The organism is Streptomyces sp. NPDC038135 (assembly GCF_055601245.1).
The window spans coordinates 1-109,613 of the sequence record NZ_JBVJXS010000012.1 but is presented as its reverse complement, the minus strand read 5'-3'; the positions used below and the strand labels follow the sequence as shown (position 1 = coordinate 109,613).

Here is a 109,613-nt window from a genome sequence, read left to right as displayed (position 1 = left end):
GTGATCGCGATCTCGGGCAGATTCGTCGCGATCGCCAGAAGGATCAGACCGCCCAACGCGCTGCCCAGGCCGAGCCGTTCGGCGAGCACGTCGGTGGTGTCCGACAGCTTGACGCCCACAACCCAGATGACGGCCGCGCTGGCCACGAACAACACCAGCAGCACCGGCGAACCCAGAGATCCCATGCCGCGGCAAGTACCCGCCGTCCCGGAACGGAACCAGCGGGCACGGACACGGCGCCGACGGCGCAGCCCGCGGCGCCGCCCCGCGTCGGACGACGGCGGCGCCGGTCAGCCGCGGCGGTTCGCCGACTCCTCCAGACGCTCGACCAGTTCGGCGGCCATGGCCTTGATGGTTTCGAGGCCTTCACGGCCCCACGGCTGGGGGTCCTGGTCGACCACGCAGATCGTGCCCAGCACCACGCCGGTGCTGTCGATCAGCGGCGCGCCCAGGTAGGAGTGGACGCCGATCGCGTCGACCACCGGGTTGCCGGCGAACCGCGGGAAGTCCCGGATGTCCTCCAGCACCAGCGCCCGGCGGCGCTTGACCACGTGCGGGCAGATACCCATGTCGATGTCGCGGGGCATGACGCGGCCGGGCACCGGTTCCTCCAGCAACGGCGGTCCCACGTGGGCCGTGGTGTCCTGCGCCGCGCTGTACAACCCCGCGAAGTACTGGCGGTCGGCGTCGAGGAAGAAGTTGACCCCGGCGTAGCAGCCGCCGGTGCGGTGTGCCAGCTCCCGTGCGAAGGCGTCGAGTCCGGCGTCCGGGCGCGCGTCGATGCCCAGCTCGCGCAGCCGCTCGGACCGGGCGCGCACCTGCGGGTCCTCCGGGGGGAGGAGCAGATGGCGCAGGGCGATCCCGGACTCAGGCCCGGACGGTGGGTTGGTCGGTGTCGCTGCCATGGGAACTCCTTGTCGTGATCAGATGCTGAACCAGGTCGAGCAGCACGCGGATGCCCGAGTGCTGGACGCGGGCGTCGCACAGCACCACCGGCACCTCCGGCCTGAGGTCGAGCGCGGTCCGCACCTCCTCCCCGCGGTAGCGGTGAGCCCCGTCGAACTCGTTGACGGCGACGACGAAGGGGATGCCGCGCCGCTCGAAGAAGTCCACCGCCGCGAAGGAGTGCTCCAGCCTGCGGGTGTCGGCGAGGACCACCGCCCCGAGCGCTCCCTCGGAGAGTTCGTCCCACAGGAACCAGAAGCGCTCCTGTCCGGGCGTGCCGAACAGGTACAGGATGTGGGACCGGCTGAGCGTGATCCGGCCGAAGTCCAGGGCGACCGTGGTGGTGGCCTTGTTCTCCACTCCGTCCAGCCGGTCCGTGGCCGCGCTGACGGCGGTCAGCGTCTCCTCGGTGCTCAGCGGCTCGATCTCGCTGAGCGCGTTGACGAAGGTGGTCTTTCCGACGCCGAACCCGCCGGCGATCAGCACCTTGACGCCCACCGGCAGGACTTCGGCGGGCAGCGGGTCACAGTCGTTTGAGGAGGCCATCGCGTATCGCTTCCAGGAGGTCTCGATCAGGTCGTGCGGAGTGGTCCGCGGACGCCGGGCGTGTGTCACCTGCGACGACCGCGCCTCCCTCGGCCAGATCGGACAGCAGTACCTTGACCACGGCGGCGGGCACCTGCATCCGGGCCGCGATCTCGGCGACGCTCACCGGCTGTTCGCACAGCGCCAGCACCCGCGCGTGCTCCAGGCCGAAGGCGCCCTGCGTCTGGGCGCCGGTGGCCCGTACCGTGGTCACCAGCGTGAAGTGGGACGTGGCCCTGGTCCGGCCGTCGCTCACGGTGTAGGGACGGACCAGCCGCCCGGCCGCTTCGTCGAGCCGCGGTCCGTCCGGGAGGACCGGCGTCATCGGTCACGCCACCGGGCGCCGGGGCGGTGTGGCCAGGTGCGGACGGACACTTTTCACCATCATCCCCATCTCGTAGCCCAGTACCGCCGCGTCCGCATCGCGTCCGGCCAGCACCGCCAGCACCGCGCCGTGCCCGGCGGACGAGACGAACAGCAGCGAGCTGCTCAGCTCCGTCACGATCTGTCGCACGTCACCGCCGTCGTCGAAGTGCCGGCCCGCGCTGCGCGCCAGCGAGTACAGCCCACTGGCCAGCGCGGCCAACTGGTCCGCGGCGTCCGTGTCGAGGCCCTCCGCTGCCTTCACCAGCCCGTCCGAAGACAGCAACAACGCGCTTCGGGTGTGCGGCACCCGGTTCACCAGACCCGTCAACAGCCAGGAAAGGTCTTCGCTCGCCACGATCGTGTACTCCTCTTCGACGGAAGGAACGTTGTGCTGCGCGGAGGCCGGGCCTTCGGGGGCGGCCCGCGCCGTCAGGGCGTCTCGGCTTCCTCGGCCCTGCGCAGTCCGGTCTGGAACGCGGCCATCAGGCCGGGGTCGTGTGCGGTGTCCTCGGCGGCCACGGCGTCACGGGCCGGCTGCGGCACTTCGGCGGCGTGGTCCTGACGGCGGCGTTGCGGCAGCCGCGGGCGGTCGTCGTCGCCGTCCGCGAGGGCCGGGGCGGGCTCGGGTCCGGGACCGGACACGCCCGGATTCGCGACGCCGGCCGTGTCGGTCGCCCGGGGGCCGACCGTCTCGGGCTCCCCCAGGTCGTGCGGCTCGGCGTCGAGCGCGGGGGCGGTGTGCGGGGCCGGCGCGGGAGCCGCGGGCTGCGGGCCGAGCAGTGCCTGGGGCAGCACCATGACGGCCTGGGTGCCGCCGTAGACGTTGCTCTGCAACCGCACGGCGATGTCGTGCCGCTGCGCGAGGACGGAGACCACGTACAGGCCGATGCGGCCGTCCTGCAGCAGTTCGCCGAGCGCGACCTTGTCGGGTGCGCTCAGGACGGTGTTCATCCGGCCGCGCTCGGCCGGGGACATGCCCAGGCCCCGGTCCTCGACCTCGATCGCCACGCCCGCGGCGACGGGCTCCACCCGCACGTGCACGGTGGTCTGGGGCGGTGAGAAGACCGTCGCGTTCTCCAGCAGTTCGGCCAGCAGATGGACGACGTCGACCACGGCGTGGCCGCTGACCGACCCCTCGACGGGCGGGACCAGCTTGACGCGGGCGTACTGGTCGATCTCGGCGACGGCGGAACGCAGCACGTCGGTCAGGCCGACGGGGCGGGTCCATTGGCGGTGGGTGTTCGCGCCGCCGAGCACGGCCAGGTTCTCGGCGTAGCGGCGGATCCGGGTGGACAGGTGGTCCACCCGGAACAGCCCCTTGAGCAGGTCGGGGTCCTCGACCTCGTTCTCCAGGTCGTCCAGCAGGCCGATCTCGCGGTGCACCAGGGACTCAAGACGGCGCGCCAGGTTGGCGAAGACCTCGAACTGCTCCAGCCGGGAGTGGTGTTCCGCACCGATCGCGGAGGCGGCGGTCTCCAGCAGGGCCGTCTCCGCCTCGTGCCGGGCCACGGTGATCTCGAACCCGAGGCGGGAGAGTGCGTCCGGGCCGGTCTGCGGCGGGAGTTCCGGCCGCCGCTGCCGCACAGGCCGCTCTCCGGCCCGCAACCGACGGCACAGCGACTCCAGTTCGGCCCTGCCCTCGGCGGTGGCCCGGGTCAGCTCGGCCAGCTCGGCCCGGTTGCGGTCGGCCGCGCGGGACAGCTCCGCCCAGTGCTCGGTGACCGCCCGCGCCTCCGCCGAAGCCCGTGTGCCCGCGATCGCGGCCGCCAGGGCGCCGACGAGCGCCACGCCGCCGAACACCGCGCCCTGGTACGCCTGGTCCAGGTGGCCGTCGAGGACCAGCCCGGTGGCCACCGCGCCGGTCACGGCGACCACCCCCGACGGCAGCACGGAGGACAGCACCAGACGCCGTTTCAAGGAGCCGGCGGGCGACTCGGCCGTCGGACGGGGCGTCATGGGCGACGCCGGCCGGTCGTCCGGCGGTATGGAAGGATCAGGCATAACAGTCCCCGGACAGTACGATGATCGGGCCGAGCGCGCACGTTATCGCAGACCAGGACCCCGGTGTCAGCCCTGGAGCGGACAGAGATCGAACCGTTGTATCGGTCACCTGCTCCGGCGCGTTCGGCGTCACCCTCGGACGCCCGGTGGATCCGCTCGCCGCCGGGTATCCCGTTGCCGCGGCCGTGGTGAGGACGGCTCCTCGGCGGCGAGCCTTCGCTCCTGGGCGCCGATGGCGCCGTTCAGCGCGTCACCTGCCGGAGTTGAGCCAGTGGTGCAGTGCCTCGTGCACGCTGTCGGGCAGTGCGCTGAGCTCCTCGATCGCTTCCCGGTCTCCTGGCCAGGGAGCGATCCCGGCGGCGGTCAGCACCGCGTACAGGTTCAGGCGCCGCAGATCGCGGGGGTCGACGCGGCAGGTGATGCGGTCCGCGGACCTGGGCGGCGCCAGCAGGAAGTCCTCCGCCGGGGCGTCGTCCAGTGCTCGATCGGTCGATGCGGTGATGGTCTGCATGATCTCGCTCCGTTCTGCCTACGCTTCGTTGGCACGTCTCGCCCGTGGGGCCGAGTGCGCTGTGCGCTCGGTTCGCCCGGGTGGCCGCACACCCCACCCTCCCCACCGACACGCCACGTACGAGCGGTACACGAGCGGTGTTACACATCACCCACAATTCCGTGACTCTTACCTTCATGCACCATCCACTTGCGGAATGCGGCTTTTGACGCCCCGTCAAGCCGTACCACCGCCGCGAACGCCGCTGCGCGGTCCCGCTCCGCCGTCCGGCCGACACCCGAAAGTGAGTGACAGCCACCCACACCCGGCCCCGCCACTTCTCCCGGAGAGGCGAGGTCTCACCCGGCCGGCCGGCGGTCAGACCAGGCCGATCTGCTGGGCGACGTCCTCCCCGTGCCTCAGGTGTCGGTGCGCGGCCTCGCCCAGCGACACGATGACCGACGCGACGACGGTTTCGATCACGGCCATCGTCGGGACCAGGCTGTCGTACGGCGAGGGCGACGTGACCTGGCTGGGCAGGACGACCTCCGCGTGCGCGGTCACCGGCGAGAGCCACGTGTCGGTGAAGAGCACCACCTTGCCGCCGCGTTCCCGCAGCAGCTGAGCCATGCCGACCTTGTCGTCCTCGTAGCGCCGGTAGTCGAACACGACGAGTACGTCGCGGCGTGTCAGCGCGGCCAGGACGGCGGTGCGCTCGACGTCGCGATCGGGCAGGAAGGACACGTCGTCGCGCAGTTGCATGAGGTGGAGACCGAGGTACTGCGCCAGCAGGTGGGTGAACCGGCCGCCGGCGAGGACGATCCGTCGCTTGGGGTCGGCGAGGAGCTGGGTGGCCCGGTCCAGGTCGTGCGGCGGGAGTTCGGCCAGGGACTGGGTGAGCGCGGCCGCGAACAGCCTGCTGCCGGTCGTCAGCAGCGGTTCCCTGGCGTCCGCGTGGTCGGCGTCGTCGGCCCGGGTCAGGGGGGCCGACTCGTACAGCGCCAGGGGTGAGGCGCTTCGTTCCTCGAGTTCCTCGCGCAGGGCCGCCTGGAAGTCGGGGTAGCCGCGGAAGCCGAGGCGTCCGACGAACCTGAGGACGGTCGGCGCACTGACCGCGGCACGCTCGGCGATGGTGGCGATGGTCTCGAATCCGGGCGCCGGGTAGCCCGCCAACATGACCCGGCCGACCTTGCGTTCGGCGGGGCTGAGTTCACCCAGCTTGAGCCGGATCCTGTCGGCGAGCGTGCCAGAAGCCATCGGTGTGTTCCTTTTCCGTGCCGGGAGGGCCTTGTCCGTGGAGCTTAAGCGGCGGGTACGGCGCCGATGGCGCCCGCTGGAGGATCGAGGCCCTGCGCGGCCTGTGCGGGGAGTCTCAGCTGGGGGTGATGGACACGCTCATCCCGATGAGGGTGTCCGCCGTCGTGCCGTCCTCCGTCAGGGGGGTGAAGTGGCGGTCCTTCCGGAAGGTGACGGTGAAGCGCGGACCGGACTCGAACGTGGTGGCGGTCGCCTCGCGCTGCCCCGCGGACCGCGCGAGGGCGCGCGCGGTCCGCAGGAAGCTGTAGGGGACGCCGTCGTCATTGGCGAGGGAGTAGAAGACGTCGTTGTTCGCGGGCACCGGAGTGCGGTCCTGCGGGTGGAGCCGCGTCTTGCCGGATGCCGGCCGCACCCGCCAGCGGCTCGGCTCGTAGCGGTCGCCGTCGGTGAGGTAGTCGTAGGTCGCCCCGCTGAGCGACCAGCCTCCGTCGCGCCCGGTCACGTGCGCGTGCCGCAGGTCGAACACCGCCAGGCCCTGCGGGCCGACGACGCGCATGCTCTCGTCGGCCGAGCCCGGGTGCTCGACGACGAGTGCGGTGTTCTCCTCCAGCGCGTAGACCCGCCGGTGGCCCGTGTCGGCGGCCAGGCGCAGCGAGCGGCCCTCACGTCCCGAGGTGCCGGTGTGGGTGTCCAGCAGTCCCGAGCGCAGGAAGCCGAAGCCGCCCTCGGGCAGGTAGCCGAGCTTCGACGCGTCGTCGAAGTAGCCGGGAGCGCTGCCGTCCCGCAGGGCCTCGTAGGAGTCACCGCCGGTGACCATGTCGGCTCCGGCCGCGATCTGGGCACCGGCGCTCGACCCGGCCACCACGGCGCCCTGGGCGAGCTTGGCGCGGATGGCGGCCAGCACCTTGGAGTCGGTGTGGCCGGAGCCGTGCAGCAGGCTGGTCACGTAGCGGTACTGGTCGCCGCCGCCGAAGAAGAAGCCGGTCATGCTGTTGACCTGTGCGACGACACGGTCGGAGTCGGCTTCGGCGACATGGTCGATGTCGATTGGGATCCATTCGGCGTCGGCGGCGCCGTGGCGCGTGAACAGGCCGGCGTAGTAGGCGCCGTTGCAGGCGGAGTTGGAGCACGTGGCCGGGTCACCGGCGTTCGGGTCCTGGCTCTCCGGCACGGAGGCGGCGGTCAGCACGCCGATCCGTGCGCGCCCCGCGCCACCGGCCCGGTCGATGATCTCGCCGTACACCTGGTCGTTGTCGTCCTTCAGCCCGCCGCCGACCAGGACGAGCGAGCCGGCGGAGCGGTGTCCGGCGGCCTGGTGCGCGGTGGCGGCCGGAGCCGTTGCCAGAGCCAGCAGGAGAGTGGTGCTCGCGGCGAGGACGGTGCGACCGGTTCCGTACGGGATGCGCATGAGGTGCCTCCGGGTGTGTGCGGACGTGGGGGATGTGCTGTCGGGGAGTTGTGCGATCAGGCGGCGGGGAGGTGCTCGCGGCCGAGTTCGGCGATGAGCGAGGCGAGCAGGGCGACGCGGGGGGCGACGGTGGTGGTGTCCAGCCACTCCTGCGGGCTGTGGTCGCCGCCGCCCACCGGCCCGAGACCGTCGAGCACGGGTACGCCGACGCCGGCGATCAGGTTCGCGTCGCCCACTCCCCCGGTCGCGGCCGCCCCGATGGACAGTCCGATCTCCGCGCCGATGGACTGGGCGGCGTGCAGGATCCGCCGTGAGGCGTCGGTGTCCTCCATCGGCGGGCAGAGGTCGAGTTGCTCCACCGTCGCCGTGGTCCCGGGGACGGTGGGGCGCGCGGCGAGTTCCTCGATCGCCTGCCGGGCCCGCCGGATGCCCCGCGTCGTCGCCGAGCGGACCTCGACGTGGAGTTCCGCCTCGGGGCAGACGATGTTGATGCGCGTGCCGGCGTGCACCATTCCGACGTTGACCGTCACGTCGTCCCAGCGGCCGTTGAGTCCCTGGAGGGCGACGGTGAGGTGGGCCGCCGCCAGCGCGGCGTTCGCGCCCCGTTCCGGTTCGATGCCGGCGTGGGCGGCGCGGCCCGTGACGGTGAGCCGGAAGTCGGCGACGCCCTTGCGGGCGATCACGACGTCGCCGTTCTCGCGGGCGCACTCCAGCGCCAGGGCGTAGTGCATGCCGTGCGCCGCCTTCTCGGTGAGGGGGCGGCTCGCCGGGGAGCCGATCTCCTCGTCGGGGACGGCGAGGAACACCAGCTCGGCGTAGTCCTGGAAGCCCGCCTCCGCGAGGACGCGCAGCGCCGTGAGACCTGCCACGAGGCCGCCCTTGTCGTCGCTCACGCCCGGCCCGCGGGCGTGCGAGCCGACCAGGCCGAACGGCCGCGCCGCGGCCGTCCCGTCCTCGAAGACCGTGTCCATGTGCGCGGCCAGGAGGATGCGGCGGCCGCCTTCCTCGACGGGGAGCGCCCCTTTCTTCCGCGCCACGACCAGGTCGCCGGTGCCGCGGGAACCTGCGGGTCCCAGGCCGACGCGGCGGGTGTCGAATCCCAGGGCCCGCAGCCGGTCGCCGACGATCTCGCCGACGCGGTTGACGCCTTCGGGGCTGTAGGAGCCGGAGTCGATCGCGACGAGTTCTGCCAGTTCCCGCAGGTACCGGGGCTGGTGGGCACGGGCGAGCGTCAGCAGTGCGGCGGTGCGCGGACGCTGACGGACCGAGGCGCTCACAGGACCTTCGAGAGGAATCCGCGGGTGCGTTCCTGCTCGGGATCGACGAGGACCTGCTGGGGGCGTCCGGCTTCGACGACGACCCCCTCGTCCATGAAGACGGCGGTGTCGCCCACCTCGCGGGCGAAGCCGATCTCATGGGTGACGACGACCATGGTCATGCCGTCGGCGGCGAGCTGCCGCATGACGTCCAGGACGTCACCGACAAGCTCCGGGTCGAGTGCCGAGGTCGGCTCGTCGAAGAGCATCAGCTTGGGTTTCATGGCCAGGGCGCGGGCGATGGCGACCCGCTGCTGCTGTCCGCCGGAGAGCTGCGCGGGGTAGTGCCCGGCGCGGTCGGCGAGCCCGACCCGCTCCAGCAGGCGCATACCGTCCTCCCGTGCCTCGGCACGGCTGACGCCCGCGACGCGTACGGGCGCCTCGGTCACGTTCTCCAGCGCCGTCAGATGGGGGAACAGGTTGAAGCGCTGGAAGACCATGCCGATGTCGCGGCGGCGGGAGGCGACCTCCCGCTCACGCAGTTCGTGCAGCCGGCCGCCCTGCCGGCGGTAGCCCACGAGCTGGCCGTCGACGGACAGTCTGCCGCCGTCCACCGTCTCGAGATGGTTGATGCACCGCAGGAACGTGGACTTGCCCGAGCCGGACGGCCCCAGCAGACAGCACACTTCTCCCGCGCCCACGGTCAGGTCGACGCCCTTGAGGACCTCGAGCTTCCCGAAGTGTTTGCGCACGCCCTGGGCGTGGACCATGGGTGTGGTCATCGGTCCGACTCCTTGTTCACGCGGCCCAGCGACAACGCGCCCGTGAAGAGGCGCTGTACGGGGGACACCCGGCCGCCTCCCGAGGTGCCGCGGCCGTAGCGCCGCTCCATCCACGCCTGGGGGATGCTCAGCAGGCTGACCAGGGCCAGGTACCAGATGCTGGCGACCACGAGCATGGGGATGACCTGGTAGTTCTGCGCGTACACGTCCTGGATGTTCGACATCAGGTCGTGGGCGGCGATGACGGAGACGAGCGCCGTCATCTTCAGCATGTTGATGGTCTCGTTGCCCATCGGCGGGATGATCACCCGCATGGCCTGGGGCAGGACGATCCGGCGCATGGTCAGGGCGGGGCGCATACCGAGCGAGTGGGCCGCCTCCGTCTGTCCCGGGTCGACGGACTGGATGCCGGCGCGCACGATCTCGCTCGCGTACGCCGCCTCGTTCAGGCCGAGCGCCAGCAGAGCCGCGACCGCGGGGGTGAGCAGCGAGTTGGTGTCGGCCTGGACGAAGGTGACGTCGGTGAACGGGATTCCGATCAGCACCTTCTTGTACAGAGCCGCCGCATAGCCCCAGAAGATGATCTGGACCAGCAGCGGTGTCCCCCGGAAGACCCAGACGAACAGGGAGGAGAGCCCGTACAGGACGGGGTTGGCCGACAGGCGCATGACCGCGATCAGGGTGCCGAGGACCAGGCCGAGGGCCATGGCCGCGGCGGTCAGCCACAGCGTCGTCGCCAGGCCGTCGAAGACGAGGCCGGTGAAGAGGTAGTGGCCGATGACGTCCCAGTGCAGGTTGGCGTTCTTGGCCAGGGAGCCGATCAGTCCGCCGACGGCCGCCACGGCCGCCGCGGCGGCGACCCAGCGGCCGTAGTGCCGCACCGGGACGATGTCGATGTCCTCGGGGGCTGACTCGCGGTGCGGTGAGGCGCTCACGGGTGTGGAGGTGGCGGTCATTCTCAGTCCACCGCCGCGTTGCGGGTGGCTTCCTTGACGGCGATCGAGGCGACGCCGTACTTGTCGAAGATCTTGGTGGCGGTGCCGTCGTCGATGAGGGCCTGGAGGGCCTTCTGCACCGCTGCGGTGAGTTCGGGGAGCTTCTTGCTGACGGCGATGCCGTTGGGCGAGGCGTTGTAGCCGCCCGGCGCCTTGGGGTCCTCCACCAGCTCGAAGGCCTTGCCGCCGTCGGCCGTCTTCGCCGTCCAGCCCGCGGCGGGCTTGGTCAGCACGTCGGCGACGACCTTCCCCGAGCGGAGCGCGAGCTGCGCGTCGGAGTCCTTCGGGTAGGTCGAGACGGCGATCTTGGGCTTGCCGGCCGCGGTGCAGTCGGCCTGCGTCGCGGTGAGCAGCTTCAGCTGGTTGGTGGCCGCTTGCACGGCGACCGGCGACCCGCACAGGTCGGTCAGGGTGGTTATCTTCTTCGGGTTGCCCTTGGCGACCAGGACGCCGGACCCGGACTGGGAGTAGTCGATGAAGTCGACGACCTTCTGGCGGTCCTTGTTGTCCGTGATCGCCGACATCGCGGCGTCGAACTTGCCGGCCTGCAGGGCGGGCACGATGCCGTCGAACTTCTGCGGGGTGAAGGCGAACCGCACGCCGAGCTTCGCGCCGATGGCCTGACCGAGGTCGTAGTCGAGCCCGGTGAGCTCCTTGCCGCCCTCACTGACGAACATCTCGAACGGCGCGTAGGGGACGTCGGTGGCGACGCGGACCGTGCCGGACTTCTTGATCCCGGCGGGCAGCGCGTCGTGCAGCGCCTGGTCCTTCTTCACCGTCACGCCGGCGACCTTCGCGGCGCCGGGCGACGCGGCCCCGCCGGTGTCCGAGCCGTCGTCGCAGGCGCTCACCGCCATCAGGGCCGCGACGGCGGTCGCGGCACTGAGCATGGCGCGGCGGGAGGAATGTGGCATCACGATCGGTCCCTCTCGGACGTACTGCCGGGGGAGGTCTGCCCTCGCCCCCTGACAGCGCAGGAAACTACAGCCAGGCCGTCATCATGGGTAGATGTAACGCCGATTACATTCCTGCAACGCATGCGGGGTGCCGGGGAATAGGTCAGATTGCCCTGATTTGCCACGCCCGTCATCGCCCTTACGAGGACCATCGCGCGTTACATAGCACTGCCGGAAGTCACTGCTTGTATGTTCCGCTACCGGCGCGGAGCGGGCCGATGGCCTCAGCCGGCCGTCTCGCCGGCGGCCCCTCCGGCCGGCCGCAGGGGGCATCCGGTGCCCACGCGCGTGGCCAGGTCGGCCCTGAGGGCGGCCAGTTCGGCCATCCGGGCGTCGATGACCCGGATCTTCTCCTCGAAGAGCGCGGACAGCGCCGCGGCGGTGTCCGGCGCCTCGCGCAGTCGCTCGCCGGTCCGCGCGATCTCCGCCAGGGAGAACCCGAGCGCCTGCGCGGTGCGGACGTACTGGAGCCAGACAACCGCCTCGGGCGGGAAGTCCCGGTACCCGTTGGACAGCCGCCGGCCCGCGACAAGACCGACTTTCTCGTAGAACCGGATCGTGTCTCTGGTCATGCCTGCCCGCGCGGCAAGCTCGCCGATGCGCATGCCCCTCCGCGGTAGGCCGGACTTGACCTTGGAGCGTACTCCACTGTTTAGCGTGAGGCATCTGCCACGAAACCCCCGTAGGAGCCTCATCGTGAGCCCTCTTCGCACCCCCGCGCACCCCGCCTACCTCCGCGTCGTACGCGCGAGCGCCTGGTACGACCTGGTCGTCACGGCGGGCTTCGCGACTCCGTGGACCTACGCACCGGTACACGAGGCGCTGTCGTCGGGCAGCCGGGCGCTGGGGTTCGGCGCCCTGCCCGAACCCGACGCCTGGCAGGTCCTGTTCGCCAACCTGATGGGCTCGGTGGTGGTCGTCTGGGCCGTTCTGCGCATCGTCAGGACGCTGCCGGAGCACGGACTGTTCGACGGCGCCGCGCGCACGCTGTTCGCGACGTGGCAGGCGTACGCACTGGCCCATGGCGCGTCGCGGCTCCTGTGGCTGTTCCTCGGCGTCGAGGTGGCGTTCGGCGTGCTCCAGCTCCTGCCGTGGAGGTGGGGCCGGAACGCGGGATTCGTGCCCGACGGCGCGAGCCCGGCCGACGGACGCCCGCTCGACACGGCGAGTCGGTAACGGATCGCGAGTGACGCCCGGCGCAGCGGTCCCCCGGAACGCGGACTCCAGGGCTCCGCATGTGCCGCCGGCGGACGTGGGACTATCGTTGCGCCCTCTAACACGGCTTCGGAGAAAGGATGTCGGTGTGGCGATGAAGGCCTTGCGCGCGGCGTTGGAAGCGGTCTACGTACGGCGCCTCAACCGCAAGCTGGAGGGTCTCCCCCGGCCGCGGCACGTGGCGATCATGCTGGACGGCAACCGGCGCTGGGCCCGCGGCGCGGGACACAGCGACGTGCGCGAGGGCTACCGTGTCGGCGGCGCCAAGGTCACGGACTTCCTGCGCTGGTGCACCGACGCGGGGATCAAGCACGTCACCCTGTGGATGCTGTCCGACGACAACCTCCACCGGCCCGCCGACGAACTCGGCCCGCTGCTCGCCATAATCGAGGAGACCGTCCAGCGCATCTGCGCCCCCGGGGAGCCCTGGGAGATCGAGATCATCGGCGCGCTGGACCTGCTGCCCGGGAACACCGCCCGGGTCCTGAAGGAGGCCGCCTCGGGCACGGCCGGCCGGGGCGGGCTCAAGGTCGACGTCGCCGTGGGCTACGGCGGCCGCCGGGAGATCGTCGACGCCGTCAGGGCGGCCTTCGACAAGCACATCGGCGCCGGCGGCGATCCCCGGGACCTGGCCGCGGACTTCGACCTGGAGCACATCAGCGACAACCTGTACTCGCCGGCCGGGCACGACACCGACTTCATCATCCGCACCTCGGGCGAACAGCGGCTGTCCGGCTTCCTGCTGTGGCAGTCCGCCTACGCGGAAGTGCACTTCGTCGACGTCCTGTGGCCCGCCTTCCGCCAGATCGACCTGCTGCGCGCGCTGCGTTCGTACGCCGCCCGGGACCGCCGCTACGGCCGCTGACCGGACTCCGGGCGGCGGGGGCCGTGTTGGAGGGACCGGCGCGGGCCGTTTAGCGTGCGGCGCATGACGATACGACGTGCGATCCTCGGCGGTTCCGCCTTCGAGGAGCAGATCGGGTACGCCCGCGCCGTGGTGGACGGCGACCGGGTGCATGTGTCCGGGACGACCGGGTTCGACTACGCCACGATGACCATCTCCGACGACGTGGTGGAACAGGCCGAGCAGTGCCTGCGCAACATCGGGGCCGCGCTGGCCGAGGCCGGCTGCGGCTTCCCCGACGTGGTGCGGGTGCGCTACCTCCTGCCCGACCGCGCCGACTTCGAGCCCTGCTGGCCGGTGCTGCGCCGCCGCTTCGGCGAGGTCCGGCCGGCCGCGACGATGCTCGTGTGCGGTCTGGCCGACCCCCGTATGAAGATCGAGATCGAGGTGGACGCGCGCCGTCCGTCCACGGACTGACCCGGTCGCGGAATCACCCGGGTGCGCGGCGGACGGCCGTTCCCGTCCCGGGACTTCGCTCGTTGTCCCGGAAGCACCGCGGGATTGTCCTTGATCGGTAACAGCGGGATCCTCGGGCCGTTCCCGCCCGTCCTCACAGGTGCACGGAGACACCAACACGGCAGGATCGGGGCGGGACATGGCACGGCACGGCGGGCGGGGATGGTACGGCCGGGTGGTCGCGGCGGCGGTCGGGGTGACGGCGGTGGCCGCCGCGACCTCGGTGTGGACCGCGCAGGCCGGTCCCGCGGGCGGCGACCAGGCCGCGGCCAAGCCCGCCGCCGCGAAGGCGGCCGCCGTGTCCGCCGGCATCGTCCACGCCTCCGACGGCGGCGACCACGCGGTCAACATCACCATCGACGACGGCCCGGACCCGACCTGGACCCCTCAGGTGCTCCAGGTGCTGCGGGAGAACGGCGTGAAGGCGGTCTTCTGCATGGTCGGCCCCCAGGCCGAGGCCCACCCCGATCTCGTCAAGCAGGTGGTGGCGGCCGGACACCGGCTGTGCGACCACTCGGTCTCGCACGACACCGCCATGGACAAGAAGCCGCAGTCCTACCAGTCGGAGCAGATCCTCACCGCCGAACGCCAGATCACCAAGGCGTCCGGCGGTGTGCGCCCCCTGTACTACCGTGCCCCGGGCGGCGCCTTCACCCCCTACAGCCGGCACCTCGCGGCCTCCCACGGCATGCGGCCGCTCGGCTGGAACGTCGACTCCAAGGACTTCGAGCGGCCCGGCACCGAGGCCATCGTCGCCACCGTGCAGCAGGAAGTGCCCAATGGCCCCACCCTGCTCTTCCACGACGCCGGCGGTGACCGCTCGCAGACGGTTGCCGCCCTGCGGACCGTGCTGCCCTGGCTGAAGCAGCAGGGCTACTCCTTCGGTTTCCCGGTGCGCTGAACGGGACGGCGGGCGGCCACGGGATTCCCGGGCGGCGCGGCGCGGGGCCGGTCCGGGTGTCAGCGGAGGGTCAGGGCGCGGTCAGCGGGGCCTGGCAACGTAGTGGTCGTGAACGGCGCGGGAGACCGGGCCGGGAACAGGGAGAGGTGCCCGGAGTGGTTGATCGGGGACCAAGAGCACGTCTCGAGGTCGGGCCCCGCCAGGGGTCCACGCAGGTTCGAATCCTGCCCTCTCCGCCGCCGGCCGAACCGGAAAACCGCTGGCCGGCCGCGATGCGCCCGTGCTGGGATGACCTGATGCGAGATGTTGCGTCAGCGACCGTGGACCGAGGCGCGTACCCGGACGCGCCGACCCCCTGGGAGCAGGAGGACTGGCGGTCCGCGGCCCTCGGCTGGCTGGAGGACGGGCTCGCCGCCCACGGGCTGCGGATGTCCGGCGGTCTGCGGGTACGGCTGCGGCCGTGGTCCGTGCTGGTACGGGTCCCCGTGGCGGGCCGGGAGACGGTCTGGTTCAAGGCGAATCCGCCGGCCAGCGGTTTCGAGGGCGCCCTCACCGCGGCGCTCGCCCACTGGGTTCCGGGTGACGTCCTGGCGCCGCTGGCGATCGACGCCGGCCGGGGCTGGTCGCTGCTGCCCGACGGCGGCGCGCTGTTCCGGGACGTGCTCGAGCGGGAGCCCGTCGGGCCGGAGGCCTGGGAGGACCTGCTGCGCCAGTACGCGAGCATGCAGCACACGCTGGTCCCGCACGCGGGGGAACTCGGACGGCTGGGCGTGCCGAGTGCCCGCACCGGTGAAATGCCGTACCTCTTCGACGAGTTGCTGGCCGGCAGCCCGGCGCTGCGGCCGGACGAACGCACCCGGCTGGCGGAGCTGCGGCCCCGGCTGGCGGACTGGTGCGCCGAGCTTGCGGCCCTGGGGGTGCCCGACTCGCTCGACCATGTCGACCTGCACGACGGTCAGTTGTTCAACCCGGAGCCGGGCCGGTTCACCTTCTTCGACTGGGGCGACTCGGCCGTCTCCCACCCGTTCTGCAGCCTGCGGGTCCCGGCCCGCAAGGCCTGCGAACGGTACGGGCCCGGCGTCCTGCCGCGGCTGCGCGACGCCTACCTGGAGCCGTGGACGGGAGACGGCCGCACGACGGAGGAACTCCGGCGCGCGGTCCGTCTCTCCTGGCGGCTCAGCGCCCTGGGGCGGGCCCGGGCCTGGGGCGGTCTGTTCCCGTCCGCGGCCGAGGCCTCTCCCCTGACGGCCCAGAGCGCCCGCTCGCTGCTGGAACTCGCCGAGGAGCCCCCGCTCTAGGTCCTGTCGTCAGATTCCCGTCGTCCGCCCGGAGGGCGGGCCCTGCGGCGTCAGGTGCGTGCTCTCGGCGTGCCGGGCCCTGGCCCTCGTACTGGATGTACCCGGGTCTGGGCCCGGTGCGGCGAGAGTACGTGCATGGCGTCGCAGGGCAGACGGGAATTTGACGACAGGGCCTAGGTCGTGTCCGCGAAGTCGCGCCGTTCGCCCGCAGGGCGGGCGTCGCGGCGTCCGGTGCGTGCTCTGGGGGTCCCCCCGGCCGAAGGCTGGGGGAGTGCCGGCCGGATGCCCTCGTACTGGGTGTACTCGGGCTTTCGGCCGGTGCGGCGAGAGTGCGTGCCGGGCGTCGTGACGCAGACGCGACTTTGCGGACACGGCCTAGCCGGGGACGCCGGGCCCCGTGCCCGGGTCAGGGCAGCGGGGTGCCGCCGGTCGCGTTGAGGATCTCGGCCGTGACGAAGCTCGCCTGGTCGGAGGCGAGATAGACGTACGCCGGAGCGAGTTCCGCGGGCTGGGCCGGGCGGCCGAGCGGGCTCTGCTTGCCGAACTCGGCCGTGTCGGGCAGCGTCGCCGGGATCAGCGGCGTCCACACGGGGCCGGGCGCGACCGCGTTGACCCGGATGCCGCGCTCGGCGACCATCTGGGCCAGCCCCTGGGTGAAGGTGACGATCGCGCCCTTGGTCATGGCGTAGTCGAGCAGGTGCGGGCTGGGCTTGTACGCCTGCACGGAGGTGGTGTTGATGACGCTGCCCCCGGCCGGGATGTGCGGCAGTGCGAACTTGGTGAGCCAGAACATGCCGTACAGGTTCGTGCGCAGTACCCGGTCGAACTGCTCGGTGCTGATCGCCTCGATCCCGTCCGGCTGGGACATCTGGTAGGCGGCGTTGTTCACCAGGACGTCGATGCGCCCGAACTCGTCGACCGCCCGCCCGATCAGCGCGCGGCACTCGCTCTCGTCCCGGATGTCGCAGGGCACGGCGACCGCCTTGCGGCCCGCGTCCTCGACCAGCCGGGCGGTCTCGCGTGCGTCGTCCTCCTCGTCGGCGAGGTGGGTGAACAGCACGTCGGCGCCCTCACGGGCGTAGGCCAGTGCGACCGCCCGGCCGATTCCGGAGTCACCGCCCGTGATCACGGTCTTGAGGCCGCTCAGACGCCCGGCGCCCCGGTAGGACTCCTCACCGTGGTCGGGCGGCGGATCCATCGGCCCGGTCCAGCCGGGGTGCGGCTGGTCCTGGGAGGGGAAGTCCGGCCGGGGGTGCCGGGTGGTCGGGTCGGGCTGCGGACTCTGCTTGTCCGTCACGGCGGCCTCCGTCGTCTCGTGCGGGCGGATCAGCCGACCGGGTTCCCCGATCATGCCGGCCGAAAGCCCCGGGCCTGCACGGATCGCGGCCGGACCGGCGGCTCAGCCCTGGCCGGCCCGCCGGTCCGGGGTGCGCAGCAGTTCCCTGCGGGCGTTGTTGCAGATCCGCAGCAGGTGCTTGGACACCGCGCAGGGCACGGTGTCCGCGTGGCACTGGCGGCAGGTCCGCATGTGCTGCTCGTACGTGAGACGCGCGTTCTCGAAGGCTTCAGAGGACATGGACTTCTCCGGGCGGAGCACGTCCGCCGGACGTGCAAACTGACTGACTGGTACAACCGGGAGAAGATCATCACGTTACTGGCGGTAGTGGAAAATCGCGGCCGGCGGGCCGGAAGGGGCCGCCCTACTCGCCGGGGGCCAGGGCGTCGGCCAGGACGGCGGCCGCCTCGCGGATCAGCCCGCTGTCGACGGGCGCGTCCCTGGTGTCCTTCGTGGACAGCACGGTGAGCACCAGGGGCGTCCCCCGGGTGGTCCAGGCGACGCCGATGTCGTTGGCGGTCGCGTACTCGCCGGTGCCCGTCTTGTCCGCGAGGACCCAGCCCCGCGGCAGTCCGGCGCCGAACCGCTCGCCGCTGGTGGTGTTGCCCTTCAGCCAGGTGAGGAGCCGCTCGCGGTCGGCGCGGGCCAGCGCCCGCCCGAGGGTCAGCCGCTGGAAGCTGCCGCCGAGGGCTTCCGGCGTGGTGGTGTCACGCGGGTCGCCGGGGACGGCGGTGTTGAGGTCGGTCTCCCAGCGGTCGAGCCGGCTCACCCGGTCCCCGAGCGACCGGAAGAACCGGGTGAGCCCCTGCGGGCCGCCGATCTGACGCAGCAGCAGGTTCCCCGCCGTGTTGTCGCTGTACCGGATCGCGGCGGCGCACAGCTCGTCCACGGTCATCCCCGTGTCCAGACGCGCCTTCGCATGGTCGGAGTTGGCGAGGATGTCGTTCGGCGGATAGTGGACGACCTTGTCGAGCGGTGCGCAGTCGGCGTGGTCGCGCAGCACGGCGGCGGCGGCGAACGCCTTGAACGTCGAGCACATCGCGAACGGCTCCGCGGCCCGGTACCCCACGGTGCGGCCGGTGCGCGCGTTCCGGGCGTGCACACCGAGCCGCGCGCCGTACCGCCGCTCCAGCTCGGCGAACCGGTCGCGGAGGTGTGCTGATCGGGCGTTCGGGGCCGCCGAGGCGGGGGCGGACGTCAGAGCTGGGGCCACCGCTGCGGCGGCGGTGAGGGCGATGCCCGCCTTGAACAGGCGGCGGCGCGGCGTCGGAACGGCACTCGTCATTGTGCGGAGTTCTCCCGAGTTCGTCGGTGATGGGGCGTCGGCTCGGTGGATCTTCGTCGACCGGGACAGCGAAACAGCGGGACACCGCTCATGTCCAAGAGTGAACTTTGAAGGTCCCATACCGAATTGATATGACTGCTGGATGGATCTCCTCGCGCATCTCGAGGCGTTTGTCGCCACCGTGGACGAGACGAGCTTCTCGCGCGCGGCCGACCGGCTCGGCATCGCCCAGCCGCTCCTCAGCCGCCGCATCAAGACGCTGGAGGCCCACTTCGGCGGCCTGCTGTTCGACCGCTCCCGGCGGCAGGTCGCGACGACGGAGCTGGGCATGCTGCTGCTCCCCTACGCGCAGGACGTCCTGGACCGGACCCAGCGGCTCGAACAGGTCGCCCGGTCCGCCCGGCGGACCCAGGCACGGGCCGTGGGGGTGCCCGCCGACCGGGCGCCGGCGGCCCTGGCACGGATCATCCGCGCCGGGGCGGACCGCGGCTTCACGCTCGCGGTGCGCGAACTGCCGCCCCACGAGCGGGCGGCCCGGCTGGCGGACGGCTCGCTCGCGTACGCGCTGCTGCGCGTCCCGCCCGAGCACGCCGCCCACCGGGTGCCGCTCGGCCTGGCCGGCGCGCCGCCCCTCGGGGCGGAGCGGCCGGCGCACGCGGTGGGCCGGGGGCGCCCGGTGCACCTGGAGGATCTGCGACCGCGCCGCCGCGCCGTCACCCGGGAGCGGACCGACCCCCTGCCGATCCTGACCCTGACGGAGGACGAGGTGCCCGACGCGTGGGACCGGCTGGTCCGCGCGGCGGCCCGCTCAGGGCTGCCCGAGCGGCTGGTGCGGCCGGCCGGCCCTGCGGCCACCGCGCTCGCCGAGACGCTGGCCGGCCGGGCGACGCTGCTGTGCGACGAGCCCTTCGCGCGGCGGCACGGCGCCGACTGGGCGCCGCTGGCCGACACCTCGCTGCACCGGGGGTACGACGTGCGGGGCACCCCGCGTCAGCGGGGCGGCTCCGTGCCGGAGTGGCTGGCCGCGGTGCTGGCCGCCGCGGCCGGCGCCGGGACCGCCGTACGCGCCGCCGGGCGGCCGGAGGCCGCGGACGCTCCGGCGCGGCTGGCGGCACGCGGATGACCGGGGACACGGCGCACCGGCCGGCGCAGTTCCTCGGCGACGGCCCCCTCCTGGACGTCGCCGAGGAGATCGCCCGGGACTGGGCGGCACTCGGCGTGCGCGGCGCGTTCCTTGCCCGCGACATCGACTCCGGCGAGCAGCTCGGCTTCGACACCGAGGAGCCGTTCCCCCTGGCGTCCGTGGTGAAGGTGCCGTTCGCGCTGGTCGTGCTGGACCTGATCGCGGTCGGCGACCTGGACCCGGCCCTTGCGGTGACGGTCGACCCGGCCGCCGGCAGCGTCGGCCCCACCGGCATCGCGGCGTTCCGCCACCCGGTCACGGTGGCCGTAGGCGACCTGCTCCTGCTCATGCTCTCGGTGAGTGACAACGCGGCCGCGGACGCGCTGTTCGACCTGGTGCCGGTCGCCGACGCCGACGCCCGGCTGCGGGCCTGGGGCTGCGCCGGCATCCGGATACGGCACCGCATGAACCACATGTACGAGTGCGCCGCCGGCGCCGCGGGCAACGACTTCTCCCTCGCCCTGGAACTCGCCGTCCGCGACGAGCGGGCGGGACGGCACACCATCGAGACGCTCGACCCCGCGCACGCCAACCTCGGCACCGCCTCGGCGCTCGCCGGCCTGCTGGGGCGGGTGTGGCGCGACGAGGTGGCGCACCCCAGCGCCACGGCCGAGCTGCGGCGGCTGATGGGCCATCAGGTGTTCACGCAGCGGCTGGCGAGCGAACTGCGCGCCGACAGTCTGCGGCTGAGCGGGAAGACGGGCACGTTCCTGCATCTGCGGCACGAGATCGGCGTGATCGAGGCCGACTCGGGTGCCCGGGTGGCCGTCGCCGCGCTCACCCGGGCGGACCGGCGGGCGGCGCAGGCGCCGGACATCGACCTGGCGATCGGAATCGGCGCCCGTCAGGCGTTCGAGGCGCTGCGCGGGTGAGGCCGCCCGGGACGCGGCACCGAGGGATGGCGTCGGATGCGGTGATCGCCGGGGGGGGTGCGCAGGGCGCGACGGCTGCGGTGGGGGTCTCAGCCCCGGCCGCCGCTGAAGTTGCGCCACTCCGGGCCGACGCGCTTCCACTCCTCGTCCCATTCGGCCAGCCTGCGCCGCACCAGCGCGTTGCGGACCAGCCAGCCGCCGGCCCACACCGTCGTGCCGGTGACCTGGGCGACCAGGGCGCCGGTGAGGAGCGTCTGCAGCATGGCCTCGGCCGCCGAGGCGGGCGCGGGCACCGCCCGGCCCGTGCGGTCCGTCCACACCGTGACCTGGGTTCCGGCGGCAGCGCCCGGCAGGACCTTCGTCCGGTCCATGTGCACCTTGCCGTCCGGGCCGGTCCAGCGGGCCGTGGCCCAGACCCGGCCGTCGTCGTAGCCGCTGCCGGCGGCCGGGGTCTTCATCGCGCCGTCGGTGAGGACCGCGGAGACGGCGTGCACCTCGGCCCGCCGCGCGGTCAGCGTCGAGTCCACGGAGTGCGCGGCCGCCCAGCCCCCGAGGACGGCGCCGAGCACGGCGAGGATCCAGGTGGCGAGCACCACCCAGCCCTCGACGATGTCGCTGTGCCGGCGCAGTGGGTTGCGCCGCCAGCGCCACAGCCGGTCGCGGGTCACCGTCGTGGGAGGTGTCCGAGTCATCGGCCGCCGCCTCCTCTCGCCTGCCGGCGGCCGCGCGCCGGGACGCGCGGGCCCGCTCGGCGTCCGGAGGATCCGGATCGGGATCCGGATCGCCACCTCACCATCGTGCACCCCGACCGCCGCGACCGCAGTACCGGCGACGGTCTTCGTCGCCGGACCCTTCGCGCCCGTGCCGGCGCGGGCCCGCGCCGGCACGGGCGAGGGCGCCCGGTCCGGCCCGTGCGGGCCGGGCCGGACGCCCTCGGCGGGTCGGTCAGGCCAGGTCGAACCGGTCGAGGTTCATGACCTTGTCCCAGGCGGCGACGAAGTCCTTCACGAACTTCTCCTTCGCGTCGTCGCCCGCGTAGACCTCGGCGAGCGCGCGCAGCTCGGAGTTCGAGCCGAAGACCAGGTCGGCGCGGCTGCCGGCCCACTTCACCTCGCCCGTGGCGGCGTCCCGGCCCTCGAACGTGGTCTGGTCCTCGGTGGTCGCGGACCAGGTCGTGCCCAGGTCGAGCAGGTTGACGAAGAAGTCGTTCGTCAGCGAGCCGGGCGTCTTGGTGAAGATGCCGAGCTGGGAACCCTCGGCGCCCACGCCCAGCACGCGCAGGCCGCCGACCAGGACGGTCGTCTCGGGGGCGCTCAGCGTCAGCAGGTTGGCCCGGTCCAGCAGCAGGAACTCGGCGGGCAGGCGGTTGCCCTTGCCGAGGTAGTTGCGGAAGCCGTCCGCGGTCGGCTCCAGGGCCTCGAAGGACTCGGCGTCGGTGTGCTCCTCGCCGGCGTCGACCCGGCCGGGCGTGAAGGGCACCTCGACCTGGAAGCCTCCCTCCTTCGCGGCCTTCTCCACGGCCGCGACACCGCCGAGGACGATGAGGTCGGCGAGGGAGACCCGCTTGGCGCCGGAGGAGGCGTTGAACTCCTGCTGGACGCTCTCCAGCGTGCGCAGCACCAGGGCGAGCTGGTCGGGCTGGTTGACCTCCCAGCCGCGCTGCGGCTCGAGGCGGATGCGGGCGCCGTTGGCGCCGCCGCGCTTGTCGCTGCCGCGGAAGGTGGAGGCGGACGCCCAGGCGGTGGTGACGAGCTGGGAGACGGTCAGGCCCGAGTCGAGCAGCTTGGTCTTGAGGGCCGCGATGTCGGCGTCGTCGATCAGCTCGCCCTCGCGCTCAGGCAGCGGGTCCTGCCAGAGCAGGGTCTCCTCCGGAACCTCCGGGCCGAGGTACAGCGACTTCGGGCCCATGTCGCGGTGGGTCAGCTTGTACCAGGCGCGGGCGAAGGCGTCCGCGAACTCCTGCGGGTTCTCGTGGAAGCGGCGGGAGATCGGCTCGTAGATCGGGTCGAAGCGCAGCGCCAGGTCGGTGGTGAGCATCGACGGGGCGATCCTCTTCGAGGAGTCGTGGGCGTGCGGGACGGTGCCCTCGCCCGCGCCGTCCTTCGGCTTCCACTGCTTGGCGCCGGCCGGCGACTCGGTCAGCTCCCACTCGTAGCCGAAGAGGTTGTCGAAGAAGCCGTTGCTCCACCGGGTGGGCGTGGAGGTCCAGGTGACCTCGAGGCCGGAGGTGATGGCGTCGGCGCCCTTGCCGGTGCCGTAGCTGCTCCGCCAGCCCAGGCCCTGCTCCTCGAAGCCGGCCGCCTCCGGGTCGGGGCCGACGTGGTCGGCGGGGCCGGCGCCGTGGGTCTTGCCGAAGGTGTGGCCGCCGGCGATCAGGGCGACGGTCTCCTCGTCGTTCATGGCCATGCGGCGGAACGTCTCACGGATGTCGCGGGCCGCGGCGATCGGGTCCGGGTTGCCGTTGGGGCCCTCCGGGTTGACGTAGATCAGGCCCATCTGGACGGCGCCGAGCGGGTTCTCCAGCTCGCGGTCGCCGCTGTAGCGCTTGTCGTCCAGCCAAGTGGTCTCGGGACCCCAGTAGACGTCCTCCTCCGGCTCCCACACGTCCTCGCGGCCGCCGGCGAAGCCGAAGGTCTCGAAGCCCATGGACTCCAGGGCGACGTTGCCGGCGAGCACCAGCAGGTCGGCCCAGGACAGGCTCTGGCCGTACTTCTTCTTGACCGGCCACAGCAGCCGGCGGGCCTTGTCCAGGTTGGCGTTGTCGGGCCAGCTGTTCAGCGGGGCGAAGCGCTGCTGGCCGGCGCCGGCGCCGCCGCGGCCGTCGCTGATGCGGTAGGTGCCCGCGCTGTGCCAGGCCATCCGGATGATGAAGGGGCCGTAGTTCCCGAAGTCGGCCGGCCACCAGTCCTGGGAGGTGGTGAGCACCTCGGCGATGTCCTGCTTCACGGCCGGCAGGTCCAGGGACTTGAACGCCTCGGCGTAGTCGAACTCCGCGCCCAGCGGGTTGGCGACGGCCGGGTTCTTGGCAAGGATCTTCAGGTTGAGCCGCTCCGGCCACCACTGACGGTTGCCGCCACCCTGGGTCGGGTGCAGGGCCCGCCCGTGCGCGACGGGGCAGCCGCCGCTCGGCTCCTCCGACTTCGCGTCTGTGACGATCGCGTCGTGGTTCTCAGTCATGGCAATCCTTCCGAACGGAACGGAACTCTGTGCTCAGGAACTCAGGAACTCGAAAACTCAGGAGATACGGCCGGTGGAGCAGTCGGGGCAGGTGCCCCAGTAGACGACCTCGGCCTCGTCGATCGAGAAGCCGCGGTCGTCGGACGCGGTGAGGCAGGGCGCCTCGCCGGCCGCGCAGTCGACGTCGGCGAGGGCACCGCACGACCGGCACACGATGTGGTGGTGGTTGTCGCCGACGCGTCCTTCGAACCGGGCGGGGCTGCCGGCCGGCTCGATCCGCCGTACGAGGCCCGCCGCCGTCATCGCGTGCAGTGCCTCGTAGACGGCTTGCAGGGAGATGTGGCCCACACGGTCGCGGACCCCGGACGCGATCGCCTCGACGCCGAGGTGGTCACCGTCCCGGACTGTCTCCAGGAGCGCGACCCGGGCCGCCGTCACGCGCAGGCCGGCACCGCGCAGTTCCTCGGCGGTGGTCGGAGCACCGGATGCGGTCATGGGCCGAACCTACCCCTGTAAACACGAAGGGTTCAAGAAAACGAACGATGCAATTCTGGCTACTCGGCGACGCCCGGTGTTCGCCTGCGCGTGGTTTCGCCCGGCATCGCCCGGGACGTCGTGTGAACGCATCTTGTGGCCGCTCGGCCCGCCGGGCGGCGCGCCGAGCCGACGGGTCCTCCGAACGGGTGAGCGCGGGTCGGCCGGCGTCAGCGGAGGGTCAGGGCGCGGTCAGCGGGGCCTGGCAACGTAGTGGTCGTGAACGGCGCGGGAGACCGGGCCGGGAACAGGGAGAGGTGCCCGGAGTGGTTGATCGGGGACCAAGAGCACGTCTCGAGGTCGGGCCCCGCCAGGGGTCCACGCAGGTTCGAATCCTGCCCTCTCCGCCGCTGTGCGCGCGACCGGCCTTCGTCCGGCGGAACGAGCGCCGCACCCCGCTTCGACGGTGGACCACACGGATCACGGGCCTGTCACTCGTAGGGATGCCCGGCGGCGGCCGTCCGTGGCATACGGCGGACCCGTTCGTTCGGCAGCAGTGTGATGTTCGCGACGTGGTGTGAATGCGGAGGGGCGACCGGGCAAGGGTCCCCTTTATGCCCCACGCGACCCCTCTGCGGCAGGTGATGTGATGACCACGGCGACGACCCGGTCCACCCGGACGCCGCCCGCACGGACCGGTGGGACCGGAGCCGGCTCCGCCCCGCCGGCCGCCCGGCCCGCCCTGCCGTCCCTGACCGGGCTGCGCTGGGTCGCGGCACTGCTGGTCTTCGGGCTGCACGTGAACAACTTCGGCTACTTCGGCGGCGAGCCCGGCCGTATCGTCCTGTGGGGCTTCGGGGCGGGCGCCACGGGTGTGTCGTTCTTCTTCGTGCTGTCCGGATTCGTGCTGACGTGGTCCGCGCGGCCCCACGACCGCGCACCGGCCTTCTGGCGGCGGCGGATCGCCCGCGTCTACCCGGTGCACGTGGTCACCCTGGGCATCGCCCTGCTCATGGCGTACACGCTGCCGCGCCAGCCGAGACCGTCCTCCGGGCAGGCGCTGTCCAACCTGCTGCTGGTGCACTCGTGGTGGCGCCCCTGGTGGCAGACGCTGAACCCGGTGAGCTGGTCGCTGGCCTGCGAGGCGTTCTTCTACGCCGCGTTCCCGCTGCTGTTCCTGCTGCTGCGCCGGCTGGGCGCCCGGGGCGCGGCGGTGCTGGGCGTGCTGTCGGTGGTGGCGGTGCTGGTGCTGGCCCGGGCGGACGCCCACCACTGGACCGAGCAGGCCCTGTACTCGATGCCCGCCGCCCGGCTGCCGGAGTTCGTGCTCGGCGCCGTCACGGCCCGGCTGGTACTGCTCGGCCGGTGGCGCGGGCCCGGCCTCGAGGCCGCCCTGGCGCTGGCGGTCATCGGCTACTTCCTGGTGCCCCAGGTCACGCCCGGCTACTCGGCCACCGTCTGCACCATCGCCGGGTTCGCCCTGCTCATCCCGGCCGCGGCCGTCGCGGACCTGCGCGGCCTGCCCTCCCTGTGGCGGCGCCGGCGGCTGGTGCGGCTCGGGGAGCTGTCGTTCGCCTTCTACATGGTCCACCTGCTGGTCCTGCGCGCGGGCACCCAACTGCTCGGTACGAAGCCGCACTTCGGCCTGCTGGCGGGCCTGGCGGTGACGGCGGTCGCCTTCGCCGTGTCGCTCGCGCTGTCCTGGGTGCTGTACGAGGCGGTGGAGCGGCCCGCCAGACGCCTGCTGCTGCGCCGGCGGCGCGCCGGCCGCGAGTCGCGGGAGCCGCGCGAACCGGTCGCCGGAGGCCGGGAGGCGCCGGCGCCGGCCCGGGACTGACGGGCGCCGCCCGCGTCCGCGCCCGGCCCTCGTGTCACCCGATCGCGGGATCGTGTGCATGACTTGGCGGCAAACAGGAACCCGCTCCTCGTACAGCCGACGAGAACGAGAGGTGTTCCTGTATGTCGCAGGTCGAGGAATCCGTGCGGGTCGGCGTCCCGGTGCGCACCGCCTACAACCAGTGGACCCAGTTCGAGACGTTCCCCGAGTTCATGGAGGGGGTGGAGCGCATCGAGCAGCGCACCGACTCCCTCACCCACTGGGTGACCAACGTCGGCGGGGTGCGCCGGGAGTTCGACGCCGCGATCACGGAGCAGCGGCCGGACGAGCGGGTCGCCTGGACCACCGTCGACGGCGAGGCCAAGCAGGCCGGCGTCGTCACCTTCCACCGCATCGACGACTCCACCACGAAGGTCATGCTGCAGCTGGAGTTCGAACCCGAGGGACTCGCCGAGACGGTCGGCGACAAGCTCGGCGTGGTCAAGCGGCGGGTCTCCGGTGATCTCCACCGGTTCAAGGACTTCATCGAGCAGCGCGGCGGCCGGGAGACCGGGGCGTGGCGCGGCGAGATGGGCGGTCCGGGCGGCGGCGGGGCGATCTGATCCGTCCCACGCGCGAGTGATCTGTCTAACACTGCGGAGAGGTCTTCCTGATCCGGGGTAGACGGCCTCCGACACCGGCCCGGCGGCTTCGGCCGCCGGGCCTTCCGGGGTTCGGCCGCTCGTCGGCGCGGACCCTGTTGTCAGTCGTAGGGAGGCCATCGGCCCGGAACCGGCCGGACGACGGCGGAGCCGGGCCGTGCGGAAGGAGTGGATGTACGTGCCGGAGCAGGATGCTGCCGAGTCGACGTCGCGTGTGGTGAGCGCTTTTCTGGAGCGGCGTCAGGAGCAGATCGCGCAGCGCTGGGCGGACGCCCCCTTGTTCCGCTCGGTGTTCACCGTCTCCCGCGACGAGGCGGTCGAGGCGTGCAAGGCCGTGCTGGACGCGCTCGTCGACGTGGCGATGAGCGGCCGGTTCGAGGACATCGACGCCCCCGGTTTCGGCACGGTCCGCGAGCAGCTGGGCCGTATGGCCGCGACCCGGTCCCGTACGGGATCGAGCCCGGCGCAGATCTCCGGCGAGGTGGCCTGGCTGCGCGGACCGGCGGTCGAGCTGCTGCGCGAGGAGTTCCCCGACCCGGCGGGTCCGGACGCGCAGGACGCGGCGCTCGCCCTCACCCTGATCATGAGTACCCTGCGTCTGGTGGTGATGGAGACGGCGCTGCACGCGGGTGAGGACCTGATCCACCGGCAGCGGCAGCAACTGCTCGAAGTGGCCACGCCCGTCATCCAGTTGTGGGAGGGCACCGTCGCCGTGCCGCTGATCGGCACCCTGGACAGCGCGCGCAGCCAGGTGGTCATGGAGTCCCTGCTGGAGGCGATCGTCGAACAGCGGGCCCGGTACGCGATCCTGGACATCACCGGTGTCCCCACGGTGGACTCGCTGGTCGCGCAGCACCTGATGAAGACGGTGGCCGCCGCGCGGCTGATGGGGGCGGAGTGCATCGTCTCCGGCATCCGGCCGGCCATCGCGCAGACGATCGTCCAGCTCGGCATCGACCTGGGGACGGTGATCACCCGCGCCTCGCTGGCCGACGCGCTCGCCTACGCGCTGGGCCGGCAGGGCATCGAGGTCTCCGCGCGCACGGACGCCGGGGCGGGCGCGCGGTGATGCAGCCCTTCTCCGGCCAGGCCCAGGTGCCCGTCCTGGCACTGGGCGACATCCTGCTCGTCTCGCTGCAGGGCGAGTTGCACGACGGCATGGCCGAACAGCTCCAGCACGACATCTCCAGCCGCATCGCGACCAGCAGCGTGACCGGCGTGGTGATCGACATCTCCGGCGTCGACATCGTGGACTCCTTCCTGGGCCGGGTGCTCGCGGAGATCGCGTCGACGGCCCGGCTGCTGGCGGCCCGCACGGTGCTGGCCGGCATGCGGCCGGCGGTGGCGATCACGCTGGTCGAACTGGGACTCACGCTGCCCGGACTGACCACCGCCCTGGACGTCGACCGCGCCATGGAACTGCTGTCGCCGGAGGAGTCGTGATGCCGGCGTCGTCGGACCGGGCCTGCTCGGCGGCCTGCCTGCCGATCGGTTCGGACGGGGATCTGGCCTACGTCCGCCAGCAGGTGCGGCAGTACGCGGCGCAGCTCGGTTTCGGCCTGGTGCAGCAGACCAAACTGGTGACCGCGGCCAGTGAGCTGGCCCGCAACACGCTGGTGCACGGCGGCGGCGGGCAGGCGGAGATCACCCCGTTGCACCACGGCGGCGTCCACGGGCTGCGGATGCGCTTCACCGACGAGGGCCCCGGCATCCGGGACCTGGAGCTGGCGATGACCGAGGGCTACACCTCCGGCGGGGGCCTGGGCTTGGGACTCAGCGGCGCCAAACGGCTGGTGCAGGAGTTCGCCGTGGACACCGAGCCCGGCCGGGGCACCACGGTCACGGCCGTCGCCTGGGTCACCCCGGTGCCGCGGGCCAGGGCGGGGGTGTGATGGGCCGGGTGTGGGAGATCCCGGTGCACGACTCCACACGGGTACGGGACGTCCGGGTCGCGGCCGAGGCCGCGAGCGCCGTCGCCGGTCTGGGTCAGGAGCGCACCGCGGCGGCCGCGCTGGTCGCCACCGAACTGGCGACCAATCTGCTCAGGCACGCCGACGGGGGCCGCATGGTGCTGAACCTGGTGGACGGCCCGGCCGGCGGCGCGCCGTCGGTGCAGTTGTGCTCGCTCGACCGGGGGCCGGGGATCGCGGACGTCGGCACGGCGCTGCGGGACGGTTTCAGCACCGCCGAGGGGTCGCTCGGAGCGGGCCTCGGAAGCTGCCGCCGGCTGGCGAACGCCTTCCACCTGTACAGCGTCGCGGGCGGTGGCACGGTGGCGGCGGCCCGCGTGGACCAGGAGGCCGGCCGGACCGGCGCACCCGCGCGGGACGAGCCGCCGGCGGGCGGGATCACCGTCGCGCTCGACCAGGCGGAGCACTCGGGGGACTCCTGGGGCTGGGTGCACTCCGGTCCCCTGGTGACGCTGCTGCTGGCCGACGGACTCGGGCACGGCGCCAAGGCGGCCCACGCCTCCACCGCGGCGGTGGAGGAGCTGCGGGCCGCCGCGCACCTGCCTCCGGTGGAGATGCTGCGCCGCCTGCACACCGCCCTGCGGCGCACCCGGGGTGCGGCCGCGGTGGTGGCGCAGCTCGACACCGAGCGGCGGGAACTGCGCTTCGCCGGGGTGGGCAACGCAGGCGCCCGGCTGCGCACCGGAGACACCTGGACGTCCCTCGTCTCCCATCCGGGCATCGTCGGCGCCTACTTCCCGGCGCACGTTCCGCTGCGGACGATGCCGTGGCACGCGGACAGTCTGCTCGTCCTGCACAGCGACGGGCTGCCGAGCCGCTGGTCGCCGCCCGACGATCCCGTGCTGCTCGCCCGTGAGCCCACGGTGGTGGCCGCCACGATCCTGCGCGACGCGAGCAGCCCCGCCCGCCCCGTACGCGACGACACCAGTGTGGCCGTACTGGCCCCCGACCGCCGGACCAGCTCCCATGACAGCCGCCCGTGACCTCTGGACCATCGACTCGACCGCCGACGCGGCCCGCGCCCGGGCCGTGCTCGCCCGGCTCACCGCGGACGCCGGCCTGCCCGCTCTCGACCGCGCCCGGTTCCTGACCGCGTTCACCGCGCGGCTGCGCCGCTGCGTCGCCGAAGGCGGCGCCGAGGTCGCCGTCCGCGTCGACGCCGACGGGCGGCTGCACGTCGCGGTACGGCAGCCGGGGCGGCCCGGGTCCTGGCGGCACACCCTGTCCTGCCCCCGCCCGGTCGCGTCACCGCCGCCCTCGCCCGCCGGGCTGGACGACGCCGGGCTCGCCGAGGCCCTGCTGGACGCCGACGCCGACGCGGACGCCGTGCTGGAGAGCCTGGCGGAGACGGAGGAGCTGGTCAGTTTCCACCGGGACGAGCTCCACCAGACCAACCAGGGGGTGCTGGCGCTGCACGCCGAGCTTGAGGCGGCCGCGCTGGCGCAGCACGAACTGCTGGACGCCGAGCGGGCGGCCCGCACCGCGGCGGAGAACGCCCGGCGGCTGCTGACCTTCCTGGCGAACGCGAGCGCGGCCCTGAACGCCTCCCTGGAGCACGACGACATCCTGCGCAGGCTGCCCGACCTGCTCGTCCCGGAGTACGCCGCCGACGTCGACATCTGGCTGCCGGACGACGAGCGCACGCCGCCGGGCGACCGGGCGGCCGCGACCGTCACCGCGGCCCGCACGGGCCGCCCGCAGCACGCGGCCCGGCACCCCGGCGAGCTGCCGGGCGTGGACGACCTGCCGCCCTCCGCCCTCTTCCCCGACCGGCCGCTGCTGTGCATCCCGCTGGGCTCGCGCACGGTGCAGGGGGTGCTGACCCTGACCGCGCCGGGCGAGCGGTTCGACCCGGACACCACCGTGATGCTGCTGGAACTGGGCCGGCGGGCGGGGATCGCGCTGGACAACGCCCGCCAGTACGAGCAGCACCGGGACGTGGCCGAGGCGCTGCAGCGCGCCCAGCTCACCGAACTGCCCGACGTCCGGGGCGTGTCACTGGCCGCGCGCTATCTGCCCGCGACCCGCGGCCTGAACATCGGCGGCGACTGGTACGACGCGTTCCCGCAGCCCGACGGCAGCGTCCTCGCGGTGATAGGGGACGTCACGGGGCACGGGCTGCGCGCGGCGGTGATCATGGGGCAACTGCGCACCGCCCTGCGCGCGTACGCCGTCGAGGGCAACGGCCCGGCCCGCATCCTCACCCTGCTGCACCGGATGCTCCTCCACCAGCAGCCGGAGTTGTACGCGACGTGCGCCGTGGCCCGCTTCACCCCGGGCGATCCGGCCGTCGTGTGGGCCGCGGCCGGCCATCCGCCCGCCGTCACCCGCGATCCCGGCGGCGCGGTGAGCGTGCTGGACCTCAAACCGGGGATCATGCTGGGCGTGCCGATGGCGTACGAGTACGAGGAGCACACCGTGCGGCTGCCGCCCGGGTCCACGCTGGCGCTCTACACGGACGGACTGGTGGAGCGGCGGGCGGCCGGGATCGACGCGGGCATCGACCGGCTGGCCCAGGCCCTGGAGACGCTCGGCGCCGCCGAGTTGGAGGATCTGGACGCGGCGGCCGAGTCGCTGCTGAAGCCGATGCTGCACGACTCCGAGCACGACGACGACGTCTGTCTGCTGCTCTGCCGCACCTCCTCCTGAACAGCCGTGCGCCGGCCCCCTCCTGCGAGGGGACCGGCGCACCGGACCGTGTCACTTCACCGTGCAGGTGTTCCCGGCAGCCGGGTTCAGCAGGGCGAGGACGTCGACGCTGTTGCCGCACAGGTTGAGGCCGAGATCGACCGGGATCTGCGTGACGTTGCCCGAGAGGACGCCCGGGCTGTTGCTGGCCGTGCCCGTCGTGGGGCCCGGGTCGGCCGCGTGGGCGGCCGTCGTGCCGGCCAGGGCGAGGGAGCCCGCGAGAACTGCCGCCGTGGCGAAGCTGCGCATACGCATGAGAATTGCCTCACTGGTTGACGTAGGGACCCTCTCATCTCACCGGCTGCGCACGGCGGCCGCCTGTTGGGATACGCCGTTGGGGGTCAGGCGGCGGCGGGGAAGCGTTCCCAGACCCGGTGGGCGCCCAGCAGCCCGTTGAGCTGCTGGAGCACCGCGGTGGCGCCGTCGCCCACGACCACGCCCGGCGCGTCGAGCGGGATGCCGGCCGCCTCCAGCGCGGCGTCGCCGCCCTTGGCCGCGCCGATGGCCTTGCCGTGCCGGTACGCCTCCGCCAGCAGCAGCCCCACCCGGGGGTCGGGGGTGCCCTGCGCCGACGTGGGCAGGCCGGCCTTGGCGTCACGGGCGCCGAAGGCGTCGACGCCGACCCCGGGGGTGCCGGCGACCAGCAGGGCGTCGAACTCCACCGAACGCGCGGTGGCGTAGGTCCGCTGGACGGTCAGGGCGTCCGCGCCGTCGCCGATGGTGCCGCCTGCCGGGGCCACGACGAGCGGGACCATGCCGCTGTCCAGCACCGCCTGGCGCACGGCCCGGACGCCGCCGAGGTCGCCGTCGGGGCCGGTGATGATTCCGATGACCCGGCCGTCGCTGGGCCAGGTGTGGCCGATCTGGGAGAGGGCGGGGCTCGGCTCGACGTCGGCCAGGGGCACGGTGGGTTCGGGGGCGGGCAGTCCGAGGCCCGCGGCGACGCCCGCGCACAGTTCCGGGTCGATGTTGGCGAGGACCTGCAACGCCCTCTCCCTGATGGCCTGTTCGTAGCACTTGCCGAGCTCGAAGGTGTAGGCGTGGATGATGTGCTCGCGCTCCACGGGGGTCATGCTGAGCCAGAACCGGCGGGGCTGGCTGAAGTGGTCGTCGAACGTCTCGGGGGCCTCGCGGACCTTGGTCGACTCCGGCACGCGTACCGGCGTCTCGATGAACGCGCCCGTGTCGGCCCCGGCGAGGAACGGGCAGCCCCCGTCGAGGGAGTTGGGGCGGTACGGGGCGACGCCACGGTGCACGGCGGTCTGGTGCATGCCGTCGCGCAGCATGTCGTTCACCGGTGACTGCGGCCGGTTGATGGGGAGTTGGGGGAAGTTCGGGCCGCCGAGGCGGGTGATCTGGGTGTCCAGGTAGGAGAAGAGCCGGCCGGCCAGCAGCGGGTCGTCGGTGACGTCGATGCCGGGGACCAGGTGGCCGACGTGGAAGGCGACCTGCTCCGTCTCGGCGAAGTAGTTGGACGGGTTGCGATTGAGCGTGAGCAGCCCGATGGGCTGCACGGGGGCCAGTTCCTCGGGGACGATGTTGGTCGGGTCCAGCAGGTCGATGCCCTCGAACATCTGGTCGGGGGTGTCGGGGAAGGTCTGGATGCCGAACTCCCACTCCGGGAAGGCGCCCGCCTCGATGGCGTCGTAGAGGTCGCGGCGGTGGAAGTCCGGGTCCACGCCGTTGATGATCTGCGCCTCCTCCCACACCAGGGAGTGCACGCCCAGCTTGGGCTTCCAGTGGAACTTCACCAGAGTGGTCCCGCCGGCGGCGTCGACCAGGCGGAAGGTGTGGACGCCGAACCCCTCCATGGTGCGGTACGAGCGGGGGATGCCGCGGTCGGACATGTTCCACAGCGTGTGGTGGGTGGCCTCGGTGTGCAGGGTGACGAAGTCCCAGAAGGTGTCGTGGGCGCTCTGGGCCTGCGGGATCTCCCGGTCGGGGTGGGGTTTGCCGGCGTGGATGACGTCCGGGAACTTGATCGCGTCCTGGATGAAGAACACCGGGATGTTGTTCCCGACCAGGTCGAAGACGCCCTCGCTGGTGTAGAACTTGGTGGCGAAGCCCCGGGTGTCGCGGACGGTGTCGGAGGAGCCGCGGGAGCCCAGGACGGTGGAGAAGCGCACGAACACCGGCGTCTCGACGTCCTCGGCCAGGAACGCCGCCTTCGTCACGGTCGCCGCCGTGCCGTAGCTGCGGAACACGCCGTGGACGCCGGCGCCCCGGGCGTGGACGACGCGCTCCGGGATGCGCTCGTGGTCGAAGTGCATCACCTTCTCCCGCAGGTGGTGGTCCTGCAGGAGCACGGGACCGCGGGGGCCCGCCTTCAGGGAGTGGTCGGTGTCGTACAGCCGGGTGCCCTGGGCGTCGGTGAGGTAGCTGCCGCTCTGCGCCATCCGGGCCTGGTCGGCGCCGGTGGGCTGGCCGGTCGGCGAGACGGTGTCGGGGCCGGTCTGGTCGGCCTTCGGGGGCAGCGGCTGGCGGGGTTCGGCCGGCTCGGCGACCGACGGCGTCTCGGGGGCCGGCTTGCCGGGGATGCTCTCGCTCATCACTACCATTCCTTCGCTGGTCGCATGGATGCCGTGCCGGGCACGGGGGTCCGCGGTGTTCGGCGCACGGGGGCCGGTCCGGGGCTCCGGGGACAGGTCGGCCGGGGGTGCGAGGGGACGGGCTCCGGGGAACGCGGGGACCCGCACACCTAGGTCCCCGGGGCCGGGCGTCCGAAACCGGGAGCCGTACGGCTTGTCCCATGGGGTGAAGTCGGGTCGGGAACGCGGCGCGTGGTCCGCGCGTCCAACCCTTCGGACATGCGCCCGGACCCGGGGACCGTCGGCGGGGTCAACCGCCCGCAGCCGAAAGCGGGTTCGGAGGAGGGCCGTTTCTTGACCCGCGGGCGGGCCGGCACGCGGCCGCCCGCTCCCGCCACCCTAGGTGCTGCGCGCGGGCCGCGCAGTTCGGCTCGCGCCGGTCAGGGGCGGGTCAGCACCCGGAAGGTCTCGAGCGAGGGGTCGGCCGAGTCGGAGACCAGGAAGCCGTGCTCGATGCCGCTGCGCAGGTAGTCGACGACCTCCTCGGTGATCACCTCGCCCGGCGCAACGACCGGGACGCCCGGCGGGTAGGGGCTGATCGTCTCGGCGGAGATCCGGCCCACGGCGTGCTCGGCCGGTACCTGCTCCGCCGGGCCGAAGAAGGCCGCACGGGGCAGGACCGCCTGTTCCAGTTCGAGGGCGCGGGGCTCCGGCAGGCGGACCGGGCGCTGCCGTTCGATCGAGTCGGCGCCGTCCACCAGGGAACGCAGCGCCTCCAGGAGGATCTTCTCGGTCTCGTCGTCGTCGGAGTGGGTGATCGAGGCGCTGATCCGGCAGCTGTCGGAGCCGCCGACGTCGACGTGCCGCTCGGCCCGCAGCCACTCGGCCGCCTGCATGCCGGTGATGCCCAGGTCCCGTACGTCGACGACGATCTTCAGGGGGTCGAACTCGGCGGCCAGGCCCTCGCGCACGATCCCGTCGCCCATGACCGCGAGGCCCGGCAGTTCGTCCAGCGCGGCCCGCAGCCGTTCGGCGCGGCGCAGGGCGGTGTCGAGCAGCCCGTGCCCCTGCTCCGCCATCTGGCGCCGCCAGCCGTCCAGCGCGGCGTACACCAGGGACGACGCGCTCGTGGTGCCGAGCAGGTCCTCCCGCTGTTTGAGCACGTCGACCGACACCCGGTCGTGCTGGAGGTGGAAGACCGAGCTCTGCTCGATCGCGCCGCCCATCTTGTGGACGCTGGTGACCACCAGGTCGGCGTCGGCGTCCATGCCCCAGGACGGCAGGCCGGGGTGGAAGGGCAGGTGGGCGCCCCAGGCCTCGTCCACGATGAGCGGCACGTCCGCGGCGTGGCAGACGTCGGCCACCCCGCGGATGTCGGCGCAGGAGCCCAGTTCGGTGGGCGTGATCAGCAGCATGCCCTTGGCGTCGGGGTGTTCCCGGAGCCGGTCGCGCACGTCTTCCGGCTCGGGCGGGTGGGCCATGTGCCGCTCGGCGTCGAACTTGGGGTGGACCCAGATGGGCTCCACCCCGTTGATGATCACGGCCGCGATGACCGACTTGTGCGCGTTGCGGGACAGCAGCAGTTTCTCCCCCGGGCCCGCGACGGAGAGCATGGCGGTCTTCACGGACAAGGAGCTGCCGCAGGTCGAGAAGAAGGCGTGCTCGGCGCCGACGGCGTCGGCCATCAGTTCCTGCGCCTGTTCCAGGACGCCCTGGGACTGGCGCCGGTCGTCCAGGCCGTTCAGGCTGAGCACGTCCGAGCGGAAGACGTCGAGGCCCAGGACCTCGGCGACGCGCGGGTCCGTCCCGCGGCCCTGTTTGTGGCCCGGCGGCCCGAACACCACGTCCCCTCGGCGCCGGAATTCCCGCAGGGCCTCCAGCACGGGTGCGCGTGAGTGGTCCATGGCCGTCCTCCTCTGGTCCGGGTACGGTGACGCGGCGCGCGCCCGCCGTGCCTGCGTCCGGGCGGCGGTGAGCCGGGTGCCCGGCCGGACTGTGGCGGGTGCGGCGGTGCGGCACTCCCCGTGTAGCACCCGGCGTCCGCTCCAAACCCCGTGGCGGCGGGTATCGGGCCGCCGGGCGGTTTCACTCCGGGGAGACGCACCGCACCGCCCACGCGTCGTACCGGTCGGCGGGCGTGCGAACCGTCGCGGAACGCTCGCGCTCCACCGCCTCGGTCAGCGCGCGGTCGATCGGGTCGGGCAGCAGGCCGGAGGCCGGCCACTCCACCAGGCAGCGGGCGACCTCCCGCAGTTTGGTGTTGGTGTGCTGCGAGACCTGCCGCAGCACCTCCCAGCCCTGCCCGGCAGTCAGGCCGCCGACCGCCACGACGACTCCGATCGCCTGGTCGATGACGGCATGCGAGACGACGGCGTGCCGCAACTGGTCCACTTCCCGCTGAAGTGCGGTGAGCCGGTCGGCCTGTTCGTCGTGTCCCCTCATGCGATCACCCTGCGCAACCGGCGCCGCCCGCGAAAGCCGTCAGGCGAACAGAACCGGCGGCCGCTGTCCACGGAACGAAAACGTCCTGGTCAAGGACGGATGCCGCGGAGGATCGGGGGCATCAGGCCTCCATGGGCACGCTCGACTTCGACAGCGCGGACCTCGCTGTCACGGAGGCCTTCCTCAGCGACGCGTACGCCCGGATGCGCATCGGCACCAGCACGCCGGGGTCGAACCGGGCCCGCATCCACCGGGGCAGCACCGACACCTTCAGCGTCGACGAACTCGCGCTGGACTTCGAGATGAGCTACTCCGTCACACCGCTGGGCAGGATCTGTCTGTGCGTCGTCCACGACGGCACCGTGCGCGACCACGCCTTCCAGGGCGTCGAGGACGCCTTCGGACCCGGTGACGTGGCGCTGTTCGCACCGCCCGACCTGCCGTACTCGGGGCGGATCTGCAACGCGCGCTACAACATCACGATGCTGGAGCCGGAGCTGCTCACCCAGGTGGCCGGGGCGGACGGGCCCGGGGAACGGCCGGTCCGGCTGACCGGGCACCGGCCGCACTCGGCGGACGACGCGCAGCGGCTGAGCCGAACCATCGGCTACGTGCGCGACCACGTGCTCGCCGACCCCGGCATGGCGGACCAGCCGCTGGTGGTGTCCACGGCGGCGCAGCACCTGGCGGCGAGCGTGCTGTCGGCGTTCCCCAACACGGCGACGGCCGCTCCCCCGGGCCCGGACGGGGCGGACGCGCACCCGGCGATGCTGCGCCGCGCCCTGGCCTACATCGACGACCACGCCGACCGGCCCGTCACCGTCGCGGAGATCGCGCGGGCGGCGCGGGTCACCGTGCGGGGGCTGCAGTACGCCTTCCGCCGCCATCTGGACACGACCCCGCTGGCCCATCTGCGCCGGGTGCGGCTCGCGCACGCCCACCACGACCTGCTCGCCGCCGACCCTGCCGACGGCGCCACGGTCACGGACATCGCCGCCCGCTGGGGCTTCTACCACCCGGGCCGCTTCGCGTCCCTGTACCGGGAGACCTACCGGCGCCCGCCGCGTGTGACGCTGGCCGGGGAGTGACCCGCTCCCGCGCGCCGGGCGGGCGCGCGGGAGCGGGGCGTGCGTCACGGGAACGAGACCACCTTGGAGGGGACGGTGTCCGTCCCCGAGGTGGGCGCCCCCGTGTTGTTGACGACGTGGGCGTACTGGCCCTTGCCGCCGAGGGAGATCACCTGCAGGTCGTGCATTTTGATCCCTGAGGCGACCGGGACCTGGAAGCCGTGCGCCTGGACGATCGTGGGATCGGCCGTGTAGTTGCAGTAGCTGCCGAGGCCCCACGCCTCGTGGGTGGTGACCGAGTCCGCGACCTTGTAGGCCGCGTAGCCGACGATGCCGTCGTGGGTGACGGCGGCGGCGTTCGGGGCGTCGTACGCCTTCTCGTTCTGATAGAAGACCGTGCGTCCGCGTTCTCCGCTCCAGTACACGTCGTACTTGTTGAAGTGCTCGACGAACAGGCCGGTGGCGAGGACGTCGTCGCCGTTGACCCGCAGGCCGTAGTCGGCGCGGTTGGTGTCCCAGCCGGTGCCGCTGCCGTGGTCGGCCCGCCAGATCCAGGTGTGGTCGACGACGACGTCGTCGCTGTTGACCACGACGGAGTTGGTGGCGAGGCCGGGTCCGGCGCCGCCGATGCGGACGAACACGTCCTGCATGGTGGTGGGGTCGGCGGAGTGGTCGGCGGAGGAGCCGGGATCGCCGATCCGCAGCAGCGTGTCGGAGTTGACCGGTCCCGCGTCGATGAGGAATCCGGCCAGCCGCACGCCGTCGACGTCGGCGACGTGCATGGCGTCGACGCCGTTGTCCGGGACCAGGGTGGCGAGGCCGAGCCCGAGGACGACGGTGCCGGCGCGGGTGACGTCGATCGTCCGGTCGAGGTGGTAGACGCCGGGGGTGAAGAGGAGGTTGAGGCCCTGGGCGAGGGCCGCGTTGATGGTGGCGGCGGTGGCGCCCGGCTTGACGACGTAGAACCGGTCGAGCGGCAGGGAGGTGCCGGCGTTCGCCGGCCAGGAGACGCCGCGGGCGTTCGTGCGCTTGGCCGGCACGAACACCTTGTAGGTGGAGCCGTCCAGGTAGAGGAACGGCTTCTCGCGCGAGACCGGGGTCGTGTCGAGCGTGGTGTACGGGCCGTTGTCGAAGTTGGTCGCCGGTGCGCCCTGGACGCCGGAGAAGGTCATGTTCCACACGCCGTTGGTCCAGCCGCCCACCGAGCTGTCGCGGGTGTACCACTGCTGCTGGGAGTAGGGGCCGACGGTGCCGTCGATCTTCGAGTCGGCGATGTAGCCGCCGGAGGCCCAGCCGTAGCCGTTCGGGGCGAGGTTGAGACCGCCCTGGACGTGGATGCGGCGGAACGGGGCGGCCTGGGCGACCGCCCAGCGGTCGGTCCCGTTGGACGGCCTGATGGCGAGGTTCTCCGCCGAACGCCAGAAGTTCTGCGTGGCGTTGCCGTTGAACCAGCCCGCGTCCACGGTGACGTCGCCGTTGATCTGGGTGTCGTCGGGGTTCATGCCGAGACCGGAGATCGAGGTGTAGAAGCCGATCTGGGCGTTGATGCCGTTGTAAGTGCCCGGCTTGAGCAGGAACTGGTAGCGGCCGGTGCCGAACTGGTTCGACTCCTGCTGCTTGAAGACGTCGTCGAACTTCTGCTGCAGGTTCGGCGTGGAGGGGTCGACCACGATGACGTTGGGGCCTAGGTCGCCGCCGCCCTGGACGGGCGGTTCACCGGTGGAGCCGGTGTGCACGGCCACCTCCCACAGCGAGTAGCCGTAACCGGTGCCGCGGGCGGTGCCGTAGACCCGGACGTAGCGGCCGGTGCCGCTGACGTCGTAGGCGGCGGTGCCGCCGGTCGCGCCGGTCACGCTCTTGAGGGTGGTCCAGGTCTGGCCGTCGGCGGAGGCCTGGAGCTGGAAGTCCTTGCCGTACGCCGCTTCCCAGGTGAGGTCGATCCGGCACAGGTCCTTGACCGAGCCGAGGTCCACCCGCAGCCACTGCGGGTCGGCGGCCTGGCTGGACCAGCGGGTGCCGGTGTCGCCGTCGAAGGCTGCGGAGGCGGGGGTGCCGGCGTTCTCGGTGGAGGAGGCGCCGGCGGGCCTGCCCTGCGCCGCGTTCGCGGTGCCGCAGCCGGACTGGCTGCCGCCCGCCGTGCCGTAGACCTGGAACTCCCAGAGCGAGTAGCCCCATTGGGTGGCGCGGTGCACGCCGAGCATGCGTACGTAGCGGCCCTGCCCGGAGACGTCGAGGGTGTCGACGCCGCCGTCGGAGCCGGTGACGGACTTCAGGTCGGTCCAGGTGCTGCCGTCCTTGGAGAGCTGGACCTTGTAGTCCTTGCCGTAGGCGGCCTCCCAGTTGAGGACCACCTGGCTGACCGTGGCGGTGGCGCCGAGGTCGACCTGGAACCACTGGTCGTCGGTGGCGGCCGAGGACCAGCGGGTGCCGGTGTCGCCGTCGACGCCCTTGGCGGCCGGGGTGCCGGCGTTCTCCTCGGAGGACGCGGTGGCCGTCTTCCCCTGGGACAGCGGGGTTTCGGCCGCGGCGGCGGGTGGATGGGTGGAGGGAAGGGCGATCAGCGCGGCCGTGGCGGTCAGCGCGATGCCCAGGGATCTCAGTCTCATGTGGTGGCTCCATGCGGCTGCGGAGGTCAGGAAGCTGACCCCATGGCTTAGTTCATGTTTTGATTTAAGTGGTGAGCCAAGCGGGCGGCAAGCCTTCGGAAGTCAAAACCTGAAATGCGCGCGACCTGGCGTGCCCCTGCGCCAACTCCGCTACCGTGTCTGGTTCTTGACCATCTCCAGCAGCGCGGCGTGGGTCTCGGCGTCGGCGGCCGCGATCAGTCCGCCGGCGCCGGTGTGCAGGGGCTGGCCGTGGATGCCGGTCACCGTGCAGCCGGCGGCCCGGCACAGCGCGATTCCGGCGGCGAAGTGCACGCTGTCGCTCAGGTCTCCGTCGGTGACGTACGCGGCCCTGCGGCCGGCCGCGACCCAGGCCACCGCGAGGGTGGTGGAGACCACCCGGGGCCGGAACCGCCGGCCGAAGCCGGGGTCGGCGAGCAGCCGGGCCGCCTGGAAGTCCGGCGCGTTGGGGAACGGCGGGTCGAGGTTGACGTCCACCAGCCGGGACCCGCCCGAGGGCGTCAACTCCTCGTCCACGCCGTCGCGGTGGACCAGGGCGCGGTTTCCGTCGGTCCAGAACACCTCGCCCCCGAACGGGTCGGCCGTCGCGGCCGCGGTGACGACGCCGTCCTCCCGCAGGGCCACGTTCACCCCCACCAGCATGTTCCGCACGGCGTAGTTGAGGCTTCCGCACAGCGGGTCGACCAGCCAGCGCCGCCGGGCGTCCGCGGCGCCGCTGCTGCCGCTCTCCTCGCCTGTGACCGCGTCGCCGGGCCGGGCGGCGCGCAGGAGTCCGAGGATGGTCTCCTCGGCCGCCAGGTCCGCCGCCGTCGCGAAGTCACCGGCCGCCTTCTCGAAGCGGTCCAGGCGCCCGCCGTGCATCTCGCGGACCACGGCGGCTCCCGCCCGGGCCGCCGTACGGGCGAGGCGGGCGTCCGACGCCGGGTCGATCATCTCCATGCGGGCAGGATAGCCCGCGTCACCGGTCGCCCAATTTCCCCTTCAGCCAGCCCAGTTGGCTCTCTCCCTCAGCGATCGGCGAGCGGGGTCTCCCAGTCCAGCAGGCGGTTCAGCGCGTCGTCCTCGCGCGGTGCGCCCGGAGCCGCGGCGGCGCCGCGCGCCGGGTCGTGGGTGCCGCGCGAGATGGCGCCGCTGACGGTGATGTTGTGCTCGGCGCGGGGGCGGCGGTGGCGCTCGTACACGGTGAAGGCGGTCCGCGGGTCCGGCAGGTCGCGCAGGGCCTTGGCGAGGACGACGGCGTCCTCCAGGGCCATGGCGGCGCCCTGCCCGGTGGCCGGCGAGGCCGCGTGCGCCGCGTCGCCGAGGAGCAGGATCCGGCCCGCCCGCCAGGGGGTGCCCAGCGGCATCTCGGTGGCGTCGGTGGCCATGAGGCTCTCCCCGCAGGCCGCGACGATGTCCCCGGCGGGCGTGGCGTCCTCACGCAGCAGCGGGAGCAGTTCGCCCCGCAGACCCGCGGGCGTGGCGTCCGGCGCGTCACCGGCGGGCCGGGGGTCGCCGGAGACGCGGGCGAACCAGTACGTCTCCCCCGCCGGCGCGACCGCGTACCCGAACGCGGCCGCACTGCCGCGCACCATGGTGATGACGCCGGTCTCCCCCGGCGCGGGCGCCGCGTCCGTGTAGCCGTAGTACACCCGCTGGCCCGCGTACCGGGGCCGGACGGCGGGCGCCACGGCCAGCCGGCGCACGGCCGAGTTCAGGCCGTCGGCGCCGATCAGCAGGTCTCCGGCGGCGCTGGTGCCGTCGGAGAAGCGCGCGGTCACGCCGTCGCCGTCCTGGTCCACGGACACCAGCCGGGCCCCGTGGCGCAGGGAGACGCCGCGACGTGCCGCCTCGGCCTGCAGGGCCGCGTTCAGCTCGCCGCGGCGCAGGCAGCGGTAACGCAGCGCGGGGTCGCCGGCGCCGGCGAGCGGTGCGCGCGCCGCCTCGCCGCCCGCGCTGTCGAGCAGGCGCAGGGAAGTCAGCGGAAAACCGATGGCGGTGACGGCGTCCGTGGCGTCGATCTGGGCCAGGGCGCGCATGCCGCCGGTGGCGAGGGTCAGGAAGGCGCCGATGTCCTCGGCGGTGCCGGGGTGCGCCTCGAAGACGGCGACGTCGTGTCCGGCCTTGTCCAGGCCCAGCGCGGCCGCCGTGCCCGCGACGCCGCCGCCGATCACCAGAATGCGTGCCATCGGTACCGCCCACCGTTCCGTTCGTGTGTCCCGACCCGTGGCAGAGCTACGCCGTGGACGGCGGACGGGCAAACCGGCACGGCCGCATTCGGTCGTCCCCCTCCGGGGGGGAAGGGCGTCGGGGCGGGGGCCGCGGGTGCGGCGCCCCGGGCGGTCCTTCGGCGGCCGCGTCCGGGCGGCCGCGCGCCGGCTGGCGCGATGACGACCATGGTCCGGGCCCGTGCCGGACAGCGCTGGCACACTGCCTGACCGACGTGCGGAGCAGCACGGCGTCCACGAGAGGCGGTACCCCATGTCCCTGTCCGAGCCGGCCGTCCCCCGGCCCGCCGATCTGCTGGCCGCCATGCCGTTCGCGGCCGGCCTGGGCATCGAGCTGCACGAGGCCACCGCCGAGCGCACGGCAGGCAGCCTCGCCTGGTCCCCGGAGGTCTGCACGGCGGGCGGCGCGCTGCACGGCGGGGCGCTCATGGCGCTGGCGGACAGCGTCGGCGCCGTGTGCGCCTACCTGAACCTGCCGGCGGGGGCCACCGGCACCTCGACCGTGGAGTCCAAGACCAACTTCCTGCGGGCGGTCACCTCCGGGGAGGTCCACGCGACGGCCCGCCCGCTGCACGTCGGCGGCACCCTGCTGGTGGTGCAGACGGATCTGCGGGACGACCGGGACCGGCTGGTCGGCCAGACCACGCAGACGCAGATCGTGCTGCGGAAGAGCGCGGACTGAGCCCGGCACCGCCCCGGGCCTCGAGCACCCGACGTCCCGGGTAAAGAGATCGCATGGTCTAGTCCAAAGACCTCTTTGGACTAGACCAACTCATTGACGTGACCGCAACAGCTCCCGGAGGCTGGGGCGACTCCCCGCTGGGCAACCCCACCCCCACCCCCTGGAGGCACGCAGTGAGACCTCTTCGCGCATGTCTGGGTGCGGCGGCCGCCGTCGGACTGGCCGCCGCGGGCACCACCGCACTCGTCACCACCAGCGCCTCGGGCGCCACCACCGCGCTGAGCGACCGGTGGTACGCCGCCGCCCCCTATCTGATGCCGCTGGACAACGACCCGCCGGACGCGGCCGCCATCATGGACGCCACCGGCCTCAAGGCGTTCCAGCTGGCCTTCGTCCTCGCCCCGAACGGCGGCGGCTGCTCCCCCACCTGGGGCGGCACCTCCCCCGTCTCCTCCGACACCGCCGTCCAGTCGGTGATCTCCGGCATCCGCGCCAAGGGCGGCGACGTCTCGGTCTCCATCGGCGGCTACGGCGGCACCAAGCTCGGCCAGACGTGCGCGGACCCGGCCGCCACGGCCGCGGCCTACCAGCAGGTCATCACGAAGTACGGCCTGCACGCCATCGACTTCGACCTGGAGGAGCCGGAGTACGAGAACAGCGCCGCGATCAGGAACGAGATCGGCGCGGCGAAGATCCTCCAGCAGAACAACCCCGGCCTGTACGTCTCCGTGACCACCGCGGGCACCGCGGACGGCACCGGCTGGTTCGGCAAGCAGATGCTGCTGGAGGCCAAGTCGCAGGGGTTCACCCCGAACAACTTCTCCATCATGCCGTTCGACGGCGGTTTCAACGGGGCGGCGAGCCAGACCACGGCGCTGGCCGGCTTCAACTCGATCCTGCAGTCGACCTTCGGCTGGGACCAGGCGACCGCCTACGCCCACGAGGGCTTCTCCGGCATGAACGGCCGCAGCGACACGGGCGAGTACTTCACACAGGCCGACTTCCAGACCGTGCTGGACTACGCCACCGCTCACCACATGGACCGCTTCACGTTCTGGTCCCTGAACCGCGACCGCCAGTGCACCCCGGCCGACAACGGCGGCCGTACGTCGGGGACTTGCTCGAGCGTGGCGCAGGGTTCCTGGGACTTCGCCAAGTACTCGGTGAAGTTCGCGGGCGTCACCCCGCCCACCACGACCCCCACCCCCACGCCGACCCCGACGCCGACCCCGGGCGTCTCCTGCAAGGCCGCCTGGAGCTCGGCGGCGGTGTACACCAAGGACAACGAGGTCTCGTACGGCAAGCACAACTGGAAGGCCAAGTGGTGGACCCAGAACGAGGTGCCCGGCGCCTCGGAGTGGGGCCCCTGGCAGGACGAGGGCGCCTGCTGATCCGCTTGACGTGTTCGGCGCAAACACGGGGCCGAACGGTTGTCCGTACCGCGGACACGCGGCGCGACCTGCGCGATTGGTACATCCGGGCGTACGGTCGTAGCGTCGATGTGCACGCGGTCGGACACGGAACGGCAGTGGGAGCGGCCATGCGCGGATCATTGGTGGGAACGGCAGTCACGCTCGCGGCGGGAGCCATGCTCACGGCGGCCATGACGACGGCCTCCGCGACTCCGCCGGGCACGTCGGCCCCGCAGGCCCGGCGCTCGCAACCGGTGCTGGTCGACTGCTCCTTCCAGCGCACCGTCCGCCCGGCCGACTACATCCTGGCCTGCGGCGACGGCAACAGCCGTCTGGCGGGCCTCAACTGGACCAAGTGGGGCTCCCGGGCGGCCATGGCCGAGGGACTGAACGCGGTCAACGACTGCAAGCCGTACTGCGCGGCGGGCAAGTTCCACTCGTACCGGGTGACGGTGCGGCTGGACAGCCCGGCCCCGTGGAAGAAGCACCCGGGCGTCCAGCGCTTCACCCGGATCACGCTCACCTACGAGGGCGCCCGGCCCGAAGGCTTCGACCAGGTCGTGAGCTACCCGCTCCCGGGCTGACGGACGACTCCCGGCCGGCGCCGAGCCGGACCCTTCACGCCCGCTCTCCGCGGCCGGGCCTCCGGCCGCGGAGAGCGGGCGCTGTCGTCAGGCGATCTCCACCAGCAGGTCGCCGCCCTCCACCTGCTGGATCCGGTTGATGGCCAGCCGGGACACCCGGCCCGCCTTCGGCGCGGTGATCGTGGCCTCCATCTTCATGGCCTCGATGGTGGCCACGGTGGCGCCGGCCGCCACCTCGTCGCCCTCGGTCACCGCGAGTGTCACCACGCCGGCGAACGGCGCCGCCACGTGCCCCGGGTTGCCCCGGTCCGCCTTCTCCGTCACCGGGACGTCCGAGGCCGCCGCCCGGTCCCGCACCTGGATGGGCCGGATCTGGCCGTTGAGCGAGGACATCACGGTGCGCATGCCGCGCTCGTCGGCCTCGCCGACCGCCTGCAGCTCGATCAGCAGCCGGACACCGGGTTCCAGGTCGACGGCGTACTCCTTGGCCGGGCGCAGGCCGTAGAAGAAGGCCTTGCTGTCCAGCACGCTGGTGTCGCCGAAGCTCTGGCGGTGCGTGTCGAACTCGCGGGTCGGGCCGGGGAACAGCAGCCGGTTGAGGGTCGCGCGGCGGTCCTTGGCCAGCCCGTCGCGGTCCTCGGCGGACAGCTCGGGGGCGGGCCTGGCCTCCGTCCGGCCCTGCAGGGCCTTGGTGCGGAACGGCTCGGGCCAGCCGCCGGGCGGGGTGCCCAGCTCGCCGCGCAGGAAGCCGATCACCGAGTCCGGGATGTCGAACCGGTCCGGGGTCGCCTCGAAGTCCTCCGGCGAGACCCCGGCGCCCACCAGGTGCAGCGCGAGATCGCCGACCACCTTGGAGGACGGCGTCACCTTGACCAGCCGGCCGAGGATCCGGTCGGCGGCGGCGTACATCGCCTCGATGTCCTCGAAGCGGTCGCCGAGCCCGAGGGCGACGGCCTGGGTGCGCAGGTTGGAGAGCTGCCCGCCGGGGATCTCGTGGTGGTAGACCCGCCCGGTCGGGGAGGCGAGACCCGCCTCGAACGGGGCGTAGATCTTGCGCACGCCCTCCCAGTACGGCTCCAGGTCGCCCACGGCGCCCAGGTCGAGGCCGGTGGGCCGCTCGGAGTGGTCGGTGGCGGCGACGAGCGCCGACAGCGAGGGCTGCGAGGTGGTGCCGGCCATCGAGGCCACCGCTCCGTCGACCGCGTCGGCGCCCGCCTGGATCGCGGCGAGGTAGGTGGCGAGCTGGCCGCCCGCCGTGTCGTGCGTGTGCAGGTGCACGGGCAGGTCGAACTCGCGGCGCAGCGCGGTGACGAGCTTCGCGGCGGCCGGTGCGCGCAGCAGCCCGGCCATGTCCTTGATCGCCAGGACGTGCGCGCCGGCCTCGACGATCTGCTCGGCGAGCCGCAGGTAGTAGTCGAGCGTGTAGAGCCGCTCCGAGGGATCGTTGAGGTCGGCGGTGTAGCAGAGGGCGACCTCGGCGATCGCGGTGCCGGTCTCGCGCACCGCCTCGATGGCGGGCCGCATCTGGCCGACGTCGTTCAGGGCGTCGAAGATGCGGAAGATGTCGATGCCGGTGGCGGCGGCCTCCTGCACGAAGGCGTCGGTCACCTCGGTCGGGTACGGGGTGTAGCCGACGGTGTTGCGGCCGCGCAGCAGCATCTGCAGGCAGATGTTGGGCACCGCCTCGCGCAGGGCGGCCAGCCGCTCCCAGGGGTCCTCGGCCAGGAAGCGCAGCGCGACGTCGTACGTGGCGCCGCCCCAGCACTCCAGGGACAGCAGTTGCGGCAGCGTGCGGGCGACCACCGGGGCGACGGCGAGGAGGTCCTTGGTGCGCACCCGGGTGGCCAGCAGCGACTGGTGGGCGTCGCGGAAGGTGGTGTCGGTGACCCCGATGGTCGGCGACTCGCGCAGCTGCCGGGCGAAGCCCTCGGGGCCGAGTTCCACCAGCCGCTGCCGGGAGCCGGCCGCGGGCTCACCGGCCGGGAGCGAGGGCAGCTTGGCGACCGGGTCGAGCAGTTCGGGCCGCTCGCCGTGCGGCTTGTTGACGGTGACGTCGGCGAGGTAGGTGAGCAGTTTGGTGCCGCGGTCGGCGGAGTGCCGGGAGGTGAGCAGGTACGGGCGCTGCTCGATGAAGGAGGTGGTGATCCGGCCCGCCTGGAAGTCGGGGTCGTCCAGGACCGCCTGCAGGAACGGGATGTTGGTGGCGACACCGCGGATGCGGAACTCGGCCACGGCACGCCGGGCGCGGCCCACGGCGGCCTGGAAGTCCCGGCCCCGGCAGGTGAGTTTGACCAGCATCGAGTCGAAGTGGGCGCTGATCTCCGTGCCCGCGTGGGTGGTTCCGCCGTCCAGGCGGATGCCGGAGCCGCCCGGGGAGCGGTAGGCGCTGATCCGGCCGGTGTCCGGGCGGAAGCCGTTGGCCGGGTCCTCGGTGGTGATGCGGCACTGCAGGGCGGCGCCGCGCAGGGTGACGGTGTCCTGGGAGAGGCCGAGGTCGGCGAGGGTCTGGCCGGAGGCGATGCGCAGCTGGGCCTGGACCAGGTCGACGTCGGTGACCTCCTCGGTGACCGTGTGCTCGACCTGGATGCGCGGGTTCATCTCGATGAAGACGTGGTTGCCGTCGGGGTCGAGCAGGAACTCCACGGTGCCCGCGTTGCGGTAGCCGATCTCGCGGGCGAAGCGCACCGCGTCGGCGCAGATCCGGTCCCGCAGCGCGGGGTCGAGGTTGGGTGCGGGCGCCAGTTCGATGACCTTCTGGTGCCGGCGCTGGAGCGAGCAGTCGCGCTCGAAGAGGTGGATGACGTTGCCCTCGCCGTCGGCGAGGATCTGCACCTCGATGTGGCGCGGGTCGACGACGGCCTTCTCCAGGAAGACGGTCGGGTCGCCGAACGCGGACGCGGCCTCGCGGGAGGCGGCCTCGATGGACTCGCGCAACTGGGCGGGGTCCTCCACCCGGCGCATGCCCCGCCCGCCGCCGCCGGCGACCGCCTTGACGAAGACCGGGAAGCCGATCTCCTCGGCGGCCCGCACCAGTTCGTCCACGTCTTGGGAGGGCGCGGAAGAACCGAGCACGGGTACGCCGGCGGCCCGCGCGGCGGCGACCGCGCGAGCCTTGTTGCCGGTCAGTTCGAGCGTCCGCGCGTCCGGGCCGACGAAGGTGATGCCCGCCTCCTCGCAGGCGCGGGCCAGTTCCGGGTTCTCGGACAGGAATCCGTAGCCGGGGTAGACGGCGTCGGCGCCCGCCCGGCGGGCGGCGGCCACGATCTCCTCGACCGAGAGGTAGGCCCGCACGGGGTGCCCCGGTTCACCGATCTCGTACGCCTCGTCGGCTTTCAGCCGGTGCAGCGAGTTGCGGTCCTCGTGCGGGAACACGGCGACCGTGCGCGCGCCGAGTTCGTAGCCCGCCCGGAACGCGCGGATCGCGATCTCTCCACGGTTGGCGACCAGCACCTTGCGGAACATCCTGGATTCCCTTCAGCTGCCTGGCGGCGACAAACACCATGGTGTCAGCCATCCCTGCCGTACGTCGCGGCAACATTAGGGGGTGCCAAATCGTCTCGACGTGCGAGAACCGTCACACGGGCGGGGTGGGCGGCGCCACAGACGGCACCGGCCGCTGCTCCAGGCCGGTGACCGTCCGGCACCTGGAACGAGCACGGACTCTTTCCTTTTCGATCACGAACTCTCGTATAGTGACCGGCAGTTCACCCCCCGAGTGTCTTTTTCCGACCGCCCGGGACGTCTCCGCCTGCCCTCCTTCGCCCCTCTCTGCCGCGAGGATCACCCGGACCGATGACCCCGCTCACGCATCCCGGCCACCGTTCCCCGTCCCGCACGTTCGTCGTCGCCCTCGCCGCGACCGCCGCCCTGTCGGCACTCGTCGTCTGGGGGGCGGTGGCGACGGCGCCCGGCCCGGTGCGCGCCCCGCTGGCCTGGGGCGCCGGCGCGGCGGCGGTGGTGCTCAGCGCCGCGGTCGCCACGGCCGCGCACGCCCTGCGCGCCGCGCGCGGCGGCAGGCGCCGGCTGGAGAGCCTGAACCAGGACATGGGACGGCTGCTGCAGCAGCAGGCCCACGCCGCCGAAGAGGCCCGCCAGGAGCAGCAGCGGCTCATCGACGACCTCGCGCAGCTGCGCACGGAGCTGACCGAGTCGTTCGCGGCCGAACGGGAGCGGCTCCGGGCGGCGGCCGATCGCGAGGCGGAGCGGCTGCGCGCGGAGAACGCCGGCCTGGCCGACGAGCTGGAACGCGCCCGGCGGGAGCGCGGCGCCGCGGTGTCCGCGACCGCCAACGCGGCCGCCCGGATGCAGGCCCTGGCCACGGCCACGCTCGCCGACCTGCGCGCGATGGAGGACCGGCACACCGACGAGGAGGTGCTCGCCGACCTGCTGCACCTCGATCACCGCACGGCCCAGGCCGGGCGGCTCGCGGACTCCATCGCCGTCCTGACCGGGGCGCGCACCGGCCGTCGGTGGGCACGGCCCATCGGCATGGAGTCCATCCTGCGCGGGGCGATGGGCCGGATCGCCGGATACCGGCGGGTGCGGGTGCACTCGGTCAGCGGAAGCGCGGTCGCCGGGCACGCCGCCGAGGGCGTGATGCACGCGCTGGCCGAACTCCTCGACAACGCCGCGAACTTCTCGCCGCCGACCGCCGAGGTCCACGTCTACGTGGAGGAGGTGCCGGCCGGGGTCATCGTGTCCGTGGAGGACAGCGGCCTGGTCATGGGCGAGGTGCAGCTGCGCCGGGCCGAACGGGCGGTCTCCGGTGACGTCACGGAACTGGGCGGTCTGACCGGCACCCGGCTCGGGCTCGCCGTGGTCGGCCGGCTGGCCCGCAAGCACGGTCTGAAGGTGTCGTTCCGCCCCTCGGCGCGCGGCGGCACCGGCGTGCTGATGCTCGTCCCGCAGGACATCCTCGCCGGCCCCGCCCCGGCGGCGCCGGCGCCGGCACCCCGCCCGGAGCCGGTCGAGGCCCCGCCGGCTCCGGCTCCCGCGGACACCGACGTCGTCCACGACACCTCGCCGTCCGCCGCGGAGGGCCCGGCGGGACTGCCGAAGCGCCGCCGGGGCCGTACCCTCGCCGCCGCCGAACGCTCCCGGCCGGCGCCCCGCACGGAGGGCGCCCGGACCCCGTCCGGCGCCGAGCAGGGCGGCGGCCCCCGACCGGCCGGCGCCGACGAGGGCAAGGCCCGCGCCGCCCGCTTCGGCAGCTTCCGCCAGGCGGTCCGCTCCGCGCCGGAGGCCCGGCCGCGCACCGGTCCGGCCCAGGACGCCGGCCGGGATGGCGCCGACGCCCATGTCACGGCGCCGGACGAGGGCGCGCCCGGCGGCCACCCGGCCGGACACGAAGCCCAGCCCCCCGGCACCTGCCAACCGCACCCGCACACGCACCTGGAAGGCGACACCACGTCATGACCGGCCCGACCACCGCCGACGACAAGCTCACCTGGCTCCTGGAGGGCCTGCTGGAGCGGACCCCGGGCGCCCTGCACGCGCTCGTGCTCTCCCGCGACGGACTGAAGCTGTGCCGTACCCCTGAGCTGTCCGTCGACCAGGCCGACCAGCTCGCCGCCATCGCGGCCGGCATCCAGTCCCTCTCGCACGGGGCGTCCGTCGAGTTCGGCGACGGCAGCGGCGGAGTCCGCTCGGCGATGGCGGAGTTCTACGGCGGCGTGCTGTTCATCGTGGAGGCCGGCGCGGGCGCCCATCTGGCCGTGGTCACCACGGAGGAGGCGGACGCCGGACTCGTCGGACACACCATGAGCGAGCTGGTGGAACAGCTCGGTGAGCACCTGACCGCGCCGCCGCGCGCGTCATGAGCCGGCCGGGCAGGGACGACGCCCCCGACCGCCTGTACACCATCACGCAGGGCCGCAGCCGGTCCGGACCGGACACCCCCTTCGACCTGGTCACCCTCGTGGTCGCCGAGTCCGACCCGGCGGCCGGCATGCAGTCGGAGCACGTGGCCATCCTCGAGCTGACCCGGTCGCCCGCCTCGGTGGTGGAGATCGCAGCCGAACTGCGGCTGCCGGTGAGCATCACCAAGGTGCTGCTGTGCGACCTGCTCGCGGCGGGCCGCGTCAGCGCCCGTCATCCGCGCAGGCCGGCCCCGACCGACCCCGACATCCTGGAGCAGGTGCTCGTTGGACTACGCAACCTCTGACGCGCGCACCCCGTTGGGTGCCTCCGCCGACAACGGTCTGAAGATCGTGGTCGTGGGCGGCTTCGGCGTCGGCAAGACCACCCTGGTCCGCTCCGTCAGCGAGATCCGTCCCCTCAACACCGAGGAGACGATGACCCAGGCCGGCGCCGGCGTCGACGACATCCGTCAGGTGCGCGGCAAGTCCGCCACCACGGTCGCCTTCGACTTCGGCCGGATCACCCTGGACGCGCGCAACGTGCTGTACCTGTTCGGCGCGCCGGGCCAGGAGCGCTTCTGGTTCCTGTGGGACCGGCTGTTCTCGGGCACGCTCGGCGCGGTGGTGCTGGTCGACACCCGGCGCATCGACGACTCCTGGTACGCCATCGACCGCCTGGAGCACCACGGCACCCCGTTCATCGTGGCCTGCAACGACTTCGGCGGCGCCGTACGCGCGGGCGAGGACGTCCGCGAGGCGCTCGACCTGGATCCGCGGGTGCCGCTCATCGACTGCGACGCCCGCTCCCGCGAGTCGGGCAAGCACACGCTGATCACGCTGGTGGAGCACGTGAAGAACCGGTACGCCGACCCGTCCGCGCGCGCGGGCTCGCCCCGACAGGAGTTCGTGTGACGACCCCCGACGCCGTCCCGCTCGACGGGCCCGGGTTCCGGACCGACCCCGCCCGGCTGTACCGCGAGATGCGGCGCGACCACGGCGCGGTGGTGCCCGTGCTGCTCCACGGCGGCATACCGGCCTGGCTGGTGCTGGGCTACCGCGAGCTGCACCAGGTCACCGGCGATCCGGTGCTCTTCAGCCGGGACTCGGACCTGTGGAACCAGTGGGAGAACATCCCCGCGGACTGGCCGCTGCGGCCGATGATCGGGCACAGGCAGCCGTCGATCCTGTACACGGTCGGCGAGCGGCACCGGCAGCGCGCGGCCATGATCGGCAACGCGCTGGAGGCGGTCGACCCCTTCGAACTGCGCCGGCACGCCGAGCGGTTCGCGGACGAGCTGATCGACGCGCTGTGCGCGGCCGGCGAGGCCGACCTGATCGCGCAGTACGCGATGCTCCTGCCGGTGCGGGTGCTCGCCCGGCTCTACGGCTTCCCGGACGAGGACGGCCCGGGCCTGGTCACCGCGCTCAACGACATGATCGACGGCCGGGAGCGGGCGCTGGCCGGGCAGTCCCATCTCGCCGGTTCCATGGAGCGCCTGATCGCCGAACGGCGGAAGGAGCCCGCCGACGACGTGGTCTCCCGGATGCTCGCCGACGGCAGCGGCTTCACCGACGAGGAGATCGCCCAGGACCTGATGGTGATGACGGCGGCCGGGCACCAGCCGACCGCCGACTGGATCGGCAACTCGCTGCGGCTGATGCTCACCGACGACCGGTTCGCCGCCTCCCTGTTCGGCGGGCGGCACAGCGTCGCCGAGGCCATGAACGAGGTGCTGTGGGAGGACACTCCCACGCAGAACGTGGCCGGCCGCTGGGCCACCCGTGACACCCGCCTCGGCGGCCGTTCCGTCCGGGCCGGCGACATGGTGCTGCTGGGGCTGCAGGGCGCCAACTCCGATCCGCAGGTGCGCACCGACGCCTCGGCGCTGACCGGCGGCAACAGCGCGCACTTCTCCTTCGGCCACGGCGAGCACTCCTGCCCGTTCCCCGCGCAGGAGATCGCCGAGGTCATCGCCCGGACCGGCATCGAGGTCGTCCTGGACCGGCTGCCGGACATCGATCTGGCGGTGCCCGCCGAGTCCCTCGCCCGCCGGCCCTCGCCCTGGCTCAGGGGGCTGAACCGGCTGCCCGTCCGCTTCACCCCCGTACTAGCCCGCTGATCACCGCGCCGCCCCGGCCGGGCCGTTCGCCGACCGGGGGCCCGGGGCCGCCCCGGACAGGCGCCGTACCCCTGACCCCGCCCCTGGGAGGCACGTCACGATGAGCACCGGTACCGAAGCACCGCGGATCGCCCTCGACCCCTTCGTCTCCGACCTGGACGGTGAGAGCGCGGCCCTGCGCGCGGCCGGCCCGCTCGCCGCCGTGGAGCTCCCGGGAGGTGTCCCGGTGTGGGCCGTCACCCACCACGCGGAGGCCAAGGCACTGCTCACCGACCCGCGTCTGGTGAAGGACATCGAGGTGTGGGGCGCGTGGCGGCGCGGCGAGATACCCGCCGACTGGCCGCTGATCGGCCTGGCCAACCCGGGCCGCTCCATGCTCACCGTGGACGGCGCCGACCACCGCCGGCTGCGCACGCTGGTCGCGCAGGCGCTCACCCCGCGCCGGGTGGAGAAGATGCGCGAGCGCATCGGGAAACTCACCCAGGACCTGCTGGACGCGCTGCCCGCGGACGGTTCGACGGTGGACTTGAAGGCGGCCTTCGCCTACCCGCTGCCCATGTACGTCGTCGCGGACCTCATGGGCCTGCCGGAAGCGCGGCTGCCGCGGCTGAAGGTGCTGTTCGAGAAGTTCTTCTCCACTCAGACCCCGCCCGCGGAGGTCGTGGCGACCCTCACCGAGCTGGCCGAGATCATGGCCGAGACGGTCGCGGCCAAGCGGGCCGAGCCGGGGGACGACCTGACCAGCGCGCTGGTCCTCGCCTCCGAGGACGGCGACCGGCTCACCGACCAGGAGATCGTCTCCACGCTCCAGCTCATGGTGGCGGCGGGCCACGAGACCACGATCTCCCTGATCGTCAACGCCGTCGTCGCCCTCTCCACGCACCCCGAGCAGCGTGCCCTGGTGCTGTCCGGCGAGGCGGACTGGTCGGCGGTGGTCGAGGAGACGCTGCGCTGGTCCACCCCCACCTCGCACGTGCTGATCCGGTTCGCGACCGAGGACGTGCAGGTCGGCGACCGGGTGATCCCGGCCGGCGACGCGCTGATCGTGTCGTACGGGGCGATCGGCCGCGACGAGAAGGCGCACGGCCCGGACGCCGGGGAGTTCGACGTCACCCGCGAGACGAGGAACCGGCACATCTCCTTCGGGCACGGCCCGCACGTGTGCCCGGGCGCGGCGCTGTCCCGGCTGGAGGCGGGGGTGGCGCTGCCCGCGCTGTACGCCCGCTTCCCCGGCCTGGAGCTCGCGGTCCCGGCGGCCGAGCTGCGCAACAAGCCGGTCGTCACGCAGAACGACCTGTTCGAGCTGCCGGTCCGGCTGGGCGTCTGACACCGGACGGCGCTTGCGTTCGAGCGCACTTCAGGTCGTAGCGTCGTGGACGGCCCACCGAGCGGGACCGGGCCGCCCGCTGTCCCCCCACGGGATGCCGGGCGGCCCGATTCGTCGCTGAATGGTGGGTGGCTCTCTCCGTCCGTGCGCCGTGACGGCGGTGCGGACGACCGACCGAAGTGTGCGAAAGGCTGGGACAGCACATGCGACAGCGCAGTCTGCGGGATCTCCAGGTATCGGCCATCGGCCTCGGCTGCATGGGAATGTCCGCCTTCTACGGCACCGCCGACCAGGCCGAGGGCATCGCGACCATCCGCCGCGCCCTCGAACTGGGCGTCGACTTCCTGGACACCGCCCAGATGTACGGGCCGCTGACCAACGAGTCACTGGTCGGCGAGGCGATCAGGGGACACCGCGACGAGTACGTGATCGCCACGAAGTTCAACTACCGGATGGACGACGCGGTGCCGGGCGACATGAGCTCGGTGGGCCGCCAGGACGGCTCCGCCGAGCATGTGCGCAGCTCGGTGCACGGCTCGCTGGAGCGCCTCGGCACCGACCACATCGACCTCTACTACCAGCACCGGGTCGATCCGCAGGTGCCGATCGAGGAGACCGTGGGCGCCCTGGCGGAGCTGGTCGCCGAGGGCAAGGTGCGGTACATCGGGCTGAGCGAGGCGAGCGCGGAGACCATCCGGCGGGCGAACGCCGTCCACCCGGTCACCGCCGTGCAGAGCGAGTACTCGCTGTGGACCAGGGACGTGGAGGCCGAGGTGCTGCCGGCCTGCCGTGAGCTGGGCATCGGCTTCGTGCCGTACTCGCCGCTCGGCCGCGGCTTCCTCGCCGGCCGGTTCTCCTCCCCCGACGAGCTGGACGCCGACGACTACCGTCGCAGCAGCCCGCGGTTCACCGACGCCCACCTCGAGGCGAACCTGCGGCTGGCGGCGAAGGTCAAGGAGATCGCCGCGGAGAAGGACGTGACCCCGGCCCAGCTCGCGATCGCCTGGGTGCTGGCCCAGGGCGAGGACCTGGTCCCGATCCCGGGCACCAAGCGCCGCACCTACCTGGAGCAGAACGCGGCCGCGGTGGACATCGAGCTGAGCAAGGAGGACCTCGCCCGCATCGACGCCGAGCTGCCCCAGGCGTCGGGTGAGCGCTACGACGAGGCGGGGATGCGGGCGGTCAACCGCTGAGGCGGCCCGGCAGCCCGCCGGGTCCTCCCATCGGGCGCGGGGGCCTCGCGCCTGGCTCCGGGGCCCCTGGTCAGGCGCCGGGGCCTCTCGCCTCGCTCCGGTGGGTTCCTGGTAAGGCGCCGGGGTCTCTCGCGGGGCGCCGGGACCTCTCGCCTCGCTCCGGGGCCCTGGTCAGGCGCCGGGACCTCTCGTCTCGCTCCGGGGCCCTGGTCAGGCGCCGGGACCTCTCGCCTCGCTCCGGGGCCCCTGGTCAGGCGCCGGGGCCTCTCGCGGGGCACCGGGACCTCTCGCCTCGCTCCGGGGCCCCTGGTCAGGCGCCGGGGCCTCTCGCGGGGCACCGGGACCTCTCGTCGGGTTCCCGGCGCAGGCGGCGGGTCACGACGGCGAGGTCCAGCGCCGCCGCGAGCGCGAGCACCCCGCAGATCACGGCGAGGACGGTCAGCGGGGCGCTGCCGGGGCTGTCGCCCGGGCCCGTGCGCGCGGCCCAGACCGCGAGGACGGCGGTGGCCGCGGCGAAGAGCGGCAGGAAGACCGCGGAGAGCAGCCGCCGCAGCCGCAGGGGGCTGCGGGCGGTGACCGGTTCGGTGCCGGTGCGGGACGGGCCGCGGCCGGGCGTGTCGAGGCCCGAGCGGGTGTCCGGCGCCGCCGCGCGCGCGGGACGGCCCTCCCCGGCCTGGTCGTGGTCACGCATGTCGCACCTCCAGCGGCAGGACCGCGTGGTCCGGCCGCCTTCCGCGTAGCCCGCGCGGGGCCGGGCAAACGCGCGCCGCGCGGGGGCGTCACGGGGGCCTGTGAGCAAGCCCACCCGGGGTTCAAGTACGAGACGGATGACCGGATTTGGGGCTCTCCGTGCCGCGTCGGGAAGCGGGGCGGCGGCGCCTCGCCCGTACCGTCTGCCACCATGGTCGGCGCCCTCCCGACCGGGCGGACCAGCCGTGCAGCGCAGCCGGTTCAGCCGTTCCGCCGGTCGCTCTCCCGACTCCCCCGGATGTCGAGTAATCGCTTTGTCCACTGCCCCTGCCGTGCCCACGCCCGGAACCACCTCCGCCGCGCGCCCGAGCGCCTCGCGTTCGCCGTGGCGGTCGCTGCGTCACCGCGGCATGCGCTGGTGGTCGGTCGCGAACCTCGTGTCCAACGCCGGCACCTGGATGCAGCTCACCGTGCAGAACCTGCTGGTGCTGCAGATCACCGGGTCCGCCGCGGCGACCGGTCTGTCGATGTCGGTACAGGCGGCGCCCGCGCTGTTCGTGAGCATGCTGGGCGGCGCGGCCGTGGACCGCTGGCCACGGAAGCTGACGGTCGCCGTCAGCCAGGCCCTGCTCGGCGCGATCGCCTTCACCACCGCCCTGCTCGTGGCGCTGGACCGGATCGACATGACGTCCCTGCTGGTGCTCGCCGGGGTGACCGGTGTCATCGCCACGGTCGACGGACCGGCCTGCGCGCTGCTCGGCAACGATCTCGTGCCGGTGGAGGACGTGCCCTCCGCGATCGGGGTGGGCGCCCTCGTGCACAGCGCCGGCCGGCTGGCGGGCACGGGGCTGGCCGGCGTGACCGTCGGCTTCCTCGGCACCGGCGCCGCGTACGCCGCCAACGGGCTGTCGTTCCTGTTCGTCGCGGCGGTCGTGCCGTTCCTGCGCCCCGCGCCCGGGGCGGTCCGGGAGGCGGCGGCCGCCGGGCGCGCCGTACCGGACCGGGTCGTACCGGACAAGGCCGAGATGGGCATCAGGCAGGGCCTGGCCTTCTTCGTCCGCCGGCCCCGGCTGGTCGCGCTCGCCGCCGTCACCGGTCTCAGCTCGGTCTTCGGCCGCAACTACGGGCTCACCCTCGCCGTCCTCGTCACCGGGCCGCTCGCGGGCGGCGCGGGGGCGTTCGGCACGGTGTCCACGGTGCTGGCCGTCGGCGGCATCCTCGGCGCGGTCCTCGGCGCGCGACTGCGCAGCCCTTCGGTGCGCACCGTGGGGGCGCTCGCTGCGGCCGGCGGGCTGCTCCAGGTCGCGGCGGGCCTCTCGCCGTCCCTGGCCGTCCTGCTGGTGCTGGTGCTCCCGATGGCCGTGGTGGAGTCGGTCTCCGACACCGCCGGCACGGCGGTTCTGCAGACCGACCCGCCCGCCCACATGCGGGGCCGGGTGCTCGGCGTGTGGAGCAGCATCGGCACCGTCTGGGGCCTGGGCGGGCCGCCCGCCCTGGGCCTGCTGATGGAGTGGGCGGGGGCGCGCGGCGCCCTGGTCGCGGGCGGGCTGCTGATCGCCGGTGCGATCTGCGCGGGCCTGCTGCGCCGCGGGGTCGCCCTGCCCACCGCGCTGAAGCTGCCCGCGAAGGACGGCGACGTGGCGGGCCGCGAGGCCCTGGGCACGGCCGCCTGAGCCCGCGAACCAGCGCCGGTCAGGCCGTCGCCGGTTCGCGCCCGGGCAGGTTGTAGACGTGGAAGGCCTGGCCGATCACCGGCTGGGCCACGTTGCGGACCCGGACGCCCCCGCTGGTCATCCCGTGCTCGGTGCCCGCGTGGGCGTGCCCGTGCACGGCCAGGTCGGGGCAGGCGGTGTCGATCGCCTCGGCGAGGAGGTAGCTGCCGAGGAACGGGTAGATCTCCAGCGGCTCCCCGGCCAGGGTGTCCGGCACCGGTGAGAAGTGGGTCAGGGCGATCCGTACGTCGCAGTTCCACTCGTCGAGCTGCTTCAGGGCGGTGAGCAGTCCGTCGGCGCTGCGGCGGCTGTAGCGGACGAACTCCTTCATGACCGGCTCGCCGAACTCCCCGGCGCAGCGTCCCACGAACCCGCCGCCGAAGCCCTTGGTCCCGGCCACCCCGATGCGCGCCCCGTCGCTGGTGACGACGGCGGCCTCGCCCTCGAGGACGTGCGCGCCGGCGTCCCGGAGGATCGCGCCGACCTCCTCCGGGTGGTCGTCGTGGTGGTCGTGGTTGCCGAGCACGGCGACGACGGGGACGGCGAGGTCCTTGATCTCCCGGGCGACGACCCGCGCCTCCTCGGGCGTGCCGTGCCGGGTGAGGTCCCCGGCGAGGAGCAGGACGTCGGCGCAGTCCGGCAGGGTCTCGAAGGCGGGGCGCAGCGTGCCCTGGCTGCCCGATCCCATGTGGATGTCCCCCACGGCGGCGACGCGGATCATGTGAGGTCCTCCCCGTGATCGGGCGAGGAGGTCCCGGCGACGAGGATGTCGCAGTGCACGGGGTGCCCCGCCAGCACCTCGCGGGCCATGCCGAGGATCTCGTCCCGGCACTCGGTGGAGGGCACGGTGCCCGTCAGCAGCACGGAGTCACCGTGCGGGACCAGCCGTACGCCCAGCTCGCCGTGCGGTCCGGCCGCGATCCGTTCGGCCAGGTGGGCGACGCGGTAGTCCAGGTTCTCGGCGGCCGGCTGGTCCGGCGGCCGCTGTGCGTCTCGGTCGGTCATGGCTGCCCCTTCGGGGGTGCGATCACGTTCAGCCGTTCGAGCAGGTAGAGGAAGGCGGCGGGCATCGGCTGGTCCCCGCAGGTCTGCCGCACCTCGTCCCAGTCGACCTTCTCGCGCACGGCCCGGGCCACCGGGAGAACCGCCCCGAAGTCGCAGTAGTGTTCCGAGAAGGCGCTGATCAGGCTGCGGATCAGATCGGTCGGGGACAGGACCGGCATGAGCACGGAGTCGACCGGCAGGCACGTGGCCCGGGCGAGCATGTCCTCGGTGACGGGCTCGTGCGCGAGCTGGAAGATGATGTCGATGTCCTGGCCGCGGCAGGCCGTCTTCAGCAGCCAGTCCTCCGGCGGGGTGCGGACCGGGAGACCGGCCTCGCGCAGGGTCGCGGCCACCGCCTCGGAGTCCTCGGGCAGCACGGCGAAGTCGGCGTCGTGCTGGAGGTCGCGGCTTCCGCCGTGGGCGTAGACCGCCACGCTGCCCGCGAGGGCGAAGGGGTGTCCCTGCTTCTTCAGCAGGGCGCCGATCTGCTTGGCGGCCTCCAGGATCGCCTGGCTGCGGTCGTGCGGCAGGGGCTCCGTGACCGGTGCGGCCGGCACCGGCGGCAGTGGTCCCTCGCCGGCGAGGCGGAGGCCCGGTACCTCCGGCCGGCGGGCGGGGGTGGTTCCCTCCCCGTTCTGCGTCATGGTCTCTCCATTCGCGGCGCGACCTGCGCTCCCGGCGGCCGGGCCGGCTCCGGGAGGGCACACCGGGTACCCGGGCCGGTGCCGCTCAGTCCTGGCCGCCGCCGACGGCCGCGCGGGCCCGCCCCGGGTGGGGCGGGGCGGGACCGCGGGCCCGCTCACGGGGTCGGCCCGCCGGCTTCAGACCGCCGGCTTCAGACCGGTGATCTTCAGGGTCCTCAGGTCGGACTGGACGTCGATCCTGGTGACCTGCGCGTCACGGCCGTCGCTCCAGGTCAGCGTCACCCTGCTGGTCGAGTGGCCCATGCCGGCGCCGGTGTAGGCGACCTTCCACCGCACCGGCACGTTCTGCGCGAAGAGGATGCCGTCGGCATGGTTCTTCCGCTCGTAGGCGCCGGCCTTCTTCTGGGCGGCCGAGGACAGGTAGAAGGCGCGCAGCGCCTTGGCGTTGGCGGCGGCCGCCGGGTCGTCGGCGGCCCAGACGGAGTCGATGTAGGCGCCGTAGAAGTCGGCGACGCGCTGGGTGGCGTTGCGCGGGTCGCCCTGGGCGGACGACACGGCGGCGGCAGGGGCGTGGCTCGCGCCGGTTCCGGCGAGGGCGGGCGTGACGGCGGCCAGGGTGAGGCCGGCCGTGACGGCGACGGCGGTCAGGAGGGTCCTGCGACTGCGGACGGGCATCTTTCTCATTCCCCCGTTTTATTCGCGACCGGGCCGATCCCGGGCGTCGACGGACCGTAAGACCGCGAATCTCTTCCGCCGGTTCCCTTTCCCGCTCTCTCTTTCCCGCCGCGCTAGCCCGCGTGGGGGCCGTCGCCGGGCGCGGCGTCGGGCAGTACGCGGAAGCCGGACAGCCCCTCGGGCTCCTCGGCGGTGCCCGTGCAGTGCGTCACCGCGGCCGCCGGCGGACCCTGCGCCGCCCAGCGGGCGAGGTGGGCGACGTCGTCGGGCGCCCCCTCGAACACGGCCTCCACGTCTCCGTCGTGCAGGTTGCGCACCCACCCGGCCACGCCCCGCTCCTCCGCGAGCCGGCGGCAGGTGTCGCGGTAGAAGACGCCCTGGACGCGGCCGCTGACGCGCACGTGCTGCCGGACGGTCATCCCCGCGCACCCCTGCCCTCGCCCGGCTCCGTCCACAGGACGGTACGGCCGGCCCGGGCCGGCGTTCCGCTCCGGGCGGTCGCGGTCGCCCGCCGGTGCGCGAGCAGCGCCCGGGCGGCGGCGCGCAGCCGCCGTGCCGACGCGCGGCACGCGGCCGCCTGGCGTTCCAGGTCGACGCGGCTCCGCTCGGGCGCCGCGGTGCCGGTCAGCGCCTCGGCGATGGCCAGCAGTCGCCGGGCGTAGCCGTCCAGCAGATCGGCGTCGGTGCGCAACGCGATCGCCCGGTCGAGGAGTCCGACGGGTGACGGCATGGTGCGGGGCAGCAGCTCGGTGACCACGGAGGCTCCCAACTCATGGATGGATGCGTTCGGTTCAGTGCGGCAGGACGGCGCCGGCGCTGCGGTGGGCCGTGAACCGCGGATTGTGCAGGACGAAGAGCGGCCGGGCCGCGTCGATCCCGAGCCGGCGCAGCTGCCCGGCCATGGGTTCGGCCGCCGCGGTGTCCAGGCGCAGCCGCATCCGGGCGCCGGCGTGCAGCCGGGACGCGCCGTGCGCGCGGACCAGGGTGCGGACCGTGCTCTCGTCGCGCCGGCCGTACAGCACCCAGTCGGCCTCCGGGCAGCGGACGCCCGGGCCGAGGCGGCCGGACACCACGAGACCGCTCTCCATGGCGGCGAACCGGAGGCGGTGGTCCATCAGGTCGGCCACGGCCGACCCGAGGGTGGCGGGCTGGCCCCAGATCTCCTGGGCGACGCACCGGGCCTCCTCGCTGCTGACGGCGAGCGAGAGGACGTGCCGGCCGGTGCGGCGCAGGTCGGCGCGGCGCAGCAGGTCGGCGGCGATGTCGTACGGGCGCGGCCGCCACAGGTCGGCCACCGGCACCGTCAGGGCGACCTCCGTGTAGGGCCCGATGGTCGAGCAGCGGTGTTCGTACAGCGACAGCACCGCCAGCGCCCGGCCGCCCAGCCGGCTCGGCGCCGTCCGGGCGCCGGCGGGCAGCAGGCCCTGCGCGGCCTCAACGTCGACGAGGTAGCACAGGTGGGCGGCGGAGGAGTCGTAGTAGCGCACCGGCACGTCCACCGGGCCGGCCGCGGTGGGGACGGAGGCGGTCGGCAGGGTGAGGAAGGGGTGGCCCTCGGGCGGGTGGGCACGGTCGCGGAGCCGGTAGGCCCGGGTCCGCACGACCGGGCCACGGTAGGGCGTCAGCGCGTCGTCGACGATCTCGCGGGCCTGGGGCACCACGGACCGGAGGTGCTCGATGTACTCACGGACCGTGTGGCGCAGCGGGTACGGGCCGTCGGGGCCGGGGTAGTGCAGCTCGTACCGGTTGGGGTGCGGGTCCGAGGCGGGGCCGGCGTGCCGGCCGCCGGGGTCGGGCACCATGTCGTGCTGGTCGGTGATGGCGGCGACCCAGGTGCGGGGGTCGGCGGTCCGGCGGACGGCGGCCGGGGAGCCGACGGTCACGACGTGGGTGACCCGGTAGGCACGGCAGAAGTCCGGATCCCGGGCGAGGTTCAGCAGCGCGGTGCCGCCCTCGCCGTGCCCGATCAGGGCGAGGTCCGCACCGCGCGGTATGCCGTAGTCCGCGAGGGCGAGCCGGATCGAGCGGGTGTGGGGCGAGTCGGCCGCGAAGAGATCGTGCCAGGCGTCGGCGAAGTCGCGCGGGCCGTCGTCCCGGGGCCGGCCGGGCGAGGCGCCGGGGACCTGGAGGACGTAGCGGACGACGCCGTCGGGTCCGCGCACGTTCTGCACCAGTATGCGCCCGTCGGCGGACAGCGCCCTGATGTTGCGCAGGAAGCCCAGGAAGGATCCCTCGGTGGCGATGTCCTGCCGCTCCCGCTCGGTGAGGTCGGCGGCCTCGGCGGCCGCCTCGCCCCCGTCCCCGGCCTCGGCCGGGGGCACGGGACCGCCGGCCGGCTGCCCGTCGGGCGGTCCGGGTGCGAGTGCCCAGCCGGCCCCGTCGGGCCGGCCACTCCCCTCCAGCAGCCTTCGTACGGCCGCGAGTTCGGCCATCAGGGGGGTGAGGCCGGACAGGGCGCGCTGTGCTCCCGGGTCCCGGAACAGGGCGCGCAGGGAGCGTACGGCGGCCGGGTCGCGGTCGGTCGCGAGGGCGTCCGCCAGCCTCCGCATACCGGGGTCGCGGGCGAACTCGGGGTGACCGGCCAGCACGGCGGCGGCCCTCAGCCGCAGGGCGGTGACCGCCACCCACGCGGGCAGGCCCGCCCGGCCGGGCAGCCGGGCCGGATCCTTCGGCAGCGGGGCCGCCGGGCCCGTCGGGAGCGGGGCCGCCGGGCCCTTCGGGAGCGGGACCGCCGGGCGGCCCAGGCCGCGCCCGCCGGTCAGGGCACGCAGCAGCGCCCAGCGGGCCGCGAGGGCGGTGTGCGGCCGGCGGTGTGCCGGGCCGGCGAGCCGGGGGTCGAGCAGCGCGGCGCCGGTCCGCGCGGAGACCGCGCCGATGCCCTCGGCGACGTCCAGGACGTCCTGCGCGCACCGGCGGAGCAGTTCCCCGGCGTCCTGCTCGTCCGGCTGGCCGGGGGCGTGGCCGTCCGCTCGCATCCGACGCTCCCTCGGCTCGACTACGTGCGTGCGCGGCCGGACCCGTGAGTCCGGCCGCGGTCCCATCGTGGGCGAGGGACACCGCGCCCGCACCTTCGCCCACCGGGCGGCCTCGCCCTGACCAGGCGTGACGGCGACAAGGCCGGTCGCCGGGGCACCCGAACGGCCGATCGGCGGGCGGGGCGGCCCGGCAGGTGCGCCGGCGTCGTCAGGCGTCGTCCATGAGCCCCGCGGCTACCGTGGCGCCCAGCTCCCAGCAGGCCTCGACGTCGGCCTTGCCGGGTGCGCCGGTGACGGTCACCGCCTCGGCGGCACGGCGCCAGCCGAGGCCGGTGGTGACGGACTCGACGGCGCGGACGGCGCCCGTGACGTCGTTGCCGCCGTGCACGTAGTAGCCGAACGGCCGGCCCCGGGTCTCGTCCAGGCACGGGTAGTAGATCTGGTCGAAGAAGTGCTTCAGGGCGCCGGACATGTAGCCGAGGTTGGCCGGGGTGCCGAGGAGGTAGCCGTCGGCCCCGAGGACGTCGCCGGCGGTGGCGGACAGCGCCGCCCGCCGCACGACGCGCACGCCCTCGATCTCCGGTGCGGTCGCGCCGGCGACGACGGCCTCGAACAGCGCCTGGCAGTTGGGCGACGGGGTGTGATGCACGATCAGCAGGGTGGGCACGCCCCGAACCCTGCCCTGCCCGGGCCGTGCCCCGCAAACCGGGCCCGGCGCGCGGCGTTGTGGGGTGCGGGCCGGGGGTGCGACGATGCCGGGCACCCGCAGGGGACGACGGAAGGAGCCGTCTTGGCCGAGGACGACCACCGGGCGCCGGCAGCCGTGCTGTTCGACGCGCTGGGTCTCGACTACGAGAAGGCGTTCGCCGCCTCCGAGGCGCACCGTGACTCCCTGCGGTGGCTGCTGGACCGGCTGGATCCGGGCAGCAGGGTCCTCGACGTGGGCAGCGGAACGGGGCTGCCGACCGCGTGGACGCTCAGCGACGCGGGGCACGAGGTACTCGGCGTCGACGTCTCCCCGGTCATGGTCGACCTCGCCTCCCGGCAGGTTCCGGGGGCCGTCTTCCGGCTCGGCGACATCCGTGAACTGCCGCTCGAGGACGACGCGTTCGACGCGGTGTGCGTGTACTTCTCCCTGCTGCAGATGTCCCGCGCCGAGCAGTCGGCCGTGGTGGCGCGGCTGGTGCGGGCGCTGCGGCCCGGCGGGTACGCCGTGCTGGCCACCGTGCCCCTCGACCTGGAGGCGGTCGAGGGGCGGTTCATGGGGCAGCCGGTACGGGTGACCAGCTTCGCCGCCGGGGACTTCGCCGCGCTCGCGACCGGGGCGGGCCTGACCGTACTGGCCGAGGAGCACGCCGTGTTCGCCCCGGCGCATCCCGGCGCCGTACCCGAGCCGCACCTGTTCCTGCACTGCCGGCGCGCTTCCGGCTGAGCGCGCCGGCCGCGGTCAGGGCTGGACGGGCAGCGACCAGCAGGTGGAGCGCGCCGGCTTGCCGGAGAGGCGGTCGGTCAGCCAGCCGATGGCGCTGCCCTGGTCGGTGATCAGCGGGGTGAAGTGGTTGAGCAGGGAGCGTCCCAACGGCGGCACCACGACCGGCGCGTAGGTGACGGAGGCGCCCTTTCGGCACCAGTCGACGGCGAGCGTGCGGGCCTGGGCGTGCGGGACGAGGTCGTCGTTGACGCCGGTCGCCACCCGGACCGGGCTCGCCGGCTTCGCCCGCCCGATGCGCTGCCGGTCGAGGAAGTCCCGCAGAGCCGGCTCGGCCTCGATGACATCGCCGAGAGAGGAGCCGTCGGTCGTCCAGGCCGTGCTGTGCGCGGAGTTGTAGGAGAGGATCGCGTCTCCGACGCACATGGTCGACAGATCGGTGAGCGCCCTCTTGCCGGCCGCGTCGAGGTGTTCGTCGGCGATCGGCCGCAGGGCGGGGTCGGCCTGCAGGAAGCCGTTGACGGCCCAGCCCAGGGCGCCGGCCAGGTCGCTGCCGTCGATGGCCTTGGTGGTGGCGGTCAGGTCGGCGGGCGGCGCACCGGAGTAGGTGCCGGCCAGGGTGACGTCCGGGGCGTAGGAGGGCTGGAGTTCGGCGGCGGAGGCGGTGGCGCCGCCGCCCTGGCTGTAGCCGTACAGGCCGACCGGTGAGGCGGCCGTCACGGACGTGCCCGGCAGGTTCCGGGCGGCGCGCACGGCGTCCAGCACGGCGTGCCCGCCGTCCAGGCGGTTGACGTAGGTGTGCAGCCGGTCGGTGGCGCCCAGGCCGGCGTAGTCGGTGACCACGACGGCGACGCCCCTGGCGAGCAGGCGGTAGATCGCCAGGTCCTCGTAACCGACCGACAGCGTCCGGGCGTTGACGCGCAGCGGGTGTTCCAGACCGAGCGAGGCGGCGCACTGGTCGCCCTGCCCCATGGTCCCGGGCGCGACGGCGACCAGGGGGCGCGGTCCGCCGTGTTTCCAGGCGGCCGCCGGCTCGATGTAGGCGCCGGTCACGGCGACCGGACTCCCGTTGGAGTCCGTCGACTTGTACATCAGCCGGGTGGCCCGGCCGGGCAGGGGGCCGTCGAGTCCGGGCAGGCTCAGGGCGAGCGGGAGGTGCTCGCTGCGGACGAGCGCGCCGTCGGCGGCGGGCAGGGTGGCGGGCGGGTCGTAGAACGCGGGGATGGTGACGCCCCGGGACACGACGGTGTCCGAGGCGGTGGAGGGGAGTGCGGCGGCGGTCTGTGCGCCCAGGCAGGCGGCGACGGCGACGGCGAGCGCCGGGAGACGGGTCTGTGCGGGCATGGCGGACCTCCCGAGTGGTGGGGCAGGGGGTACCGAAGTGGGTGGATGGACCTTACTTTCGAGTAAGTTACCGGCGGTAGCCCACGGAAGGTCACGGTTGGGTAATGAGACGACCTGTCAGCGAGGGTCTCGCGCCGATATTCCGCACGACGCCGCCGCCCCCTCGGCTACAGTGGCCCGCCGGACCTCTGGGGAGAAGAAGGTGCAGGTCAAGGTGGGGATCGTGCGGAGCGGAGCAGTAGGCCTGACGGCCGGAGCGGCACTTCTGGCGGCGATGCTGAGCGGGTGCGCGGAGTCGTCCACGGACGGCGAGGACCAGTCCGGTTCGTCACCGAAGGCGGCGGCGTCGGCCGGGACGACGGCCGCGGGCGCGGTGAGCGGAGGCACGATCGGCGCCGCCGGCTCGGCGTGCGAACTGCCCGTCAGCTTCGACATCGCCGAGGACTGGCAGGCCAAGGGCATCGACGCCGAGGCGGAGACGTCGAAGGCGTCCAAGGGCTCGGACGGCGGCCTGTCGGGCGACCTCGCCGAAGCCTTCCTGCGCCAGGGGCCGGTCGCGGCGGCCTGCGAGATCGACGCCAAGCCGGCCGGCAACATCGGCTTCCTGCGGGTGTGGACCGGCAAACCGGGCGACGCCGACGCACGTACGGCGCTGCGGGAGTTCGTGGCGGCCGAGGACAACGTCAGCGGGGAGAAGTACCACTCCTTCCGGACGGCCGACGGCGCGGCCGGCGTCGAGGTGGAGTACCTCTACACGAGCAAGCTCCTCGAGGAGACCAAGAAGGAGACCGCGCTCGCGGTCGGCACGCCGGACGGGCCGGTGGTGCTGCACCTCGGCGGCATGGACACCGAGGAGCACGAGGAGATGCGGCCCGCCTACGAACTGGCCAAGCGGACCCTGCGAGTTCGCTGACAGCCCGGCCGGCTAACGACCCGGCCGGCCGGCCGTCCGACGGTCCGGTTCAACCGTCCGTCGTGGACCGGACCAGATAGGTGAGCGGGCCGGGGTCGCGCACCGGGATCTCATGGAAGCCGACCCGGTCGTAGAAGGCGCGGGCGGCGGTGTTGACGGTGACCATGCCGAGATGCACGGCCGGAACCCCCTGCTGGGACAGGGCGTTGAGCAGCGCGCCCATCAACCGGCGGCCGTGACCGCGCCGCTGCCATGCCGGCAGCAGGTCGATGTGCAAGTGGGCGGGGTACGCGGCGAGTTCGGGGACGAGCATGCGCTCCGGGCGGTGCAGGAGCCCGATCATCTCCTCGCTCGGCGTGCGCGGTGGCGCCGTCGGGGCCGGGTAGCGGCCGGCCATCCGGGGGATCCAGGTGCGCCGGAAGTCCGTCACGAAGCGCTCGGTGTCCGCCGTGCCGACCACGTACCCCACGGCCCGGCCCACGCCGTCGTCCAGGACGAAGGCGAGGTCCGGGTCGAAGTGGCAGTAGGGCTCGGCGAAGAGCGCCGGCATGAGCCGGAGGTCGGGATACAGGTCCCGGGAATCGCCGCCGTTGTGCGCGGTGCGGACGCAGGTGTCGGCCACCGCGTCATGGTCGGCGGGGCGGTAGGGGCGGACGAACGGGCTCGGGGCGTCGGTCGGCATGGGGGCATCCTCCCGCCGATGGGAGCGCTCCCACAAGCCCTTCGCCGGACCCTCGTGCGACACGCCGGCGGCCGCACCCGTCAGGGGTGGGCCGCCGTCCTTGGGTCGCGTCAGGAGATGATCAGTGGGTCAGTCGCTTGGCCTTGATCAGCATGAACAGACCACCCAGCGCCAGCAGGATCCCGATGCCCGCGGGCCACAGGTTCGCCCCGGTCTCGGCGAGCCCGCCCTGCCCGGCCGCCTGCGGCTCCGTCTGGGCGACCGGAACCTGGGACTGCGCCGCCCGGGACTGCGCGTCCGGGGACTGGACGGCTGTCGGGGACTGGTCGCCGTTGCCTCCGTCCGCCGCGGGCGCGGTCCGGGTGGCCGAGCCGGCTTCGCCGGTGCCGCCGGACGCGGCAGGGTCGTCCTCGCTCTTCTGACCGCCGGCGGCCGGCTCGGTCCGCTTGTCGTCGGTGGCCGGCTCGGTGCGCTTGCCGTCCTTGGCCGGCTTGCTGTGCTTGGTGGTGTTCGCCGGTGCGGTCGTCGCGTCGGTCCTGGGCTCCTCGGCCGGGGCGGAGGAGGCCGGTGCGGCCGTGGCCGTGGCACCCGTGCCGGGCACGTCGGAGGCGCCGTCGCCCGGAGCGTCCGTCGCACCGTCGCCGGGGCTCTGGCTCTGGCTCGGGGCAGCGGTGGCGCCGGAGTCGTCGCCGCCGCGCGGACCGCAGGTGCGGCCGGAGTTGATGCAGTCGACCATCTCGCGCATCAGGCCCTCGTCGAAGACGTTGATGAAGTCGCCGTGGTCGGTGACCGGCTTGTGCAGCTGCTCCGGGAAGGAGTCCACGGCGAACAGCGGCACCGTCCGCCCGCCGTCGTTCAGGCTGGGCGCCTTGACGTCGTAGACGATGCGCTGCACCAGTTGCGGGATCGCCTGGAAGCCGGCGGGGCAGGCGCCGTCGGGCGTCGCGAACGCCACGTGCGTACGGTGGTTGGCGCTGTCGATGTTGCGGCCGTCCCAGCAGCTCTGGAAGCGGAAGGTGCGCACGACGTCGCTGCCGGACGGGCACAGCGGGTACTTGTCCTTGAGCTGCCGGTCCTCGAACCCGGTGCAGCTCCAGGAGGCGTTGGCGTTGGCGGGTCCGTTGACGAACGCCTTGGCGTCACCGGTGATGATGCGCAGCAGCCGCGGCATGGCGGTCACCTTGCCCTGGGGGCTGCCGACGAAGGTCAGCGTGACGTCCTTGGGCGTGACGATCTGGCCCGCGTTGCCCTCCGTGCCGCCGCCGGGCGCACCGGCGTCCCGCTCCTGCTTGCCGTTCTGCAGGCGCACCACCGGCCAGTAGTACGTCGACCTGTCGCCCTTGTCCACGCAGCTCGTGTCGGCCTTGGCCAGGTCGTCGTCGCTGGCGAAGGCGGTGTTGGACTGGTTGCCCACGTAGTCGTGGAAGTGGTGGGCGCCGTTGGAGACGCCGGGGGCCACGATGACGTTGTCAGAGTTGAACAGGCCGTTCGCGTTGACACCGCACTCGGTGGTGAAGGTGCCGCTGGAGGCGCCGTCCCCCTGCGGCGGCTTCGGCGCGTTCGGCTGTACGGCGGTGATGTCCGCGTAGTCCGAGGCGACGGGCCCGTTGCCGCCCTGGCCGGTGCCCGCCTGCCCGGCGCCGCCCTGCCCCTGTCCGCCCTCCTGCTGACCGCCCGCGCTGGGCGAGGCGGTGGCCTGGCCGGCGCCGTCGGCGCCGCCGTCCTGGCCGGGGCGCAGGGTGCAGGCCGCCAGGGACTCCAGCCCCTCCGGCCGGTCACCGACCCGGTCGATGGCGACCGCGATGCGCTCGATCGTCGCCGCCCGCTTCTCCTTCAGGGGGTTCATGATGGAGCCGTCGACGGCGTCCGGATTCCGGTTGATCTCCTCCGCGGACGCCTGGAGTTGCCGGTAGGCGCCGGCCGTCTGCTGGTCCAGCTGGGCGAGTTCGCGGTCGACGTCGGCGCGGGCGCTGTCCGGGACCGAGGTCAGGCGGCTCCCCACGTCCGGACAGTCGATCGTGGCCATACCGGCGGACCTCACCTGCCCGGTGGCGTCCTGGCCGGATCCGCCGCCCCAACCGCCCTCCGTGGCCGAGGCGTAGACGTTGACGGCGGCGAGGCCGCCCCCGCCCAGCATCAGGGCGACTGCTGCGAAGGTCGCGCGTCGTGCGCCGGTCGGGCGTCTGCGCCTGTTGCGTACCACGGTGGTCCCCTTGGGTGGAGCGGTCGGTCGGGCATGGAGTTCCCGCATCCCATACGGAGGGCGGACCCACAGCGTTCAACCGGATCGGTGATTCACCGGGATCTCACAGGAAACCGTGGTCACACCGGCGGCGGCAGCGTACGGCAACACCCGGCGGGTGGCAGGGCCATGCAAAAAGGCGAGAATTCTTCCCACTCGGACAGCGCCGCGAACATCACAAATACGTATCGGACATTACGCCCTGCAACCTTCACACCGAGCACACAAGTTGGCTAGGTTGACCGCCAGGCCGCCGGGCCGCAGGCGAACGCGCCGCGGTGTCCCGGGGCCGGGGCTCGACCGACCCCGGGACCGGCCCAACTGCCCCGCGGGGCAAGGAAGGAGCACGTCTTCCATGGTGCCGGAGGGCCGCGACGAGGTTCGGCAGCGGATCGACTTCCTCTACGAACACGCCGAGAACGCGACCGGGAACTTCAACGCGACCCGGGCCAGGTCGGCGGCCGGCCGGAACCGGGGGGTCGCGCTGTCCAAGAGGTACGGACCGCAGCCGGACCCGGGTCTCGACGCCGTGGCCCGGCAGTGGTTCGACGCGGTGCGGGCCAACCTCGGCCCGACGGTCCCGGCGGTGCTCCCCGCAGACCGCCTGCCCGAACTTCCGTCCGCCACGGCCCGTTCCTGGGACCGCGGGGGCAGCGGCGACCGGGACGCCCCGAGTGTCGCGCTGCCCGAACTGGCTCCCGGCTCCGCCGGCCGCGCGGTCGCCGAGCTGACGGCCGGCCCCTCCGCCGCGCCGGACGGCCGGCCCCGGGCCGCCCTGGAGGCGGGCACGTCCGGCCCGACGGGCGTCCGCCCGGAGCTGCCGGCCGTGCGCCACGCCGAACTCCTCCCCGCAACACCCGAGTTGCCCACTCCGACGGCACTCCCGCCGGCCGCATGGGGTGCGGCCGAACCGGCCCCCTTCGGCGCACCGGAGACGAGCGGCCTCGTCCACGTGGAGACGGCCGTACTGCCCGTCGCCGCCCTCCCCGCACCGCAGACCGCCACCGCCCCGGCACCGGCACCGGCACCGGCACCGAGGGAACTGCCCGTTTCCGGGACCGTGCCCCCGCACCCCTCCCCCGCCGACGCCAAGACGAGCCACCTCCGCAAACTCATCGCGGCCCGCGACCTGCTGACCCGGCACGCCGCCCGGCTCCCCTCCCCCTCGATACCGTTCCAGTCGCCCTCGACGCCCTTCCAGCCGCCCACCGGACAGTGGGAGGAGCCAGGGTGGACGGCGCCCGGCACCACGGCCGTCCCGGACGCGCCCGCCCCGGCAGCGCTCCCCGACCTCTACGACCCCCTCGGAGGCACGGGCTCCTTCGCGCTGCCCGTGACCGGCCCCCTCACGGACACCGGGGCGCTCCCGCAGGCCGCCCTCATCGAGTTTCCGCAGCCCGCCCTCGGCGACACCGGCTCCTTCACGCCGCCCCCCGCCCTCGGCGACACCGGCTCCTTCACGCCGCCCCCCGCCCCCGTCACGGCCGACACGACTCGCGCCGCCAGGGCCATCGCGTTCGCCCGGGCGCAGCTCGGCAAGCCCTGCGTATGGGGCGCCACCGGACCGGAGTCCTACGACTGCTCCAGCCTCACCCGGGCCGCTTGGCAGGCCGCCGGGGTCACCCTGCCGCGCGCCGCGCACGAGCAGGCCCTGGCCGGCGTCCCTGTCACCCTCGCCGGACTGGAACCCGGCGACCTCGTGCTCTTCTTCGACGACGACCGGCACGTGGGCCTGCACATCGGCGACGGCATGATGATCCATGCGCCGGGCCCCGGATCCACCATCCGCGAGGAGTCGGTCTACGGCGCCGGGGAGTCCGCGATCCACCGGATCGTCCGGCCGGCCTGAACCCGCCGCACGTACGCCCAGGGGCGGGCCCGGGGCGGGGCATAAGCGGCTCCTTGAACCCTCATAAGATCCGCTTATGAGGTCATAGACCGGACCCGAGTACTAACTTAGGGCTGCCTTAGCTTAGGCTTCCCGATCGAGCGAGTCTCCTGTTCAGGCTCGAATGTTCACGCTCGAAGGGAACTGATCATGCCGCGCCCCCTGCGGGTAGCCATCGTCGGAGCCGGCCCGGCCGGGATCTACGCCGCCGACGCCCTGCTCAAGTCCGAGGTGGCCGCCGAGCCCGGTGTCTCCATCGACCTCTTCGAGCGGATGCCCGCCCCGTTCGGCCTGATCCGCTACGGCGTGGCGCCCGACCACCCGCGCATCAAGGGCATCATCACCGCCCTGCACCAGGTGCTCGACAAGCCGCAGATCCGCCTCTTCGGCAACGTCGACTACCCCACCGACATCAGTCTGGACGACCTCCGCGCCTTCTACGACGCGGTGATCTTCTCGACCGGTGCCACGGCCGACCGCGAGCTGTCCATACCCGGCGTCGAGCTGGAGGGCTCCTACGGCGCCGCGGACTTCGTCTCCTGGTACGACGGCCACCCGGACGTGCCGCGCACCTGGCCGCTGGAGGCCGAGAAGGTCGCCGTGCTCGGCGTCGGCAACGTGGCACTCGACGTGGCCCGCGTCCTCGCCAAGACGGCCGACGAGCTGCTGCCCACCGAGATCCCGCCGAACGTCTACGACGGTCTGAAGGCGAACCGGGCCAAGGAGATCCACGTCTTCGGCCGCCGCGGCCCGGCGCAGGCGAAGTTCAGCCCGATGGAGCTGCGCGAGCTGGACCACTCCCCGAACATCGAGGTCATCGTCGACCCCGAGGACATCGACTACGACGCGGGCTCCATCGAGACCCGGCGCGGCAACAAGCAGGCCGACATGGTCGCCAAGACCCTGGAGAACTGGGCGATCCGCGACGTCGGCGACCGGCCGCACAAGCTGTTCCTGCACTTCTTCGAGTCCCCCGCCGAGATCCTCGGCGAGGACGGCAGGGTCGTCGGCCTGCGCACCGAGCGCACCGCCCTGGACGGCACCGGCAACGTCAAGGGCACCGGCGAGTTCAAGGACTGGGACGTCAGCGCCGTGTACCGCGCCGTCGGCTACCTCTCCGACAAGCTGCCCAAGCTCCCCTGGGACCTGGACTCCGGCACCGTCCCGGACCGGGGCGGCCGGGTCCTGGAGGAGAGCGGCGGCCACCTGCAGTCGACGTACGTCACCGGATGGATCCGGCGCGGCCCCATCGGCCTCATCGGCCACACCAAGGGTGACGCCAACGAGACCGTGGCCAACCTGCTCGACGACCACGCGAACGGCCGCCTGCACACCCCCGCCTCGCCGGCGCCGGAGGCCGTGGACGCCTTCCTCGCCGAGCGCGAGGTCCGCTTCACCACCTGGGAGGGCTGGTACAAGCTGGACGCCGCCGAGCGCGCGCTGGGCGAGCCGCAGGGCCGTGCGCGCGTGAAGCTCGTCGAGCGTGAGGACATGCTGCGGGAGAGCGGCGCGTAACTCCTCGCCGGTGGACGGGGCCCGCCCCTAGCGGATGGGTGGGCGGGCCCCGTCCGACCGCCCATTCTGGGCTTGTCGCCACAGCCCGGGGGACGTGTGAACGGCGGTCGTCCCACGTGTGCGGCGCACACCCCGGGTGATCGGCGCGTCCCTCGGGTGACCAGCGCGCGTCACGGTCACCGGCGCGTTCCGCGTGACCGGTATGCGTCCCGGGCTGCCGGCGCGCGACCCGTGCGCGGGAGCGTGACCCGCACGCCGGGGCGCGCGGGCGCACCACGGCGGGCGCTTCCCCGACGCGCCCGCACCGCTGTCACCGGTGGCGCGGCGCGCCGCACAGGGCCCCGTCGCCGGGTTCCGGCCTCCGGCGGTGATACTGGGTACCGCACCTGCCCCCATCAGCAGATTGGCCCATGTCGAACTCCGCCGCCGACCACGCCACCATCCCGCCGACCCTCTGGGCGGCCCGCGGCCGCCACCCCGGCCCCGCCGCCGAGGACGTCGTCCGCCGCACCCTCGGACGCCGCAAGGAGAGCGGGGACATCGACGACTTCGCCGAGCCGCCCGTGCTCGACGAATCCCCCGGACGGATCTTCGAGGCCCGCTGGCGGGCCGGCGGCGCCGTGACCGTGCGGGCCCGGCTCACCCTCGTACCGCGGGCCGCCCGCCCCGAGGGGCAGGAGTGGACGCTCGTCGCCGAGGCGGAGCGCCCGTGGGACGAGACGTGGCCCTCCCCCGCGACCCTGTTCTGGCCCGAGGCCGGAGCCGCGGAGGGTGCCGACGGCGACTGGGACCGCCACCCCACCGTCCCGGGCCTGCGCTTCCGCGAGGTCAACCCGCTGCCCGACGACGACAAGGAGACCCGGCGCCGGCTGAAGGACGCGGCCCGCGACTCCTGGTGCGCGCACGTCGTCGTGCACGAGGCGATGACCCCCAACGCGGAGGGCCGGCTGCCGTTGACCCGGCTGCTGCCGCCCGGCCTCCGGCACCGCGTGCTGGAGCACCGGGCCACGCCCCAGCAGTTCCGCGCCGTCAACTGGGCGCTGAAGGACCTCGGCGTCGAGGTGCCGCGCGGCGGTGCCGTGCTGCTGCCGCCTGACCCGGCGCCCGCCGACTACGACAGCCGTGAGCACAGCGTGCGCACCGTCTTCCTGGACGGCTCCGAGCCGGCCGGGCTCGTGGCGGCGCTGCGCCACTTCACGGCCCTCCCCCGCCCCCTGCCGCGTGGCCTCGGGGAGGCGCTGGCGGACCTGCGCGAGAACTGGACCCTGACGACGCTCCAGGAGGAGCTGGACCGGCAGCGGGAGCTGGTCGCCATGTACGCCGACGCGCTGGAGGCGATGACGAGGTCCCGGGACCTGTACCGGGAGGCCGCCGAGCAGGCCCACCAGGCGCTGGCCGCCCTCCGCGACGCGCCCGCCCCGGCCGCGCTGCCCCAGCAGCAGCGGTCCGGCGCCCGGACGCCCGCCGCGCTCCAGCAGCTGACGCGGACCTTCGAACGACTGCGGTTCACCGCCAAGGCCCCGCGGACGGCGCCGGCCGCGGACGGCCCGTCCGAAGCGGCGGAGGCCCCCAGCGTCCCCGCGCTTCCCGAACGCCCCGCGCTGCCCGCAGCCCCCGGTGCCGCTAGCGTCGACGGCGCCGGCGCGGCGGTAGTGACCGGCGGGCGGGGCGGTACGCCGGCCGGGACCGGGCAGAGGGAAGAGAAGGGGAACTGAACGGGGCCGCGCCGGCCCGCCCCGTCCGACACGAGGGACTGGAGGCCGCATGGATTCCACCGCGACCTGGCTGGTGATCGGCGCCGTCGTCGCCGCGGTGCTGCTCGCCGTCGCCGTCGGCCTGCTGGTGCGCCTGGTACGCGCCCGGCGCGACCTGCGGCGCGCCGGGCTGCCCACGGGACCGCGGTGGGTGTTCTGGGGCGCGGTCGCGTACCTGGTCCTGCCCACCGATCTGCTGCCCGACCCGGTCTACCTGGACGACATCGCCGTCCTGCTCCTCGCCCTGCGCAGCATGCGGGCCGGCCGCGTCCTGCCGGACGGCACCGGGCCGCGTTCCGGCCACGTCCTGCCCCCGAAGACCAAGGAGTCCTGACCCGGCCGCGCCCCCCAGGCCGGTCCCCTGCCTTATGGGGGAGCCGCCCGGGTGGCGCACTTCCGCCGCGTCGTCCGCCCGGCGGCGTTCTGGAGGCAGCCACCGGCGGCTGCAAGCGACGAGCGCACGGCCGGCACGCCGAACCAGGCGCCCGTGCAAGCCCCCGGAAGCCGCCCGCGCAACCTGTTGGGCAGCATCCGCCGCCACCGCTGCGCCGCCCCGACGGTTGAAAAGGCCTACCCCGGCGTCGCCGCACCGGCCACGACGCCGTCGCGGGCTGGGAGCGGCGTCGGGCCCGGCGCCGTCGCGGCCAGGACCACCATCCATCCGGCCCGACGCCGTCGCGGGCCGGGACCGCCATAGGGCCGTTCCATCCGTCGGGGCGGCTCCCTCGCCGGGGTCGCCGACCGGCCGGCCGGGACCGTCCGCGTCGTCGGCGCTCGGCCCGGCGAGGTGGCGCTGCCGCTCGTCGCCCGGCGGCCCTCGGCAGGCAGACGCCGGGAGCGGTGGCCCGGGCACGTGGCCGGGGGCGACGGCAGTCGCCTCGGCCGACGCTCTCGCCACCCGGGGCCGCGCAGTGTAGACATGGGCTCATGGTCCGACTGCCCGGCCGGCCCGAGACTCGGCCGCCCCGATCGTTCGGGCGTCCGCGCGCACCGGAGCGGCAGGCGCCGGGCGCCGACGGCGCGCCGCCGGGCGTGCTGCGGTCGGCGGTGACCGGACGCAGCGTCGCCGGACAGGTGTTCCTGCTGCAGGTGGTGATCGTGCTGCTGCTGGTCGTGTCGGCCGTGGTGGCGCAGGTGCTCCAGGTGCGGCACGACAGCGACCAGGAGGCCCGCAACCGCTCGCTCGCCGTCGCCGAGTCGTTCGCCAACGCGCCCGGCACGGCCGCCGCGCTGCGCGCCCCGGACCCGACGGCCGTCCTGCAGCCGCGCGCCGAGGCCACCCGCAAGGCGACCGGTGTGGACTTCGTCGTCGTCATGTCGACCGACGGCAAGCGGTACACCCATCCCAATGCCGACCGGATCGGCAAGACCTTCGTCGGGACGATCGCCCCCGCCGTGGCGGGCGGCACGGTCGTCGAGGAGGTCAACGGGACGATCGGCCCGCTGGTGCAGGTCGTGGTGCCGGTGAAGGACAAGTCCGGCAAGGTGGTGGGCCTGGTCTCGGCCGGGATCACCACCGCGCACGTGGGTGGTACCGCCGACCAGCAGCTCCCCCTGCTGCTCGCGGCGGCCGCGGCGGCGCTCGCGCTGGCCACCGCGGGCACCGCCCTGGTCAGCAGACGGCTGCTGCGCCAGACCCACGGCCTCGGCCCGTACGAGATGACCCGGATGTACGAGCACCACGACGCGGTGCTGCACTCCGTCCGGGAGGGCGTCCTCATCGTCGGCGGCGGCGGCCGGCTGCTGCTCGCCAACGACGAGGCGCAGCGGCTGCTGGACCTGCCCGAGGACGCCGAGCAGCGGCACGTGCTGGAGCTGGGGCTGGACGACGAGACGGCCGGGCTGCTGGCCTCCGGGCGGGTCGCGACCGACGAGGTGCACCTGGTCAAGGACCGTCTGCTGGCCATCAACCAGCGCCCCACCGACCTGCGCGGCGGGCCCCCGGGCAGCGTCACCACGCTCCGCGACTCCACCGAGCTGCGCGCCCTGTCCGGCCGTGCGGAGGTGGCGCGCGAGCGGCTGAACATGCTGTACGACGCCGGGGTGGGCATCGGCACCAGCCTGGACGTGGTCCGGACGGCGGAGGAGCTGGCCGAGGTGGCCGTGCCCCGGTTCGCGGACTTCGTCACCGTGGACCTGTTCGACGCGGTGCTGAAGGGCGAGGAACCGAAGCCGGGGACCGCGCTGCGCCGGGCGGCGTTCAGCGGCCTGCGCAAGGACGCCCCGCTGTATCCGCTGGGTGAGCGCATCCGGTTCGTGTCGACGTCTCCGCAGGCCCGGAGCCTGACGACGGGGCAGGCCGTGGTGGAGCCGGTGCTCCGCGAGGCGCCCGGCTGGCTGGCGCAGGACGCCGAGCGCACCGGCCGCATCCTGCGGTACGGGATCCACTCGCTGATCACCGTGCCGCTGCGGGCGGGCACCCTGGTCCTGGGCCTGGCCAACTTCTGGCGTTCGGAGAAGCCGCAGCCGTTCGACACGGAGGAGCTGGCTCTCGCCGAGGAGCTGGTGGCGCGGGCGGCCGTGTCCATCGACAACGCCCGCCGCTACACCCGCGAGCACAGCATGGCGGTGGCCCTCCAGCGCAGCCTGCTGCCGCGCTCCCTGCCCGAGCAGGGCGCCCTGGAGATCGCCTACCGCTATCTGCCGGCGCAGGCCGGGGTCGGCGGCGACTGGTTCGACGTGCTGCCGCTGTCCGGCGCCCGGGTGGCCCTGGTGGTGGGCGACGTGGTGGGGCACGGGCTGCACGCGGCGGCGACGATGGGCCGGCTGCGCACGGCGGTGCACAACTTCTCCGCGCTCGACCTGCCGCCCGACGAGCTGCTCGGCCTGCTGGACGAGCTGGTGGGCCGCATCGACCAGGACGAGACCCCGGCCGACGGCGCCGCGGTCACCGGCGCGACCTGTCTGTACGCGGTGTACGACCCGGTGTCCCGGCGCTGCACCGTCGCCCGGGCCGGGCACCCGCCGCCGGTGCTGGTGCGCCCGGACGGCGAGGTGGAGTTCCCGGAGGTGCCCGCGGGTCCCCCGCTGGGGCTGGGCGGACTGCCGTTCGAGACGGTCGACCTGGAGCTGCCGGAGGGCAGCAGTCTGGTCCTCTACACCGACGGCCTGGTGGAGGACCGGGACCGGGACATCGACGTCGGTCTCGAACTGCTGCGCGACGCGCTGCGCCGGGCGCCCGGCGCCTCGCCCGAGGACACCTGCCGGACCGTGCTGGACCGCCTTCCGGCCCGGCCCAGCGACGACGTGGCGCTGATCGTGGCGCGCACCCGGGTGCTCGGCGCGGACCGGGTCGCCGAGTGGCAGGTGCCCTCCGATCCGGCGGCCGTCGGCGAGGTGCGGGCGTCGGTGGTCAGGCGGCTCGGGGAGTGGGGGCTCGAGGAGCTGTCGTTCACCACGGAGCTGATCCTCAGCGAGCTGGTGACCAACGCCATCCGCTACGGGCGCGGCCCGATCGGGGTACGGCTGCTGCGCGAGCGGACGCTGATCTGCGAGGTGTCCGACGGCAGCACGACCTCCCCGCACCTGCGCTACGCCGCGAGCACCGACGAGGGCGGCCGGGGGCTCTTCCTGGTCGCGCAGCTCGCCGAGCGCTGGGGCACGCGGTACACCCCCAACGGAAAGATCATCTGGGCGGAGCAGCCCCTGCCCTGACGGCCGGGCCGGTCCCGGCCGGTGCGTCCGCCGGGCACGCGGGGCGGGTGCGGCGCGGACCCGGCGGGGGCCCGGTCAGCCGCCGAGCCGCGAGCGCAGCAGCTGCTTGCCCATTTCGGCGCCCTTGCGGCTGTCCGACTGGGCCTTGCGGAACAGCTCCACGACCTCGTTGTCCTTCTCGCGGTCGGCGTCCTGGATGTACTGCTCCAGGCGCAGGGCGTTGCTCAGGCACGCCTCGACGTACCAGATGAGGTTGTAGTCCTTGTCACGGGTCCCGGTGACGTCGCCGGTCTCACTGGTGCTGGTCATACGGGGTCTCCTCCTTGCGCGGACCCGGTGTCCCTTGCCTGTCGGAGACCCCCGGGTACCCGTGCGGCCCACGCGCACACGGCATCTCGCGCCGCCCGTACGCGCGCCGGCCGGGTCGCTCAGCCGAGGGCGCGGTCGAGGTTGAAGGCGGCGCTGATCAGGGACAGATGGGTGAAGGCCTGCGGGAAGTTGCCCTGCTGCTCGCCGGTGCGGCCGATCTCCTCCGCGTACAGACCGAGGTGGTTGGCGTATGTGAGCATCTTCTCGAAGGCGAGGCGGGCCTCGTCGAGCCGTCCGGCCCGGACCATGGCCTCGACGTACCAGAACGAGCAGATGGAGAAGGTGCCCTCGTCGCCGCGGAGTCCGTCGGGGCTGGCCTGCGGGTCGTAGCGGTAGACGAGGGAGTCGGAGACCAGGTCCTCGGTGAGGGCGTCCAGGGTGGACAGCCACTTGGGGTCGGTGGGGGCGATGAACTTGGCGAGCGGCATCATCAGCACGGCCGCGTCGAGCACCTCGCTGTCCTCGTGCTGGACGAAGGCGCCGCGCCGCTCGGACCAGCCGCGGTCCATGATCCACCGGTAGATGGTGTCGCGGGACCGGCGCCAGCGGGGCAGGTCGGCGGGGAGTCCGCGCCGGTTGGCGAGGCGGATGGCCCGTTCCACCGCGACCCAGCACATCAGCCGCGAGTACAGGAAGTTGCGGCGGCCGCCCCGGGTCTCCCACACGCCCTCGTCGGGCTGGTCCCAGTGGTCGCACACCCAGTCCACGAGGTGGCACACGTCGTCCCACTGGCCGCTGGAGATGGGCTGGGCCCACTTGTCGTAGAGGTAGATGGAGTCGATCAGGGCGCCGTAGATGTCGAGCTGGAGCTGGTCGGCGGCGGCGTTGCCGATCCGGACCGGGGCGGAGCCGAGATGGCCCTCCAGGTAGGTGAGTTCGCGTTCGGGCAGTTCGGTGCGGCCGTCGATGCCGTACATGATCTGCAGCGGTCCGGAGTGGTCGCCGCAGCCGGGGCTGATGTGCGTGGTCAGGAAGCGCATGAACGCCTCGGCCTCGCCGGTGAAGCCGAGCCGCAGCAGCGCGTAGACGGCGAAGGCGGCGTCGCGCACCCACACGTAGCGGTAGTCCCAGTTGCGCTCTCCGCCGAGCTGCTCGGGCAGGCTGGTGGTGGGCGCGGCGACGATGGCGCCGGTGGGGGCGTAGGTGAGGAGCTTGAGGGTGAGCGCGGAGCGGTGGACCATCTCGCGCCAGCGGCCCCGGTAGCGGGACTGGTGCAGCCAGCGCCGCCAGTAGGCGACGGTGGCGTTGAACTCGTGTTCGGCCTCCATGTGGGGGCAGCCGCGCGGCGGCACCTCCTCGCCGGCCAGGTCCAGCGCGAACACCGCGGTCTCGCCCTCGCCGAGCTTGAAGTCGGCCCAGGCGTCCCGGCCGTCGCACTCCATGGCGACGGTGGAGGTGAGCGCCAGGGCCCGCTCGGCGGACTCGAAGAAGAGCAGGCCGTTCACCCGGCGCACGGTGTGCGGTTGGGCGCCGTAGTCGAAGCGGGGCGCGACCCTGGCCCGGAAGGGGACGGTGCCGCGCACGCACACCACGCGCCGGATCAGCCGGTGCCGGGCCGACTCGGTGGCGTGCCCGTCCCCGGTGACCGGCATGAAGTCCTGCACCTCGCCGGCGCCGTCCTCGGTGAAGAAGCGGGTGATCAGCACGTTGGTGTCGGGGAAGTAGAACTGCTTGGTCCGGCCCGGTACCGCGGCGGCCAGTTCGAAGCTGCCGCCGCGCTCGGCGTCCAGGATGGACGCGAAGACGCTCGGGGAGTCGAAGGACGGTGAGCAGTACCAGTCGATCGTGCCGTCGGCGCCGACCAGCGCGACACTGCGCAGGTCGCCGATGAGACCGTGCTCGGCGATCGGCAGGTAGCGGGGGCTTCGGGACGACTCCTGCTGGAAGGGCATCTCGGCCATCGTGGAGGCCTCCCCAGTGCGGGACGCTGCTGTTTTCCAGGGTATGGGCGGATTTCCAGCTTACGGGCGAGTGACTCGGCGCGGGCTGGGCACGCACTCCTCACGCCGCTGTGCGGCCCCTTCCGGATGCAGGGTCCGCCGCGGCGGTGAATGGTGAGAGTGTGCCCCGTTCGGCGGCACCGGCACGGATGCGGTCATCCGGACCGAGGAGGAGGCATCATGTCGACATCCACACCCGAAGGGTCCCGGTCGTCCGACGACCACTGCACCCCGGACGCCCTGCTCCACTCCGCTCCTTCGCGGGATCTGACCCCGGAGGACCTGGTGATGGCGACGGGCAGGGACGTCACCCCGGCGACCCTCGACTGGGCGCGCCGCAAGCTGGAGACCGAGGGTCCGTCGGCCATCGAGAAGCTGCTGCCCTGACAGGGCGGTCCGGGAAGCGGTAAGGACACCAACGGGGAGGCGCCGGGCGGGCACGCCCTCGTCAGGGGGCGCGCCCCCCCGGCGCCGAGTCGTGCCCGCGTCACCGGCTCGCGGCGCGGACGGCCCCGGCCGGCCGCGGAGGGCCGGCCGGGGCCGCGTTCCCCTGGGCGTCTCAGCGTCCCGGTTCCTCGGTGATGTGCATGGCCGCCTCCTCCGCGCCGGCCGCTCCCCCGTCGATCCCCACGTCGGAGGCGACCTCCTCCTTGGTGGTGTCGGTGTGGGCGCCCTCGTCCGGGGCGACCAGGCGGCCCGCCCGGGCGTCGCCCACCTCCGGGTCGACCGGCTCGCCCTCGCCGCCGGGGAGGTCGCCGGTGGCGTCGCCCGGCGGCGGCTCCACGTCCGGAACCTCCTGGCGGAGCCGCTCGTCGAGCGTCTCGCCCTCGTGCTGCTCGGCGGCGGTGGTGCCGTACTTGGTGACGCCCAGCGGCCGCTCGGGCGGCGAGTAGCCCTCGTCGAGGATGTCGTCGTAGCCGCGTTCGTCCACCGCGTCCTGCAGGTCCAGGGGCGCGGCGTCCTCCTGCTCCTCGTTGGTCCCGGTGGGCTGGTAGGCGTCGTCCGCCATCGGGTTCCCGCCTGCCTGCTGATCGCTCATCGTCGCCTCCGTCTCGGCACGCGCTCGGTCCCGGTCCGCGTTCCCGCAGGTCGCGCACTCAATCTCGCTCGTCGGTCCGGCGGGCCCGGGCGCGGCGGCGTTCAGGGACCGGCCGTCGGCACGGCGTAGTAGAGGCGCTGCCCGGTGAGGGGGACGGAGGGCCAGGCGCGGGCGTACCCGGGTGGGCGGGAGCCGGCCGGCACCAGGGTGGCCACGGGGGTGTTGCGGGCGGCTCGGGCGATCGCCGAGGCCGTGCTGTTCGCGTTGTGCCCGGCCGTGGCCGCCGAGGAGCAGCCGGCGTAGTACGCGACCGGGATGGCCTCGTGTCCGGTCAGCAGACAGGGCGGGCGGACGCCGAGCCGGTGCAGGGCGGCGGCGGTGCGGGACCAGTCGCGGTGGGCGGCGGTCGTGCGGCTGACGACGGCGGTGAGCACGGCGAGCTGGACGGCGAGGTGGGTGGCGAGGCCCAGGGTCACCAGGGTCGCGGCCACCGTCCGCCGGGTCCCCGGCCGCAAGGTCAGCGGACCGAGCAGCGCGTCGGCGACGGGGATCGCGAGCAGGGCGTACGCCGGGAGCAGGAAGCGGGGAGCGGCGTAACCGATCATGAAGAGGTAGGGGAAGGCGGCCGTCGCCGCGCAGGCGAGCGGCAGCAGCGTGGGCGCGGGCCGCCGGGCCCGGACCGCGATCGCCAGGCCGGTCCCGGCGGCCAGGGGCAGCGCGAACCACCAGGCGGTGACCAGCGGGTGGGGAAGCGCGCCCGTGCAGGGCCGGCACAGGGCCCGCCCGCCGAGACTGCGGAGCTGGTCGACGACGGCCATGTGCAGCCCCAGGCCGCCCTGGATCGCCGAGCCGTCCGCCAGGCGCCGGGCGAGCCCGCCGTAGCCGGCGTACGCCTCGATCACCCATTCGAGGGCCCCGGCGGCGAGTCCCACGAGGAGGGCCAGCAGGGACCGCCAGCGGCGGCGCGGCAGGCCGAGCGCGAGCAGGGGCAGCGCGGCCCACACGGCGTCCATGGGCCGCATCCAGGCCATCAGCGCGCCGCTCGCGGCCAGGCCCCACAGCGCGGCCCGGTCCCGGCGGTCCGCCCGGGCCCGCAGGAAGCAGGCGACGGCGGCGAGGGCGCCGACGGCCACCCAGTAGTTGGGCATGGCCTGGGGGCCGTAGAACAGGGTCACCCACAGGGAGGCGAACAGGGCGCCGGCCAGGGCGAGGACGCGGTCCGGGAAGAGGCCGCGCCAGGTCCGCAGGGCCAGGTACAGCGCGAGGCCGGACAGGAGGGCGAGGTAGATCCGCAGCAGGGCGGTGGACGAGGACCAGGCCGCCACGGGCGCCACGAGCAGGGAGACGCCCCGTGCGCGGGGCGCGCTGAAGAAGGCCGCGGGAGCGTGTCCGGAGACCTGGCTGACGTACACCGTCTCGTCCCAGCCGAGGCCCATGCCGGGCCGGACGAGCAGCAGTTGGGCCAGGGTGAAGGCCACGGCGACGGCGGCGAGCGGCGGGGCGAGGCCGGGGTGCCGGGCGGGCCGGGTCCCCGGGGTTCCGGCGGACTCGCGGCGCGCCCGGGCGCGCCGGGCCGCCTCGCGGGTCGCGTGTGCGCTGTCGGCCATGGCCACCTCTCCCTGGGGCAAAACACGGCCAAACTAACGCGTACCACCGCACCGTGCCCGGCGGACGGGCCGTCCGGCCGACGGCACTACGCGCTGTAAGGTTGGGCCATGGCTGGCAGAGGGTCCCGCGACCGGGCGGAGCGGCGCAGCGCCGGGGAGCTGGAGCACGAGGTACTGGCCGCGCTGTGGGCCGCCGGCCGGCCGCTGACCCCGGCGGAGGTGCAGGCGGCGGTCGACGGGGAGCTGGCCTACAACACGGTGCACACCATCCTCAAGCGCCTGCACGACAAGGGCCTGGTGCTGCGGGACGCAGGCGGCCGCCGCGGCGCGTACCGGGCGGCGAAGGACGCGGCGGAGCTGACCGCCGAGGCCATGCACGAGGCGCTGGACCGGGGGCCGGACCCGATCGGCGCGCTCCGGCGGTTCGTGACCGGTCTGAGCGCCGACGAGGCACGGGCGCTGCGCGAACTGCTCGTCGCGGACGGCGGCTGAGTCCGGCGGGCCGGGCCCGCCGGACCGGGGCTCAGCGGGCGTGCGGCGCCCGGTGGGCGGGCTGCGCCGGGGCGGAGCGGGGACGGACCGGAGGCACGGCGCGGACGGCCGGCTCGTCGGTGCTGACCGTCAGCGCCTCCCCGTGGTGGCGGAGCCTGAGCGGGGGCCCGGCGAGGAGCGTGTAGGTGGCCTTGTCGGCGCCGATCTCCACACGCAGACGGCGGGTGCGGTACTGCAGGTGGAAGGCCACCCGGCGCAGCCGCTCCGGGAGGCGGGGCGCGAACCGCAGGCCCTCGCCGTCCCGGCGCATCCCGCCGAACCCCGCGACCAGCGCCATCCACGTGCCGGCCAGCGAGGCGATGTGCAGCCCGTCCCGGGTGTTGTGCTCCAGGTCCGCGAGGTCCATCAGCGCCGCCTCGGCCGTGTAGTCGTAGGCGAGCCGCAGGTGCCCGGCCTGGGCGGCGACGACGGCCTGGACGCAGGCGGACAGGGAGGAGTCGCGCACGGTCAGCGGCTCGTAGTAGGCGAAGTTGCGGGCGACCTGCTCCTCGTCGAAGGCGGCGTCGCAGGTGTACATCGCCAGCACCAGGTCGGCCTGCTTCACGACCTGTTTGCGGTAGAGGTCGAAGTAGGGGAAGTTCAGCAGCAGCGGGTACTGGTCGGGGCGGGTGCCGGCGAAGTCCCAGCGCTGGTAGCGGGTGAAGCCGGCGTGCTGCTCGTGCACGCCGAGTTCCTCGTTGTACGGGATGTGGATGGCCTCCGCCGCGTCCCGCCAGGCCGCGCTCTCCTCCTCGTCCACACCGAGGCGCTCCGCCTCGCGTGCGTGCCGCTCGACGGAGTCCGCCGCCGCCAGCAGGTTCTGACGTGCCATCAGGTTGGTGTACGTGTTGTCGTCGGCGACCGCGCTGTACTCGTCGGGGCCGGTGACGCCGTCGATGTGGAAGACGCCGTGGTGGTCGTGGTGGCCCAGCGAGCGCCACAGCCGGGCCGTCTCCACCAGCAGCTCCACGCCCGCCTCGCGCTCGAAGTCCAGGTCGCCGGTGGCCTCGACGTAGCGCAGGACGGCGTCCGCTATGCCGGCGTTCACATGGAAGGCCGCGGTGCCGGCGGGCCAGTAGGCCGAGCCCTCCGCGCCCTGGATGGTCCGCCAGGGGAACGCGGCCCCGCCGAGGCCGAGTTGGGCGGCGCGCTCGCGGGCCTCGTCCAGCGTGCTGTGCCGCCAGCGCAGCGCCTCGGCGACGGCCTCGGGGGCGGTGTGGGTGAGGACGGGCAGCACGAACATCTCGGTGTCCCAGAAGGCGTGCCCGTCGTAGCCGGAGCCGGTGAGGCCCTTGGCGGGTATCGCCCGCCGCTCGGCGCGCGCCCCGGCCTGCAGCACGTGGAAGAGCGCGAACCGCACGGCCTGCTGGATCTCCTCGTCGCCGTCCACCTCGACGTCCGCGCGGTCCCAGAAGTCGTCCAGGTGGGCCCGCTGGTCGTCCAGCAGCCCCTGCCAGCCGTCGTGCGCGGCGGCGGCGAGGGCGGCGTCCACCTGGTCGGCCATCGCGGGCAGCGAGCGGGCGCCGGACCAGCCGTGGGCGACCAGCTTCTCCACCCTGAGCGTCTGGCCGGGCTCCAGGACGGAGGTGACGGTCAGCCGGGCCACGTCGATGTCGGCCTCGCTGCGGGTCGTGGTGCGTTCGGGACCGGTGACCACGTGGTCGGCGGCCACCGCCACCCGCAGGCCGCTGCGCCGGGTGCGGTGCACCAGCCGCAGCCGGTCGCCGGAGGCGAAGCCGTCCTCCTGCTCCAGCGGCGACTGCAGGGCGATCGCCGCGCGCGGGTCGCCGTTCGCCCCGGGCAATTGCTCGTTGGCGACCAGCTCCGACTGGATCACCACCCGGCTGCGGCTGCCGACCGCCTCCACCTCGTACGCCACCGCGGCGACCGCCCGCTGGGTCAGCGACACCAGCCGGGTCGAGCGCACGCGGACCGTGGAGCCGGCCGGGGACGTCCACTCGCAGGTGCGCTCCAGCACCCCGCGGCGCAGGTCCAGCACCCGCTCGTGCCGCACCAGCCGGCCGTAGCGCAGGTCGAACGGCTCGTCGTCGACGAGCAGCCTGATCACCTTGCCGTTGGTGACGTTGATGACCGTCTGCCCGGACTCGGGATAGCCGTAGCCTGCCTCGGCGTACGGCAGCGGGTGCAGCTCGTGCACTCCGTTGAGGTAGCTGCCGGGCAGGCCGTGGGGCTCGCCCTCGTCCAGGTTGCCGCGCCAGCCGACGTGCCCGTTGGACAGCGCGAACACCGACTCGCTCTGCGCGAGGACGTCGAGGTTCAGGTCCGTCTCGCGCACGGCCCACGGCTCGACCGTGTACGACCGGTGGGTGATCACCGCTTGCCTCCCAGCTCGGCGAGGTCCTTGACGACGACGCTCGCGCCGTGCGCGTACAGCGCGTCGCCCTGTCCGGTCCGGTCGACGCCGACGACGTAGCCGAAGCCGCCCGCCCGGCCCGCGTCCATGCCGGCCAGGGCGTCCTCGAAGACGGCCGCCCGGTCCGCCTCGACGCCCAGGTCGCGGGCGGCGGCGAGGAACGTGTCGGGGCGGGGCTTGCCCGGCAGTTTCCGCTCGGCGGCGACGACCCCGTCGATGCGCACGTCGAAGAAGTGCTCGGCGCCCACGGACCGCAGCACGTCACGGCAGTTGGCGCTGGAGGACACGATCGCGGTGCGCAGGCCCGCGGCGCGGACCGCCTCCAGATAGCGCAGGGTGCCCTCGTAGGCCTCGACGCCGCCGGTGCGGATCTTGTCCAGCAGCAGGACGTTCTTGCGGTTGCCGAGGCCGTGCACGGTGCCGGCGTCCGGCGGGTCGTCGGGGCCGCCCTCGGGCAGGTGGATGCCGCGCGACTCCAGGAAGGCGCGGACCCCGTCGGCGCGCGGGCGTCCGTCGACGTACTCGTCGTAGTCGGCGACCGGGTCGAACGGCCGTCCCCGCTCGCCCTCGTAGTCGCTGAGGAAGGCGTCGAAGGTCTCCTTCCAGGCGGCCGCGTGCACGACGGCCGTCCTGGTGACGACCCCGTCGAGGTCGAAGAGGCAGGCCTGGATGGAATCGGGCAGACCGAGCTGAGTCATACTCAGCACTCTTCCCCAAGAGGCGCGGTCCAGTGGGTGTCGCGCACCACACGGCCGATACTTTCGCACCTTCTCACCGGGGTCTCACCGGCCGGGCTGCGGGTGACACACTCTGTGGTGTGCCGCTGACCTTCGACGACCTCCTCGTCCGCGCGCGCACCCTCACCCGTGAGGGGCGGCGCGCCGTCCTCGGTGTCACGGGCGGCCCGGGCGCCGGCAAGACGACGCTGGCCGAGCACCTGGTGCGGGCCCTGAACGCGGGCGGGCCGCCCTGGGTGGCGCACGTCCCGATGGACGGCTTCCATCTGGCCGACGCGGAACTGGACCGGCTGGGCCGCCGGGACCGCAAGGGCGCGCCGGACACGTTCGACGCGGCCGGGTACGCGGCCCTGCTGCGGCGGCTGCGCGAGGAGACCGGCGAGGTGGTGTACGCGCCCGGGTTCGAGCGGGTGCTGGAGCAGCCGGTCGCGGGCTCGATCCCGGTGCCGCCGAGCGCGCGGCTGGTGGTGACGGAGGGCAACTACCTTCTGCTGGACGAGGGTTCGTGGGCGCGGGTGCGGCCGTGCCTGGACGAGGTGTGGTTCTGCGAGGCCGACGAGGAGGAGCGGATCCGGCGGCTGGTCGACCGGCACGTGCAGTTCGGCAAGGAGCGCGCGGCGGCGGTCGCCTGGGTGCTGGGCACGGACCAGCGCAACGCCGACCTGATCGCGACGACGCGGGACCGGGCGGACCTGCTGGTACCGGCCGACGCGGTGCCCACGCCTTAGCCCGGTGCCGCGGGCGGGCGTGGCGGTGGGGCTCCGTTGGCAGTGGCGGACCCACTTCGACGGGCGTGGCGGTGGAATCCCGGCGGCCGTGGCGGTTCGACTCCAGTGGCCGTGGCGGTTGGACTCGCCGGGCGTGGCGGTACGGCTCCGACGGGGTGGCGATTCGGCTCCGGCCTGCGTGAACGCTTCGACCCCGGCAGCCGTGGCGGTTGGACACTGGCGCCGTGGCGGTTGGACATTCGCGGCCGGGGCGGTTGAACCCCAGCAGGCTGCGGGCCGTACCGGTGTGCGGGGCGGAGGGTCGGCCGGTGCGGCTCGGGCAGCGGTGGCGTCCCGGTGGCGGGAGCGGTGCGGATGACGGCGTGCGAGCAGCAGGGCGCCCGCACGGGCGGTGCGGGCCCGGCCCTGGAGGTCCCCGGCGACGGCGGTCCCGGGCCGGCCCCGGCGCGGCCTGGCGGGCTGGCCGGGCTCTCGCGGCACCGGCGATGGCTGGTGCCGCTGCTCGCGGCGCTGCTGCTGGCGCAGATGGCGGCCGCGATGGTCACCACGGCCGTCCAGCAGACGCCCACCGTCGACGAGCCCGTGTACGTGGCCACGGCCACCGACTACCTGCACGAGCACCGGGTGCGCTACAACCCCGAGCATCCGCCGCTCGGCAAGCTGCTGATCGCGGCCGGGGTGGCGGTGGCGGACCCGCGCTACGACGCGGCGTACTCCGGCACCCAGGGCGAGGTGGGCCGGCACCTGCTGTACGAGTCGGGCAACGACCCCTGGCGGCTGATGCGGTGGGCGCGGCTGCCGGTGATCGTCCTGACCCTGCTGTTCGGCCTGGTGGTGTTCGCGTTCGCGCGGGACCTGGCGGGCGACGGGGGCGGCTTGGCGGGCCTGGCGCTGTACGCCTTCTCCCCCGATGTGATCGCGCACGGCTCGCTGGCCACGCTGGACGTGCCGGCGGCGGGGTTCGTGCTGACGTCGGCGTGGCTGGTGTGGCGGGCGCGCCTGCGGCCCCGGCTGTGTCTGCCGTTGTCCGGCGTGGCACTGGGGGCGGCGGTGGCGACCAAGATGAGCGCGCTGCCGGCCGTCCCGGTGGTGATGCTGCTGGCGGTGCTGTCGGTGTGGGGCGCGGACCGTCGCGGGCGGCTGCCGCGGGCGGCGGCGGCCGCGGCGGTCGTCGCGGGGGCGGCGGTCGCCGTGGTCTGGGCGGCGTACCTGGCGGTCGATCCGCGGCTGCGGTTCGACCCCGCCGCGCCGGTGCCTGCCGTGCACGGGCTGCGCGGGCGGGTCACGGAGCTGCTGCCGCTGCCGCCCGCGTACCGGGCGGGGATGCGGGTGCAGTTCGGGTTCGAGAACCAGCACTGGCAGGGCTTCCTGTTCGGGCACCTGTACACGGGGGCGCGCTGGTACTACCTGCCGGCCGCGCTGCTGGTGAAGACGCCGCTCGGGCTGCTGGCGCTGGGCGCGGCCGGCGCCGTCCTGGCCGTGGGGTTGCGGCGGCTGCGGCCCGTGGCGCCGTACCTGCTGCTGCCGCCCGGGGTCCTGCTGGCGGCGGCGATGACGGGCGCACGCGACCTCGGCACCCGGTACGCGGTGTTCGTGCCGGTGTTCCTCGCGGTGGCGGGGGCGTGCGTGCTCACGGTGCGCCGGCACCGCACGCGGGTGCCGGTGGGGCTGCTGGTGCTGCTGGTGGCGGTGAGTTCGCTGCGGACCTTCCCGTACTACCTGCCGTACGCCAACGAGGCGTTCGGCGGCCCGGCGCACACGCACCGGCTGCTGCACGACTCCAACGTGGACTGGGGCCAGGACCTGGGCCGGCTCGCCGACCGGCTGCGGGAGCGGTACCCGGGCGAGCGGGTGTGGCTGGTCTACAAGGGCAGCGGGGTGCCGTCGTACTACGGGATCGACGCCCGTGATCCGCGCGGGGTGGCGCCGGAGCGGGTGCACGGGCTGCTGGCCGTGTCCGACTCGGCGGCCGCCAAGGCGCGCGGCGGGCTGGCGGAACTGATCGCCTCGAGCCACCCGGTCGGCGAGGTAGGGCACTCGGTCACCCTGTACCGGCGGTGAGTCGGCCGCCCCGTAAACCCCCTGCTCATGACGGCCGGTGAGCTATGTTGAGTGGTCGTGGGAGACAATGGAGGCGGACCGGTGCCCTCGCCGCAGCAGGCACGCGCCCAGGCATCAGCGATCACCTCGGGCAAGGCCGTGCCGGAGGCCGAGGCGGCACCGACCTCCCAGCTCAGGGAACTCTTCGACGGCCCGCAGCTCTCGCCCGGGCAGCGCCGGGTCGCCCAGTACCTGATCGAGCACATCACCGAGGCCGCGTTCCTGTCGATCACCGAGCTGGCGGACCGGGTCGGCGTCAGCCAGCCCTCGGTCACCCGCTTCGCCGCGGCCGTCGGGTTCAGCGGCTACCCGGCGCTGCGGGAGAAGCTCCAGTCGATCGCGCTGAGCAGCCTGGCCGGCGGACCCGGCGAGGAGAACCGGGCCAACGAGTTGCAGGCCGCCGTGGACGCCGAGATCCAGAACCTGGAGAACCTGCGCCGCGACGTCGCCGACCCCGACCGGGTGATCCGCGTCGGCCGGGAGCTGTCCCGGTCCACCCCGCTGACCGTCCTCGGCCTGCGCATCTCGGTGTCGCTGGCCGAGTACTTCGGCTACGCGGCCCGCCGCATCCATCCGGACGTGCGGCTGGTGACGCGCGGCGGCAGCGTGGCCTACGACACCCTGCTGCAGGCCCGCGAGGCGGGCGGGGCCTGGGTGCTGGCCTTCTCCATGCCGCGGCACGCGCAGGAGACCCTCACCGCGCTCCGGGTGGCCCGGGAGGCGGGGCTGAAGGTCGCGCTGATCACCGACCTGGCGCTGGGCCCGCTGGCCGAGGAGGCCGACATCGTCTTCGCGACCGGCACCGGCTCCCGCCTGGTGTTCGACTCCTACGCGGCGCCCGGCGTGCTGGCCTCGGCGATCCTGCAGGCCATGACCGACGCCGACCCCGAGCGCACCCAGGCCCGGCTGGAGAAGTACGAACAGGGCGCCGATCAGCACCACTTCTTCCTTAAGGACTGAAACCTGCGGCCACGCGGCACACTTCGCGCCGGTTCTTCCCGCCGCAGCCCGGCGGCCAGGAAATCCTTCGCCGCAGGGGATCATTCACCGCATACCGCGCATGAATGTTTTCATACGTCTTGCCAAGCCGACGGCATATATAAATACTGCTCACGGATCGCACCCGGCGCACTCCGGGACGGTCTCGCCCCCGCGGGCCCACCGCCCGCGGCACCGCCCCGAGAAGGACGACGTACCGCATGCGCATGCAAGTCCGCCCGCCGCGCCGGTTCCCGTCGTCCGGGGCTCCCGCTCGGGCATCCCAAGCCGCCGTTCCCTACCCACGTCGGCGCCCGGGATGTCCGGTGGCGCACCGCCCAGGCGGCGCGCCGCGTGGCGGCCCCGGTCATCCCCTAGGCCGGGGCCGCCCCAACCGGCGGACCACCCTCAAGACGCCGCACTCCGGAAGCGAAGACCCATGCCCCTGACCACCACGCGCATCAGCCCCGACTGGCCCTGTCAGGTCAAGACGCCGGGCACCTACGACTGGGAACGCTCGGCGGCCAGGTGGCTGCGCGAGCTGATCCCGGCGCGCTACGGCAGCTACCCGGCGATGATCCGGCATCCCGTCCTGCTCGCCCGGCACGCGCAGATCCAGGTGCAGCAGGAGATCCGGGTGGCGCGGACCGCGCTGCAGACGGCCCGGGCCGAACTGCCCGTCCTCGGTCTGCCGGAATCGGTCATCGAGCACACGATCAAGCTGTACGCCGCCGAGGTCCTGCAGCTCCAGCACATCGCGCGCAGTGTCCGCGCGGTCAGCGAGGCACTGGCCGGACGCGGCACCGGCCGCTGACCGGGTGCCGCCCGGCGCACCGTCCCGGCTCCGCCGGACCGCCCGGTTCGGGCTGGTACGTCCACCCCGGCGAGCGGGAAAACGGGTACGGCAGACGAGTGATCGAACGGGCCCGGATGTGCGATGCTCAACGCGTGACGAGCGAGCCCGTGCCCCCCGTGGACCCCGGCCCGCGCGCCGATGTGGCGGCGCTGGCCAGAGTCGTGGCCCGGCAGCGCGCCGAACTGGAGCGGCTGCGGGACCAGGCCGCGACGTCGGCCCTGCTGGAGCGGGCCACAGGCGCCCTGATGGCGTCGACCGGCTGCTCCCCCGACGCCGCCCACGACAAGCTGCTGCACGGCGCCAAGGCCGGCGGCCGCACGCTGCTCGAGGAGTGCTGGATCACCCTGGGCGCCCTGCTGCCGGCCGAGCGGGCCGCCGCGGGCGCGGGCCGGCCCCCGGCCGCCGGCCGCTGGGACCCCCCGGCCGCCGGCACCGGCGACTTCGCCGACGTGCTGGCCCGCGTCGGCCGGGCCCTGGTCCAGGTCGGCTCGCCGCAGGAGCTGGCCGCGTGCCTGCTGGAGCACCTGGCGCAGGAGGCGGGCGCCGACGCGGTGCTGCTCTACGCGCGACTGCCCGAGGACGGACTCGAACTGCTCGGTCACGCGGGCATCGAGCCGACCCTCGCCACGCAGTGGCACCACGTACCGCCCGTGTCCGGACTCGCCCCGCTCGACGCCCTGCGGTCCGGCGAGCCGTGCTGGCTAGAGGATCCGGTCGCGGACCGCAAGCGGTACCTGCTGATCGGCGACCCGCCGGAGCGCTGGCCGTCGCGGGCCTGGCTGCCGGTGCCGGGCGGGGAGACGGCCGGCGTCGCCCTCGGCGTGCTGCGCCGGCACGACGGCCCCTTCGAGGCGGGTGAGCGCGAACTGCTCCGGGCCGTGGCCCGGCTGTGCGCGGGCCGGCTGCGGGTCTTCGACGCCCCGCCGGGACGCCCCGACGACGCCGCCCGGACCGTGCAGACGGTGCTGGACGCCCTGCCCGGGGCGGTGATCCTGCTGACCCCGCTGCGCGCCGCGTCCGGCGAGGTGGAGGACTACCGGATCGACGCGGCCACCCCCGGCGCTGTCGACGTGTTCGGCCGGACGGGCCGGGACCTGGTCGGCAGGCACATCCTGGAGAGCTACCCGTCCGTCGCCGGCGAGCCGCTGTGGCGCGGCTACCTGGACGCCCTCGCCACCGGGGCCGCGTTCGAGAGCGAGCCGTTCGCCTACCAGGACATCACCGACGCGATGCCCGTGACCGGCACCTACTCGGTACGGGCGGCGCCGCTCGGCGACGGGCTCCTGGTGTCCTGGCTGCGGCACGACCCCGCGGAGCTCCAGGAGCAGCGGCTGTCGGACGTCCAGCGGCTCGGCAACCTCGGCTGGGCGAGCTGGAACCTGGTGACCGGGGAGACCGCCTGGTCCGCGCAGACCTTCGCCGTGCTCGGCCGGGACCGGGTGCGCGGACCGGTCGCGCTGGAGGGGCTGCCCGGCCTCGCGCTGCCCGAGGACGCGACCGTCCTGCGGCAGGCGATCACCGGACTCACCGGACGGGCCGAGCCGTTCGACGTGCCGTTCCGCATCCAGGGCCCGCTCGGCGTGCGGCACCTGCGGATGGTCGCGGAGGCCGTGACGGAACCGGACGGCACCCTCGCCGAGGTGCACGGCTTCGTCCAGGACCTCACCGCGCAGCGCAGCGCCGAACTCGCACTCGCCGAGAGCGAACGCGCGATGCTGCTGCAGCGCGGGGTCCTGCAGGCCGAACGGGCGCTGGCCACCCGGCTGCAGCACGCGCTGCTGCCGCTGCCCAGCAAGCCGGTCCGGCTGGCCGGACTGCGCATAGAGGTCGCCTACCTGCCCGCCCAGTCCGGCGTCCACGTCGGCGGTGACTGGTTCAGCGCCATAGAACTGCCCGAGGACGCCGCGCTGTTCGTGGTCGGCGACGTGGCCGGTCACGGCGTCGGCGCGGTGGCGACGATGGCCCAGCTCCGGTTCACCGCCAAGGGCATGGTCAGCACGGGCTCCTCGCTGACCGGGGCGCTCGCGCGGCTGAACCAGCTCCTGCTGCAGTCCCGGGACACCCGGAACACGGCCACCATGGTGCTCGCCCGGTACGACCGGGCGAGCAGGGTGCTGTCCTGGACCCAGGCCGGCCATCCGCCTCCGCTGCTCGTGCGGGACGGCGAGATCCGCTACCTCGACCGCCCCCGCGGCATGCTGCTCGGTGCGAGCACGTCCCCCGTCTACGAGTCGGCCCGGATCCGCCTGGAGCCCGGGGACCGCCTGCTGCTGTACACCGACGGCCTGGTGGAGCGCCCCGGCGAGGGGATCGACGCGGGCCTCGCCCGGATGGCCGAGGCGGTGCTCGCGCACGAGCGCGGGGCCGGCGGGTCGCTGGAGGCGCTGCTCGCCGCGATGCTGCCGGGCGAGCGGCGGGACGACGTGTGCGTGCTGGACATCCGGATGCCGCGGGAGGAGTAGCGGGCTTCGTCGTCACCGGCCGTCCCGGCGTGCCGACGGTTCAGCCCGCCGGGTGCCCCGGCTCGACGCGTTTGGCGTCGGACAGCCGGAGCAGAGGCCCGCCGGGGCCCTCGCCCCCGTGCACGGGATCGAGGACGAAGCCGACGTGGTCGCCGCCGTCGGTGCGGTGCAGGACGGTGCCGGTGAGCCAGGCCGCCGCGTCCCGCAGCAGCACGGCGCCGTCGGGCCCCTCCCGCCAGGGCACCCGGGCGAACTTGTCGACCTCGTCTCCGGTCTCGCCGCCGAAGATCTCCAGGAGCTCCCGCTGGTCGCGGGTGAGCAGGTGCACGGCGAGGCAGCGGGCGGCGCGGGCGACCCGGTAGGTGCGGTTGGCCTTGGACAGCCACACCGCGAACCGCTGCGGCCGCATGGAGCACTGCGAGGCGAAGCCGACCAGACAGCCGGCCCGCTCGCCGCCCGCCGCGGCCGTCACCACGCACAGGTCCGGGTCCAGCCGCCGGAAGAAGCCCTTCACGTCCGTCATGCCATCCAGCTCTCGTCCGCGTCGTCGCCCTGCCCTCCCCCGTCGCGGACGCCCGCCGCAGGCCAGAGGTGCGGTGAGAGTGCCCCGGGCGCCCGGGGCCGAACCACGGGCGGGCGCGAGCGGGCCCGGCGCGGCCGGTTCAGCCGCCGGCGGCCGTCCGGGACTCCAGCGCCCGGCGGGTGTCGTCGCCGTACACGCCGGTCTCGTCGCCCCTGATGCCGTACCAGAGCTGGAACCGGGCCACGGCCGCGGTGAGCACGGCGTCGTAGGTGCCGCTGGCCGAGCCGTCGCGGTAGACGTCGGGGACGCGCAGCAGACGCTGCTGCAGTGCGGTGACCTCGGGGCCGGTGTCGCCCTGCCGGAGGGTGCCGGGGCCGTCCGGGTCGGTCGCGGACCTGTCCCCTGGGGCGTCCGGTGCCGGGGAGGCCGGGGCCGACACGGCGGGGCGGGAGGGCCGCGGGGCCGCGGTGGCCCCATGGCGGGCGGGGAGCAGCAGGGCGCAGCCGAAGCCGGCGAGCGCGGCCGCGCCGACCGCCAGGGCGACGGCGGCACGGCGCTGTCCGGCGCCGGGGCCTGCGGGCCGCGGGGCGGCCGGGACGGGCGGCAGTTCCTGGGTCTCCTCCTCGGCGGCGCGGGGTGGCCCGGACGCGGTGCGGCCCGGCCCGGACGCCGTCCCGAAGGACTCGTACCCCGCCTGCCCGGTGGGCGCCGGCCCGGGCGCGTTCCGCCGCGGGCCGCCCTGCCCCGGCCCGCCCGGACCCGGCTCCGGGTGCAGCTCCCGCATCAGTTCGGCGAGGGCGTCGAAGCGGCGCGGGCGCAGTACGCGGACCGGCTCCAGGGGCGGTCCCCCGTGCGGCGGTTCAGGGTCGGGCGGTGTCGGCACCTCGGCTCTCCTTCCGTCCCGTGCGTACGCACGTCCCCCCGGCGTGAGATACGGCGGAGGCGGCGGCCCCGTTCAGGCCGGGACGGGCGCCTGCTGGACGAACCGGCCCAGGGACGAGGTCAGCGCGCCGACGAAGGCGTCCCGGGCCTCCTCGGGAAGCGCGTCCAGGGACAGGTAGGGGTTGAGGTCCTCCAGTTCGACCAGCAGCAGCTCGCCGTCCGGCGCGCGGCAGGCGTCGACGCGCTGGATGCCGTGGCCGAGTCCGTTCCAGTCGATGAAGCGCCGGGCGAACTCCAGGTCGGCGGCGGTGGCCTGGTACGGGACGAGCTCCCAGCGGCGCTCCGGGTCGGGGGCGTAGAGGGCGTACTGGAAGTCGTCGTCCACGAAGTAGAAGGACACCTCGTAGGCGAAGTCGACGCAGGGCTGGATGAGGACCGTGCCGTCGGCGAGTCCGGTCAGCCGGCCGGCGGGCAGGGTCCTGAGGCCCAGGGAGTCCGCGCCGAGCTTGGGCTTGACGACGTAGCGTTCGGCGGCGGGCAGCCGGTGCAGGTCCGCGACGCGGTCGACCGTCGGGATGACCGGGAAGCCGGCGGCGCTCAGGTCGAGCAGGTACTGCTTGCCCCTCATGTCCGCCTTGCCGGTGAGCGGGTTGTAGACCCGGGCGCCGGTGTTCAGGGCCCGCTCGCGGAAGGCCTCGTACTCCCTCTGGTAGCCGAGGACGGGCCCGCTGTTGCGGACGACGACGGCGTCGTGGCCGTCCATGAGCGCCGCCGCGTCCAGCGGGTGGCACAGGGCGAGGTCGAAGTGCTCGCGCAGCCGGGAGGTGAGGAGGATGTCCTCGTCGCAGTAGCGGCGCCCGCGGGCCGGGTACGCCAGATCGGTGACGTAGAGGATGCGGGGGCGGGCGGCGGGCATGAGGTCTCCTGGCGGAACGGGACGTGCGACGGGGGCCGGCGGCGGCTGCGGAAAGGTTACGCCTTGTCCTGACCGGTCCTGTACAGCACTCAGTTCCCTCATTCGGGGCTCTCGACTGCACTGAGTGTCACCGATCGGATTCTGGTGCTACGTTCCCGTTCATGAGTTCCAGCAGCGCGGCGCCGGCCGCGAAGCCGCCGATGCGGGACGCCCTGGTCGCGGCGGCCTTCCAGCTCTTCCTGGAACGCGGGTACGAACAGACCACCGTGGACGACATCGTGGCGCTCGCCGGGGTCGGCCGGCGTTCGTTCTTCCGCTACTTCCCGTCCAAGGAGGACGTGGTCTTCCCCGACCACGAGCGCTGCCTGGCCGACATGACCGCGTTCCTCGCCGCGAGCGCGGCCGACGCGGAACCGGTGCGGCGGGTGTGCGACGCGGCCCGCCTGGTGCTCGGGATGTACGCGGAGAACCCGACCTTCTCCGTGCAGCGCTACCGGCTCACCAAGCAGGTGCCCGGGCTGCGCGCCTACGAGCTGTCGGTGGTGTGGCGCTACGAGCGCGCGCTCGCCGAGTACCTGCGGCGCCGTTTCGCCGGGCGGCCGGACGGCACGCTGCACGCCGACGTGGTCGCGGCCGCCGTGGTCGCCGCGCACAACAACGCCCTGCGCTCCTGGCTGCGTTCGGACGGCAGGGGCGACGCGGGCGCCGAGGTGGACCACGCCCTCGGCCATGTGCAGGCCGCGTTCGCCCAGCCGGTGCGGGTCGGCCCCGCCGGGCTGCCGGGCGGCGAACGGCCCGACGACGTGGTGGTGCTGGTGGCCCGCCGGGCCGCCCCGCTGTGGCGTGTCGTGCAGGAGTTCGAGGCGCTGGCCGGACGCGCCTGACCCTCCGGGCGCACCGCCGCGGCACACCGGACCTTTACAGATTCGGGGTACGGAGTGCCTTTACGAGTGACACTGAGTGCCATAGCCTGTGGGCGTGCACGGTGGCACCGCGGCCGTGCGCAGACGTGCGCGGCTCAGGCCGGGCATGCGGGATTCCGGCCGAGCGCAGGGAGTTGACCAGCGTGTACCACCACTCAGCAAGCACCTCCATTCCGGTGGCCGGCTCCGCGACGGGCCTCCTCGAACCCGTCGCCGCGGACTCCAAGGACGCCATCACCTTCCAGCGCTGCACCTGGTGCGGCACCGCGATGTACCACCGGCTGCTGTGTCCGGTGTGCCAGGGCAGCGAACTGCGCACCGAGCGCAGCGAGGGCACCGGCACGGTGCGCCACTCCACCGTGGTGCACCGGAACACCCCCGCGGCGCGCAACGTGTCGCTGATCGAGATGAGCGAGGGGTTCGTCGTACGGGGCCGGGTCATGGGCCCGCCGATCGGCATACACAGCGGGGACCGGGTGCGGCTGTCCACGGCCAAGGACCCGGTGCGCGGCGAGCCGGTCTTCCAGTTGGTCGACGAGCCCTACCGCGCCTGGAGCTGACGCCCCGACGGCTTCCCCGCGTCCGCGGGACGGCCGCCCCGGCAGCCGGGGACGGCGGCCCGCTCAGGACCCGAGGGTCACCCGAAGGTCACCCGGATGCCGACCGTGCCGTCCGTGCCGCGCCGCAGCCGGCTGCCCAGCAGGGTGAGCCGGCCGACGATGCCGTACTTGCGCGCGATGAGGGCGCGGTAGCGGGCGGTGGTGGCCGCGTCGGTGATCTCGGCGGTGGCCGGGACCTGCCCGCCGGTGGGACGGCCCCGCACGTCGCAGGGACCCACGAGGACGTCGGCGCGCCGGCGGATCCGCTTGACCTTCCAGCTGTCGGCGGTCGTCCACACGCCGAGGCCGTCCCCGTCCCGGACCACCCATACGGGGGTGGCGACCGGGGTGCCGTCCTTGCGGTAGCTGGTGACCAGCAGGTACTTGCCGGCGGCGAGGCGATCCGTCCGTGAGTCGTCCATGCCCGGCAGTCTAGGAGCCCGCGGGCCGTTCGGGCACATGTGCGTCCGGCCGGTGGCCTCAGGCCGCGGCGGCGGCCATCCGGCGCACCCCCTCGGTGAGGATCTCCGGCGAGGTCGCCAGGTTGAGCCGGGCGTGCCCCGCGCCGCCGGTGCCGAACGGCAGGCCGGAGCTGAGCGCGACCCGGCCGCGCTCCAGGAACACCGCGGCGGGGTCGTCGCCGAGGCCGAGGGCACGGCAGTCGAGCCAGGCCAGATAGGTCGCCTCGGCCGGGTCGTAGCGGATCGCCGGGAGGTGTTCGGCCAGCAGTCCGGCGAGCAGCCGCCGGTTGCCGTCGAGCCCGGTGAGCAGGGCGTCGAGCCAGGCGCCGCCCTCGTCGAGCGCGGCGGTGTGGGCGATCACGCCGAGGTGGCTGGGGCCGTGGCTCACCTCCTCGGGCATGCTCGCCAGGTCCCCGGCGGCGCCGGGTCCGGCGAGGGCGAGCGCGGCCTTCAGACCGGCCAGGTTCCAGCCCTTGGACGCGGACATCAGCGCCAGGCCGCGCTCGGCGCCGGGCACGCTCAGGTACGGCACGAAGGTGGCGCCGGGGGCGACGAGCGGCGCGTGGATCTCGTCCGCGACGACCCGGACCCCGTACCGCTCGGCGAGTTGCGCGACGGCTGCGAGCTCGGCGGCCGTGTGCACCGTGCCGGTGGGGTTGTGCGGGCTGCACAGCAGGAACGCGGACCGGCCGCCGCCCGCGGCCGCCGCCCGGAACGTCCGCTCCAGCCGGTCGATGTCGATGCGCCCGCCGGGGCCCAGCGGGGACTCGACCACGCGGCGGTCCAGGTGGGTGACGAACTGGTAGAACGGCGGGTACACCGGCGAGTTGACGACGACCGGATCACCGGGGCCGGTGACCAGCTTCAGCATCTCGACCACGCCGAGCATCACGTCCGGGACGATCGCGGTGCGCCCGACGTCGATGCCGTCCCAGTTCCAGCGCTCGGCGGCGAAGCGGGCCAGCGCCTCGGCGTAGGCGGTGCCCACGGGGTAGCCGGTGTCCCCCAGGGCGAGCGCGTCGGTGAGGGCGCGCACCACGGGCCCGGCGAGCGGAACGTCCATCTCCGCCACCCACAGCGGCAGCACGTCCTCCGGGTAGGTGCGCCACTTCATGCTCGTACGACGGCGCAGCCGTTCGAGGCCGAGGGCGCGCAGCGGGTCGGGTTCGCCTGGTGTGCCGTGCGGGATGCTGGTCATGGGGCTCAACATAGGCGGCCGCGGTCGGTGCGGAAACGGGGCAGGCCGGACAGGTGGGGCGCGTGGTGCGGGGAGCGCGGGCGGCCGCCCCGGTGCGGGGCCTCGCGGAATACCCGGGTGTCGCCGCGTGGGCCAACTCGGGCGTCTAGATTGCGTCTTGACCGGTGCACCTCATTCATCAGGCGACCAGGAGCTGACCCACGTGACCGACAACCCGGCAGCCACCAACGACGTGGCCGTGTCGCTGCGCGCCCGCATCAACACGGGACAGCCGCACACGGCCCGGATCTGGAACTACTGGCTCGGCGGCAAGGACAACTACGAGGTCGACCGCGCGGCCGGCGACCAGATCCGCGGGCTCCACCCGGGCATCGGCGACTACGCGCGCGCCGACCGGCTGTTCCTGGGCCGGGCGGTACGGCACCTGGTCGGCGCGGCGGGCATCCGGCAGTTCCTGGACATCGGCACCGGGCTGCCCACCGCCGACAACACGCACGAGGTCGCCCAGCGGATCGCGCCGGACGCGCGGATCGTGTACGTCGACAACGATCCCCTGGTGCTCGCGCACGCCCGGGCGCTGCTCACCAGCACGCCGGAGGGCCGCACCGACTACCTGGACGAGGATCTGCGCAATGTCGACGCGATCCTCGAACACGCCTCCAAGACGCTGGACTTCAGCAAGCCGGTGGCGCTGATGCTGCTCGGCGTGGTCATCTTCATCGGCGACGAGGAGGACCCGTACGGCCTGGTGCGGCAGTTGACAGACCGGCTGCCGGCCGGCAGCCACCTGGTGCTGTCGCACACCGTCACCAGCCCGGCGATGCCGGACGTGGACGAGGCCGTCAGGTTCTGGAACGAGCACGGCACTCCGAAGCTGACCCAGCGCAGGCCGGAGGACGTGGTCCGGTTCTTCGACGGTCTGGAGCTGCTGGAGCCGGGCGTGGTGTCGTGCTCGCGCTGGCGCCCGGACGACGACGCCGGCCCGGAGCCGGAGGAGGTGGCCATGTTCGGCGGGGTGGCGCGCAAGGGCTGAGCGGGCCCGGACCGGGTGGATCGCCGCCGCCGGTGAACGCCGCCGGGCCGGGCCGCGTACTGAACGCCGGGCGCCCGACGCCGGTCGGGGCCCTCGCGGTGCCGGTACGGGCATCGCGCGTCCGGTGTTCGGGAGCCATGCATGAGGCACGCACGACGACGGGTCGTGAGGCGGGTGACACGGCTGGCGGCGGTCGGCGGACTCCTGCTGGGAGGCGCGATGGTCGCACAGGCCGCCATGGCGAGCGAGACTCCCCCGGCGTCCGTCCGTCCGCTCGCCGCCACGGGCACGGCCGGTGACCCCGGGGCCGCGCTGGTGGCGCGGCTCGGCACGGCGCGGACCGCGGGGAACTGGATCGGCCCCGACGGCCGCCCGGTCGTGGCGGTGACCGACGCGGACGCGGCGCGGACGGTGCGCGGGGCCGGGGCCGAGGCGAAGGTCGTGCGGCACAGCATGGACGAGCTCAGGTCGGCCACCGGCACGCTGCGTTCGGCGCCCCGGGTCAGCGGCACCGCGTGGGCGGTGGACTACCGCACCAACCGGGTCGTGGTGCGGGCCGACCGCACGGTGTCGGCGGGCGACTGGTCCCGGATGAGCCGGGTGGCCGCCGGGATCGGGGGCTTCGTGCACATGGAGCGCACCCCGGGCGCCTTCACCGCGCGGCTGAACGGGGCGCAGCCGATCCTGTCCACGGGCGGCCGCTGCTCGGCGGGGTTCAACGTCACCGACGGGCGGCGCGACTACATCCTCACCGCCGGCCACTGCGGGCCCTCCGGGTCCACCTGGTTCGCCGACGACCAAGGCGACCGGCGCCTGGGCAGCACGGTGAGCAGCGACTTCCCCGGCAGCGACTTCTCGCTCGTCCAGTACGACTCCGGCCGGGCCGGTCCCGGCGCGGACGTGGTCGCGGTCGGCGGCGGCAAGGGCGTGCGGATCACCGGGGCGGCCGATCCGTCGGTGGGCCAGCGGGTGTTCCGCAGCGGCAGCACCAGCGGGCTGCACGACGGCCAGGTGACCGCCCTGAACGCGACCGTGAACTACCCGGAGGGCACCGTCACCGGGCTCATCGAGACCGATGTGTGCGCCGAGCCCGGCGACAGCGGCGGTCCGATGTTCTCCGAGGGCGTCGCGCTGGGCGTCACCTCGGGCGGCAGCGGCGACTGCACCACGGGCGGTACGACCTTCTTCCAGCCGGTGACCAGGGCGCTGACCGCGCTGAACGTCAAGCTCCTGGTCTCTGCGGGGAACACCGGCGGCGGCCAGGGCGCGGCGGCCTCCCCCGCGCCGTCAGCCCCGGCCGCGGGGGGCGGTGCCGCGCCGAGTGCCGCCTCACCGGGTTCCTCGGCGCCGGTCACGGGCGGCTCCGAGGGCCGGACCCTGCTGGCGCGGATCACGGACACCCGGAACGTCGGACCCGGGCTGCTGGTCGTCGCGGGCAGCGTGATCGCCCTCGTCGCGACCCGGTACATCCGGTCCGAGCAGGACCGCAAGGCGTACCAGCGGCACTACTCGGCGACGTGGGGCTGACCGGAGGGCGGTGGACGGGAGCCGCTCGGCTCCGGGAGGTACGACGAGAAGGGCACCCGTACGCTCACGGGTGCCCTTGGCGGTACGGCCGGGAGGCCGCCGGGTCGGTTCAGGCAGCCTGGTCTGACTGCGGGGCCGCCAGGGCCCACTCCATCACGAGGCGCTGGTACTCCGCGCGCTGCTCGGTGGTCAGTGTCCCGCCCGACCGGCGCCACAGGGCCCTGATCTCCTCGTTGACCTCCGCGGCCGATCGCTCGGAGGCGGTTGCAACAGTGGTGGACATGTTGTGAAGCATATGCCGCTCGACGTGAAGGCGCTGTGAGCAAGCACCCTCGATGTGGACATATCGGACCGTGTTACTCATCACGTCAATGAGCGGGGCGGACACGCGAGTTGCCGCGCCGGGCCACCGGGCCCGGTGCTCCCGCGGCCGGCGGCACAGTGATCGGGATCACAGCGCCGCCCGCCCCGGTGGCTCAGGTGCCCGGCTTGCGGCCGTACACGTAGACGTCGTCGCCGTTCTTCAGCAGCGACCAGTACTTCTTGGCGGTGGCGGTGGTCATGTTGACGCAGCCGTGCGAACCGGGCGGGTTCCACATGCTGAGGCCCACCGAGTGGAAGGCCTGGCCGCCGTCGAAGAACTGGCTGTAGGGCATCGACACGTTGTAGATGGTGGAGACGTGGTCGATGTCCCGCCAGTAGATCTTCTTCAGACCGGTGCGGGTCTCGTAGCCGTTGCGGCCGGTGCGCACCGGCACCGGCCCGTAGACCAGCCGGCTGCCGTCCTGGATCCAGCTGAGCTGGAGCGTGAGGTTCACGCAGGCGATGCGGCCCTTGTTCACCGGGCACTTGCCGGCCTTGTTCGGGTTGTTCCCGACGGCCTTCTGCTTGTTCATGAGATCCATCACGCCCCAGGTGACGGGACCGGCGTAGCCGATGTTGGGCGTGATGCCGTGCTTGTTCTGGAAGGCCTGTATGGCCTTGCAGTCGGTGGTGGACTGCTTGCCGTCGACCGGGCGGCCGAGGAACTTCTCCACCTGCTTCTGGTACGGCCCCGCCTGTGTGGTGCAGCTCGCGGCCTGGGCCGGCGCCGCAGTGAAGGCGAGTGTGAGCGGCGCCACCAGCCCGGTGACGCCCAGTGCGACGACACCGCGTCTGCGCATGTCCCCCATGTCGGCCTCTTCCCCTTGTCCCCTTGCGCCCGGAGGTGTCCCCGGGTGGTTCCCATCGCGATTCCCGCGGTTTCCGTTTACTAGACCTGCCGGGACGCCGGAGGGTTGTGGTTCCGGCCAGGCTGTGACGAAACGGTGAAACAGGGGGGCTTCGGGGAGCGGCGTTCCAGGGGCCACGGGCCCTGCCGGGGGCGGCCCCCCGGAATCAGCGGTATCCGGTGGTGTCGGCCGGCCGCCCCGGGTCCTGCACCTCGGCGAGGTACCGCCAGGCGTCGGGCCGGCTGCCGTCCAGGTCGGTGAAGCCGTACTCCTGGGCGAGCCCGCCGCTGGACAGGGACCGCCCGTTGAAGCGGGACACCCCGGGGTCGGCGGCCAGGGCGGCCACGGCGCGGCCGGTGTAGCGCGGGGTCTCGGAGATGGCGAAGTGCGGTTCGCGGTCGAGGGCGTCGCGCCAGTTCTCCTCCCGCACGCCGAAGGCCTCCAGCATGATCTCCGAGCGCATCCAGCCGGGGGTGAGCGCCACCGCGCTCGCGCCGCGCGGGCCCAGCTCGTGGCCCAGGGCGAAGGCCATGCGCAGCACGGAGGCCTTCGCGAGGTCGTAGAAGAGGTTCACGCGGTAGGTCTCGCGGTTGTAGTCGGCGGTGCCGTCGGTGAGCTCGACCACCAGGCCGCCGGGCCGGCGCAGCAGCAGCGGCAGCGCGAAGTGGCTGGTGATCGCGTGCGTCTCGACGGCGAGGCGGAGCAGCCGGAGCCCGTTGTCCAGGTCGTGCTCCCACACCGGGGTGTCCCACTCGAAGAGCTTCTCGCCGCCCCAGATGTCGTTCACCAGCAGGTCCAGGCGGCCCTGCTCGCGGTCGACGCGTTCCACCAGGGCCCGCACCGCGGCCGGGTCGAGGTGGTCGACCGGCACGGCGACACCGTGTCCGCCGGCCTCGGTGACCAGGTCGGCGGTGTCCTCGATGGTCTCGGGGCGGTCGTACTCGGAGCGGCGGGCGCGGGTGCTGCGTCCGGTGACGTAGACGGTCGCGCCGGCCGCGCCGAGTTCCGTGGCGATGCCCCGTCCCGCGCCCCGGGTCGCCCCTGCCACCAGTGCGACCCTGCCCCGCAGCGGACCTGACATGTCCGGCCTCCTGTTCGTGTACGACTGCTGTCGCCGTCCACTCTCACCGGGAAGCCGGACATCTCCTGTCACCTTTCCACCACCTCTCGGCGGTGGGGCGTCAGTGGCCGCGCTTGATCCACTCCTCCAGGTGGGGCGCCTCGGCCCCGATGGTCGTGGACTCGCCGTGTCCGGTGAGGACCTTGGTCTCCGGCGGGAGGGTGAGGAGCCGGTCCCGGATGGAGTCGATGATCGTCGGGAAGTGGGAGTACGAGCGCCCGGTGGCGCCGGGACCTCCCTGGAAGAGGGTGTCGCCGGTGAAGACGGCCCCGAGTCCGGGGTCGTACAGGCAGACGGCGCCGGGCGCGTGACCGGGGGTGTGCAGGACGGTCAGATCGGCGCCCGCGGTCTCGATGACCTGTCCGTCGACGAGGTGCCGGTCGGGCTCGCGCTCCGGGTGGGTGAGCCGCCACAGCGGCATGTCGTCGGCGTGCAGCCAGATGGTGGCGCCGGTCAGCTCGGCGAGCGCGGGGGCGGCGTCGATGTGGTCGTTGTGGGCGTGGGTGCACACGATGGCGGTCAGGCGCCGGTCGTCGACGGCCCGGGCGATCGCCTCGGCGTCGTGGGCGGCGTCGATGACGATCACCTCCCGCTCGTCGCCGACGATCCACACGTTGTTCTCGACGTCCCAGGTGCCGCCGTCGAGTCTGAACTGGCCCGAGGTCACCAGGCGTTCGATGCGCACGGTCATCAGAGGACCACCACCGAGCGCAGCACGTCGCCGTGGTGCATGCGCTCGAACGCCTGCTCCACCTCGTCGAGTTGGATCGTCTCGGTGACGAACGCGTCCAGCGGCAGCCGGCCCTGGAGGTGCAGGTCGACGAGCATGGGGAAGTCGCGGGAGGGCAGGCAGTCGCCGTACCAGGAGGACTTCAGGGAGCCGCCGCGACCGAAGACGTCCAGCAGCGGCAGTTCGAGCTTCATCTCCGGGGTGGGCACGCCGACGAGGACGACGGTGCCGGCCAGGTCGCGGGCGTAGAAGGCCTGCCGGTAGGTCTCGGGACGGCCGACCGCCTCGATCACGACGTCGGCGCCGAAGCCCCCGGTCAGCTCGCGGATCGCCTCGACCGGGTCGCTCTCCTTGGAGTTGACGGTGTGGGTGGCGCCCAGCGTTCGGGCCTTCTCCAGCTTGCGGTCGTCGATGTCGACGGCGATGATCCGCGCCGCGCCGGCGAGGTTCGAGCCGGCGATCGCCGCGTCGCCGACGCCGCCGCAGCCGATGACGGCGACGGAGTCGCCGCGGCCCACGTTGCCGGTGTTGATCGCGGCGCCGATGCCGGCCATGACACCGCAGCCGAGCAGTCCGGCGACGGCCGGCGAGACGGCCGGGTCCACCTTGGTGCACTGTCCGGCGGCGACCAGGGTCTTCTCGGCGAACGCGCCGATGCCCAGCGCCGGCGACAGTTCCTGCCCGGTGCCGGCCAGCGTCATCTTCTGCTCGGCGTTGTGGGTGTTGAAGCAGTACCAGGGCCGGCCGCGCAGACAGGCCCGGCAGTTCCCGCACACGGCACGCCAGTTGAGGATGACGAAGTCGCCGGGGGCCACGTCCGTGACGCCCTCGCCGACCGACTCCACGACACCGGCGGCCTCATGGCCGAGCAGGAAGGGGAAGTCGTCCGAAATGCCACCCTGTTTGTAGTGCAGATCGGTGTGGCAGACGCCGCAGGCCTGGACGCGTACGACGGCTTCGCCGGGCCCCGGGTCCGGGACCACGATCGTCTCGATCCGTACGGGTTCGTCCTTCCCCGGTGCGATCACGCCGCGTACTTCCTGCGCCATGGTCCGGCCCCTTCCTCGTAGTGCGTTCGGTGCGACCCTACGCGCGAACCTCGGGTGGCGGCACGGACCACGACCGGAAAAGTGGATCTTTCGGCCCGGCGGTCCGCCGGGCCGGTCCGGGGCCGCCCGGGCGGGACGCCCCCGGACCGCGGGGCCGGGCCTAGAGGCCGGGGAGCAGACCGGTCGCGGGGGCCACCAGGTCCGTGAGCCGGCCCAGCTGTCCCAGTCCGTCGGACGAGCCGAGCTGGTTCAGGCCGCCCAGTTGCTCGGAGACCTTCGGGAGCTGGCCCTGCTGGTCGTCGGGGATGCCGGTGGTGGCGAGCGAGTCCACCGCGGACAGCGGGCTGATCCGCTCCGGGGCGCTCTTGTCGGCCGCACTGGCCATGGGCGCGGCGAGGCCCGCGAACCCGGCGGCGAGACCGACGGCGGCGACGATACGTCGTGTTGAGATCATGTCCTCAGCAACGGCGCCGGGCCCCGGCCGGACACGGGTGTGCGACGGCGCTCACCCGTCAGGCGGACCGGGCCCGCTGCGCTTGCCGAGCCCGCCGGGGCGGAGGAGCCTCGGAGATGGGGCTCGCGCCGCCCTTCTCCGCCGGGCCGCGGGCGCCTGAAGGAGGTCACACCATGGGCACCGCGACAGGCTCCAGCTTCGACACCGAGACACTGCGCCGGGGCATAGAGGGGACGACGGGGAACACCCTGCTGTCCCTCTACGCGGACGACGCGCAGATCCGCATCATCGACCGCAACACCCAGCCGAGCCATCCCAAGATCCTGCGCGGCAGGGGCGAGATCGCGGCGATGCTCGACGACGTCTACAGCCGCGACATGACGCACCGGTTGGACCGGTGCGTCGTCCAGGGCGACCACGCCGCCTACTGCGAGTCCTGCGAGTACGGCGACGGCACCCGGGTCCTCGCGGAGTCGATGATCACTCTGCGCGATGGCAAGATCGCCGAGCAGATTCTGATCCAGGCATGGGACGAGTAGGGAGGAAGACCGCGAGGGTCCAGGTCGGCGCGCGGCTGACCTGGACCTTCTCGGCCCGGGCGGCACTGGGGCGGGCCCGCCCGCGACGGTCGGCGCCGGTGTCCGCCGCGGGTGTGCACCTGTCCGCCGCCGTCGTCCGGTCGCTCCTGCGGGCCGTGCGCCCCGGTCCCCGCCCCGCGCTGCCGCGCCCGGCCCGCACCCGGCGGCGGATCCGGCTCCGGTGACCCGGGCGGCGCGGGCCGCCGGCGACCGTCGCGCCGCGGGGGCGCGCGGGCCGCCGGCGACCGTCGCGCCGCGGGGGCGGGCCGGGGACGCGGTCAGCGCATCCAGGCGCTGTAGTCCATGACCGCACCGGCCTTCACGCCGTACTCCGGGACGTCCTCGGTGAAGGTGTCCTCCATGCCGAGGACGGCCCCGGTGCGCGGTTCCAGGATCAGCATGCGCCGGACGCCCTCGGTGTCGTGGACGTACGCGCGTCCGGGGCGGCCGAGGCGGTCGGTCACCTCGCCGGCCGGCCTGAGCCCCCCGGTCTGCGCGAACAGCCGCACGACGGCCGCCGACTCGCGGGCGCCGAGGGTCCAGTGGTCGAGCAGTTCCGCGACCGCGTCGAGCAGTTCGGCGGTGGTCAGCGCGTCCGTGCCGCGGTCGGCCTGAGGCCGGGCGATCTCGGTGAGGTAGGCGCGCAGGCGCGCGGCGGTGTGCGGCGGGGGCGCCTCGGGCGGGGCGTCGCTCCACGTCGGCGGGTACGTGGTCCGGCTGATCACCTGGCCGTCCGCCACCAGGTGCGGCTCGTCGCCCTCGTCGGTGACGACGGGGCGGCCGGCCCGGCGCGGGTCGGTCGCCACGACCAGTTCGGTGCGGCTCGCGTCCGCCCGCCAGCGCACCACCCGCTCCTCGGGGAGGGTGACGGGCGGCTCGCCGCCGCTCATGCCGAGGCTCCACGTCTGCACATGCGTGCCCCTGCGCAGGGTCGGGGAGCCCGCCGCCGCGGCCGCGTCGGCCAGGGCGGCCATGTCGCGCAGGGGTACCGGCGCGGCGCCGGAGTGGACCGTCAGCGGCCGCGGCGCGGCCACGGCCCGCGGGGCGCCCGGGTCGCCGAGCACGGCGTTGACGGCGATCACCAGGACGACGACGGTGGCGGCGAGTCCCCAGACCAGCCGGGCTCGCCCGGCGCGGACGGGCAGCGCCCGGAACGGCCGGGCGCGGCGCCGTGGCCGGGGTTCGCGCAGCAGCCGCTGGAGGTCCTGCTCCGCACGCTCGTCCAGCGGGCCGTCCGCGAAGCGGGGGCCGTCGTGCGGCACCGGGTCGGCGCGGCGCAGGAGTTCGAGTTCGTCAGCCATGTCGTTCGTCCTCGCGGGGGGTCGCGCCGGCGGGGGCGGTCGCGGCCGCGACCGGGGGCCGCAGCCGGTCGATCTCGGCCCTCAGCCGGTTCCTGGCCCGATGCAGCCGCATGGCCGCGGCCCGGCTGCCGCAGCCGAGGGCGACCGCGATCTCCTCGGCGCCGAGCTCCTCCCACGCCGCCAGGCGCAGCACCTCCTGGTCCGCCGGGGACAGCCGGTCCAGGGCCTCGTGCACCCAGGCGCCCGGGGCGTCCGCGTCGGGGCCGGCCGCGACGTGCCGGGCGTGCGCGGCCTCGTCGTTGCCGATCCGGTCCACCAGCCGGCGCCGGCGCCCCTGGCCGCGTACCGCGTTCGCCAGGCAGTTGCGGGCCACCCCGTACAGCCAGGGCAGCGGCGTCGCGGGCAGGTCGGTCCGGCGGCGCCAGGCGACCGTGAACACCTCCGCCACCACTTCCTCCACCTCGTCGGCCCGCCCCCGCAGCCGCCTCGCGACATAGCGGCTGACCGCCCAGTAGTGCTCGCGATAGGCAGCGGCGAAGATCTCGTCGTTGCTCATGTCCGGTTCGTGTCCGGCACCGGCCGGATCGTCACACCCCTCTTCCGTGATCCTTCTCGCGCCGTCCGAGTGTGACCGACGGGGCGCCCGACGACACAGGCGGGACGTGAAGAGGATCAGAGACATCAGGGCCGTGCGGTGGCTGACGACCACCGACCACAAGACGATCGGGACGCTCTATCTGGTCACCGCGTTCGGGTTCTTCCTGATCGGCGGCGTGATGGCGCTGCTGATGCGCGCCGAGCTGGCCCGTCCGGGCCTGCAGATCATGTCGAACGAGCAGTTCAACCAGGCGTTCACGATGCATGGCACGATCATGCTGCTGATGTTCGCCACCCCGCTGTTCGC

Annotated in this window: 106 protein-coding genes and 2 pseudogenes (1 of these 108 running past the window's edge); 49 read left to right on the top strand and 59 right to left on the bottom strand. The window is 73.7% G+C overall.

Annotated elements, in window-relative coordinates; all coding sequences use genetic code 11:
• The 14 genes from ACZ7JA_RS31115 to ACZ7JA_RS31050 all read right to left on the bottom strand — a co-directional run.
• Window positions 1-185, bottom strand: the 5' end (the start) of a protein-coding gene (locus tag ACZ7JA_RS31115) for a hypothetical protein (RefSeq protein WP_470811682.1). It extends 880 nt beyond the left edge of the window; 185 of the gene's 1,065 nt are visible here — the first part of the coding sequence; it begins with the start codon at window positions 183-185; its stop codon lies beyond the left edge, outside the window.
• A gap of 105 nt (window positions 186-290) precedes the next feature.
• Window positions 291-905 (bottom strand): GAF domain-containing protein, encoded by a 615-nt coding sequence (locus tag ACZ7JA_RS31110; RefSeq protein ID WP_351666334.1) that lies wholly within the window; start codon window positions 903-905, stop codon window positions 291-293.
• Window positions 868-1,491 carry a GTP-binding protein gene (locus tag ACZ7JA_RS31105; protein WP_351666332.1) on the bottom strand — a complete coding sequence of 208 codons (624 nt, stop codon included), beginning with the start codon at window positions 1,489-1,491 and terminating at the stop codon, window positions 868-870. Before ACZ7JA_RS31105 ends, ACZ7JA_RS31110 begins: the two co-directional genes overlap by 38 nt.
• Complete coding sequence (locus ACZ7JA_RS31100) at window positions 1,469-1,855, bottom strand: DUF742 domain-containing protein (RefSeq protein WP_351666330.1); 387 nt, start codon at window positions 1,853-1,855, stop codon at window positions 1,469-1,471. The genes ACZ7JA_RS31105 and ACZ7JA_RS31100 overlap by 23 nt, the downstream gene beginning before the upstream one ends.
• A gap of 3 nt (window positions 1,856-1,858) precedes the next feature.
• The gene (locus ACZ7JA_RS31095; protein ID WP_351666328.1) at window positions 1,859-2,251 is read right to left on the bottom strand and encodes a roadblock/LC7 domain-containing protein; all 393 of its coding nucleotides are present in this window, start codon (window positions 2,249-2,251) and stop codon (window positions 1,859-1,861) included.
• 74 nt (window positions 2,252-2,325) lie between these two features.
• Window positions 2,326-3,852, bottom strand: coding sequence for a sensor histidine kinase (locus tag ACZ7JA_RS31090; protein WP_470811679.1), 1,527 nt, complete (start codon window positions 3,850-3,852; stop codon window positions 2,326-2,328).
• 295 nt (window positions 3,853-4,147) lie between these two features.
• Window positions 4,148-4,408, bottom strand: a complete 261-nt coding sequence (locus ACZ7JA_RS31085; RefSeq protein ID WP_351666324.1) for a hypothetical protein — start codon at window positions 4,406-4,408, stop codon at window positions 4,148-4,150.
• A 357-nt stretch (window positions 4,409-4,765) separates the two neighbouring features.
• Complete coding sequence (locus ACZ7JA_RS31080; protein ID WP_470811677.1) at window positions 4,766-5,644, bottom strand: MurR/RpiR family transcriptional regulator; 879 nt, start codon at window positions 5,642-5,644, stop codon at window positions 4,766-4,768.
• Window positions 5,645-5,759: 115 nt separating this feature from the next.
• A complete protein-coding gene (locus tag ACZ7JA_RS31075; RefSeq protein WP_470811675.1) occupies window positions 5,760-7,052 on the bottom strand; it encodes a cyanophycinase in 1,293 nt (430 codons plus the stop codon).
• Window positions 7,053-7,108: 56 nt separating this feature from the next.
• Window positions 7,109-8,329: a M20 family metallopeptidase gene (locus tag ACZ7JA_RS31070; RefSeq protein ID WP_470811673.1), complete on the bottom strand. Its 1,221-nt coding sequence runs from the start codon at window positions 8,327-8,329 to the stop codon at window positions 7,109-7,111.
• Complete coding sequence (locus tag ACZ7JA_RS31065) at window positions 8,326-9,078, bottom strand: amino acid ABC transporter ATP-binding protein (protein WP_351666499.1); 753 nt, start codon at window positions 9,076-9,078, stop codon at window positions 8,326-8,328. Before ACZ7JA_RS31065 ends, ACZ7JA_RS31070 begins: the two co-directional genes overlap by 4 nt.
• Before the next feature lie 8 nt (window positions 9,079-9,086).
• The gene (locus ACZ7JA_RS31060; protein WP_351666317.1) at window positions 9,087-10,046 is read right to left on the bottom strand and encodes an amino acid ABC transporter permease; all 960 of its coding nucleotides are present in this window, start codon (window positions 10,044-10,046) and stop codon (window positions 9,087-9,089) included.
• A gap of 2 nt (window positions 10,047-10,048) precedes the next feature.
• The gene (locus ACZ7JA_RS31055; RefSeq protein WP_351666315.1) at window positions 10,049-10,999 is read right to left on the bottom strand and encodes an ABC transporter substrate-binding protein; all 951 of its coding nucleotides are present in this window, start codon (window positions 10,997-10,999) and stop codon (window positions 10,049-10,051) included.
• A 266-nt stretch (window positions 11,000-11,265) separates the two neighbouring features.
• On the bottom strand, window positions 11,266-11,646 hold the full coding sequence (locus ACZ7JA_RS31050; protein ID WP_470811670.1) for a MerR family transcriptional regulator: 381 nt from the start codon (window positions 11,644-11,646) through the stop codon (window positions 11,266-11,268).
• Window positions 11,647-11,734: 88 nt separating this feature from the next.
• Here ACZ7JA_RS31050 and ACZ7JA_RS31045 point away from each other — a divergent pair, with 88 nt between their 5' ends.
• The 6 genes and pseudogenes from ACZ7JA_RS31045 to ACZ7JA_RS31020 all read left to right on the top strand — a co-directional run bounded on the left by ACZ7JA_RS31045 (window position 11,735) and on the right by ACZ7JA_RS31020 (window position 15,815).
• A complete protein-coding gene (locus ACZ7JA_RS31045) occupies window positions 11,735-12,217 on the top strand; it encodes a hypothetical protein (RefSeq protein ID WP_470811876.1) in 483 nt (160 codons plus the stop codon).
• Window positions 12,218-12,350: 133 nt separating this feature from the next.
• Window positions 12,351-13,121, top strand: a complete 771-nt coding sequence (locus ACZ7JA_RS31040; protein ID WP_351666495.1) for an isoprenyl transferase — start codon at window positions 12,351-12,353, stop codon at window positions 13,119-13,121.
• Between the two features lie 63 nt (window positions 13,122-13,184).
• Window positions 13,185-13,577 (top strand): RidA family protein, encoded by a 393-nt coding sequence (locus ACZ7JA_RS31035; RefSeq protein WP_389298104.1) that lies wholly within the window; start codon window positions 13,185-13,187, stop codon window positions 13,575-13,577.
• Window positions 13,578-13,755: 178 nt separating this feature from the next.
• The gene (locus ACZ7JA_RS31030; RefSeq protein WP_389298102.1) at window positions 13,756-14,517 is read left to right on the top strand and encodes a polysaccharide deacetylase family protein; all 762 of its coding nucleotides are present in this window, start codon (window positions 13,756-13,758) and stop codon (window positions 14,515-14,517) included.
• A 140-nt stretch (window positions 14,518-14,657) separates the two neighbouring features.
• A pseudogene (locus tag ACZ7JA_RS31025) lies at window positions 14,658-14,753 on the top strand.
• A gap of 60 nt (window positions 14,754-14,813) precedes the next feature.
• Window positions 14,814-15,815, top strand: a complete 1,002-nt coding sequence (locus tag ACZ7JA_RS31020; RefSeq protein ID WP_470811667.1) for a phosphotransferase — start codon at window positions 14,814-14,816, stop codon at window positions 15,813-15,815.
• 406 nt (window positions 15,816-16,221) lie between these two features.
• Here ACZ7JA_RS31020 and ACZ7JA_RS31015 read toward each other — a convergent pair whose 3' ends face one another.
• The 3 genes from ACZ7JA_RS31015 to bla all read right to left on the bottom strand — a co-directional run bounded on the left by ACZ7JA_RS31015 (window position 16,222) and on the right by bla (window position 18,436).
• The gene (locus ACZ7JA_RS31015) at window positions 16,222-17,112 is read right to left on the bottom strand and encodes an SDR family oxidoreductase (protein WP_351666305.1); all 891 of its coding nucleotides are present in this window, start codon (window positions 17,110-17,112) and stop codon (window positions 16,222-16,224) included.
• Between the two features lie 102 nt (window positions 17,113-17,214).
• Window positions 17,215-17,391, bottom strand: coding sequence for a hypothetical protein (locus ACZ7JA_RS31010; protein WP_470811665.1), 177 nt, complete (start codon window positions 17,389-17,391; stop codon window positions 17,215-17,217).
• A 124-nt stretch (window positions 17,392-17,515) separates the two neighbouring features.
• Window positions 17,516-18,436: a class A beta-lactamase gene (gene bla / locus ACZ7JA_RS31005; protein WP_470811663.1), complete on the bottom strand. Its 921-nt coding sequence runs from the start codon at window positions 18,434-18,436 to the stop codon at window positions 17,516-17,518.
• 142 nt (window positions 18,437-18,578) lie between these two features.
• On the opposite strand from bla, the gene ACZ7JA_RS31000 reads away from it, so the two are divergent.
• Together ACZ7JA_RS31000 and ACZ7JA_RS30995 are read left to right on the top strand one after the other, a co-directional pair.
• Complete coding sequence (locus ACZ7JA_RS31000; protein ID WP_404028918.1) at window positions 18,579-19,559, top strand: LysR family transcriptional regulator; 981 nt, start codon at window positions 18,579-18,581, stop codon at window positions 19,557-19,559.
• On the top strand, window positions 19,556-20,491 hold the full coding sequence (locus tag ACZ7JA_RS30995) for a serine hydrolase (RefSeq protein ID WP_470811660.1): 936 nt from the start codon (window positions 19,556-19,558) through the stop codon (window positions 20,489-20,491). The genes ACZ7JA_RS31000 and ACZ7JA_RS30995 overlap by 4 nt, the downstream gene beginning before the upstream one ends.
• A gap of 89 nt (window positions 20,492-20,580) precedes the next feature.
• Here ACZ7JA_RS30995 and ACZ7JA_RS30990 read toward each other — a convergent pair whose 3' ends face one another.
• The 3 genes from ACZ7JA_RS30990 to ACZ7JA_RS30980 form a co-directional block, all read right to left on the bottom strand.
• Complete coding sequence (locus tag ACZ7JA_RS30990) at window positions 20,581-21,183, bottom strand: Rv1733c family protein (protein ID WP_351666295.1); 603 nt, start codon at window positions 21,181-21,183, stop codon at window positions 20,581-20,583.
• Between the two features lie 253 nt (window positions 21,184-21,436).
• A complete protein-coding gene (katG, locus tag ACZ7JA_RS30985; RefSeq protein ID WP_470811658.1) occupies window positions 21,437-23,668 on the bottom strand; it encodes a catalase/peroxidase HPI in 2,232 nt (743 codons plus the stop codon).
• A 57-nt stretch (window positions 23,669-23,725) separates the two neighbouring features.
• Window positions 23,726-24,163: a Fur family transcriptional regulator gene (locus tag ACZ7JA_RS30980; RefSeq protein WP_351666291.1), complete on the bottom strand. Its 438-nt coding sequence runs from the start codon at window positions 24,161-24,163 to the stop codon at window positions 23,726-23,728.
• A 290-nt stretch (window positions 24,164-24,453) separates the two neighbouring features.
• Between ACZ7JA_RS30980 and ACZ7JA_RS30975 the strand changes: the two are divergent.
• The 8 genes and pseudogenes from ACZ7JA_RS30975 (at window position 24,454) to ACZ7JA_RS30940 (ending at window position 31,239) form a co-directional block, all read left to right on the top strand.
• A pseudogene (locus ACZ7JA_RS30975) lies at window positions 24,454-24,549 on the top strand.
• A gap of 242 nt (window positions 24,550-24,791) precedes the next feature.
• Window positions 24,792-25,979, top strand: coding sequence for an acyltransferase family protein (locus ACZ7JA_RS30970; RefSeq protein WP_470811656.1), 1,188 nt, complete (start codon window positions 24,792-24,794; stop codon window positions 25,977-25,979).
• Window positions 25,980-26,101: 122 nt separating this feature from the next.
• A complete protein-coding gene (locus tag ACZ7JA_RS30965; RefSeq protein WP_351666287.1) occupies window positions 26,102-26,581 on the top strand; it encodes an SRPBCC family protein in 480 nt (159 codons plus the stop codon).
• Between the two features lie 211 nt (window positions 26,582-26,792).
• The gene (locus ACZ7JA_RS30960; RefSeq protein WP_470811872.1) at window positions 26,793-27,689 is read left to right on the top strand and encodes an STAS domain-containing protein; all 897 of its coding nucleotides are present in this window, start codon (window positions 26,793-26,795) and stop codon (window positions 27,687-27,689) included.
• A complete protein-coding gene (locus tag ACZ7JA_RS30955) occupies window positions 27,689-28,063 on the top strand; it encodes an STAS domain-containing protein (RefSeq protein ID WP_389450290.1) in 375 nt (124 codons plus the stop codon). The genes ACZ7JA_RS30960 and ACZ7JA_RS30955 overlap by 1 nt, the downstream gene beginning before the upstream one ends.
• On the top strand, window positions 28,063-28,512 hold the full coding sequence (locus ACZ7JA_RS30950; protein WP_470811653.1) for an anti-sigma regulatory factor: 450 nt from the start codon (window positions 28,063-28,065) through the stop codon (window positions 28,510-28,512). The genes ACZ7JA_RS30955 and ACZ7JA_RS30950 overlap by 1 nt, the downstream gene beginning before the upstream one ends.
• A complete protein-coding gene (locus ACZ7JA_RS30945) occupies window positions 28,512-29,573 on the top strand; it encodes a SpoIIE family protein phosphatase (protein ID WP_470811651.1) in 1,062 nt (353 codons plus the stop codon). The genes ACZ7JA_RS30950 and ACZ7JA_RS30945 overlap by 1 nt, the downstream gene beginning before the upstream one ends.
• A complete protein-coding gene (locus ACZ7JA_RS30940) occupies window positions 29,557-31,239 on the top strand; it encodes a PP2C family protein-serine/threonine phosphatase (protein WP_470811649.1) in 1,683 nt (560 codons plus the stop codon). The genes ACZ7JA_RS30945 and ACZ7JA_RS30940 overlap by 17 nt, the downstream gene beginning before the upstream one ends.
• 51 nt (window positions 31,240-31,290) lie before the next feature.
• Here the strand turns inward: ACZ7JA_RS30940 and ACZ7JA_RS30935 are convergent, their stop codons facing one another.
• The 4 genes from ACZ7JA_RS30935 to ACZ7JA_RS30920 all read right to left on the bottom strand — a co-directional run bounded on the left by ACZ7JA_RS30935 (window position 31,291) and on the right by ACZ7JA_RS30920 (window position 36,248).
• Complete coding sequence (locus ACZ7JA_RS30935; RefSeq protein ID WP_351666277.1) at window positions 31,291-31,527, bottom strand: chaplin; 237 nt, start codon at window positions 31,525-31,527, stop codon at window positions 31,291-31,293.
• Between the two features lie 92 nt (window positions 31,528-31,619).
• On the bottom strand, window positions 31,620-33,827 hold the full coding sequence (locus ACZ7JA_RS30930) for a catalase (protein ID WP_470811647.1): 2,208 nt from the start codon (window positions 33,825-33,827) through the stop codon (window positions 31,620-31,622).
• Between the two features lie 419 nt (window positions 33,828-34,246).
• Window positions 34,247-35,710, bottom strand: a complete 1,464-nt coding sequence (locus ACZ7JA_RS30925; RefSeq protein WP_470811645.1) for an aminotransferase class I/II-fold pyridoxal phosphate-dependent enzyme — start codon at window positions 35,708-35,710, stop codon at window positions 34,247-34,249.
• Window positions 35,711-35,891: 181 nt separating this feature from the next.
• A complete protein-coding gene (locus tag ACZ7JA_RS30920; RefSeq protein ID WP_470811643.1) occupies window positions 35,892-36,248 on the bottom strand; it encodes an ANTAR domain-containing protein in 357 nt (118 codons plus the stop codon).
• Between the two features lie 131 nt (window positions 36,249-36,379).
• On the opposite strand from ACZ7JA_RS30920, the gene ACZ7JA_RS30915 reads away from it, so the two are divergent.
• Window positions 36,380-37,336 carry a helix-turn-helix domain-containing protein gene (locus ACZ7JA_RS30915; RefSeq protein WP_470811641.1) on the top strand — a complete coding sequence of 319 codons (957 nt, stop codon included), beginning with the start codon at window positions 36,380-36,382 and terminating at the stop codon, window positions 37,334-37,336.
• 44 nt (window positions 37,337-37,380) lie between these two features.
• On the opposite strand, the gene ACZ7JA_RS30910 is transcribed toward ACZ7JA_RS30915, so the two are convergent.
• The 3 genes from ACZ7JA_RS30910 to ACZ7JA_RS30900 form a co-directional block, all read right to left on the bottom strand.
• Window positions 37,381-39,921, bottom strand: a complete 2,541-nt coding sequence (locus ACZ7JA_RS30910; protein ID WP_470811639.1) for a discoidin domain-containing protein — start codon at window positions 39,919-39,921, stop codon at window positions 37,381-37,383.
• A gap of 150 nt (window positions 39,922-40,071) precedes the next feature.
• Window positions 40,072-40,878 carry an inositol monophosphatase family protein gene (locus tag ACZ7JA_RS30905; RefSeq protein ID WP_470811637.1) on the bottom strand — a complete coding sequence of 269 codons (807 nt, stop codon included), beginning with the start codon at window positions 40,876-40,878 and terminating at the stop codon, window positions 40,072-40,074.
• A 68-nt stretch (window positions 40,879-40,946) separates the two neighbouring features.
• A complete protein-coding gene (locus tag ACZ7JA_RS30900) occupies window positions 40,947-42,107 on the bottom strand; it encodes an FAD-dependent monooxygenase (protein WP_470811635.1) in 1,161 nt (386 codons plus the stop codon).
• 292 nt (window positions 42,108-42,399) lie between these two features.
• Here ACZ7JA_RS30900 and ACZ7JA_RS30895 point away from each other — a divergent pair, with 292 nt between their 5' ends.
• The 3 genes from ACZ7JA_RS30895 to ACZ7JA_RS30885 all read left to right on the top strand — a co-directional run bounded on the left by ACZ7JA_RS30895 (window position 42,400) and on the right by ACZ7JA_RS30885 (window position 44,824).
• Window positions 42,400-42,828 (top strand): PaaI family thioesterase, encoded by a 429-nt coding sequence (locus ACZ7JA_RS30895; RefSeq protein ID WP_389298074.1) that lies wholly within the window; start codon window positions 42,400-42,402, stop codon window positions 42,826-42,828.
• A gap of 173 nt (window positions 42,829-43,001) precedes the next feature.
• Complete coding sequence (locus ACZ7JA_RS30890; protein WP_404028937.1) at window positions 43,002-44,219, top strand: chitinase; 1,218 nt, start codon at window positions 43,002-43,004, stop codon at window positions 44,217-44,219.
• 149 nt (window positions 44,220-44,368) lie between these two features.
• Window positions 44,369-44,824 carry a hypothetical protein gene (locus ACZ7JA_RS30885; protein WP_351666267.1) on the top strand — a complete coding sequence of 152 codons (456 nt, stop codon included), beginning with the start codon at window positions 44,369-44,371 and terminating at the stop codon, window positions 44,822-44,824.
• 87 nt (window positions 44,825-44,911) lie between these two features.
• Here ACZ7JA_RS30885 and ACZ7JA_RS30880 read toward each other — a convergent pair whose 3' ends face one another.
• On the bottom strand, window positions 44,912-48,286 hold the full coding sequence (locus ACZ7JA_RS30880; RefSeq protein WP_389298072.1) for a pyruvate carboxylase: 3,375 nt from the start codon (window positions 48,284-48,286) through the stop codon (window positions 44,912-44,914).
• A gap of 330 nt (window positions 48,287-48,616) precedes the next feature.
• On the opposite strand from ACZ7JA_RS30880, the gene ACZ7JA_RS30875 reads away from it, so the two are divergent.
• From ACZ7JA_RS30875 to ACZ7JA_RS30845, 7 genes are all read left to right on the top strand, one after another.
• Window positions 48,617-50,239 (top strand): sensor histidine kinase, encoded by a 1,623-nt coding sequence (locus tag ACZ7JA_RS30875; RefSeq protein ID WP_470811632.1) that lies wholly within the window; start codon window positions 48,617-48,619, stop codon window positions 50,237-50,239.
• The gene (locus tag ACZ7JA_RS30870; RefSeq protein ID WP_351666262.1) at window positions 50,236-50,643 is read left to right on the top strand and encodes a roadblock/LC7 domain-containing protein; all 408 of its coding nucleotides are present in this window, start codon (window positions 50,236-50,238) and stop codon (window positions 50,641-50,643) included. Before ACZ7JA_RS30875 ends, ACZ7JA_RS30870 begins: the two co-directional genes overlap by 4 nt.
• Entirely contained in the window at window positions 50,640-50,987 is a 348-nt protein-coding gene (locus ACZ7JA_RS30865; protein WP_351666261.1) for a DUF742 domain-containing protein, read from the top strand. The genes ACZ7JA_RS30870 and ACZ7JA_RS30865 overlap by 4 nt, the downstream gene beginning before the upstream one ends.
• Window positions 50,988-51,000: 13 nt before the next feature.
• Complete coding sequence (locus ACZ7JA_RS30860; protein WP_351666487.1) at window positions 51,001-51,594, top strand: GTP-binding protein; 594 nt, start codon at window positions 51,001-51,003, stop codon at window positions 51,592-51,594.
• Window positions 51,591-52,802, top strand: a complete 1,212-nt coding sequence (locus ACZ7JA_RS30855; protein WP_351666260.1) for a cytochrome P450 — start codon at window positions 51,591-51,593, stop codon at window positions 52,800-52,802. Before ACZ7JA_RS30860 ends, ACZ7JA_RS30855 begins: the two co-directional genes overlap by 4 nt.
• Window positions 52,803-52,902: 100 nt before the next feature.
• Window positions 52,903-54,129: a cytochrome P450 family protein gene (locus ACZ7JA_RS30850; RefSeq protein ID WP_351666259.1), complete on the top strand. Its 1,227-nt coding sequence runs from the start codon at window positions 52,903-52,905 to the stop codon at window positions 54,127-54,129.
• 203 nt (window positions 54,130-54,332) lie between these two features.
• Window positions 54,333-55,322 carry an aldo/keto reductase gene (locus ACZ7JA_RS30845; protein WP_351666258.1) on the top strand — a complete coding sequence of 330 codons (990 nt, stop codon included), beginning with the start codon at window positions 54,333-54,335 and terminating at the stop codon, window positions 55,320-55,322.
• A gap of 310 nt (window positions 55,323-55,632) precedes the next feature.
• Here the strand turns inward: ACZ7JA_RS30845 and ACZ7JA_RS30840 are convergent, their stop codons facing one another.
• A complete protein-coding gene (locus ACZ7JA_RS30840) occupies window positions 55,633-56,013 on the bottom strand; it encodes a DUF6343 family protein (RefSeq protein WP_470811629.1) in 381 nt (126 codons plus the stop codon).
• A 409-nt stretch (window positions 56,014-56,422) separates the two neighbouring features.
• Here ACZ7JA_RS30840 and ACZ7JA_RS30835 point away from each other — a divergent pair, with 409 nt between their 5' ends.
• On the top strand, window positions 56,423-57,685 hold the full coding sequence (locus ACZ7JA_RS30835; RefSeq protein ID WP_470811869.1) for an MFS transporter: 1,263 nt from the start codon (window positions 56,423-56,425) through the stop codon (window positions 57,683-57,685).
• Between the two features lie 19 nt (window positions 57,686-57,704).
• Here ACZ7JA_RS30835 and ACZ7JA_RS30830 read toward each other — a convergent pair whose 3' ends face one another.
• The 8 genes from ACZ7JA_RS30830 to ACZ7JA_RS30795 form a co-directional block, all read right to left on the bottom strand.
• A complete protein-coding gene (locus tag ACZ7JA_RS30830; protein ID WP_470811627.1) occupies window positions 57,705-58,445 on the bottom strand; it encodes a metallophosphoesterase family protein in 741 nt (246 codons plus the stop codon).
• A complete protein-coding gene (locus tag ACZ7JA_RS30825) occupies window positions 58,442-58,729 on the bottom strand; it encodes a BON domain-containing protein (RefSeq protein ID WP_389298057.1) in 288 nt (95 codons plus the stop codon). The genes ACZ7JA_RS30830 and ACZ7JA_RS30825 overlap by 4 nt, the downstream gene beginning before the upstream one ends.
• Window positions 58,726-59,412, bottom strand: a complete 687-nt coding sequence (locus ACZ7JA_RS30820; protein ID WP_470811625.1) for a nucleotidyltransferase family protein — start codon at window positions 59,410-59,412, stop codon at window positions 58,726-58,728. The genes ACZ7JA_RS30825 and ACZ7JA_RS30820 overlap by 4 nt, the downstream gene beginning before the upstream one ends.
• Before the next feature lie 177 nt (window positions 59,413-59,589).
• Window positions 59,590-60,087: a hypothetical protein gene (locus tag ACZ7JA_RS30815; RefSeq protein ID WP_351666251.1), complete on the bottom strand. Its 498-nt coding sequence runs from the start codon at window positions 60,085-60,087 to the stop codon at window positions 59,590-59,592.
• 113 nt (window positions 60,088-60,200) lie between these two features.
• A complete protein-coding gene (locus tag ACZ7JA_RS30810; protein ID WP_351666249.1) occupies window positions 60,201-60,506 on the bottom strand; it encodes an acylphosphatase in 306 nt (101 codons plus the stop codon).
• Window positions 60,503-60,844 (bottom strand): hypothetical protein, encoded by a 342-nt coding sequence (locus ACZ7JA_RS30805; protein WP_351666247.1) that lies wholly within the window; start codon window positions 60,842-60,844, stop codon window positions 60,503-60,505. The genes ACZ7JA_RS30810 and ACZ7JA_RS30805 overlap by 4 nt, the downstream gene beginning before the upstream one ends.
• A 34-nt stretch (window positions 60,845-60,878) precedes the next feature.
• A complete protein-coding gene (locus ACZ7JA_RS30800; protein ID WP_470811622.1) occupies window positions 60,879-63,062 on the bottom strand; it encodes an acetoacetate decarboxylase family protein in 2,184 nt (727 codons plus the stop codon).
• A gap of 208 nt (window positions 63,063-63,270) precedes the next feature.
• A complete protein-coding gene (locus ACZ7JA_RS30795; protein ID WP_389298048.1) occupies window positions 63,271-63,729 on the bottom strand; it encodes a flavodoxin family protein in 459 nt (152 codons plus the stop codon).
• 123 nt (window positions 63,730-63,852) lie between these two features.
• Between ACZ7JA_RS30795 and ACZ7JA_RS30790 the strand changes: the two genes are divergently transcribed.
• Window positions 63,853-64,494, top strand: a complete 642-nt coding sequence (locus ACZ7JA_RS30790) for a class I SAM-dependent methyltransferase (RefSeq protein WP_470811620.1) — start codon at window positions 63,853-63,855, stop codon at window positions 64,492-64,494.
• A 15-nt stretch (window positions 64,495-64,509) separates the two neighbouring features.
• Here the strand turns inward: ACZ7JA_RS30790 and ACZ7JA_RS30785 are convergent, their stop codons facing one another.
• Window positions 64,510-65,835: a lipase family protein gene (locus ACZ7JA_RS30785; RefSeq protein WP_470811618.1), complete on the bottom strand. Its 1,326-nt coding sequence runs from the start codon at window positions 65,833-65,835 to the stop codon at window positions 64,510-64,512.
• Between the two features lie 202 nt (window positions 65,836-66,037).
• On the opposite strand from ACZ7JA_RS30785, the gene ACZ7JA_RS30780 reads away from it, so the two are divergent.
• The gene (locus ACZ7JA_RS30780) at window positions 66,038-66,748 is read left to right on the top strand and encodes a lipoprotein (RefSeq protein ID WP_470811616.1); all 711 of its coding nucleotides are present in this window, start codon (window positions 66,038-66,040) and stop codon (window positions 66,746-66,748) included.
• 49 nt (window positions 66,749-66,797) lie between these two features.
• Here ACZ7JA_RS30780 and ACZ7JA_RS30775 read toward each other — a convergent pair whose 3' ends face one another.
• Entirely contained in the window at window positions 66,798-67,430 is a 633-nt protein-coding gene (locus ACZ7JA_RS30775) for a GNAT family N-acetyltransferase (RefSeq protein ID WP_470811614.1), read from the bottom strand.
• Between the two features lie 121 nt (window positions 67,431-67,551).
• Window positions 67,552-69,567, bottom strand: a complete 2,016-nt coding sequence (locus ACZ7JA_RS30770) for a DUF1996 domain-containing protein (RefSeq protein WP_470811867.1) — start codon at window positions 69,565-69,567, stop codon at window positions 67,552-67,554.
• A gap of 460 nt (window positions 69,568-70,027) precedes the next feature.
• On the opposite strand from ACZ7JA_RS30770, the gene ACZ7JA_RS30765 reads away from it, so the two are divergent.
• From ACZ7JA_RS30765 to ACZ7JA_RS30745, 5 genes are all read left to right on the top strand, one after another.
• Entirely contained in the window at window positions 70,028-71,521 is a 1,494-nt protein-coding gene (locus ACZ7JA_RS30765) for a C40 family peptidase (RefSeq protein WP_470811612.1), read from the top strand.
• 189 nt (window positions 71,522-71,710) lie between these two features.
• Window positions 71,711-73,075, top strand: coding sequence for an FAD-dependent oxidoreductase (locus ACZ7JA_RS30760; RefSeq protein ID WP_470811610.1), 1,365 nt, complete (start codon window positions 71,711-71,713; stop codon window positions 73,073-73,075).
• A 410-nt stretch (window positions 73,076-73,485) separates the two neighbouring features.
• The gene (locus tag ACZ7JA_RS30755; RefSeq protein ID WP_470811608.1) at window positions 73,486-74,790 is read left to right on the top strand and encodes a hypothetical protein; all 1,305 of its coding nucleotides are present in this window, start codon (window positions 73,486-73,488) and stop codon (window positions 74,788-74,790) included.
• A 49-nt stretch (window positions 74,791-74,839) separates the two neighbouring features.
• Complete coding sequence (locus tag ACZ7JA_RS30750) at window positions 74,840-75,163, top strand: YkvA family protein (protein WP_351666229.1); 324 nt, start codon at window positions 74,840-74,842, stop codon at window positions 75,161-75,163.
• 593 nt (window positions 75,164-75,756) lie between these two features.
• Window positions 75,757-78,483 (top strand): SpoIIE family protein phosphatase, encoded by a 2,727-nt coding sequence (locus ACZ7JA_RS30745; RefSeq protein ID WP_389298035.1) that lies wholly within the window; start codon window positions 75,757-75,759, stop codon window positions 78,481-78,483.
• A gap of 75 nt (window positions 78,484-78,558) precedes the next feature.
• On the opposite strand, the gene ACZ7JA_RS30740 is transcribed toward ACZ7JA_RS30745, so the two are convergent.
• Entirely contained in the window at window positions 78,559-78,792 is a 234-nt protein-coding gene (locus tag ACZ7JA_RS30740) for a hypothetical protein (RefSeq protein WP_351666225.1), read from the bottom strand.
• 119 nt (window positions 78,793-78,911) lie between these two features.
• Window positions 78,912-80,753 (bottom strand): glycoside hydrolase family 15 protein, encoded by a 1,842-nt coding sequence (locus ACZ7JA_RS30735; RefSeq protein ID WP_470811605.1) that lies wholly within the window; start codon window positions 80,751-80,753, stop codon window positions 78,912-78,914.
• Between the two features lie 219 nt (window positions 80,754-80,972).
• On the opposite strand from ACZ7JA_RS30735, the gene ACZ7JA_RS30730 reads away from it, so the two are divergent.
• Complete coding sequence (locus tag ACZ7JA_RS30730; RefSeq protein WP_351666221.1) at window positions 80,973-81,179, top strand: hypothetical protein; 207 nt, start codon at window positions 80,973-80,975, stop codon at window positions 81,177-81,179.
• Between the two features lie 172 nt (window positions 81,180-81,351).
• Here the strand turns inward: ACZ7JA_RS30730 and ACZ7JA_RS30725 are convergent, their stop codons facing one another.
• Both ACZ7JA_RS30725 and ACZ7JA_RS30720 read right to left on the bottom strand, forming a co-directional pair.
• Window positions 81,352-81,831 carry a DUF5709 domain-containing protein gene (locus ACZ7JA_RS30725; protein WP_403676889.1) on the bottom strand — a complete coding sequence of 160 codons (480 nt, stop codon included), beginning with the start codon at window positions 81,829-81,831 and terminating at the stop codon, window positions 81,352-81,354.
• A gap of 101 nt (window positions 81,832-81,932) precedes the next feature.
• Window positions 81,933-83,438, bottom strand: a complete 1,506-nt coding sequence (locus tag ACZ7JA_RS30720; protein WP_470811603.1) for a hypothetical protein — start codon at window positions 83,436-83,438, stop codon at window positions 81,933-81,935.
• A gap of 108 nt (window positions 83,439-83,546) precedes the next feature.
• On the opposite strand from ACZ7JA_RS30720, the gene ACZ7JA_RS30715 reads away from it, so the two are divergent.
• On the top strand, window positions 83,547-83,930 hold the full coding sequence (locus tag ACZ7JA_RS30715; protein ID WP_470811601.1) for a BlaI/MecI/CopY family transcriptional regulator: 384 nt from the start codon (window positions 83,547-83,549) through the stop codon (window positions 83,928-83,930).
• Between the two features lie 31 nt (window positions 83,931-83,961).
• On the opposite strand, the gene ACZ7JA_RS30710 is transcribed toward ACZ7JA_RS30715, so the two are convergent.
• Together ACZ7JA_RS30710 and ACZ7JA_RS30705 are read right to left on the bottom strand one after the other, a co-directional pair.
• Window positions 83,962-86,304 carry a glycoside hydrolase family 65 protein gene (locus ACZ7JA_RS30710; protein ID WP_351673189.1) on the bottom strand — a complete coding sequence of 781 codons (2,343 nt, stop codon included), beginning with the start codon at window positions 86,302-86,304 and terminating at the stop codon, window positions 83,962-83,964.
• The gene (locus ACZ7JA_RS30705; RefSeq protein ID WP_351673191.1) at window positions 86,301-87,041 is read right to left on the bottom strand and encodes an HAD family hydrolase; all 741 of its coding nucleotides are present in this window, start codon (window positions 87,039-87,041) and stop codon (window positions 86,301-86,303) included. The genes ACZ7JA_RS30710 and ACZ7JA_RS30705 overlap by 4 nt, the downstream gene beginning before the upstream one ends.
• A 119-nt stretch (window positions 87,042-87,160) precedes the next feature.
• Between ACZ7JA_RS30705 and ACZ7JA_RS30700 the strand changes: the two genes are divergently transcribed.
• From ACZ7JA_RS30700 to ACZ7JA_RS30680, 5 genes are all read left to right on the top strand, one after another.
• Window positions 87,161-87,808, top strand: coding sequence for a nucleoside/nucleotide kinase family protein (locus ACZ7JA_RS30700; RefSeq protein ID WP_470811598.1), 648 nt, complete (start codon window positions 87,161-87,163; stop codon window positions 87,806-87,808).
• A gap of 354 nt (window positions 87,809-88,162) precedes the next feature.
• Complete coding sequence (locus tag ACZ7JA_RS30695; protein WP_470811596.1) at window positions 88,163-89,869, top strand: ArnT family glycosyltransferase; 1,707 nt, start codon at window positions 88,163-88,165, stop codon at window positions 89,867-89,869.
• 81 nt (window positions 89,870-89,950) lie between these two features.
• Entirely contained in the window at window positions 89,951-90,868 is a 918-nt protein-coding gene (locus tag ACZ7JA_RS30690; RefSeq protein ID WP_351673238.1) for a MurR/RpiR family transcriptional regulator, read from the top strand.
• A gap of 457 nt (window positions 90,869-91,325) precedes the next feature.
• Entirely contained in the window at window positions 91,326-91,700 is a 375-nt protein-coding gene (locus ACZ7JA_RS30685) for a hypothetical protein (protein ID WP_351673195.1), read from the top strand.
• Window positions 91,701-91,816: 116 nt separating this feature from the next.
• Window positions 91,817-94,204, top strand: coding sequence for a SpoIIE family protein phosphatase (locus ACZ7JA_RS30680; protein ID WP_389450680.1), 2,388 nt, complete (start codon window positions 91,817-91,819; stop codon window positions 94,202-94,204).
• Window positions 94,205-94,244: 40 nt separating this feature from the next.
• Here the strand turns inward: ACZ7JA_RS30680 and ACZ7JA_RS30675 are convergent, their stop codons facing one another.
• The 3 genes from ACZ7JA_RS30675 to ACZ7JA_RS30665 all read right to left on the bottom strand — a co-directional run bounded on the left by ACZ7JA_RS30675 (window position 94,245) and on the right by ACZ7JA_RS30665 (window position 96,525).
• Window positions 94,245-94,727 (bottom strand): flavin reductase family protein, encoded by a 483-nt coding sequence (locus ACZ7JA_RS30675; protein WP_389298027.1) that lies wholly within the window; start codon window positions 94,725-94,727, stop codon window positions 94,245-94,247.
• Between the two features lie 139 nt (window positions 94,728-94,866).
• Window positions 94,867-95,610, bottom strand: a complete 744-nt coding sequence (locus ACZ7JA_RS30670; protein WP_470811594.1) for a peptidoglycan-binding protein — start codon at window positions 95,608-95,610, stop codon at window positions 94,867-94,869.
• Between the two features lie 72 nt (window positions 95,611-95,682).
• Entirely contained in the window at window positions 95,683-96,525 is an 843-nt protein-coding gene (locus ACZ7JA_RS30665; RefSeq protein WP_389298024.1) for an ATP-grasp domain-containing protein, read from the bottom strand.
• Window positions 96,526-96,686: 161 nt separating this feature from the next.
• Here ACZ7JA_RS30665 and ACZ7JA_RS30660 point away from each other — a divergent pair, with 161 nt between their 5' ends.
• Together ACZ7JA_RS30660 and ACZ7JA_RS30655 are read left to right on the top strand one after the other, a co-directional pair.
• On the top strand, window positions 96,687-97,409 hold the full coding sequence (locus tag ACZ7JA_RS30660; RefSeq protein ID WP_351673203.1) for a TetR family transcriptional regulator: 723 nt from the start codon (window positions 96,687-96,689) through the stop codon (window positions 97,407-97,409).
• A 182-nt stretch (window positions 97,410-97,591) separates the two neighbouring features.
• Window positions 97,592-98,008, top strand: coding sequence for a Zn-ribbon domain-containing OB-fold protein (locus ACZ7JA_RS30655; RefSeq protein WP_351673205.1), 417 nt, complete (start codon window positions 97,592-97,594; stop codon window positions 98,006-98,008).
• Between the two features lie 77 nt (window positions 98,009-98,085).
• On the opposite strand, the gene ACZ7JA_RS30650 is transcribed toward ACZ7JA_RS30655, so the two are convergent.
• Together ACZ7JA_RS30650 and ACZ7JA_RS30645 are read right to left on the bottom strand one after the other, a co-directional pair.
• Entirely contained in the window at window positions 98,086-98,469 is a 384-nt protein-coding gene (locus ACZ7JA_RS30650) for a PPOX class F420-dependent oxidoreductase (RefSeq protein ID WP_351673207.1), read from the bottom strand.
• 58 nt (window positions 98,470-98,527) lie between these two features.
• A complete protein-coding gene (locus ACZ7JA_RS30645) occupies window positions 98,528-99,706 on the bottom strand; it encodes a MalY/PatB family protein (RefSeq protein ID WP_470811591.1) in 1,179 nt (392 codons plus the stop codon).
• A gap of 202 nt (window positions 99,707-99,908) precedes the next feature.
• Here ACZ7JA_RS30645 and ACZ7JA_RS30640 point away from each other — a divergent pair, with 202 nt between their 5' ends.
• Window positions 99,909-100,739, top strand: a complete 831-nt coding sequence (locus tag ACZ7JA_RS30640; RefSeq protein WP_351673211.1) for an SAM-dependent methyltransferase — start codon at window positions 99,909-99,911, stop codon at window positions 100,737-100,739.
• A gap of 141 nt (window positions 100,740-100,880) precedes the next feature.
• Window positions 100,881-102,266, top strand: a complete 1,386-nt coding sequence (locus ACZ7JA_RS30635) for a S1 family peptidase (protein WP_351673213.1) — start codon at window positions 100,881-100,883, stop codon at window positions 102,264-102,266.
• Window positions 102,267-102,375: 109 nt separating this feature from the next.
• Here the strand turns inward: ACZ7JA_RS30635 and ACZ7JA_RS30630 are convergent, their stop codons facing one another.
• The 6 genes from ACZ7JA_RS30630 to ACZ7JA_RS30605 form a co-directional block, all read right to left on the bottom strand.
• A complete protein-coding gene (locus tag ACZ7JA_RS30630; protein WP_351673214.1) occupies window positions 102,376-102,561 on the bottom strand; it encodes a hypothetical protein in 186 nt (61 codons plus the stop codon).
• Between the two features lie 181 nt (window positions 102,562-102,742).
• Entirely contained in the window at window positions 102,743-103,438 is a 696-nt protein-coding gene (locus ACZ7JA_RS30625) for a L,D-transpeptidase family protein (protein WP_351673216.1), read from the bottom strand.
• Between the two features lie 205 nt (window positions 103,439-103,643).
• On the bottom strand, window positions 103,644-104,558 hold the full coding sequence (locus ACZ7JA_RS30620) for an SDR family oxidoreductase (protein ID WP_351673218.1): 915 nt from the start codon (window positions 104,556-104,558) through the stop codon (window positions 103,644-103,646).
• Between the two features lie 100 nt (window positions 104,559-104,658).
• Window positions 104,659-105,288, bottom strand: coding sequence for an MBL fold metallo-hydrolase (locus ACZ7JA_RS30615; protein WP_470811588.1), 630 nt, complete (start codon window positions 105,286-105,288; stop codon window positions 104,659-104,661).
• Window positions 105,288-106,376: an S-(hydroxymethyl)mycothiol dehydrogenase gene (locus tag ACZ7JA_RS30610; protein ID WP_351673222.1), complete on the bottom strand. Its 1,089-nt coding sequence runs from the start codon at window positions 106,374-106,376 to the stop codon at window positions 105,288-105,290. The genes ACZ7JA_RS30615 and ACZ7JA_RS30610 overlap by 1 nt, the downstream gene beginning before the upstream one ends.
• A gap of 160 nt (window positions 106,377-106,536) precedes the next feature.
• On the bottom strand, window positions 106,537-106,830 hold the full coding sequence (locus tag ACZ7JA_RS30605; protein WP_351673224.1) for a hypothetical protein: 294 nt from the start codon (window positions 106,828-106,830) through the stop codon (window positions 106,537-106,539).
• Window positions 106,831-107,003: 173 nt separating this feature from the next.
• Between ACZ7JA_RS30605 and ACZ7JA_RS30600 the strand changes: the two genes are divergently transcribed.
• Window positions 107,004-107,369 carry a nuclear transport factor 2 family protein gene (locus ACZ7JA_RS30600; RefSeq protein WP_389298011.1) on the top strand — a complete coding sequence of 122 codons (366 nt, stop codon included), beginning with the start codon at window positions 107,004-107,006 and terminating at the stop codon, window positions 107,367-107,369.
• Window positions 107,357-107,593: a hypothetical protein gene (locus ACZ7JA_RS30595; RefSeq protein ID WP_351673228.1), complete on the top strand. Its 237-nt coding sequence runs from the start codon at window positions 107,357-107,359 to the stop codon at window positions 107,591-107,593. Before ACZ7JA_RS30600 ends, ACZ7JA_RS30595 begins: the two co-directional genes overlap by 13 nt.
• Window positions 107,594-107,686: 93 nt before the next feature.
• Here ACZ7JA_RS30595 and ACZ7JA_RS30590 read toward each other — a convergent pair whose 3' ends face one another.
• Window positions 107,687-108,709 carry a CU044_5270 family protein gene (locus tag ACZ7JA_RS30590; protein ID WP_470811586.1) on the bottom strand — a complete coding sequence of 341 codons (1,023 nt, stop codon included), beginning with the start codon at window positions 108,707-108,709 and terminating at the stop codon, window positions 107,687-107,689.
• Complete coding sequence (locus ACZ7JA_RS30585) at window positions 108,702-109,265, bottom strand: RNA polymerase sigma factor (RefSeq protein ID WP_351673232.1); 564 nt, start codon at window positions 109,263-109,265, stop codon at window positions 108,702-108,704. Before ACZ7JA_RS30585 ends, ACZ7JA_RS30590 begins: the two co-directional genes overlap by 8 nt.
• Before the next feature lie 106 nt (window positions 109,266-109,371).
• On the opposite strand from ACZ7JA_RS30585, the gene ACZ7JA_RS30580 reads away from it, so the two are divergent.
• On the top strand, window positions 109,372-109,613 hold a 242-nt coding region (locus ACZ7JA_RS30580), incomplete at its 3' end, for a cbb3-type cytochrome c oxidase subunit I (RefSeq protein ID WP_470811584.1).

Bases quoted from the DNA above. Each gene is read 5' to 3' on its own strand.
- ACZ7JA_RS31110 (WP_351666334.1), bottom strand. From the start codon at position 905: ATGGCAGCGACACCGACCAACCCACCGTCCGGGCCTGAGTCCGGGATC.
- ACZ7JA_RS31105 (WP_351666332.1), bottom strand. From the start codon at position 1,491: ATGGCCTCCTCAAACGACTGTGACCCGCTGCCCGCCGAAGTCCTGCCG.
- ACZ7JA_RS31100 (WP_351666330.1), bottom strand. From the start codon at position 1,855: ATGACGCCGGTCCTCCCGGACGGACCGCGGCTCGACGAAGCGGCCGGG.
- ACZ7JA_RS31090 (WP_470811679.1), bottom strand. From the start codon at position 3,852: ATGACGCCCCGTCCGACGGCCGAGTCGCCCGCCGGCTCCTTGAAACGG.
- ACZ7JA_RS31085 (WP_351666324.1), bottom strand. From the start codon at position 4,408: ATGCAGACCATCACCGCATCGACCGATCGAGCACTGGACGACGCCCCG.
- ACZ7JA_RS31080 (WP_470811677.1), bottom strand. From the start codon at position 5,644: ATGGCTTCTGGCACGCTCGCCGACAGGATCCGGCTCAAGCTGGGTGAA.
- ACZ7JA_RS31075 (WP_470811675.1), bottom strand. From the start codon at position 7,052: ATGCGCATCCCGTACGGAACCGGTCGCACCGTCCTCGCCGCGAGCACC.
- ACZ7JA_RS31065 (WP_351666499.1), bottom strand. From the start codon at position 9,078: ATGGTCCACGCCCAGGGCGTGCGCAAACACTTCGGGAAGCTCGAGGTC.
- ACZ7JA_RS31060 (WP_351666317.1), bottom strand. From the start codon at position 10,046: ATGACCGCCACCTCCACACCCGTGAGCGCCTCACCGCACCGCGAGTCA.
- ACZ7JA_RS31055 (WP_351666315.1), bottom strand. From the start codon at position 10,999: ATGCCACATTCCTCCCGCCGCGCCATGCTCAGTGCCGCGACCGCCGTC.
- ACZ7JA_RS31050 (WP_470811670.1), bottom strand. From the start codon at position 11,646: ATGCGCATCGGCGAGCTTGCCGCGCGGGCAGGCATGACCAGAGACACG.
- ACZ7JA_RS31040 (WP_351666495.1), top strand. From the start codon at position 12,351: ATGAAGGCCTTGCGCGCGGCGTTGGAAGCGGTCTACGTACGGCGCCTC.
- ACZ7JA_RS31035 (WP_389298104.1), top strand. From the start codon at position 13,185: ATGACGATACGACGTGCGATCCTCGGCGGTTCCGCCTTCGAGGAGCAG.
- ACZ7JA_RS31030 (WP_389298102.1), top strand. From the start codon at position 13,756: ATGGCACGGCACGGCGGGCGGGGATGGTACGGCCGGGTGGTCGCGGCG.
- ACZ7JA_RS31020 (WP_470811667.1), top strand. From the start codon at position 14,814: ATGCGAGATGTTGCGTCAGCGACCGTGGACCGAGGCGCGTACCCGGAC.
- ACZ7JA_RS31010 (WP_470811665.1), bottom strand. From the start codon at position 17,391: ATGTCCTCTGAAGCCTTCGAGAACGCGCGTCTCACGTACGAGCAGCAC.
- bla (WP_470811663.1), bottom strand. From the start codon at position 18,436: ATGACGAGTGCCGTTCCGACGCCGCGCCGCCGCCTGTTCAAGGCGGGC.
- ACZ7JA_RS31000 (WP_404028918.1), top strand. From the start codon at position 18,579: ATGGATCTCCTCGCGCATCTCGAGGCGTTTGTCGCCACCGTGGACGAG.
- ACZ7JA_RS30995 (WP_470811660.1), top strand. From the start codon at position 19,556: ATGACCGGGGACACGGCGCACCGGCCGGCGCAGTTCCTCGGCGACGGC.
- ACZ7JA_RS30990 (WP_351666295.1), bottom strand. From the start codon at position 21,183: ATGACTCGGACACCTCCCACGACGGTGACCCGCGACCGGCTGTGGCGC.
- katG (WP_470811658.1), bottom strand. From the start codon at position 23,668: ATGACTGAGAACCACGACGCGATCGTCACAGACGCGAAGTCGGAGGAG.
- ACZ7JA_RS30980 (WP_351666291.1), bottom strand. From the start codon at position 24,163: ATGACCGCATCCGGTGCTCCGACCACCGCCGAGGAACTGCGCGGTGCC.
- ACZ7JA_RS30970 (WP_470811656.1), top strand. From the start codon at position 24,792: ATGACCACGGCGACGACCCGGTCCACCCGGACGCCGCCCGCACGGACC.
- ACZ7JA_RS30965 (WP_351666287.1), top strand. From the start codon at position 26,102: ATGTCGCAGGTCGAGGAATCCGTGCGGGTCGGCGTCCCGGTGCGCACC.
- ACZ7JA_RS30960 (WP_470811872.1), top strand. From the start codon at position 26,793: ATGTACGTGCCGGAGCAGGATGCTGCCGAGTCGACGTCGCGTGTGGTG.
- ACZ7JA_RS30955 (WP_389450290.1), top strand. From the start codon at position 27,689: ATGCAGCCCTTCTCCGGCCAGGCCCAGGTGCCCGTCCTGGCACTGGGC.
- ACZ7JA_RS30950 (WP_470811653.1), top strand. From the start codon at position 28,063: ATGCCGGCGTCGTCGGACCGGGCCTGCTCGGCGGCCTGCCTGCCGATC.
- ACZ7JA_RS30945 (WP_470811651.1), top strand. From the start codon at position 28,512: ATGGGCCGGGTGTGGGAGATCCCGGTGCACGACTCCACACGGGTACGG.
- ACZ7JA_RS30940 (WP_470811649.1), top strand. From the start codon at position 29,557: ATGACAGCCGCCCGTGACCTCTGGACCATCGACTCGACCGCCGACGCG.
- ACZ7JA_RS30935 (WP_351666277.1), bottom strand. From the start codon at position 31,527: ATGCGCAGCTTCGCCACGGCGGCAGTTCTCGCGGGCTCCCTCGCCCTG.
- ACZ7JA_RS30930 (WP_470811647.1), bottom strand. From the start codon at position 33,827: ATGAGCGAGAGCATCCCCGGCAAGCCGGCCCCCGAGACGCCGTCGGTC.
- ACZ7JA_RS30925 (WP_470811645.1), bottom strand. From the start codon at position 35,710: ATGGACCACTCACGCGCACCCGTGCTGGAGGCCCTGCGGGAATTCCGG.
- ACZ7JA_RS30920 (WP_470811643.1), bottom strand. From the start codon at position 36,248: ATGAGGGGACACGACGAACAGGCCGACCGGCTCACCGCACTTCAGCGG.
- ACZ7JA_RS30915 (WP_470811641.1), top strand. From the start codon at position 36,380: ATGGGCACGCTCGACTTCGACAGCGCGGACCTCGCTGTCACGGAGGCC.
- ACZ7JA_RS30910 (WP_470811639.1), bottom strand. From the start codon at position 39,921: ATGAGACTGAGATCCCTGGGCATCGCGCTGACCGCCACGGCCGCGCTG.
- ACZ7JA_RS30905 (WP_470811637.1), bottom strand. From the start codon at position 40,878: ATGGAGATGATCGACCCGGCGTCGGACGCCCGCCTCGCCCGTACGGCG.
- ACZ7JA_RS30900 (WP_470811635.1), bottom strand. From the start codon at position 42,107: ATGGCACGCATTCTGGTGATCGGCGGCGGCGTCGCGGGCACGGCGGCC.
- ACZ7JA_RS30895 (WP_389298074.1), top strand. From the start codon at position 42,400: ATGTCCCTGTCCGAGCCGGCCGTCCCCCGGCCCGCCGATCTGCTGGCC.
- ACZ7JA_RS30885 (WP_351666267.1), top strand. From the start codon at position 44,369: ATGCGCGGATCATTGGTGGGAACGGCAGTCACGCTCGCGGCGGGAGCC.
- ACZ7JA_RS30880 (WP_389298072.1), bottom strand. From the start codon at position 48,286: ATGTTCCGCAAGGTGCTGGTCGCCAACCGTGGAGAGATCGCGATCCGC.
- ACZ7JA_RS30875 (WP_470811632.1), top strand. From the start codon at position 48,617: ATGACCCCGCTCACGCATCCCGGCCACCGTTCCCCGTCCCGCACGTTC.
- ACZ7JA_RS30870 (WP_351666262.1), top strand. From the start codon at position 50,236: ATGACCGGCCCGACCACCGCCGACGACAAGCTCACCTGGCTCCTGGAG.
- ACZ7JA_RS30865 (WP_351666261.1), top strand. From the start codon at position 50,640: ATGAGCCGGCCGGGCAGGGACGACGCCCCCGACCGCCTGTACACCATC.
- ACZ7JA_RS30850 (WP_351666259.1), top strand. From the start codon at position 52,903: ATGAGCACCGGTACCGAAGCACCGCGGATCGCCCTCGACCCCTTCGTC.
- ACZ7JA_RS30845 (WP_351666258.1), top strand. From the start codon at position 54,333: ATGCGACAGCGCAGTCTGCGGGATCTCCAGGTATCGGCCATCGGCCTC.
- ACZ7JA_RS30840 (WP_470811629.1), bottom strand. From the start codon at position 56,013: ATGCGTGACCACGACCAGGCCGGGGAGGGCCGTCCCGCGCGCGCGGCG.
- ACZ7JA_RS30835 (WP_470811869.1), top strand. From the start codon at position 56,423: ATGCGCTGGTGGTCGGTCGCGAACCTCGTGTCCAACGCCGGCACCTGG.
- ACZ7JA_RS30830 (WP_470811627.1), bottom strand. From the start codon at position 58,445: ATGATCCGCGTCGCCGCCGTGGGGGACATCCACATGGGATCGGGCAGC.
- ACZ7JA_RS30825 (WP_389298057.1), bottom strand. From the start codon at position 58,729: ATGACCGACCGAGACGCACAGCGGCCGCCGGACCAGCCGGCCGCCGAG.
- ACZ7JA_RS30820 (WP_470811625.1), bottom strand. From the start codon at position 59,412: ATGACGCAGAACGGGGAGGGAACCACCCCCGCCCGCCGGCCGGAGGTA.
- ACZ7JA_RS30815 (WP_351666251.1), bottom strand. From the start codon at position 60,087: ATGCCCGTCCGCAGTCGCAGGACCCTCCTGACCGCCGTCGCCGTCACG.
- ACZ7JA_RS30810 (WP_351666249.1), bottom strand. From the start codon at position 60,506: ATGACCGTCCGGCAGCACGTGCGCGTCAGCGGCCGCGTCCAGGGCGTC.
- ACZ7JA_RS30800 (WP_470811622.1), bottom strand. From the start codon at position 63,062: ATGCGAGCGGACGGCCACGCCCCCGGCCAGCCGGACGAGCAGGACGCC.
- ACZ7JA_RS30785 (WP_470811618.1), bottom strand. From the start codon at position 65,835: ATGCCCGCACAGACCCGTCTCCCGGCGCTCGCCGTCGCCGTCGCCGCC.
- ACZ7JA_RS30775 (WP_470811614.1), bottom strand. From the start codon at position 67,430: ATGCCGACCGACGCCCCGAGCCCGTTCGTCCGCCCCTACCGCCCCGCC.
- ACZ7JA_RS30770 (WP_470811867.1), bottom strand. From the start codon at position 69,567: ATGCTGGGCGGGGGCGGCCTCGCCGCCGTCAACGTCTACGCCTCGGCC.
- ACZ7JA_RS30765 (WP_470811612.1), top strand. From the start codon at position 70,028: ATGGTGCCGGAGGGCCGCGACGAGGTTCGGCAGCGGATCGACTTCCTC.
- ACZ7JA_RS30760 (WP_470811610.1), top strand. From the start codon at position 71,711: ATGCCGCGCCCCCTGCGGGTAGCCATCGTCGGAGCCGGCCCGGCCGGG.
- ACZ7JA_RS30755 (WP_470811608.1), top strand. From the start codon at position 73,486: ATGTCGAACTCCGCCGCCGACCACGCCACCATCCCGCCGACCCTCTGG.
- ACZ7JA_RS30750 (WP_351666229.1), top strand. From the start codon at position 74,840: ATGGATTCCACCGCGACCTGGCTGGTGATCGGCGCCGTCGTCGCCGCG.
- ACZ7JA_RS30745 (WP_389298035.1), top strand. From the start codon at position 75,757: ATGGTCCGACTGCCCGGCCGGCCCGAGACTCGGCCGCCCCGATCGTTC.
- ACZ7JA_RS30740 (WP_351666225.1), bottom strand. From the start codon at position 78,792: ATGACCAGCACCAGTGAGACCGGCGACGTCACCGGGACCCGTGACAAG.
- ACZ7JA_RS30735 (WP_470811605.1), bottom strand. From the start codon at position 80,753: ATGGCCGAGATGCCCTTCCAGCAGGAGTCGTCCCGAAGCCCCCGCTAC.
- ACZ7JA_RS30730 (WP_351666221.1), top strand. From the start codon at position 80,973: ATGTCGACATCCACACCCGAAGGGTCCCGGTCGTCCGACGACCACTGC.
- ACZ7JA_RS30725 (WP_403676889.1), bottom strand. From the start codon at position 81,831: ATGAGCGATCAGCAGGCAGGCGGGAACCCGATGGCGGACGACGCCTAC.
- ACZ7JA_RS30720 (WP_470811603.1), bottom strand. From the start codon at position 83,438: ATGGCCGACAGCGCACACGCGACCCGCGAGGCGGCCCGGCGCGCCCGG.
- ACZ7JA_RS30715 (WP_470811601.1), top strand. From the start codon at position 83,547: ATGGCTGGCAGAGGGTCCCGCGACCGGGCGGAGCGGCGCAGCGCCGGG.
- ACZ7JA_RS30705 (WP_351673191.1), bottom strand. From the start codon at position 87,041: ATGACTCAGCTCGGTCTGCCCGATTCCATCCAGGCCTGCCTCTTCGAC.
- ACZ7JA_RS30695 (WP_470811596.1), top strand. From the start codon at position 88,163: ATGACGGCGTGCGAGCAGCAGGGCGCCCGCACGGGCGGTGCGGGCCCG.
- ACZ7JA_RS30685 (WP_351673195.1), top strand. From the start codon at position 91,326: ATGCCCCTGACCACCACGCGCATCAGCCCCGACTGGCCCTGTCAGGTC.
- ACZ7JA_RS30680 (WP_389450680.1), top strand. From the start codon at position 91,817: ATGTGCGATGCTCAACGCGTGACGAGCGAGCCCGTGCCCCCCGTGGAC.
- ACZ7JA_RS30675 (WP_389298027.1), bottom strand. From the start codon at position 94,727: ATGACGGACGTGAAGGGCTTCTTCCGGCGGCTGGACCCGGACCTGTGC.
- ACZ7JA_RS30665 (WP_389298024.1), bottom strand. From the start codon at position 96,525: ATGCCCGCCGCCCGCCCCCGCATCCTCTACGTCACCGATCTGGCGTAC.
- ACZ7JA_RS30660 (WP_351673203.1), top strand. From the start codon at position 96,687: ATGAGTTCCAGCAGCGCGGCGCCGGCCGCGAAGCCGCCGATGCGGGAC.
- ACZ7JA_RS30650 (WP_351673207.1), bottom strand. From the start codon at position 98,469: ATGGACGACTCACGGACGGATCGCCTCGCCGCCGGCAAGTACCTGCTG.
- ACZ7JA_RS30645 (WP_470811591.1), bottom strand. From the start codon at position 99,706: ATGACCAGCATCCCGCACGGCACACCAGGCGAACCCGACCCGCTGCGC.
- ACZ7JA_RS30635 (WP_351673213.1), top strand. From the start codon at position 100,881: ATGAGGCACGCACGACGACGGGTCGTGAGGCGGGTGACACGGCTGGCG.
- ACZ7JA_RS30630 (WP_351673214.1), bottom strand. From the start codon at position 102,561: ATGCTTCACAACATGTCCACCACTGTTGCAACCGCCTCCGAGCGATCG.
- ACZ7JA_RS30625 (WP_351673216.1), bottom strand. From the start codon at position 103,438: ATGGGGGACATGCGCAGACGCGGTGTCGTCGCACTGGGCGTCACCGGG.
- ACZ7JA_RS30620 (WP_351673218.1), bottom strand. From the start codon at position 104,558: ATGTCAGGTCCGCTGCGGGGCAGGGTCGCACTGGTGGCAGGGGCGACC.
- ACZ7JA_RS30615 (WP_470811588.1), bottom strand. From the start codon at position 105,288: ATGACCGTGCGCATCGAACGCCTGGTGACCTCGGGCCAGTTCAGACTC.
- ACZ7JA_RS30610 (WP_351673222.1), bottom strand. From the start codon at position 106,376: ATGGCGCAGGAAGTACGCGGCGTGATCGCACCGGGGAAGGACGAACCC.
- ACZ7JA_RS30605 (WP_351673224.1), bottom strand. From the start codon at position 106,830: ATGATCTCAACACGACGTATCGTCGCCGCCGTCGGTCTCGCCGCCGGG.
- ACZ7JA_RS30600 (WP_389298011.1), top strand. From the start codon at position 107,004: ATGGGCACCGCGACAGGCTCCAGCTTCGACACCGAGACACTGCGCCGG.
- ACZ7JA_RS30595 (WP_351673228.1), top strand. From the start codon at position 107,357: ATGGGACGAGTAGGGAGGAAGACCGCGAGGGTCCAGGTCGGCGCGCGG.
- ACZ7JA_RS30590 (WP_470811586.1), bottom strand. From the start codon at position 108,709: ATGGCTGACGAACTCGAACTCCTGCGCCGCGCCGACCCGGTGCCGCAC.
- ACZ7JA_RS30585 (WP_351673232.1), bottom strand. From the start codon at position 109,265: ATGAGCAACGACGAGATCTTCGCCGCTGCCTATCGCGAGCACTACTGG.